This window comes from Autumnicola musiva, assembly GCF_031846585.1.
GTDB lineage: Bacteria > Bacteroidota > Bacteroidia > Flavobacteriales > Flavobacteriaceae > Autumnicola > Autumnicola musiva.
The window spans coordinates 1-113,188 of the sequence record NZ_JAVRHK010000012.1; the positions used below are offsets into that span (position 1 = coordinate 1).

92 protein-coding genes and 2 tRNA genes are annotated in these 113,188 nt (G+C 39.0%); 35 read left to right on the plus strand and 59 right to left on the minus strand.

Annotated features, from left to right (window positions below; all coding sequences use genetic code 11):
* Positions 1–16: 16 nt before the first annotated feature.
* The 18 genes from RM539_RS14445 to RM539_RS14530 all read right to left on the minus strand — a co-directional run bounded on the left by RM539_RS14445 (position 17) and on the right by RM539_RS14530 (position 16,235).
* Positions 17–673, minus strand: coding sequence for a P-loop NTPase family protein (locus tag RM539_RS14445; RefSeq protein ID WP_311504127.1), 657 nt, complete (start codon positions 671–673; stop codon positions 17–19).
* Entirely contained in the window at positions 657–1,364 is a 708-nt protein-coding gene (locus tag RM539_RS14450; RefSeq protein WP_311504128.1) for a hypothetical protein, read from the minus strand. The genes RM539_RS14445 and RM539_RS14450 overlap by 17 nt, the downstream gene beginning before the upstream one ends.
* Positions 1,365–1,366: 2 nt before the next feature.
* Complete coding sequence (locus RM539_RS14455; RefSeq protein WP_311504129.1) at positions 1,367–1,645, minus strand: helix-turn-helix domain-containing protein; 279 nt, start codon at positions 1,643–1,645, stop codon at positions 1,367–1,369.
* A 261-nt stretch (positions 1,646–1,906) separates the two neighbouring features.
* The gene (locus RM539_RS14460; RefSeq protein WP_311504130.1) at positions 1,907–2,725 is read right to left on the minus strand and encodes an RteC domain-containing protein; all 819 of its coding nucleotides are present in this window, start codon (positions 2,723–2,725) and stop codon (positions 1,907–1,909) included.
* Positions 2,726–3,029: 304 nt separating this feature from the next.
* Positions 3,030–5,204, minus strand: a complete 2,175-nt coding sequence (locus RM539_RS14465; RefSeq protein ID WP_311504131.1) for a prolyl oligopeptidase family serine peptidase — start codon at positions 5,202–5,204, stop codon at positions 3,030–3,032.
* Between the two features lie 60 nt (positions 5,205–5,264).
* Positions 5,265–5,387, minus strand: a complete 123-nt coding sequence (locus RM539_RS14470) for a hypothetical protein (protein ID WP_311504132.1) — start codon at positions 5,385–5,387, stop codon at positions 5,265–5,267.
* Between the two features lie 85 nt (positions 5,388–5,472).
* Positions 5,473–6,306: a helix-turn-helix domain-containing protein gene (locus RM539_RS14475; protein ID WP_311504133.1), complete on the minus strand. Its 834-nt coding sequence runs from the start codon at positions 6,304–6,306 to the stop codon at positions 5,473–5,475.
* A gap of 120 nt (positions 6,307–6,426) precedes the next feature.
* Positions 6,427–7,128, minus strand: a complete 702-nt coding sequence (locus tag RM539_RS14480; RefSeq protein WP_311504134.1) for a hypothetical protein — start codon at positions 7,126–7,128, stop codon at positions 6,427–6,429.
* 49 nt (positions 7,129–7,177) lie between these two features.
* Entirely contained in the window at positions 7,178–7,984 is an 807-nt protein-coding gene (locus RM539_RS14485) for an HlyD family secretion protein (RefSeq protein ID WP_311504135.1), read from the minus strand.
* 300 nt (positions 7,985–8,284) lie between these two features.
* Positions 8,285–10,471, minus strand: a complete 2,187-nt coding sequence (locus RM539_RS14490) for a peptidase domain-containing ABC transporter (RefSeq protein ID WP_311504136.1) — start codon at positions 10,469–10,471, stop codon at positions 8,285–8,287.
* A gap of 461 nt (positions 10,472–10,932) precedes the next feature.
* Positions 10,933–11,871 (minus strand): site-specific integrase, encoded by a 939-nt coding sequence (locus tag RM539_RS14495; protein ID WP_311504137.1) that lies wholly within the window; start codon positions 11,869–11,871, stop codon positions 10,933–10,935.
* Entirely contained in the window at positions 11,823–12,116 is a 294-nt protein-coding gene (locus RM539_RS14500) for an Arm DNA-binding domain-containing protein (protein ID WP_311504138.1), read from the minus strand. The genes RM539_RS14495 and RM539_RS14500 overlap by 49 nt, the downstream gene beginning before the upstream one ends.
* Before the next feature lie 219 nt (positions 12,117–12,335).
* Positions 12,336–12,409: transfer RNA gene (locus RM539_RS14505), tRNA-Arg, on the minus strand.
* A 100-nt stretch (positions 12,410–12,509) separates the two neighbouring features.
* Positions 12,510–12,785, minus strand: coding sequence for an ATP-dependent Clp protease adaptor ClpS (locus RM539_RS14510; RefSeq protein ID WP_311504139.1), 276 nt, complete (start codon positions 12,783–12,785; stop codon positions 12,510–12,512).
* 56 nt (positions 12,786–12,841) lie between these two features.
* Entirely contained in the window at positions 12,842–13,675 is an 834-nt protein-coding gene (gene prmA, locus RM539_RS14515) for a 50S ribosomal protein L11 methyltransferase (protein WP_311504140.1), read from the minus strand.
* Positions 13,676–14,428, minus strand: coding sequence for a triose-phosphate isomerase (gene tpiA / locus RM539_RS14520; protein ID WP_311504141.1), 753 nt, complete (start codon positions 14,426–14,428; stop codon positions 13,676–13,678).
* Positions 14,429–14,584: 156 nt separating this feature from the next.
* Positions 14,585–15,679 (minus strand): BT_3928 family protein, encoded by a 1,095-nt coding sequence (locus RM539_RS14525; RefSeq protein ID WP_311504142.1) that lies wholly within the window; start codon positions 15,677–15,679, stop codon positions 14,585–14,587.
* Between the two features lie 13 nt (positions 15,680–15,692).
* On the minus strand, positions 15,693–16,235 hold the full coding sequence (locus RM539_RS14530) for a DUF1599 domain-containing protein (RefSeq protein WP_311504143.1): 543 nt from the start codon (positions 16,233–16,235) through the stop codon (positions 15,693–15,695).
* A gap of 89 nt (positions 16,236–16,324) precedes the next feature.
* Here RM539_RS14530 and folP point away from each other — a divergent pair, with 89 nt between their 5' ends.
* Positions 16,325–17,149 (plus strand): dihydropteroate synthase, encoded by an 825-nt coding sequence (folP, locus tag RM539_RS14535; protein ID WP_311504144.1) that lies wholly within the window; start codon positions 16,325–16,327, stop codon positions 17,147–17,149.
* A gap of 38 nt (positions 17,150–17,187) precedes the next feature.
* On the plus strand, positions 17,188–17,961 hold the full coding sequence (gene cdaA / locus RM539_RS14540; RefSeq protein WP_311504145.1) for a diadenylate cyclase CdaA: 774 nt from the start codon (positions 17,188–17,190) through the stop codon (positions 17,959–17,961).
* On the opposite strand, the gene RM539_RS14545 is transcribed toward cdaA, so the two are convergent.
* A complete protein-coding gene (locus tag RM539_RS14545; protein ID WP_311504146.1) occupies positions 17,958–19,724 on the minus strand; it encodes an ABC transporter ATP-binding protein in 1,767 nt (588 codons plus the stop codon). The two genes, cdaA and RM539_RS14545, sit on opposite strands and share 4 nt — an antisense overlap.
* Positions 19,724–20,467, minus strand: a complete 744-nt coding sequence (gene truA, locus RM539_RS14550; RefSeq protein ID WP_311504147.1) for a tRNA pseudouridine(38-40) synthase TruA — start codon at positions 20,465–20,467, stop codon at positions 19,724–19,726. Before truA ends, RM539_RS14545 begins: the two co-directional genes overlap by 1 nt.
* 116 nt (positions 20,468–20,583) lie before the next feature.
* On the opposite strand from truA, the gene RM539_RS14555 reads away from it, so the two are divergent.
* The gene (locus RM539_RS14555; protein ID WP_311504148.1) at positions 20,584–21,072 is read left to right on the plus strand and encodes a metallophosphoesterase family protein; all 489 of its coding nucleotides are present in this window, start codon (positions 20,584–20,586) and stop codon (positions 21,070–21,072) included.
* Positions 21,073–21,183: 111 nt separating this feature from the next.
* On the opposite strand, the gene RM539_RS14560 is transcribed toward RM539_RS14555, so the two are convergent.
* A complete protein-coding gene (locus RM539_RS14560) occupies positions 21,184–21,594 on the minus strand; it encodes a DUF4293 domain-containing protein (RefSeq protein WP_311504149.1) in 411 nt (136 codons plus the stop codon).
* A 192-nt stretch (positions 21,595–21,786) separates the two neighbouring features.
* Between RM539_RS14560 and rho the strand changes: the two genes are divergently transcribed.
* Positions 21,787–23,502, plus strand: a complete 1,716-nt coding sequence (rho, locus tag RM539_RS14565; RefSeq protein ID WP_311504150.1) for a transcription termination factor Rho — start codon at positions 21,787–21,789, stop codon at positions 23,500–23,502.
* A 164-nt stretch (positions 23,503–23,666) separates the two neighbouring features.
* On the opposite strand, the gene RM539_RS14570 is transcribed toward rho, so the two are convergent.
* Positions 23,667–23,739, minus strand: a tRNA-Gly gene (locus RM539_RS14570).
* 48 nt (positions 23,740–23,787) lie between these two features.
* Positions 23,788–24,240 (minus strand): GNAT family N-acetyltransferase, encoded by a 453-nt coding sequence (locus tag RM539_RS14575; protein ID WP_311504151.1) that lies wholly within the window; start codon positions 24,238–24,240, stop codon positions 23,788–23,790.
* A gap of 41 nt (positions 24,241–24,281) precedes the next feature.
* Here RM539_RS14575 and RM539_RS14580 point away from each other — a divergent pair, with 41 nt between their 5' ends.
* The 3 genes from RM539_RS14580 to RM539_RS14590 are packed head-to-tail and all read left to right on the plus strand — an operon-like array spanning position 24,282 to position 26,825.
* The gene (locus RM539_RS14580; RefSeq protein WP_311504152.1) at positions 24,282–24,833 is read left to right on the plus strand and encodes a ClpP family protease; all 552 of its coding nucleotides are present in this window, start codon (positions 24,282–24,284) and stop codon (positions 24,831–24,833) included.
* A gap of 3 nt (positions 24,834–24,836) precedes the next feature.
* Positions 24,837–25,130 carry a GNAT family N-acetyltransferase gene (locus RM539_RS14585; protein ID WP_311504153.1) on the plus strand — a complete coding sequence of 98 codons (294 nt, stop codon included), beginning with the start codon at positions 24,837–24,839 and terminating at the stop codon, positions 25,128–25,130.
* Positions 25,131–25,184: 54 nt separating this feature from the next.
* Positions 25,185–26,825 (plus strand): L,D-transpeptidase family protein, encoded by a 1,641-nt coding sequence (locus RM539_RS14590; RefSeq protein ID WP_311504154.1) that lies wholly within the window; start codon positions 25,185–25,187, stop codon positions 26,823–26,825.
* Positions 26,826–26,876: 51 nt separating this feature from the next.
* On the opposite strand, the gene RM539_RS14595 is transcribed toward RM539_RS14590, so the two are convergent.
* A complete protein-coding gene (locus tag RM539_RS14595; RefSeq protein ID WP_311504155.1) occupies positions 26,877–27,632 on the minus strand; it encodes a murein L,D-transpeptidase catalytic domain family protein in 756 nt (251 codons plus the stop codon).
* A gap of 339 nt (positions 27,633–27,971) precedes the next feature.
* Between RM539_RS14595 and gpmI the strand changes: the two genes are divergently transcribed.
* The 6 genes from gpmI (at position 27,972) to RM539_RS14625 (ending at position 32,715) form a co-directional block, all read left to right on the plus strand.
* The gene (gene gpmI / locus RM539_RS14600) at positions 27,972–29,489 is read left to right on the plus strand and encodes a 2,3-bisphosphoglycerate-independent phosphoglycerate mutase (protein ID WP_311504156.1); all 1,518 of its coding nucleotides are present in this window, start codon (positions 27,972–27,974) and stop codon (positions 29,487–29,489) included.
* 9 nt (positions 29,490–29,498) lie between these two features.
* The gene (locus RM539_RS14605) at positions 29,499–30,050 is read left to right on the plus strand and encodes a TlpA family protein disulfide reductase (RefSeq protein ID WP_311504157.1); all 552 of its coding nucleotides are present in this window, start codon (positions 29,499–29,501) and stop codon (positions 30,048–30,050) included.
* 44 nt (positions 30,051–30,094) lie between these two features.
* Positions 30,095–30,514, plus strand: coding sequence for a BT0820 family HAD-type phosphatase (locus RM539_RS14610; protein WP_311504158.1), 420 nt, complete (start codon positions 30,095–30,097; stop codon positions 30,512–30,514).
* Positions 30,511–31,326, plus strand: coding sequence for a type I methionyl aminopeptidase (gene map / locus RM539_RS14615; RefSeq protein ID WP_311504159.1), 816 nt, complete (start codon positions 30,511–30,513; stop codon positions 31,324–31,326). Before RM539_RS14610 ends, map begins: the two co-directional genes overlap by 4 nt.
* Positions 31,319–31,882, plus strand: coding sequence for an HNH endonuclease signature motif containing protein (locus RM539_RS14620; RefSeq protein ID WP_311504160.1), 564 nt, complete (start codon positions 31,319–31,321; stop codon positions 31,880–31,882). Before map ends, RM539_RS14620 begins: the two co-directional genes overlap by 8 nt.
* Before the next feature lie 68 nt (positions 31,883–31,950).
* Positions 31,951–32,715, plus strand: a complete 765-nt coding sequence (locus RM539_RS14625) for a class I SAM-dependent methyltransferase (RefSeq protein ID WP_311504161.1) — start codon at positions 31,951–31,953, stop codon at positions 32,713–32,715.
* Here the strand turns inward: RM539_RS14625 and RM539_RS14630 are convergent, their stop codons facing one another.
* The 8 genes from RM539_RS14630 to RM539_RS14665 are packed head-to-tail and all read right to left on the minus strand — an operon-like array spanning position 32,716 to position 40,092.
* Entirely contained in the window at positions 32,716–33,726 is a 1,011-nt protein-coding gene (locus tag RM539_RS14630; protein ID WP_311504162.1) for an FAD:protein FMN transferase, read from the minus strand. It lies immediately after the preceding gene.
* Between the two features lie 4 nt (positions 33,727–33,730).
* Complete coding sequence (locus RM539_RS14635) at positions 33,731–34,087, minus strand: DUF8840 domain-containing protein (RefSeq protein ID WP_311504163.1); 357 nt, start codon at positions 34,085–34,087, stop codon at positions 33,731–33,733.
* A 41-nt stretch (positions 34,088–34,128) separates the two neighbouring features.
* Positions 34,129–35,415: an NADH:ubiquinone reductase (Na(+)-transporting) subunit F gene (nqrF, locus tag RM539_RS14640; protein WP_311504164.1), complete on the minus strand. Its 1,287-nt coding sequence runs from the start codon at positions 35,413–35,415 to the stop codon at positions 34,129–34,131.
* A 16-nt stretch (positions 35,416–35,431) separates the two neighbouring features.
* Positions 35,432–36,046 carry an NADH:ubiquinone reductase (Na(+)-transporting) subunit E gene (gene nqrE, locus RM539_RS14645; protein WP_311504165.1) on the minus strand — a complete coding sequence of 205 codons (615 nt, stop codon included), beginning with the start codon at positions 36,044–36,046 and terminating at the stop codon, positions 35,432–35,434.
* 27 nt (positions 36,047–36,073) lie between these two features.
* Positions 36,074–36,820, minus strand: coding sequence for an NADH:ubiquinone reductase (Na(+)-transporting) subunit D (locus RM539_RS14650; RefSeq protein ID WP_311504166.1), 747 nt, complete (start codon positions 36,818–36,820; stop codon positions 36,074–36,076).
* 2 nt (positions 36,821–36,822) lie between these two features.
* On the minus strand, positions 36,823–37,551 hold the full coding sequence (gene nqrC / locus RM539_RS14655; RefSeq protein ID WP_311504167.1) for an NADH:ubiquinone reductase (Na(+)-transporting) subunit C: 729 nt from the start codon (positions 37,549–37,551) through the stop codon (positions 36,823–36,825).
* A 2-nt stretch (positions 37,552–37,553) separates the two neighbouring features.
* Positions 37,554–38,735: an NADH:ubiquinone reductase (Na(+)-transporting) subunit B gene (locus RM539_RS14660; RefSeq protein WP_311504168.1), complete on the minus strand. Its 1,182-nt coding sequence runs from the start codon at positions 38,733–38,735 to the stop codon at positions 37,554–37,556.
* 13 nt (positions 38,736–38,748) lie between these two features.
* Positions 38,749–40,092: a Na(+)-translocating NADH-quinone reductase subunit A gene (locus RM539_RS14665; protein ID WP_311504169.1), complete on the minus strand. Its 1,344-nt coding sequence runs from the start codon at positions 40,090–40,092 to the stop codon at positions 38,749–38,751.
* 169 nt (positions 40,093–40,261) lie between these two features.
* Between RM539_RS14665 and RM539_RS14670 the strand changes: the two genes are divergently transcribed.
* Genes RM539_RS14670 through apaG form a run of 3 tightly spaced genes read left to right on the plus strand, consistent with a single transcriptional unit; the run spans position 40,262 to position 43,018 of the window.
* Entirely contained in the window at positions 40,262–41,515 is a 1,254-nt protein-coding gene (locus RM539_RS14670; protein ID WP_311504170.1) for a type IX secretion system plug protein, read from the plus strand.
* 16 nt (positions 41,516–41,531) lie between these two features.
* Positions 41,532–42,629, plus strand: a complete 1,098-nt coding sequence (locus tag RM539_RS14675) for a DUF3667 domain-containing protein (protein WP_311504171.1) — start codon at positions 41,532–41,534, stop codon at positions 42,627–42,629.
* Positions 42,630–42,631: 2 nt separating this feature from the next.
* Positions 42,632–43,018 carry a Co2+/Mg2+ efflux protein ApaG gene (gene apaG, locus RM539_RS14680; RefSeq protein ID WP_311504172.1) on the plus strand — a complete coding sequence of 129 codons (387 nt, stop codon included), beginning with the start codon at positions 42,632–42,634 and terminating at the stop codon, positions 43,016–43,018.
* Here the strand turns inward: apaG and RM539_RS14685 are convergent.
* Positions 43,015–43,728 carry an NRDE family protein gene (locus RM539_RS14685; RefSeq protein WP_311504173.1) on the minus strand — a complete coding sequence of 238 codons (714 nt, stop codon included), beginning with the start codon at positions 43,726–43,728 and terminating at the stop codon, positions 43,015–43,017. The genes apaG and RM539_RS14685 overlap by 4 nt on opposite strands.
* 135 nt (positions 43,729–43,863) lie before the next feature.
* On the opposite strand from RM539_RS14685, the gene pruA reads away from it, so the two are divergent.
* The 3 genes from pruA to RM539_RS14700 all read left to right on the plus strand — a co-directional run bounded on the left by pruA (position 43,864) and on the right by RM539_RS14700 (position 62,056).
* Complete coding sequence (pruA, locus tag RM539_RS14690; protein ID WP_311504174.1) at positions 43,864–45,489, plus strand: L-glutamate gamma-semialdehyde dehydrogenase; 1,626 nt, start codon at positions 43,864–43,866, stop codon at positions 45,487–45,489.
* Positions 45,490–45,742: 253 nt separating this feature from the next.
* Positions 45,743–55,027, plus strand: a complete 9,285-nt coding sequence (locus RM539_RS14695; protein ID WP_311504175.1) for a DUF8693 domain-containing protein — start codon at positions 45,743–45,745, stop codon at positions 55,025–55,027.
* Between the two features lie 144 nt (positions 55,028–55,171).
* Complete coding sequence (locus tag RM539_RS14700; RefSeq protein WP_311504176.1) at positions 55,172–62,056, plus strand: DUF8693 domain-containing protein; 6,885 nt, start codon at positions 55,172–55,174, stop codon at positions 62,054–62,056.
* 94 nt (positions 62,057–62,150) lie between these two features.
* Here the strand turns inward: RM539_RS14700 and rsmG are convergent, their stop codons facing one another.
* Positions 62,151–62,780, minus strand: coding sequence for a 16S rRNA (guanine(527)-N(7))-methyltransferase RsmG (rsmG, locus tag RM539_RS14705; protein ID WP_311504177.1), 630 nt, complete (start codon positions 62,778–62,780; stop codon positions 62,151–62,153).
* Positions 62,781–62,884: 104 nt separating this feature from the next.
* Between rsmG and RM539_RS14710 the strand changes: the two genes are divergently transcribed.
* Together RM539_RS14710 and RM539_RS14715 are read left to right on the plus strand one after the other, a co-directional pair.
* On the plus strand, positions 62,885–63,991 hold the full coding sequence (locus RM539_RS14710; protein WP_311504217.1) for a fatty acid desaturase family protein: 1,107 nt from the start codon (positions 62,885–62,887) through the stop codon (positions 63,989–63,991).
* Positions 63,992–64,014: 23 nt separating this feature from the next.
* A complete protein-coding gene (locus tag RM539_RS14715; protein ID WP_311504178.1) occupies positions 64,015–65,211 on the plus strand; it encodes a pyridoxal phosphate-dependent aminotransferase in 1,197 nt (398 codons plus the stop codon).
* A gap of 190 nt (positions 65,212–65,401) precedes the next feature.
* On the opposite strand, the gene RM539_RS14720 is transcribed toward RM539_RS14715, so the two are convergent.
* Positions 65,402–66,898 (minus strand): TrkH family potassium uptake protein, encoded by a 1,497-nt coding sequence (locus RM539_RS14720; RefSeq protein ID WP_311504179.1) that lies wholly within the window; start codon positions 66,896–66,898, stop codon positions 65,402–65,404.
* Positions 66,898–68,247 carry a Trk system potassium transporter TrkA gene (trkA, locus tag RM539_RS14725; protein WP_311504180.1) on the minus strand — a complete coding sequence of 450 codons (1,350 nt, stop codon included), beginning with the start codon at positions 68,245–68,247 and terminating at the stop codon, positions 66,898–66,900. Before trkA ends, RM539_RS14720 begins: the two co-directional genes overlap by 1 nt.
* A 138-nt stretch (positions 68,248–68,385) precedes the next feature.
* Here trkA and ubiE point away from each other — a divergent pair, with 138 nt between their 5' ends.
* Both ubiE and porT read left to right on the plus strand, forming a co-directional pair.
* A complete protein-coding gene (gene ubiE / locus RM539_RS14730) occupies positions 68,386–69,114 on the plus strand; it encodes a bifunctional demethylmenaquinone methyltransferase/2-methoxy-6-polyprenyl-1,4-benzoquinol methylase UbiE (RefSeq protein ID WP_311504181.1) in 729 nt (242 codons plus the stop codon).
* A gap of 97 nt (positions 69,115–69,211) precedes the next feature.
* The gene (porT, locus tag RM539_RS14735; protein WP_311504182.1) at positions 69,212–69,877 is read left to right on the plus strand and encodes a type IX secretion/gliding motility protein PorT/SprT; all 666 of its coding nucleotides are present in this window, start codon (positions 69,212–69,214) and stop codon (positions 69,875–69,877) included.
* Here porT and RM539_RS14740 read toward each other — a convergent pair.
* Positions 69,864–70,607, minus strand: a complete 744-nt coding sequence (locus RM539_RS14740) for an RNA methyltransferase (protein WP_311504183.1) — start codon at positions 70,605–70,607, stop codon at positions 69,864–69,866. The genes porT and RM539_RS14740 overlap by 14 nt on opposite strands.
* Positions 70,608–70,644: 37 nt before the next feature.
* On the opposite strand from RM539_RS14740, the gene tamL reads away from it, so the two are divergent.
* The 11 genes from tamL (at position 70,645) to RM539_RS14795 (ending at position 84,408) form a co-directional block, all read left to right on the plus strand.
* Positions 70,645–73,215 carry a translocation and assembly module lipoprotein TamL gene (gene tamL / locus RM539_RS14745; protein WP_311504184.1) on the plus strand — a complete coding sequence of 857 codons (2,571 nt, stop codon included), beginning with the start codon at positions 70,645–70,647 and terminating at the stop codon, positions 73,213–73,215.
* A 44-nt stretch (positions 73,216–73,259) separates the two neighbouring features.
* The gene (gene fbaA / locus RM539_RS14750) at positions 73,260–74,327 is read left to right on the plus strand and encodes a class II fructose-bisphosphate aldolase (protein ID WP_311504185.1); all 1,068 of its coding nucleotides are present in this window, start codon (positions 73,260–73,262) and stop codon (positions 74,325–74,327) included.
* Positions 74,328–74,428: 101 nt separating this feature from the next.
* Positions 74,429–75,286 (plus strand): acetyl-CoA carboxylase, carboxyltransferase subunit beta, encoded by an 858-nt coding sequence (gene accD, locus RM539_RS14755; protein WP_311504186.1) that lies wholly within the window; start codon positions 74,429–74,431, stop codon positions 75,284–75,286.
* A gap of 103 nt (positions 75,287–75,389) precedes the next feature.
* Complete coding sequence (rpsO, locus tag RM539_RS14760) at positions 75,390–75,659, plus strand: 30S ribosomal protein S15 (protein ID WP_311504187.1); 270 nt, start codon at positions 75,390–75,392, stop codon at positions 75,657–75,659.
* Between the two features lie 221 nt (positions 75,660–75,880).
* Positions 75,881–78,124: a polyribonucleotide nucleotidyltransferase gene (locus RM539_RS14765; protein ID WP_311504188.1), complete on the plus strand. Its 2,244-nt coding sequence runs from the start codon at positions 75,881–75,883 to the stop codon at positions 78,122–78,124.
* 623 nt (positions 78,125–78,747) lie between these two features.
* The gene (locus RM539_RS14770) at positions 78,748–79,611 is read left to right on the plus strand and encodes a sigma-70 family RNA polymerase sigma factor (protein WP_072552879.1); all 864 of its coding nucleotides are present in this window, start codon (positions 78,748–78,750) and stop codon (positions 79,609–79,611) included.
* 214 nt (positions 79,612–79,825) lie between these two features.
* A complete protein-coding gene (locus tag RM539_RS14775; RefSeq protein ID WP_311504189.1) occupies positions 79,826–80,695 on the plus strand; it encodes an SDR family oxidoreductase in 870 nt (289 codons plus the stop codon).
* Positions 80,695–82,128 (plus strand): phytoene desaturase family protein, encoded by a 1,434-nt coding sequence (locus tag RM539_RS14780; protein WP_311504190.1) that lies wholly within the window; start codon positions 80,695–80,697, stop codon positions 82,126–82,128. The genes RM539_RS14775 and RM539_RS14780 overlap by 1 nt, the downstream gene beginning before the upstream one ends.
* An 83-nt stretch (positions 82,129–82,211) precedes the next feature.
* The gene (locus RM539_RS14785) at positions 82,212–82,619 is read left to right on the plus strand and encodes a BLUF domain-containing protein (RefSeq protein ID WP_311504191.1); all 408 of its coding nucleotides are present in this window, start codon (positions 82,212–82,214) and stop codon (positions 82,617–82,619) included.
* 159 nt (positions 82,620–82,778) lie between these two features.
* Positions 82,779–83,441, plus strand: coding sequence for a ribulose-phosphate 3-epimerase (gene rpe, locus RM539_RS14790; protein WP_311504192.1), 663 nt, complete (start codon positions 82,779–82,781; stop codon positions 83,439–83,441).
* On the plus strand, positions 83,428–84,408 hold the full coding sequence (locus RM539_RS14795) for a YpdA family putative bacillithiol disulfide reductase (protein WP_311504193.1): 981 nt from the start codon (positions 83,428–83,430) through the stop codon (positions 84,406–84,408). Before rpe ends, RM539_RS14795 begins: the two co-directional genes overlap by 14 nt.
* A 49-nt stretch (positions 84,409–84,457) precedes the next feature.
* Here the strand turns inward: RM539_RS14795 and RM539_RS14800 are convergent, their stop codons facing one another.
* The 19 genes from RM539_RS14800 to RM539_RS14890 all read right to left on the minus strand — a co-directional run bounded on the left by RM539_RS14800 (position 84,458) and on the right by RM539_RS14890 (position 107,586).
* A complete protein-coding gene (locus RM539_RS14800) occupies positions 84,458–85,921 on the minus strand; it encodes an aldehyde dehydrogenase family protein (protein WP_311504194.1) in 1,464 nt (487 codons plus the stop codon).
* Between the two features lie 110 nt (positions 85,922–86,031).
* The gene (locus RM539_RS14805) at positions 86,032–86,391 is read right to left on the minus strand and encodes a hypothetical protein (RefSeq protein ID WP_311504195.1); all 360 of its coding nucleotides are present in this window, start codon (positions 86,389–86,391) and stop codon (positions 86,032–86,034) included.
* Between the two features lie 294 nt (positions 86,392–86,685).
* Positions 86,686–87,063, minus strand: coding sequence for a hypothetical protein (locus RM539_RS14810; protein ID WP_311504196.1), 378 nt, complete (start codon positions 87,061–87,063; stop codon positions 86,686–86,688).
* 151 nt (positions 87,064–87,214) lie between these two features.
* Positions 87,215–88,222 (minus strand): class 1 fructose-bisphosphatase, encoded by a 1,008-nt coding sequence (gene fbp, locus RM539_RS14815; RefSeq protein WP_311504197.1) that lies wholly within the window; start codon positions 88,220–88,222, stop codon positions 87,215–87,217.
* Between the two features lie 23 nt (positions 88,223–88,245).
* On the minus strand, positions 88,246–89,484 hold the full coding sequence (locus tag RM539_RS14820; RefSeq protein WP_311504198.1) for a tagaturonate epimerase family protein: 1,239 nt from the start codon (positions 89,482–89,484) through the stop codon (positions 88,246–88,248).
* A gap of 10 nt (positions 89,485–89,494) precedes the next feature.
* Positions 89,495–90,301, minus strand: coding sequence for an SDR family oxidoreductase (locus RM539_RS14825; protein WP_311504199.1), 807 nt, complete (start codon positions 90,299–90,301; stop codon positions 89,495–89,497).
* A gap of 11 nt (positions 90,302–90,312) precedes the next feature.
* Positions 90,313–91,512 carry a mannonate dehydratase gene (uxuA, locus tag RM539_RS14830; RefSeq protein ID WP_311504200.1) on the minus strand — a complete coding sequence of 400 codons (1,200 nt, stop codon included), beginning with the start codon at positions 91,510–91,512 and terminating at the stop codon, positions 90,313–90,315.
* A gap of 66 nt (positions 91,513–91,578) precedes the next feature.
* Positions 91,579–92,493, minus strand: a complete 915-nt coding sequence (locus tag RM539_RS14835; RefSeq protein WP_311504201.1) for an alpha/beta hydrolase — start codon at positions 92,491–92,493, stop codon at positions 91,579–91,581.
* Positions 92,494–92,510: 17 nt separating this feature from the next.
* A complete protein-coding gene (locus RM539_RS14840; RefSeq protein WP_311504202.1) occupies positions 92,511–93,890 on the minus strand; it encodes a glycoside hydrolase family 28 protein in 1,380 nt (459 codons plus the stop codon).
* Positions 93,891–93,895: 5 nt separating this feature from the next.
* The gene (locus tag RM539_RS14845; protein ID WP_311504203.1) at positions 93,896–94,234 is read right to left on the minus strand and encodes a cupin domain-containing protein; all 339 of its coding nucleotides are present in this window, start codon (positions 94,232–94,234) and stop codon (positions 93,896–93,898) included.
* A 30-nt stretch (positions 94,235–94,264) separates the two neighbouring features.
* Complete coding sequence (gene pelA / locus RM539_RS14850; RefSeq protein ID WP_311504204.1) at positions 94,265–95,365, minus strand: pectate lyase; 1,101 nt, start codon at positions 95,363–95,365, stop codon at positions 94,265–94,267.
* Positions 95,366–95,373: 8 nt separating this feature from the next.
* Positions 95,374–96,099, minus strand: a complete 726-nt coding sequence (locus RM539_RS14855; protein ID WP_311504205.1) for a rhamnogalacturonan acetylesterase — start codon at positions 96,097–96,099, stop codon at positions 95,374–95,376.
* A 53-nt stretch (positions 96,100–96,152) separates the two neighbouring features.
* Positions 96,153–98,054, minus strand: coding sequence for a pectinesterase family protein (locus tag RM539_RS14860; RefSeq protein ID WP_311504206.1), 1,902 nt, complete (start codon positions 98,052–98,054; stop codon positions 96,153–96,155).
* A gap of 77 nt (positions 98,055–98,131) precedes the next feature.
* Complete coding sequence (locus RM539_RS14865; protein ID WP_311504207.1) at positions 98,132–100,936, minus strand: right-handed parallel beta-helix repeat-containing protein; 2,805 nt, start codon at positions 100,934–100,936, stop codon at positions 98,132–98,134.
* A gap of 106 nt (positions 100,937–101,042) precedes the next feature.
* On the minus strand, positions 101,043–102,671 hold the full coding sequence (locus RM539_RS14870) for a glycoside hydrolase family 43 protein (protein WP_311504208.1): 1,629 nt from the start codon (positions 102,669–102,671) through the stop codon (positions 101,043–101,045).
* A 15-nt stretch (positions 102,672–102,686) separates the two neighbouring features.
* Positions 102,687–103,940, minus strand: coding sequence for a glycoside hydrolase family 88/105 protein (locus tag RM539_RS14875; protein WP_311504209.1), 1,254 nt, complete (start codon positions 103,938–103,940; stop codon positions 102,687–102,689).
* Between the two features lie 5 nt (positions 103,941–103,945).
* Positions 103,946–104,962 (minus strand): DUF4861 family protein, encoded by a 1,017-nt coding sequence (locus RM539_RS14880; protein ID WP_311504210.1) that lies wholly within the window; start codon positions 104,960–104,962, stop codon positions 103,946–103,948.
* 40 nt (positions 104,963–105,002) lie between these two features.
* On the minus strand, positions 105,003–106,427 hold the full coding sequence (locus RM539_RS14885; protein WP_311504211.1) for a glycoside hydrolase family 28 protein: 1,425 nt from the start codon (positions 106,425–106,427) through the stop codon (positions 105,003–105,005).
* A gap of 145 nt (positions 106,428–106,572) precedes the next feature.
* A complete protein-coding gene (locus RM539_RS14890; RefSeq protein WP_311504212.1) occupies positions 106,573–107,586 on the minus strand; it encodes a pectinesterase family protein in 1,014 nt (337 codons plus the stop codon).
* Positions 107,587–107,824: 238 nt separating this feature from the next.
* Between RM539_RS14890 and RM539_RS14895 the strand changes: the two genes are divergently transcribed.
* Positions 107,825–108,883 (plus strand): LacI family DNA-binding transcriptional regulator, encoded by a 1,059-nt coding sequence (locus RM539_RS14895; protein ID WP_311504213.1) that lies wholly within the window; start codon positions 107,825–107,827, stop codon positions 108,881–108,883.
* Here RM539_RS14895 and RM539_RS14900 read toward each other — a convergent pair.
* From RM539_RS14900 to RM539_RS14910, 3 genes are read right to left on the minus strand one after another with little or no spacing between them, the layout of a single operon-like run.
* Positions 108,880–110,064: a Gfo/Idh/MocA family protein gene (locus RM539_RS14900; RefSeq protein ID WP_311504214.1), complete on the minus strand. Its 1,185-nt coding sequence runs from the start codon at positions 110,062–110,064 to the stop codon at positions 108,880–108,882. The two genes, RM539_RS14895 and RM539_RS14900, sit on opposite strands and share 4 nt — an antisense overlap.
* Before the next feature lie 8 nt (positions 110,065–110,072).
* Positions 110,073–111,689: a UxaA family hydrolase gene (locus RM539_RS14905; RefSeq protein WP_311504215.1), complete on the minus strand. Its 1,617-nt coding sequence runs from the start codon at positions 111,687–111,689 to the stop codon at positions 110,073–110,075.
* 20 nt (positions 111,690–111,709) lie between these two features.
* A complete protein-coding gene (locus RM539_RS14910) occupies positions 111,710–113,158 on the minus strand; it encodes a tagaturonate reductase (RefSeq protein WP_432264633.1) in 1,449 nt (482 codons plus the stop codon).
* Positions 113,159–113,188: the final 30 nt, after the last annotated feature.

Genomic DNA, 113,188 nt, shown 5'->3' on the forward strand with positions numbered 1-113,188 from the left:
TTTAAAACACCCACCCTTACCTCCTCTTATCCACCGATTTATCATCAAACGATACCAGGTTAAAAAGCTGGCGCATTCTGCTTCTTACCCTTTTGCCATATCTCTCTTCCAGTCCTCCCGCGTTTAAATTTGTGGACATATGGGTTCTAACTTTGTGATTTAGGAAAAGCTCGTAGCGGGAGAGAAGGATTTCACCAATTACATTACAATCTTTACCAAAGAACCTCCCTGTTGGTTCCACTCCAAGATCATCAAAACATAAATAGCTGCTGTTACCATAATCTTCAATGGTCTTATATCCTACGTGGTTAAAGCCAAAAACTATATTTCTGCAGGGAATTACCTGATATTGCTTTTGATGTGGCACCAGGTAGCGTAGCAGTTTGAGAAAACTGGTTTTCCCGCAACCAACGGGTCCTGAAAGCAGAATTCCTTTTGCGGGATCAAGTTTGAACTTCTCACATTTTTCTTTTTCAGCGATAATGTAATTACAAAGCTTATAAAGCAGTGGCTCATCTTCCTTGTAGAAATGAAACCTGTTCCCGAACATAATTTTTCCTTTTGCCTCCAGGTATTCCTGCATTAAGGGGAAATCATATAAGATTTCTCTCCCTTTGAGTTTCGCGATCCTGTAGGTCACTCCGCCTTCAGTTATTTCACAGGGGTTCTCCATAATTCTTATAATTTTGAATTTTCAAATGATCCGGATCTTTTAGTTTCTGCTGCTTCTGAATCTCTTCAGCTTTTTTCATCCACCTCTGGGAGAGCGTTTTCCAGTTTACCACATCCTGATTTCCGCCAATTTTCCAACCCACGGCTTCGTAGTGGTGATAAAACTTAGAAGCTTCTGTTTCCGGCCAGGATCTGGTTTTAAAAAATTCTACAACTTCAAATTCACTTTTTGGCCATAAAGGTTTTATGGGTTTATTATCTTTAATATTGTTTGTTTTATATACCAAAGCTCTTTCGCCACTCTTCACATACTCTTCTGCTACTTGTTCTAAGAAAGTTTCAAACTTATTGAGTTGCTGTCCACCTGAAGTTGACTGCTCATCCTCTACTTGTTCATCACATGTCCAAAAAATGGACATCTTAACCTGGCTTCCTTTTAAGGGATTTTTAGATGGCATGTATAGAATATAATTCCACTCGCTTAGTTCCCTGATGCACTTATGGTAAGTTGAAAGTGAACCTACTTTCGAGGCCTGCATGATCTCCTCCCTTTGAACAAAAAATTGTTTTCGAAACCTGAATACATTCCAGTACTGAAACAAGGCATAATAGATGCTGACATGCGAAGGATTTAGCCGCTGATCCTCATTAAATCGTTCAAAAACTCCATTTAGGTGCTTTATGTAATTCATACCTAATAAATATTATCAATCCTGTGCTCTGTCATGATCCGATGGATCTCTTCCACATCATAGTAAATAATGCCTCCTATTTTTACGTACGGCAGTGTTCCATTGATCCGAAGAGTTTGTAAAGTCCCCGTGCTTATATGCAGATGCGCCTTTACTTCTGAAGATCTCATATATCGCCTGAGGTTCCCGGAGGAGTGCTGGGATAGGAGTTCCTTGATCTCCTCTAATAGTTCCATTTTAAAATCCCGCAGATCATCCGTTGTGATCATTTTTTTTGGCATAATGAAAATGTTTAGGTTAAATCCCACCGCTGGCTACCCCATAGATACGGTGGGATTATGTTGATTTGACTTCTGGTTCAAAGTTGGCAGGTTTGGGAAGAATTATTTCACCAGTCCACCGTAACTACGAAGAAATTTAACATGCGTGTATATTGAAGCTAAACTGACCTAAATTGAAGGAAAATATTGGCTTAACAATAAAAAGATTCGGACATAAAAGAAGAGAGGCTACTTTTCGTAGTTACGTTCAAATACCGAAAATTATAATGCTTCATCCCGATTTAATCTTTGTTCAAATAGTTGGATTAACTCATCTATAAACTTTGTTCTACGGCCTTTTCGTCCCTTTATTTCCGAGAATTTCTTATAAATATTATCCAGTTTGATATTAAAAACCTTTTCAAAGACGGTTGCGATAGCTATAATATCAGCAGAACCATTATTTATAGCGCCGGAAAAATGCAGCGCATAAATAAGTTCGATTAAAGCGACTGTTGGAGAGGTCCAATTCAAATTGCTTTCTACTGGTTCTTGTGAAAAAAAGGAAAGTTTTACCAACTGACTCTGGAGGTAAGGCAGTAATTTTTGATATGCTCTAAAACGGGCTAATAGCAGATCATGTGAAGTACTGAATCCTGCATCCCAGTATAAAGGAGTATCTTGGGCTTCTAGCTTATTGAGAAATCCCCTGATATAGTAAAACTCATCCATAAAATTCTGTTCCAGCTCTACATACTTCTGGAACTCCCGGTTTTTCCTGAAAAACTTGTTGATTTTTTTTATTTTCTTATGCAGAAGTTTTCCTTTGTATTTATTTGAAGTGGATGGCCCCAGTTCTATTGAACGCACTTCGAGATAAAAAATAAGGGAGGTGAGAGGAATTTGCTTGTGCTCCTTGAAAAAGCTAATCTCTTCGGAAACGGAGTTAAAGCTCCGCCCCCTCAATTCCGATCTATAAACTTCTAGTATCTCTCGGCAGTATCTAATTATCCGGCTACAGGCAAGCAACCGCGATGAGGAAGTTTCCTCAAGGTTTCGAATCTCTTTTTCAAATTGTTCTTTATTAATAAGAAAGTCCATCTAATAACATTTATCACTCTCTAAATGTCAGGTAAAAGAAATGAACTTAAAAATCAGGAAGATTTCAGTTTATAAACCAAATAGTAACATTTATAAATAAAATGCATTACTGAAATTGCGTTCCTACTAGTTAGGAGTAGTAATATGAACGGTTGAATTTTTAGAACAAGTTTCTTAGAATTTTACGAAGGATTTATAAATGAAGAGTTGAATTAATATCTAAGGATTCAAATTGAGAACAATTAATGAAACCTAGGCAGGAGAAAATTGATAAAGGTTGAGACACTTAAACAGTAACTATTGTTTAGTCGGATTCATTTTTCATATTGCTCCTGGCAAAGCTGAAAATTTTGCTGTACAGTCTTACCGTTTCATCATAATTACCTAAGCCATCATGATCAAACTCGTAATCAATATCCATCAAAACTGGTTTATTTCCGGTAGAGATACTTTGTAATTTAGCTATATACTTTCCGCTATCCCATAATGGAATACGATCATCCTGAGAAGCGGGCATAATTAAGGTGGCAGGATAATACAAGGTTTCTTTTAAATTATAATAAGGATCCATTTTGACCAGACCTATAAATTCTGTGTTATCATCCACCGTCCCATACTCAAGATAGCTGGTGCTACTGACGGTAGCTGATGATTCTAGGTCAAGCGGGTTTAATCGTGGTACTTCAGCTATAAATGAAGAAAAAAGATCAGGACGTTCATTTACTGCCATTCCAGCCGTAATACCTCCTGCACTGGCAGTGTATAAAGAGACCAAGCCTTTTTGCGTATAACCTTTTTCTATTAAAGCTTCTGTACAGGCTATAAGATCTTTCCAGGAATTATATTTAAGGGTTTTCATTCCTTGTTTATGCCAATCCTTTCCTTTTTCTCCGCCTCCTCTTACGTGAGGGAATGCCAAAATTCCTCCCCGTGCTGCCCAATCCAGAAAGATAGGAGAAAAGAAAGGACTCATACTTTCCCCATAAGCCCCATAAACATATACAAAGACTTCATTTTCTGAATTCAGCTCAATACCTTTTTTGTAAACTAAGGACAAAGGTACTTCTACGCCATCATAGCTACTCACCATAGTTTGTTCAGAAACAAGATCATCAAATTCCGGGTAAAGCATTTCTTGCTGTAACCCCTCTTTCCGGAAATCCCCATCTTTCGTAATAATAAATCTGGTATAATCTGAAGTCCATCCGTCTAACTCTACACCAATCAATTTTTTATTTACTGATCCGCCGAAGAAGGTGACGTAGCCGGAAGAAAAGGGAGTATTTAACTGCTTTTTTTTCTTTTTATTATTAATTTCCCAAAGGGATACTTCCACCCCATATTTAGAGCAGGCGAAATAAATTTTATCTTTTGCTACTTCGAACTGGGTGATAGGATTATCTTTAGTGCCTTTGGCCAAAATCTCAGGATTATCAAAATCAGGATTATTGATTTTAAAGCTGGCTACATGATTTCCTTTTTCATTGCCCTGCCGGAAAATAAATTCCTCCCCTCTTACTTCCCCCTGATTATAAAACACTTTTTGCTCTTGAGTGAAGAACGGAATCCAGTTTGCTTTTCCTGATATCAAATCAGAAATTTTAGCAATATATGCGTCATAGTAATCACTGGAGCTAGCCGAATAGCCAACCACGTACTTATCCTGGCTGGAACCGATGTTTACTTTCGGATAAAAATCCGCAGGTATATTCACCGTATTGCTATTCCCGAAGATGTTTTTCTTTACCTCCTGGCTATCACCAAGTTTGTAAAGAACAGAAAATGAGTTCTTTTTATAACCAGGCTTGTTTTGATCAACTACCGGAAAGTACAGATAAATAAATCCAGAACTGTCCGGAAGCCACTCTATCCCTCCAAAGGCAGGATTTATATTAGTAATTAAATCGCTATATAATTTCTTATTTTTCACATCCAAAAAAATAACTGAAGAGCCGAAATTTTCATCATTCTTATAACCAATGGCCACTTTTTCTCCATTGAACGATGGCTTTAAATAGGTTATTTCTGAAATTTCATCTTTGTAGTTCTTAGGATCAAAGAGTTCAACTTCTTCTGCTGAAAGATATTCCCTGAAAAATAACTTATTAATACTGGAAGAATCCTCATACTTCAAATAAAAGTAATTACCTGCTTCATTGACTTCAATCATACTGATCGTTCCATTTTGAAGTTTCTGGTAGTCAGAAAATTTCTCCAGGTAATGCTCCATAAGATCATTATTAGCAAAATAAGCTTCTGCTAAGGAATCCTGGGCTTTCAACCAATCAACAACTTCCTTATCCTCCAAATTCTCTAAATTAGAATAATCATCCTTAAGCTCTACACTAAACTTTGTTTGTGTCTTTACCTGTTTTGAAAGCTGGGGATACTGAAATGGCACATGCTCTACCTGCCCAAAAGCTGAGATAGCAGAGACCAAGCTCCACCAAAGGAACATGAAATAATTTCTTTTTTTCATCCTAAGAAATTTGAAAAGCCCGGAGTGTACCGGGCATTTTTCGAATAAGAAAAGTGATAACTATTTACCTGGTTTAGGTCGTCTCACTTTGTCCCGATCAAGTACTGAGCCATCACCTCCACCCTTAATCCTATCAATATTTTTTACTGCTCTGTTCCTGTAATCTTCTAATGATTTTTTCATGATTGCTTATTTTTAATGTTAATAATTTCCCTCAGTACTAAATAACTACAAATGGAGATAAATTTCATCAGCCTTTGCCCTCCATTTATAAATGACCACCTGCTTTCCTTAATCTCAACTCCTTTATAAACTTAGATGGATAGACTCCCGTCTTATTATAGAAAGCTTTAGAAAAAGATTCCCCTCTCCTAAATCCAAAAGTTTCTGCCAGGCCCTGGTAATTAAACTTTAATAGCTTAGGATCTCTATTCAGTTGAATTATAGCATCTGAAATACGCAGTTCTTTTAAATAATTGGGGAATGTTTTATTTTTATAAGTATTGATAACCACAGAAAGATATGAAGTATTGGTCTCAAGTTCCTGGGCCAATGTGGCCATGTCCAGATCTTTATCTAAAAATCTTTCTGAATTCTCGAACTTTTCCAGTTTTGCCAAAATATCAATCCTGATATCTTCAGGCACAGAGCTGGGATGGACATTTACTGGACCTGAATTCACTTTTTCTTTGGCTATACCTCCCTCCAGCAACAGCCTCAATTTTTTCTTCATCCTAACGGATCGTAGGTAGAAGTAAAATCCGGTAATAATACCAGCAACAGCAAGTAATCCAACACTTGTAATTATCTTTTGCTTGTTTTGCAGTTGCACTTCGGCTTCCTTCTTCTGATGCTTTAAATAAGGTATATCATAGGAAACCATAGCTTCATTTATTACATTTTCCTGTTTTCTTGAATGCAGACTATCATACGCTATTAATTTCCCCATGTACTCGACCTGCTTCTTCTTATCATTTTCAGCCAAGGCATGAAGTATCAACTGATGATATACGTCTTTAACTTCCGAAAAAGGATCCTCCGTTTTGCTTACTATCGAATCTATGTCGCTATAATACCGGAGAGAAAGATCTTTATTATTCAATTTGTCTTCGATCTTACCGAGATAATAAAGCTTTATTGCTTTACTTGTTCCATCGAGAGCACCTACATACTTAAGTAACGTATCCTTAGCTTCACTATATTTACCGGCATAATAATTAATCTAGGCATCTAAAAGAATGAAGTCCTGTAGATTGGCTTTATCATTAAATTCCAAAGTCTTACTTATACCCTTATTTGTGTAATATCTGGCCGAATCTACTGCATGTAATCTTAGGTGTGTCAGGGAGAGATTGTAAAGCAGTGTTATATAATCTTCATAGTAAGTGTTTTCAAAATCCTTTTTAGTCTTCAAAATATTTAAAGACTTGTTGTAGAGTTCGGCAGCGGCGTAATGCTGCCCGTAAATATTCCGGATAGCGGCAATAGCGAGTGCAAATTCTCTCTGTTGCTCCACATTGTCCTTTTTTAATGAGAGGTTGTACGCTTCAAGATAATTATTAAGGGCTAACTGAAAATTTCCTGCCTGGTAATGCAGATGTCCTTTTAAGGCGTATCCCAATGCAGGATAATTGGGATGAGGACTTGTTTTGGTAATCAGGATAATAGAATCTGCATAAATCAGAGCAGGCATAGTTTCCTCTAGAATAGTTTTATAGTAAAACGCCCGTGCTTTTTCAATAACATTATGTTCAGCAGCCGCTTTTTTTACATGTACCTGCACCAGCCGTTCCAGGCTCTCATGATCTTCGTTTTCCAGGGCTTTGGATTCCAGATTATGAATTTGGTCATAAGACCATGAAGTTGCTATTATTTCATTATCCTGGGCATATCCATAAAAAAAGAACAAACCAACTAAGGCCATAAAAAACATTCTATATGTTAATCTGATTTGATACATGTTTAGAACTTATTTACGTGGCCCAAATGTGGCGGAACTGATAAAAAACCCGTTCAAGTAGCGTTACTTTCTCAAGTAATATGTCTGCAGTCCCTACCAATTCCTGAGATAAAACTAATTCCTTACTATAGGATGTAGTAAGGTTTTCTATATCCATATAAACAATATATGAAGGTAATACACCCCGGCTTGGCACCTCTGAGATAGAATTGACCCTGGCTTTAACCATACCCCAATCCGTGGACGGATAGTTATCTAATTTTAGATAAACCTGTTGTCCCTTACGAACCTGTCCCGCATTCTTTACTGGAATAGTACACTTGCCGAAAAATTTATTCCTGCTGAATGGCACAACAGTAAACACCACTTCACCTTCTTCAACATTCTGATGTTCATTCCAAACTTCATTATATGCCAGTTTTCCATCAATAGGACTTTTGATGGTATATTCATCTTCCCACTCCAGTATTGAAGTCAAAAGATTCCGTTGAGCAAAAACTAATGCGGCTTTATTCTGGCTGATTTTTCTTAAACCTGAATGCTGTAATATCTCAAGGTTACTTGTAGCCTTGCTTCTGTCTGCATTAAGTTGTAATATTTGTTGTTTAAGCAACACGTATTGCCGGCTCTTTTCAGCATGTTCCAACTCCACTTTTTCAAGATCAGCCTGGGAAACAACGCCCTTTGAATACAATTTCCTATAGCGGTCCATATTCCTAGTTGATACTGCCAGCGCATTTTCCATTAGATTGAGCTCTTCTCCTTTGGATATAAGTATTGAAGTCTGATTCCGGATATCGTCCTGTAATTGCCACTCCATGACTTTATTTTCATTAAAGGAAGCCTCTAAAATGCTTTCCTGGTATTCGTCTAAAAACTGATTGTAAAGCGGCTGAACTGAAGCTCCTAATTTTAAGCCTGTAGGAAATTCATTTGAGGATTCTTTGAAGTAACAGTTACTGTTCCCGATACTACCTGGTTAAAAGGAATTAATGCGGCCAATGTGATTACCAATAAAAAGAATAGAAATAGAACGCTAGTGCCCCATCTAAGAACACCACCGGGCTCTATCTCCAAAAAATTACCCCTGTAGTTATATGATCTCCAATTCTCCACCTTTTCAAATCGTTAACTGGTTTTTGATCAGCTTATGGTAAGCCCCTTTATTACTTAATAGTTCCTGATGACTTCCTCTTTCTACTATTTCACCTTTCTCCATCACCAGGATCTGATCAGCATTGATTACGGTAGATAATCTGTGGGCTATGATCACTACTGTTCTGTTTTTCCAAAATGAAGTAAGATCTTCTGTAATTAATCTTTCGTTTTCAGAATCTAATGAACTGGTAGCTTCATCAAGAAACAGATAGTCCGGATTTTTATAAATCGCCCTTGCCAGCAAAACCCTTTGCTTTTCCCCACCACTTAATAGTTGCCCATTTTCTCCAATTTTGGTCTGGAAACCAAGTGGTGAATTTTCCACTAAATCTGCCAGGTTTACTATTCCCACCGCTCTCCTCAGCATCTTATGATTTACCGGTGTATCAGGTTGTGATTCCGTAATATTTCGCTCCAGCGTATCATTGAAAAGGCATCCGTCCTGCATCACAGTTCCGCATTTACTCCGCCACAACGCTGTGCTTATATCTTCAAAATGTTCTTCCTCAACCTTTATAAAGCCTTTGGTTGGTTTATAGAATTTTAGAAGCAGTTTTAATGAGGTTGTTTTGCCCGACCCGCTTGCACCCACTATTGCAGTCACCTTTCCTTGAGGAATGGTAATATTTATATTTTTTAGTACAGGAGCTATTGAAGGCTCTCCATATTTAAATACAAGATCTTTAAGCTGAATATCACCGGTTGTAAAAGTTTCATCATACTTTCTAAAATTTTCTTCGGGAGTTTGATTGTGTACTTCTGATAGTCTGTTAAAAGAAAGCATGGCACTTTGGTAGTCCGAAAGAAAATCCACCATATTGGAAACAGGCAAGGTGAGGCTTCCTATGATAAACTGTATGGCCAACATTGTTCCCAAGGTGATTTCTCCCGTTATCACTTCTTTAGCAGACCAAAAAATAATTAGGATGCTGGTGAACTCTGTAATAAATCTTCTGCCTTTTATTTGTGTTTGCCCTACCCTTAAAATTCTGGATTTTAACCTGAAAAGGTCTTTCTGATTACTTTCCCATTCCCCCTTTCTTCTCTTCTCTGAATTGTTGAGTTTAATTTCTGAAACAGCAAGAATTATCTGCAAGAACAAGGACTGGTCCTTTCTGTTGAGATCGAAAAGTTGGTTGTCCAAAACCTCTTTCTTTTTCATAAATAGCAGAGACCAAGAGAAAAATAGAATGGTGCCGAGCACAAATATTGAGGTAATTGAAGAACTGAAATAGCTTAGAACAAGTCCGAAGACAAGAATACTTAAAATATCAAAAGGGATACTTAATCCACGGCCAGTAAGAAATTCGTCTATTCTTTGATGGTCATAGATCCTTTGCATAAAATCTCCTGTAGTTTTAGACTCGAAATATGCTATAGGCAGACCTAATAATTTTTCTAAAAAATCTGACAACATTTGAATATTAACCCTGGTGCTTATATACAGTAGTATCCAGTCTCTTATAACTTCAGAGGCCGAACGAGTGATAAACAGGAAAAGCTGAGCAATTAAAATTAGATTGATGAAACTGAAATCTTCATAATTTATTCCGTAATCCACAAGGCTTTGCGTAAGAAAAGGTAGCATTATTTGAATGGTAGCAGCAATAAACAAACCGAGAAGAACCTGGTTGATATACTTCTTATGAGGTCTGAGATAATCGAGTAGAAACCATAGGCCACCTTTGTTTCCTGGTTCCGGAGGTTCTCCATTAAAAAACTGCTGCGTGGGTTCTGTTAAGAGCAGAATGCCCTGCCTGCTTTCAGTCTCTGTCCATTTCTGCACAAATTCTTTATGTCTGTATTTTACTCTTCCATAGGCGGGATCTGACACGAAGATAAATTTGCGGTTAGTTCTATAAATCACCACAAAATGGTTCCCTTCCCAATGCGCTATGGCAGGAAGAGGTACTTCTGCTATTAATTCCTGAAGATTTGCTTTAATTCCAACAGATTCTATACCTAACAACTGTAAAGCATGCGCTAATGCTCCCAATGATGCGCCATCCCTTTGTAGAAAAGAGATTTGTCGCAGATATTCCAGATCATACTTCTTACCGAAAAATTCAGTGAGCATTTTAAGGCATGAAGGACCGCAATCCATTTGATCCAGCTGACGATAAACGGGAAAATCTACAGTCCTAAACATAACAAATGAAACTAAAGAGGATTAAATTTAATTTGGATTTGAATAGGATTTAGATCTAATTACAGCTGATTTATAAATCACGCTATATGAGTAAGCTTCTAAATAGAAGTTATGGGCTACTTTAAATTCCGTGGACTTTTTCACGGCACACATTTACAAGAGCAAACCACCACAAGCTTTTCACTTATATCAACCTTCAATCAATTGTTCAATAGGAAATTAAGAAAAAAAGAAATGTCTTTATAAAAAATTTAATGCCTTGGATCAAATATTTTGAAACCCAAAAAAGGTAGAAAATGGATCAGAATTTAAACATCCTGACCCATCCCTTATGTTCCTCCTACAGATCACTTTGAAGTTTCTTAACTACACTTCTTTAAGAAGAAGACTTTTTATTCAAGTTTTCAAAGCTATTTTTTTGCCTCAAAACTTCTCGCAAAGCATTCATTTCCTGACTTACTTTATTTTCCAGAACCCTGCGTAGATTTGAGTGGTCGCAATTTTTGTATGACCCAGGAGCTTAGACCCGTTTCAATAGGTACTCCGTTACTCAGAGTAACAGTAGTTGCAAAAGTATGACGTGCCATATGGAAGGTAAGGTTCTTTTTAATCCCACAAAGAATAGCAACTTCTTTTAGATATAAGTTTAATTTCTCGTTGGTAATCACAGGTAAAAGCGTACCTGTTATCATGGTCATAGGATGGTTGCCATATTTTCTTATTAGCTCCAGCGCCGGTTCAAGGAGAGGTACTTTAATAGGGGTTTTGGTTTTCTGCCGCTTGGTGAAAATCCAGTTGTTGCCGTCTATACCCGTGGAAATATTATTTAGGGTCAGCTTCATTACATCTACATAACTTATCCCGGTATAACAGCTAAAAACAAAAAGATCCCGGACCCGTTCCAATCTTTCTATTGGAAATTCATAGGTTTCCAGATTTGACAATTCATTTGCTGAAAGGAATTCCCGTTCTCTTTTCTCAAAAGTGTTTTTCCAACGGCGGAAAGGATCTTTATCTATCCATTCCATATTATAAGCCAGGGTTACCATTTTTCGCAACCGCTGGATATGTTTCATAGCGGTATTATGGCTCATAGCTTTTGGATGATCCTTAGGATAGTAAGAAATCAGGTAGTTTTCAAAATCGCAAAGAAATTTATAATCCAATTCCCTAAGATATATATCCGAAGTTTTTCTTTCCTTATTTAAAAAATTAAAGAGGTAGCCTTCAGTTATCTTGAAGTTTTTGATGGTTCCCGGAGCCAGTGTTTTCTCTATTTTCCTGGAATGGTAATCAATCAGATTTTGAAGAGTTTTAGAATTTTCATCCTCACCCAGATAAACAGCCTTAATTAACTTTCCTGTAACTTTTTTCCCTTCGAAGTTAATTCTTGGTAGCAATGAAAAAATCTGGCTTTTACAGAATCTAAGTAGTGATTTATTTGTTTGGCCTTAGTAGAAGAGCCTTTGGCCCGCCTCTTTTGAAAATCCCATAAATCAATTGAAATTTTTTGCTTTAGACTAACCAGAACCCTTTTTTGATTCACGGTTATTCTCGCATAAATCATCACATGATGATTTACCTCCCTTTTTGGATCTACCCAGAAAAGAACTGAAAATGTGTTTGAAGTTCGCATAATTGTCATCTTTTAAATTAATAAAATAGATGAAGTCAAATCAACTATACTTGTTCAAATTTGGATGCTCTTCAAAAAGTTAGCAATGCTAACTTTCTAATTTAGAGGTAACCTTATTGCTAACATTTTAAATTAAATCGAATCAAATTAAATGATTACCCAAAACCTAAAAAACCGCGCGAATCCTTAGATTTGCGCGGTTTTGATAAGATTTGTTAATCTTAAGAGTGACCTCGCCAGGATTCAAACCTGGAACCTTCTGAGCCGTAATCAGATGCGCTATTCAGTTGCGCCACGAGGCCTTTTATTACATACCTATATTACATACCTAGCCTGTTGGTAAGCGGCTGCAAATATAATGCTTATTTCATCTTTTGAAAAGATTCTGATAATTTTTTTGAACTAAATAATTTCTGCACTTAATCCTGCTTCCAGAATCTTGGAACAGCGAGGTTTTAAATCATCATAAGATCCGGTTTTTACAGTGCATTTTCCTTTATAATGCACCAGTAAGGAACACTGCTCTGCCTGCTCTGGTGTATGGTCACAAGTATAAATAAGCGTTTCGATCACATGATCAAAAGTATTGTAATCGTCATTGTAAAGTACAATTTCATTTTCCTTCTTTTCCTTGGCTTTTGTACTTACTTCTTCTAAAACTTCTTCTTGCGTACTCATCTTCAATCGTTTTTCAGTAATAATACGTTTCTAAGATACGAATCTTTCTAATAAGCTTAAAAACAAAACTTTACAGCAACCCAGTTATTTCTTTCAAGGTGACTTTTATACCTTAAACCTAATTCCGCAGCTGCATTCTTAATAATCATAAGGTCTTCAGTATAAAATCCGCTAAAGTAGATTTCCCCACCTTCATTTAAAGCATCTGCATAGCCGGGCATATCCTCCAGTAAGATATTACGGTTAATATTCGCAAGGATTGCATCATACTTTTTGCCCTGCAACAATTCAACTCCGCCCTCTTCCACATTAATATGCTCACAATTGTTGCGTTCAATATTTTCCAGGGTATTTATATAACACCAATTATCGATGTCTATGGCGTCAATTCTTGCAGCTCCCTTTAATGCCGTAAGAATTGCTAAAACACCTGTTCCGCATCCCATATCTAATACTGATTTTCCTTTCCAGTCATTCTCCAGGATGTGCTTAATCATCATATGGGTGGTGGCGTGATGACCAGTACCAAAGGACATTTTTGGCTCTATTACAATATCAAAATTTGCTTCAGGTTTTGGATGAAAAGGTGCACGCACGCTGCAAATATCATCTACAAGAATGGGATTAAAATTTTTCTCCCATTCCTCATTCCAGTTTATCTGTTCTATTTCAGATTGGGAAAAGGTAATCTCGAATTCTTCCGACTGAAGAATATGAACATTTGCTAATAAACCATCTTCATACTCTTCTACCGGAATGTAAGCCGTAACTCCGTCTTCATTTTCCACAAAACTTTCAAAGCCCAGGTACCCAAGCTCAGCAATAAGAATTTCTGAAGCAGGCTGTACCGGAGCAATCTTAAATATAAATTCAAGATAATTTGATGCCATTTAGAAAGAGTTTACAATCGCCATAAAATCGACAGCTTTTAAACTGGCTCCTCCAATAAGGCCACCATCAACATCTTCTTTGGCGAAAATTTCTTTGGCATTGGCTGGTTTAACGCTGCCTCCATATAAAATAGACACCTCATCAGCAATTTGCTGGTTGTATTTGTCAGCAATATTTTTCCTCACGAAAGCATGCATTTCCTGCGCCTGCTCTGGAGAAGCGGTTTCTCCTGTTCCAATTGCCCAAACCGGCTCATAAGCCAATATTATTTTGCTCCATGCATCTTCAGAAATCTGATAGAGGCTTTCTTGAAGTTGCTTTGCCACTACATCAAAATGCTTATCACTTTTACGGTCTTCCAACTCTTCCCCGAAACAGAAAATTACTTCCATTTCATTTTCCAGGGCCGCATTTACCTTTTCAGCAAGAATTTCGCTTGTTTCCTGAAAATGGGCTCGTCTTTCACTATGCCCAAGAATTACGGTATTTACCCCGATGCTTTTTAACATAGAAGCCGACACCTCACCAGTATAAGCACCACTCTTGGCCTGGTGCATGTTCTGAGCGGCCACTTTTACAGGAGTATCCTTTAGCGCTTTAAAGGTGCTGTACAAATTAGTAAATGCAGGGGCTACCATAACCTCAGCTTCAGGTTCCTTTACCATTTGCATTTTTAGGTGCGAAAGCAATTCTTCGGTTTCCGCCAGATCATTGTTCATTTTCCAGTTTCCGGCTACAATATTTTTTCTCATAATTATTTGGTTGATTCTGTTTTAAAACTTTTACAAACTGATTTACCCCGGATTTACCCGGAATATTACAAATATATTGATAACAAACTACATAAGATGAAAACCCCTGGTTTAAGCTATGGTTTTATCAAAATTTTAAAAGAAACCCTTGGTGAATTATAAATTCACATCGGCCGCATCAAACCAATGTTTTTTCTGGGTAATGGTTCCGTTATTAAGCACCAGAATCCCTGGATTAGCCCTAACTATAGTTTTGAGCGCAGTGGCATCTCCCAGATAAAACTCAAAATTTAATCCATATTTATCAATAATTTGCTGCTGAAGGTTTTCTCCGGAAGAGGTTACTCCCACAACTTTATATCCTTTTTCCAAAGCTTCATCACTTAGAGTTTTTACAGCATCGTATCCATCCCGCTCCGTACTCTTAAGATTATAAGCTACAATGAAAAGCACTTTATCAGCACTTAGTATTTCTGAAGTGATATTTTCACCATTATCTTCAATATAAAAATCATGAATCGGCGGCTCATAACCTTCCTGTACTATTTCAGTTTCAACTCCTATAAATTCTCCCTCCTGCTGCGGATATTCTCCGTTATTGGTAATAATTACTTCTTCTCCACCATTATTGAATTTCCACTTATACTCATAAACAGCTTCCGGCGCACCTTCAGGAACCTCCATTCCTTCCTGAATGTTTGCTCCTATTTTATAAGCTCTGAAATCAAATACCGGTAAATGCATTAATACATGATAACAAAAAAGAAAACATAACATAAAAGATAGAAATATTATCCAGCGATGGGAAGCCCTTGCAAATACAGGTGTAATCAATTTTCTTTTGAAAAACAATAGCAGGATTAAAATCAGAAGAACAACATCCTTGGTAAATGATTGCCAGGGAGTTAAAGGAATAGCGTCCCCAAAACAACCGCAGTCAGTAACCTTATTGTAGTACGCCGAATAAAAGGTAAGGAACGTAAAGAACACAATCATGAGCAGCAAACACCAGGTAGTGAATTTTGGCAAATATCCAATTAGCAACATTATTCCCAGCACCAGCTCAAACACTACCAGTAATATTGCTATTACCAATGCAAATGGAATCAGCACCTCAATATTTAATACGCTCGGGCTGAAATATTCCTGAAGCTTAAAGGAAAAACCAACGGGGTCGTTTAATTTTATAAATCCTGAAAAAATAAATAGAACTCCTACTACCACGCGGGCAATTCCAACAAGTAATTTCATATAATTATTTTTGCTACTCTTCTTGCTGCATCAATATCAACGCAAAAACAGAGTAATTAATCATGTCCTGGTAATTGGCATCTATACCTTCACTTACCAGCGTTTTTCCTTTATTGTTCTCAATTTGTTTTACCCGCAGTAACTTCTGAAGGATCAAATCGGTAAATGAACTTATCCGCATATCACGCCAGGCTTCACCGTAATCATGATTTTTGTTCATCATCAACTGTTTGGTTTCCGAAATTTTCTCATCGTAAATAGCTGTAGCTTCTTCTACATTTAAATCGGGTTGCTCTGCAAAACCTTTCTCCAGCTGAATAAGGGCCATCACCGAATAATTAATAATCCCGATAAATTCAGATTTCTCATCTTCATCTACTTTCCGCACTTCGTTTTCCTGAAGCTTCCTGATGCGCTGCGCTTTTATAAAAATCTGGTCGGTAAGCGAAGGAAGCCTTAAAATGCGCCAGGCACTTCCATAATCTTTCATCTTATTGGTAAATAAATCCCGGCAGATTTCAACCGCCGCGTCATATTGTTTTGAAGTATCCTGCATAAAAAGAGTACTAATTTCCGTAAATTTCGGGCAAATATTCCAATTAGTCAAAGCTTCTTCTGACTTAAAAGCGAGCTAAAAATAAAAAAATGACCATAAACTGCGCGGGAAATCTAATAGATCTTTCAAAACCTAAGATTATGGGCATCCTCAATATTACCCCCGATTCTTTTTTCTCCGGAAGTAGAACAGAAAATAAGGATGCTGTTTTAAGAAAAGCAGAAAAGATGTTGAAGGAAGAAGCCGATTTTCTTGATATTGGGGGGTATAGCAGCCGGCCAGGCGCCGGAGATATTTCAGTTGAAGCCGAAATTAAAAGAGTGATCCCGGTGGTGGAACTGCTGCTGAAAAATTTTCCTGAAGCCTTACTTTCCATTGATACCTTCCGCAGTAAAGTAGCTGAAGGAAGTATTGCCGCAGGTGCACATATTATTAACGATATTTCGGGCGGAAACCTGGATAAAAATATGATGCCGGTAATTGCCAAATATCAGGTACCATATATCATGATGCATATGAAGGGTACACCAAAAACCATGAAAGAACTGAATCAGTATCAAAATATGCTGCAGGAGATCATTTATTATTTTTCTGAAAAAATAAAACAGGCACGCCTGGCAGGCATTAATGATCTTATTATTGATCCCGGATTTGGATTCGCTAAAAACATAGCCCAGAATTTCGAACTTCTTAGTCAGCTGGAGCTTTTTCAAATGCTGGAATTGCCAATTCTTGCCGGAATATCCCGAAAATCCATAATCTATAAAACCTTTAAAACTTCGGCAGAAAATGCACTAAACGGAACTACTGTTTTAAACACCCTTTGCCTGCAAAAAGGTGCTAATATTTTACGTGTTCACGATGTAAAAGAAGCCGTTGAATGTGTGAAATTAGTAGCTCAGATTAAAAAGTAGCTTTATATTTCCTATTTTTACAAAAACCCAAAACAAAATTGGACATTCTTGATCTTCGTATTCTCGATATAGTGGATATCGTTTTTGTAGCGCTTCTACTTTATTATTTATACAAGTTGGTTAGAGGCACCGTTGCTGTAAATATTTTTCTTGGAATTGTAATTATTTACGTGGCATGGTGGCTTACCCAACTGCTGCAAATGGAGCTTTTAAGCAATGTTCTGGGAGAATTTATTGGAGTGGGAATGTTTGCTCTAATTGTGGTTTTTCAGCAGGAGATCAGGAAATTTTTGCTAATGATAGGTTCCACTAACCTCACCCATAATAACAGGCTGTTTCGTCACTGGCGCTTTTCCAGAGAAGAAGATGAAACCAAAACAGATGTGGAAGCTATTGTTAAGGCCTGTGAAGCCATGGGAAAAACCCTTACCGGGGCATTAATGGTTATTCAGAAAAGCACAAAGCTGGATTTTGTAAAAAATTCCGGAGACAAAATGAACATAGAACTGAATCAGCCAATTATTCAATCTATTTTCTATAAAAACAGTACACTCCATGATGGGGCTATTATAATTGAAGACAATAAAGTAACCGCTACCAGAGTGATACTTCCTGTTTCTAATGACAGGTCAATCCCGCTTCGCTTCGGGCTGCGCCATCGCGCCGCGGTGGGCATTACTGAAAAAACCGATGCACTTGCACTGGTAGTTAGCGAGGAAACAGGGCAGATTTCTTATATAAAGGATGGGGAGTTTGTTATGTTTGAAACCAATGAAGAGCTTATAGAGCGATTAAAAGAGGATTTGAGTTAAACCGCTTCTTCCGCCTTAAACTGCACTTCATAAAGGTTTTTATAATATCCGTTTGCTTTTTGAAGCAGCTCCTGGTGGGTGCCTATTTCCACAATTTCTCCCGCTTCCATTACCATAATTTTATCAGCTTTTTTTATAGTGGCAAGCCTGTGCGCAATGACAATAGATGTTCTGCCTTCCGTAATTTTGTCGGTAGCCTCCTGAATTAATTGCTCACTATAAGAATCTACCGAAGAAGTAGCTTCATCCAGTACTAAAATACTGGGGTTACTTACATAAGCCCGTAAGAAAGAAATAAGCTGCCGCTGTCCCGAAGAAAGCATTGCTCCTCTTTCCTTTACATTATAATGATAAGCATTGGGAAGAGTATTGATAAATTCATGGACTCCTATTTGTTTAGCGGCATTCACCACATCTTCTTCGGAAATTCCGGGATTTTCCAACGTGATATTATTCATGATAGTATCGGCAAACAGGAATACATTCTGAAGCACTACCGCAATTTGCGCACGAAGCGACTTTAACTTAATGTTGTTTATATTCATCCCGTCCACGCAAATCTCACCGCCGTTTATTTCATAAAAACGATTCAGCAGGTTGATAATGGTAGATTTTCCGGCACCTGTTGCCCCAACAATTGCTATAGTTTCCCCGGCATTTGCTTTAAAAGAAACACCCTTCAGCACTTCTTCATCATCTACATAAGCAAAACGTACGTTTTTAAATTCTATCTCGCCTTTAAGATCGTCTATTTCAATCTGGCCTTTATCTGTTATGGAGGATCTGGTATCCAGAATTCCAAAAACACGATTTGCCGCCACCATTCCCATCTGCAGGGTGTTAAATTTATCGGCAATCTGCCGTAACGGCTTAAAGAGCATTTGGGACAATTCAATAAACATAATGATAACACCCAGAGTAAGTCCGTCACCTTCTATAACCCTAAGTCCGCCAAACCAGACAATAAGACCAATGGTAATGGAGGTGGACATTTCAGCAATAGGAAAGAAAATGGAGTTGTACCACACAGTTTTCACCCAGGCTTTTCTATGCTTATCATTAATTTCTTTAAAATTTCTATACTCCTCTTTTTCGCGGGTAAAAAGCTGAACGATCTTCATACCGGTAATACGCTCCTGCACAAAGGTGTTGAGATTGGCCACTTGTGTACGAACTTCTTCAAAAGCGATTTTCATTTTCTTCTGAAAAACCCTTGTGGCATACATAATAAATGGCAGCACAGTAAGTACCAGTAATGTAAGGGACCAGCTTTGGTAAAACATGAGCCCGAGTACCACCAGCATTTTAAGTAAATCACTTATGATCATAAAAAGTCCCTGGCTGAAAATGCTCGAGATGGTTTCAATATCGCTTACCGCACGTGTTACTAACCGGCCCACGGCTGATTTATCAAAATACTTCATTTTAAACTGAAGCATATGCTGGAATAAATTCACCCTTAAATCACGTACTACCTCCTGCCCCAGCCAGTTGGCAAAATAAATAAAACTAAACTGGAAAATCACTTCAGCAATAAGCACACCTCCCATCAGCAAAATATAGTAAATGAGCTCATCGTAATCCTGAGGCACAATAGCCTCGTCTATAGTAATTTTTAGCAAATAAGGCCGTAACACGGAAGCCACGGAAAGCAGGATAGCAGCAATCGCTACAAAATAAAATGTCTTTTTGTAGGGATTGGTATATTTAAGCAGCCGCTTAAACAATTTAAAATCGAATGCACTTCCTGTATTTGACGCCATTAATCTACTTCTATATTTAAATATTCAATCCGGGTGAGAAACAGGCCCCGTGCAGGCACTGAAGTTCCTGCCCTACCCCTGTCTTCACTTTTTATTATCTTATGCAGATCTTCTACGGAATTTTTTTTCTGCCCAATTTCCAGCAATGTCCCCACAATTGCACGCACCATATTTCTAAGGAATCTGTCGGCTGTAATATGAAAAACCAACAGTTCACCGGTGCTTTTCCATTCGGCAGATTTAATTGTACAATTATAAGTCTTTACATCGGTTCTGGATTTTGAAAAGCATTTAAAGTTTCTATAATTCTTTAGAATTCCTGCCGCTTCATTCATTTTATCAACATCCAGGTCTTGTTTTAAATAATAAGCCTGATCTATAAGAAAAGGGTCCTTCCTCTGGGCAAGCTGATATTCATAACTTCTGCTTATCGCATCAAACCTCGCATGCGCATCTGTTTTTACTCTGAAGATACGCGTTACAGCAATGTCTTTAGGTAACATTGAGTTCATTTTATAAAGTAACTCTTCCCTGTTTAAACACACTTCAGTATCAAAATGAGCAAATAACTGCTTTGCATGTACGCCGGCATCAGTTCTTCCTGCTCCAACAATTTCAATATTTTCCTGAAGCAAACGTTTTAAAACCTGCTCGATTTTTTCCTGTACCGAAACAGCATTAGGCTGCTTTTGCCAACCATGATATGCCGTTCCCAAATAAGACAGTTCAAAGAAATACCTCAACTTGAAAAGATAAATTTTTACATTTGCGAAAATGCAAAGATAAGGCAATTATTACAAGCCATAATTCTCTAGAGCCTTAGGTTTTCAACCAAATTATACTTTAAAAATTCAACGTTTTGAAAAAAATACTTTTACTTAGTGATACGCATAATCATATAGATGACAGAATTTTACATTATGCCGGGGAGGCAGATGAAATATGGCATGCCGGGGATATTGGAAATTTAAATATTACAGATAAACTAAAAGCAGTTAATCCTGTAATTGCAGTCTACGGAAATATAGATAATGCAGAAGTTAGGAAGGAATTTCCCCTGAACCAGCGTTTTATGTGTGAAGGTGTGGATGTTTGGATTACCCATATTGGGGGTTATCCCAAAAAATACTCGCCTGCCGTTAAGGAAGAAATCAGGAAAAATCCACCGAAGTTATTTATTTCAGGGCATTCACATATTCTGAAAGTAATGAATGATAAAGACCTGGAACTACTGCATATGAATCCGGGAGCCGCTGGCAAACAGGGATTTCATAAGGAGAGAACCATGTTAAGATTTAATATAGAAGGCGCTTCCATCTCAGACCTTGAAGTTATTAAACTGAAATAGAACAAACTTCTTCAGGAATAATCAAAAAATCTGCTCAAAAAATTTCAAACAAAAAAACCCGAAGGTGGCACCTCCGGGTTTTCACGCACTAATACTACTAAGATGATAGGCTTATCGTAATCGGTCGACAGATTTTACGAGATCTTCGTCCTTTTTAATGGCTCTGTTGGCCAAAACTAAAAAAACGATAGAAATAACTGGAAGAAGCATCCCAATACCTTTCTCTGAGATATCCATCTCTCCAGGTACACTTAGCAACCAATAAACAAACACTCCTAGTAAAAAAAAATTTAATATTATATTCAGCCGGCCCAGTACAAACTGAAGCTTTCTGTTTTTAAACATAAAAATACTCACCAGGGATAATGCAGCAGATAGCAGGAACATGATAAGGACCATTAAAACATCTTCAGCATAAACCGTTTCACCACTGGAATTTTCCCAAAGGTATAAAAGAAAAATTAAACCGGCACTGGTAATAGCTGCCAGTAATAAATAGATTGTTTGGATGCGTTGTAGCATGAGAATTATTAAAATTGACTCACAAAAATAAAAGATTCTTTTTAGAAACCTGTTTAAAAATTAAAATAAAGTCGTATTATTGCAGGAACATTTCGTAATCGGTTCAAAACAGGTTACTTAAGACTCCAAATTTTTTCGACTCTTCCCTGAGAAGTATTATCAATCCAAACAAAAACTTATTCACAATTATTCATGTTGGAAATTTCAGAATTAAAAGCTAAGAAACTTCCTGAGCTTCAGGAGATAGCTAAAACTTTAAACGTACCAAAGTTTAGAAGTCTTAAAAAATTAGATTTGGTTTACCAGATTTTGGATTATCAGGCTTCCAATCCAAACAAAGTAAAAGAAGCACTTACTGATGAACCCCAGGAGACTACAAACTCTTCGGCTACACCATCAGCAGCAGAAAAGAAGCCTAAAAAAGGTAAGGGAGGAAAAATAGGCAGTGATAAAAAACCGGCTCCGGCACGGGATAAGCAGGATAAACCTTCAAAACCTGAAGAAAACAAAGATTCCGGCAACAATAATTCTAAACCTTCTAAAAAAGGAGGCTCTGATAAAGTTGGTTCCAAAAGCCGCCCTAAAAGCAGCTCTCCCCGTGACAGCAAAGATGATAATTCATCAAAAAACAGCAATAATCCAAGGGAAAACCGCGACAACAAAAAGGACAACAGAAGTAAGAAAGATAATAGCAATAATAACGGAAACAGCAACCGCGACAATAACAATAATTCCGGTAAAAACAGCGGGAACCGCGATAACAGAAATCGTTACCGCGAACCCGACTATGAATTTGATGCTATTATAGAAAGTGAAGGAGTGCTGGATATTATGCAGGATAACTATGGTTTCCTAAGGTCTTCAGACTATAATTACCTTACTTCTCCTGATGATATTTATGTATCCCAATCGCAGATAAGATTATTTGGACTTAAAACAGGAGATACTGTTTTAGGACAAATTCGTCCCCCAAAAGAAGGAGAAAAATATTTCCCGCTTATTAAAATCAGCAAGATAAACGGGTTGGATCCACAGGTGGTACGGGACCGTGTATCATTTGAGCATCTTACCCCGCTTTTCCCCAAAGAAAAATTTAATATTGCTGAAAAGCAAAGCAGCATTTCCACCAGGATTATGGACCTGTTCTCTCCTATTGGAAAAGGACAACGAGGAATGATTGTTTCCCAGCCAAAAACGGGAAAAACTATGTTGCTAAAGGATATTGCCAATGCAATTGCAGCCAATCACCCTGAAGTTTACCAGATTGTTCTTCTAATTGACGAACGCCCTGAAGAAGTTACCGATATGCAGCGTAATGTAAAAGGCGAAGTTGTAGCTTCTACTTTTGACAAAGAAGCACACGAACACGTAAGGGTAGCAAATATTGTTCTGGAAAAAGCAAAAAGACTGGTAGAATGTGGGCATGATGTGGTTATCCTGCTGGATTCCATCACCAGGCTGGCGAGGGCTTATAACACTGTACAACCTGCAAGTGGTAAGGTTTTAAGTGGTGGTGTGGATGCCAATGCTTTACACAAACCAAAACGTTTCTTTGGTGCCGCCCGTAATATTGAAAACGGAGGCTCACTTTCTATCATTGCAACTGCTTTAACCGAAACCGGCTCAAAAATGGATGAGGTAATCTTTGAAGAATTTAAAGGAACTGGTAACATGGAGCTTCAGTTGGACAGAAGAATTTCCAACAGAAGAATTTTCCCTGCTATGGACCTCATTTCGTCAAGCACGCGTCGTGATGACCTTTTACTGGACGAAGCAACCATCCAGCGTATGTGGGTATTGCGTAAATATCTTGCCGATATGAATCCTATAGAAGCTATGGAATTTATAAATGACAGGGTAAAACAAACCCAGAATAATGAAGAGTTCTTAATCTCAATGAACGGCTAAGAATTATCTTAGAAATGATATTAAAAACCGGACAGCAATGGCCGGTTTTTTTATGCTTAAAAAGCAAGACCCCACAGGCTTTAAAAACCTGTGGGGTCCTTTATCAAAAAATGTATCTAAAAAACGAAAAACCTCCACATTCCTGTGAAGGTTTTGATTTCCTGAGCGGGAGACCGGGTTCGAACCGGCGACATTCAGCTTGGAAGGCTGACGCTCTACCAACTGAGCTACTCCCGCCTTTGCACTGCAAATATAAAGTTTAAGTTTTTCAACTTCCAAAAAAACTTATAGCTTTTTTAAAAAATGATAGCCCTTTATAATATAGCCCTCATTCATATAGAATTTATGCGAACGGTGATTTTCCACATAACTGTTTAATTCTGTGGTTTCACAACGTTTTTCTTTGGCATAACGATATATAAAATCAAACAGCCTCTTCCCTATTCCCCTGTTCTGATATTCCTCCGAAATGAATATATGATCGGGCTCACAACTGCGGCCGGCATAGCACCTTGTCATAAACCATAATCCAAATGTTCCAATTATCCTGCCTTCTGCGTAAACCCCGAAACATTCATAATTCTGCCCCAACATTTCGGCTAATCTTTGTCTCAATATTTCTCTACTGGTTTGTTCCCGGGAAAGCTTCTGAATGAATGGGATTACTTTGTCTAAATCTTCTTTTAAAATCTTGTTAAATGCCAGTTGCATAAAAGAGTTTTCTGCTAAAATAGTCATATTTTTAACCTGAACTAGATTGGAAAATTTTTATAACAGATATGAAAGATAAAACCGGTAAAATTCAGGATTTAATCGATGCAAAATTTCTTAAAGAACGTAAAGTATTTCTTTGGGGAATGGTAAACGACAAAACTGCCAAACATGTAATAGACCGTTTGATGTATCTTGACCTGGATGGAGATGAAGAAATACAATTATTGATAAACAGCCCCGGAGGTTATGTGACTGACGGATTTGCAATTTATGATACCATAAAGTCTCTTAACAGCCCTGTTTCTACTGTTTGTACAGGTCTGGCAGCATCAATGGGTTCCATTTTGCTTTCAGTTGGAACAAAAGGAAGAAGATTTATTCAGCCGCACGCAAAAGTAATGATCCACCAGCCAAGTGGTGGCGCAAGAGGCCAGGCTTCAAATATTGAAATTCAGGCCAATGAAATTCTTAAGACCAAGGAATTAAGTGCCAGAATTCTTGCCGATAATTGCGGGCAGGATTATAAGAGGGTTTTAAAGGATTTCAACCGTGATTACTGGATGGATGCTGAAGAATCTCTTGAATATGGAATTGTAGACGCAGTTCAAAAAAAATAATCTATGGAGGATATTAAACATAAAGAAAGTGAAAGCAGGGGCATGTTCTATATTGAAGGGGAAAAAGGAATAATTGCCGAGCTCACCTATCAAAAACAGGAAAATAATATTATAGTTATTGACCACACTAAGGTAGATAGGAAGAAAGAAGGCCAGGGACTGGCTACCAAACTTGTTAAAAAAACAGTGGAATTTGCACGGGAAAACAAATTGAAAATTGACCCGCTATGCCCTTTTGCAGAAGTACAATTTGAAAGGTACGAATCTTATAATGATGTAAAGGCTTCAAGATACTGAAGCCTTTTTGCTTTTTTACCCGCTGCACATCCGAAAACTATCAAATCTTTCATGATGTTCAACTCTAGAATTCCCACTTTAATTTGTTTAATATTAACTTTCTTTTCCTGTAGAAATGAACAAAAAAACCCGGGGGATGAAATCTCTTTTGAAGAAAAAAGCATTGGCGAACTAGCAGAAACCTCGGCTATTGCTGGTTTTTTTTCGGATTCTACGGAAACAAAAAAGTTAAATCTTAGAAGTACCGAAGCTGTTGCTGATTTTTACAAAACAGGAGGTTATGAGCCGGTTTGGAAAACGCATCAGTTACGGGAAGATTTATATTCGGGTATACGGGCTATTTCTGAAGAAGGACTCGAACCCGAAGATTACAACGAGGAATATTTGAGGAATTCTTTGACTAATTTATCAAGCCTGTACGGGCAGGAAAGAGTCCGACTTGAAATTCTATTAACCGATTCCTTTTATCAGCTTCTTCATGATCTCTATTACGGCAAACTCAATCCGGAAGCATTATATGAAATCTGGGATATAAAGAAAGAAGATATTGAGATTTCCATGCTTATGAAAAAGGCATTTGATAATGAGGGAATCACTGAAGTATTAAATTCAGTTAAACCGCATCACCCGGTTTATAATGGTCTCAAAAAATCCCTGGCCGAATTTAATTCCGCTTTAGCTTCAGAAGAATCAGGAGAGAAAATCACACATATTGAAGAAGGCCAAATAATAAAACCGGGAGAAGAAGATACCAGAATTCCTTCCGTAGTAAAAAGATTAAAGGAGCTGAATATTTCTGTAGATACAGATTCGGTAACATCAGCATACACACCCGCTATAGAGCAGGCAGTGAAGAATTTTCAGGAAAAATATGGTTTAGAGATAGACGGTATTGTTGGTAGCGGAACAATTAGGAATTTAAATAAAACCCGTGAAGACCGAAGAGAACAAATTCTAGCCAATCTTGAACGATGGCGATGGTTTCCCCGAGATTTTGGAAATCATTATATCATTGTGAATATTCCAAACTATCAATTAACAGTAGTACGTGAGGGCAACACAATTTCCAAACATAAAGTAATGGTAGGAGTTCAGGCTCGAAAAACTCCTGTTTTTTCTGATGAGATTGAATATGTTGTTTATAATCCTACCTGGACCATTCCACCTACCATTAAAAAAAACGATGTGATTCCTGGAGCAGCAAAGGATATTTCTTACCTCAGGAATCGCAATCTCAAAGTTTATAGTTCTTCCGGAGAAACTATAGACCCATCTTCTATAGACTGGAATTCCGGCGAGGCATTAAAGTACACTTATCGCCAGGAAGCCGGCAGTACCAACCCTTTGGGAAGGGTTAAAATAATTTACCCCAATCAATATCTTATTTACCTGCACGATACCCCCTCCAAAGCGTTATTTGAAAGAAATTCCCGGGCGCAAAGTTCTGGATGTGTGCGGGTACAGGATGCTATTGGTTTATCCAAATACCTGCTAAGCAACAGGGAACAATATTCTTCAGAGAAAATAGACAGTATCATCGCTTCGGGTAAAACAACAAAAGTAGAAGTCACCCAACCGGTTAATGTTTATCACCTTTACTGGACTGCATGGAGAGAAAATAACAAAACAAAATTCACTGAAGATATCTATAACACAGATGAAGAAATTCTAAACCTGCTTCAGAAGAACCAGTGACAAAAAAATCCCGCAATTAGAGCGGGATTTTAATAAATATCTTCTTTTAAATTATGCAGCTGTATAATTTAAATAAGCTGATTTCTGCTGATAATTTCCTGAATTCTTGTGGATGTAAACTACAGATTCTCCTTTTATGGTATTGATAAGTTTTTTGGCAAGACTATTTGGAACCGCCGGGCAACCATAGCTTCTGCCAAGCCTGCCATACTTTTTAATAAAAGCAGAAGTAGCATAATCTGCTCCATGTATAACCACATATCTTTTTCTGGCATTTGAATTAAATCCTTTTTCTTTTCCATCTATAAAAAGCGAAAGGCCGTTTTTTCCGTAGTAAGTTTCCCCGGTCACATAAAATCCGAGAGAACTCTGCAGGGAATTTACCGTATTCGAAAAGCTATTCGCAAACTCACCACCTGTGTTTTTACCGTGAGAGGTATAAGTATTGAATAGAACTTTTTGATTTTCCATATCCAATATCCACATTCTCTTTTTCTTTGAAGAAAGATCAAAATCTACAATAGTTAAAATCTTTTTAGTTACCGCTCCTTCTTTCTCAAGTTTAAAATAACCCTTCATTCCTTCTTCAAAAACTTCAGGTGCCGGCATGCTGGCATTATTTTTAATAAAGGCATCATAAGCATTAGTGACTTTTTCTTTAAAGCTTAAACCGGTACTTTTCAAAGTCTTTGAACTTACAAATTCAGACCTGGAATCTTTTACATTTTCTTTATTTAGTTCTTCTTTGCCCGTAAATGCAAAAGAAAAACATAAAACAGCTACCACAGTCAGAAATCGATACGTCATACACAGATATTTTTTAGATTAATATTTGTTAATAAATCCCAAAGGTTGTGCCAACATACAAAAAAGATTAGATAATTGTCGCCAGAGTCCATAAATCCACAAATTTTAACATTTATGGCTTAAATCCCAGGAAGTTAACACTATTCTGAAACTATGTAGTTAACGTGTTGCGGCTAAAAATATTATTCCTAAAACATCTTCTTCTGTTAAAATTTTAAAACCTATTAAGAATGAAAATATTTGAAATTAGGCTTTACTTTTAATAAAACATTATAGAAGGAGATTTAGTAGAGCGGAATTTAGTTTTTTATCTTTACATCCAAATTTGAAGATTTCAAAATGAACAAAAAGGTTTTACTCATGATTCTGGATGGCTGGGGCATAACCCAGGACCCGGAAGTATCAGCTATTGAAAAAGCAAACACACCATTTGTAGATTCTATTTTACAAAAATATCCTCACGCTGAACTCCGTACAGACGGATTAAACGTAGGCCTTCCTGAAGGCCAAATGGGTAATAGTGAAGTAGGGCACATGAATCTTGGAGCCGGCCGTATAGTTTATCAGGATCTGGTAAAAATTAACATGGCTGTAAAAAATAATTCTCTTATAGATGAACCTGTTTTACAGGAAGCATTTAACTACGCCATCAAAAACAACAAGCCGGTGCATTTTATGGGCCTTCTTAGTGACGGTGGTGTACATTCGCATATAAATCACCTGAAAGGCCTTCTAACTGCCGCGGAAGAATTTGGAGTAAAAGATAAATTTGTTCATGCATTTACTGATGGCCGGGATGTAGATCCACATTCAGGAAAGGATTTTGTTAGAGAAATTGATGAGCATCTGAAACAGACCAATGGCAAACTGGCTTCTGTTATAGGAAGATATTTTGCCATGGACCGGGATAAACGCTGGGAAAGGGTAAAAAAGGCTTATGATCTTATCACAAAAGGTGAAGGATATCATACCACCAATGCGGTAGAAGCCATGCAGCAAAGTTACGATAATGACATCAGTGATGAATTTATCGAACCTATAGTAATGACTGATGATAATGGAAATCCGGTGGCCACTCTTAAAGAAAAAGAAGTTGTTATTTTCTTTAACTTCAGGACAGACCGCGGAAGACAATTAACAGAGGCACTTACGCAGGTAGATTTTCCGCAGTATGAAATGAAAAAACTACCGCTATACTACGTTACCCTTACTAAATATGACGATAGTTTCACAAATGTGAACGTAGTGTTTAAAAAGGATAATATTAAAACCACGCTTGGCGAGGTTCTGGAATACACCGGAAAACGGCAAATACGAATTGCCGAAACCGAGAAATATCCGCATGTCACTTTTTTCTTTTCAGGCGGAAGGGAAAAGCCATTTAAAGGAGAGAGCAGGATTATGTGCAATTCTCCCAAAGTGGCAACCTATGATTTGCAACCGGAGATGAGTGCCTTTGAAATAAGAGATAAAATAATTCCGGAACTAAAGAACCAATCAGCAGATTTTGTATGCCTGAATTTTGCCAATCCCGATATGGTTGGTCATACCGGCGTTTTTGAAGCTGCGGTGAAAGCCTGTGAAACAGTGGATTCCTGCGCTAAAGATGTTGCTGAGACGGCTATGGAAAACGGGTATTCTGTTTTGGTAATTGCCGACCATGGCAACAGCGAAACCATGATTAATCCTGATGGAAGCCCAAATACTGCGCACACTACTAATCCCGTGCCCCTGGTACTTATGGATAATGATATCACTTCCATTAAAAACGGTAAACTTGGAGATATTGCACCGACTATATTAAAGCTGATGGGAATTGAAAAACCTGAATTAATGACGCAAGATTCCCTTATATAAAATTTAAACATGAATAAGTTTTTAAGCCTCTTCCTGCTTGTATTTTTAAGTTGTGGCAGCGCAGGAACAGTACATTCAAAGGGAGAAACAAGCTCTTCAACAGTGAAGAAAAGGAAACAGCAGGGAGCACTTCTTGGAGAAATTAACAGAAACGAATTAGAAAAAGAACCATATGTTTCTTGGTTTGACCAGGTGTATGAAGAATATGACCCTAATCAGGCAGCATTAGGAACCATTACAAAAAACATATCAGATTATAACATAAAGGTTTTTTTTGGTACCTGGTGTCCTGATAGCAGGCGTGAACTGCCCAAATTCGTTAAAATACTGGATAGGGCCGGATATGATTTTGATGACCTAACGCTTATTGCAGTCGACAGAAGTAAAACTACTCCGGGCAATTTAGAAGAGGGTTTGAACGTTAAAAGAGTGCCTACTATGATTTTTTATAAAGACGGACAAGAAGTCAACAGATTTGTGGAATATTCCCAGGAAAGCCTGGAAGAGGATATTGCAAAAATTGTGAGTGAAAAAGAATACCGCAATCCCTATGCTGAATAAATAAAAGATGTAATTGAAATTTGCTGAAGTAATTCTTCAAAATTATGCTTAAACCATCTTTGACAATCGCAGTGGATTTTGACGGGACACTTGTGGAAAATCAATATCCCGAAATTGGAAAATCCATGCTTTTTGCTTTTGAGGTTCTAAAAAAACTTCAGGATGAGGGACACAGATTAATCCTGTGGACCTACAGAAGTGGTGTGAAACTGGAAGATGCCGTGGATTTTTGCAGAAAAAAAGGAATAGAATTTTATGCGGTAAATCAAAGTTACCCTGAGGAAGAATTTGATAGCAGCATAAGCAGGAAAATACTGGCTGATATTTTTATTGATGACCGTAATCTTGGAGGCATGATTGGCTGGGGAGAAATCTACCAAAAGCTTACAAATGAAAAGCCTCCTGCAGCAAAACTTAAAAGAAAGAATTCCGGCCTTCTTGACCGGCTGAAAAACAAATTATGATAATACCCAAAACACGAGAAGAGATAGAAATTATGAGAGAAAGTGCTCTTATTGTTTCCAAAACTCTTGGCGTTTTAGCTCCGGAAATAAAACCAGGGGTCACCACCCTGCAGCTTGATAAAATTGCTGAAGAATATATTCGTGATCATGGTGCACAACCCGGATTTCTGGGTCTGTACGATTTCCCCAATTCTTTATGCATGAGCCCAAATGCACAGGTGGTACATGGCATTCCCAATGATAAGCCCATGGAAGAAGGCGATATAATTTCTATTGATTGCGGCGCGCTTAAGAATGGCTTTTATGGGGATCACGCCTACACATTTGAAGTAGGAGAAGTGGACCCGGAAACCCGAAAATTACTCCAGGTTACTAAAGAATCTCTTTACGAAGGAATAAGAGAATTCAGAATAGGAAACCGGGTTGGTGATGTTGCTTATGCCATTCAAAAGTATACAGAACAACAAGGCTACGGAGTTGTTAGGGAACTTGTAGGTCATGGTCTAGGAAGAAAAATGCATGAAGATCCTGATATGCCCAATTATGGTAAAAGAGGACGCGGTAAAAAATTTGTAGAAGGAATGGTGGTAGCTATTGAACCCATGATTAATCTTGGAACCAAAAGAATAAAGCAATTATCTGACGGCTGGACTATATTAACAGCCGATGACCAACCCAGCGCACATTTTGAACATAATGTAGCTCTGGTAGATGGAAGACCTGAATTGCTTTCTACATTTAAATATATCTATGAAGCTTTGGGTATTAAAAGCACAGAAGAAGAAGAATTTAGAGCTGAAATTTATGATTAAGGATTATCGCCAGGAAGTTTGGAAAAAACTTCATAAAGAAGAATGGCAGGACAGGTTTGTATATAAAGTTTCCAATTATGGCAGGGTCATCAGTTACCTCAAAAATCCTGAAGGAGATTTGATGAAAGGCGGTAAAGTAGGAGGATATCTGAATTTTGCCGTAAGACTGAAAAACGGGAAGAGCAAAACCTATTATGTACACCGTATTGTGGCAGAGTTATTTCTGAAAAAGAAAGATGGTGATAAATATGTGATCCACAAGAATTTCGAAAAAGACGACAATAAAGTATCCAATTTGGCCTGGGCTACCAAAGAAGAATGGGTTGAGCACCAATATCACAGTCCCAGTGTAAAGGAGAACAAGCATAAGAGAAAACTCAGGAAAGTAGTTTCTTATTCAAAATTATCCTATGCTCAGGCCGTTATCCTTAAAAAGAAATTACTGGACCCTAATCGCAAAACCAGGATTAAAGTACTGGCAAAGCAATTTGGAGTTTCAGAAATGCAGCTGTACCGTATCAAATCTGGAGAAAACTGGGGAGATATTGAAGTTTAATCTTAGGACTTTTTTAGAAAATAGCAATTATAATTGCCGGTTTGGCAGAGAGCAGTATTTTTGTTTGAATGAAAGGCCTCTTTAAAATTGTTCTCAACCGCATCCCGCGGCCATTACTTATCCGGCTAAGTTATGTGGCACGTCCCCTTCTTAAATTAGCCCTGAGGGGAAACCGGTATACCGATCCTGTAGACGGAAAGAGCTTTTCTAAATTTTTGCCCTATGGTTATGAAAAGCAAAGAGAGAATGTACTTTCGCCTTCTACCCTTTCTCTTGAACGCCACCGCCTGTTATGGCTTTACCTGCAGCGGGAAACAGGCTTTTTTACTGAAGAACTGCAAGTTTTACATTTTGCCCCGGAACAGGCATTTTATAAGCGATTCCGAAAATTATCAAATATTGATTACACCACTACCGACCTCAATTCCCCTTTGGCCGACGTGAAAGCTGATATCTGTAATTTGCCATTTCAGGATAATAGCTATGATTTTATTCTCTGCAATCATGTATTGGAGCATATTCCTGACGACATTAGGGCCATGCAGGAAATATTCCGCATTCTGAAACCTGGCGGAACAGCGATTCTTCAAATTCCGCAGGATTTAAAACGAAAAGAAACCTTTGAAGACGATTCTATTACCGACCCTAAAAAACGAGCCCAAATTTTTGGCCAGTATGACCACGTTAGAATCTACGGAAGAGATTATTTTGACAAACTTAGAAGCATTGGCTTTAAAGTGGAAGAAGTAGATTACACAGCTAAGTTATCTTCCGCAGAAATTGACAAATATCGCCTGGTGAAAGGAGAAATTATTCCTGTTTGTCGAAAATAGCTATTTCTGAAGATATTTTTTAAAACCTTCCGAAGTAAAAACCTGCAGTTCATTCCCTCCGCCTGCATAAATAAGATAAACCTCTACTCCTTCTATTCTTTGCAACATCTCCTTTGACTTTTCAAGGCCCAACGCCATGAAAGCAGTGGCATAACCATCGGCCAGGGTACAATTTTCAGCAAGCACAGAAGCGCTTAACAAATTGCTTTGCTGTGCTTTTCCGGTTAAAGGATTAATAGTATGCACATAGGCTTCCCCTGTAAGGGAATCGGTGCGGAATTTCCTATAATTTCCTGAAGTTGCCAAAGCACTGTTTTCCAAAGACATTACGGTTTGAAAGGTACGCTCCCCTTCCTCCTGCCGCGGGTCATCTATAGCCACTTTCCAGGAAGAATCATTATCAGTATTTTTACCTTTCGCCACTAATTCACCCCCAAGTTCAATAAGGTAATTATCTACTCCTCGATTATCAAACCACCTTGCAATAACATCTATGGCATAGCCTTTTGCAATAGCATTAAAATCAAGATAAATCCCGGGAACTTCCTTTTCAACTCTATCATCTTCTGTCAAACTTAGTTTATTAAAGCCTATATAAGTCATCAGGGAATCTATTTGACGGGCGTCTGGCTGCTCATAGTTAACTTCAGGACCAAATCCATAAGCATTTACTAAAAGTCCCACGGTGGGATCAAAATACCCCCCGCTTTCTTTATAAATTTTATCTGAATATTTAAAAACTTCCATAAAATTACTATCCACCTGTATACCGGTATTTCCATTATTAATCCTGGAAATATCTGAATCTTCCTGGTAAGTACTCATGGAAGTATTAATTACCCTGAAGATGGAATCAAGGCCTTCAGCAACGGGCAGCTCTTTTTCAGCAAAAAAGGTGATATGGTAAGTGGTGCCCAGGGCATCCCCTGCAGCAGTATATTTTTCTGCCTCACCTTCTGAACAGGACAGAAACATAAATATCACAAATAGCCCCGGTAAACATTTTTTCATAAAGTTAAATTTCCTGCCAGCCATTATAGTTTACGACGTAGTCCTCTTCATTAGTAATAGGATTTTCATAATCTGAAGAATTAGCCAGGCCTACCCCCGCATAGAATGTACGGGCATTAAATTTAAGCGCATGCTCCTTCATGTTTTCCATAAAAGCCTTATCAAAAGTCCTGGGATTCTCCGGGTAGGTTATGGCACGGACTATTACAAAATGTAGCTTTTTATTTTTAAGCGCAACAAACTGGGGATTCCTTTTCAATTTGCTGTTCACTCCAAGGAACTCATAGCCATTATCCTCAAGATCTTTTCCCACAATGTTCATCGCAAGGTTATGTAACTCCTGTTTATCTAATTTTGCCATATCCAAAGATAAAAAAATCCCGCCGAAGCGGGATTTAAATTTTAACCTCCAAAGTCATCAAATCTTATATTCTCCGGCGGAACTCCAAAATCTTCGGCCATTTTCTGAACAGCCTTGTTCATTAATGGCGGACCACAGAAATAAACTTCTATTTCTTCCGGTTCTTCGTGCTGACTCAGATAATTATCAATTACAACCTGGTGGATAAAGCCTTCAAATCCATCTCCATCATCATCAAGGCTTTTCTTAACTTTCCAATTATCTTCTTCCATAGGTTCTGAAAGCGCAAGATAAAACTTGAAATTAGGGAAATCCCTTTCTAAAGCTCTAAAGTGCTCTACGTAAAACAATTCCCGTTTGGAACGTCCACCATACCAATAAGTTACTTTTCTGCCGGTTTGCAAAGTTCTGAACAAGTGGTAAAGATGAGAACGCATTGGCGCCATTCCGGCCCCACCACCAACGTAAAGCATTTCTGATTCACTTTCGTTGATAAAGAATTCACCATAAGGACCTGAAATGGTTACTTTATCACCTTTCTTTCTTGAGAAGATATAAGAAGAAGCAATACCAGGATTTACACCCATCCAGTCATTTTTAGCACGATCCCATGGCGGAGTCGCTACACGAACATTTAGCATAATTTCTCTACCTTCAGCAGGATAAGAAGCCATTGAATAAGCTCTTTCCACCGTTTCGGTATTCTTCATTACAAGAGGCCATAGTCCAAATTTATCCCATTCGTCCTTAAACTTGTTTGGATCGTCATGCTCTTCAGGGTGAGCGGTAATATCCATATCTTCAAATTTCACTTCACTTTTTGGAATTTCAATCTGAATATACCCACCGGCTTTATAATCCATATCTTCAGGAATCTCTACCACAAATTCCTTTATAAAAGATGCCACGTTGTAGTTCCTTACCACGGTAGCTTCCCATTTTTTAATTCCGAAAACTTCTTCCGGAATTTGAATTTTCATGTTTTCTTTCACCTTTACCTGGCAACCAAGTCTCCAGCCATCGGCAATCTCTTTTCGTGTAAAATGCGGCTCTTCAGTAGGAAGAATAGCGCCTCCGCCTTCTTTGACAATACATTTACACTGTATACAGGTTCCACCCCCACCACAGGCAGAAGGAAGAAACAATTTATTATCTCCAAGAGTAGAAAGCAAAGTTCCACCTGACCCTACTTCAATATCTTTTTCGTTATTTACATTAATACTAACCGGCCCTGAAGGAATCAGTTTTGCCTTGGCACCCAGTAAAATGGAAACCAACAATAAGATTAATACTAAGAATACAACTACACTCGCTATTATAACTGTCATAGTCCCTGTTTTGTGATTATAATTTAATTCCCATAAAGCTCATAAACCCAAGGGCCATTAAGCCGGTAATAATAAAGGTGATCCCAAGACCTTTTAAAGGTGCAGGAACATTTGAATAGGCCATTTTCTCCCGAATTGCAGAAATTGCCAGGATAGCAAGAAACCATCCAATTCCACTTCCAAAGCCGTAAGTAAGTGCTTCCCCCACCATGCTAAAATCTTTTTGCTGCATAAACAACGCACCACCAAGAATGGCACAGTTTACTGCAATTAGAGGAAGGAAAATACCTAAAGACCCGTATAACGCAGGGGCAAACTTTTCTACTACCATTTCAACAAGTTGTACCATAGATGCGATAACCGCAATAAACATGATTAAACTAAGAAAGCTGAGGTCTACAGAAGCATATTCCGGACCTAACCAGGTTAAAGCTCCCGCACTTAAAAGATAGTTATCAAGTAAATAGTTTACCGGTACGGTAATGGTAAGTACAAAAATTACCGCCGCTCCAAGTCCAACAGCTGTTTTTACCGTTTTTGATACTGCCAGGTAGGAACACATCCCAAGGAAGTAGGCAAAAATCATATTTTCGATGAAAATACTTCTTACAAATAAGTTTACTAATTCCATTTCTAAATTTTTTAAGCTGTTGCGCTATTAATTTTCTTCAATCAGTTTACGGTTTCTTGAACGCTGCACCCAAATAATTAGCCCAACTACAATGAGGGCCATTGGAGACAACAACATTAAACCGTTATTCTCATATCCCATCGAATATAAACCTGTTGATTCTGCCGCAGTAGTTCCCTGATGACCTAAAATTTCATATCCAAAAAGTTTTCCGGATCCTAACAATTCCCTGAAAAATGCCACGATAATAAGGATTAATCCGTATCCTGCTGCGTTTCCTATTCCATCTAAAAAAGATTTATACACTCCGTTGCCAAGGGCAAACGCCTCCAGACGTCCCATCACAATACAATTGGTGATAATAAGACCAATAAATACCGATAGCTGCTTGCTAACATCGTAAGCATAAGCTTTCAAAATCTGGTCTACAAGGGCCACAAGGGCTGCTACCACTACAAGCTGTACAATAATCCTGATACGGCTGGGGATTAGATTACGTAACATTGAAACTATAATGTTACTACCGGCCATTACTGCCATTACCGCTATTGCCATAACTACTGCCGGTTCCAGCTGTACCGTGATCGCCAGAGCAGAGCAAATACCCAAAACCTGAACGGTTATAGGGTTATCGTCATCTAACGGATCTGTCAGTAATTTTCTGTTATTTTTTGAAAAGAAACTTTCTTTTTCTTCAGAATCTGATAGAAATAAGATCATTTCTTTCTTTTTAGCTTCTTTTTCTTCAGAAGTAAGGTTTTTATCTTTATCCATAATTATTCTGTAAGTTTCATATCTGTTTGTTCCTGAAAATAAGGTATATAATGCCTTAATCTCTCTGAAATCATAGTAGAGACTCCATCTCCGGTAATAGTTGCGCCGGAAATAGCGTCTACTTCATGATCTGTGGAAGCGCCTCCTTTAACAACAGAAACCCCTTCCAGTTTTCCAGTTTCATCAAAAATTTTCTTTCCAACAAAACTCTCTCTAAACCAGGCTTTGGTGATTTGAGCACCTAATCCAGGTGTTTCCCCAAGGTGATCAAACGTAGCCCCTTTAATACTATTTATATCATCTTCCAGGGAAATGTATCCAAAGATTGCGTTCCATAATCCGTTTCCTCTAAGAGGAATAATATAATATTCCTCCCCTTCATAATTGGCTACATACAACGGGTATATTTGCTCAGAATCTTCCATTTTTATTTCCTTCGCAAGATCCACTGCAAAAGCATCTACATCTTCGGCAATTGAACCATCTTCCCTAATTGCAATTTCCTCGGTAATGTATTGATCATATAGAGCCTGTGCCCCCGGCCTGTCAGTTTCTATACCTATAGTATTAAGGATGCTCTGCATTTTTTCCTGCCGTACATTTTCATACTGTCTTGGTTGTAACGAGGTGGCTGTAAAAGCAAGTACAGAGGCCACAACCAAAACCATAATGATCGCAAACATGAAGGTGTAACCATTACTGTTTGTCTTATTTACTGATTTTTCTTCCATAACTAAACTGCTGTTTCTACTTGAGCATTAGTAGTGTTAACTCTTTTCTTTCTTCGCTTAATGTTAGACTGAATCACATAATGATCTATCGTTGGTGCGAAAACGTTCATTAACAGGATACCCAACATCACTCCTTCAGGATATGCAGGGTTAAACACCCTTATCATAATTGAAAGGAAACCAATAAGGAATCCGTAGATCCATTTTCCTTTGAGGGTTTGAGACCCGGAAACAGGATCGGTTGCCATAAATACAATACCAAAAGCAAGCCCTCCTACAATTAAATGAAGGTACCATGGGAAGTTAGTAAGTTCATTCCCCTCAAGACCCATTGCCGGCAAAGCATTAAATATTAAACCCATTACCGCAGCTCCTATAAAGGCGCTAAGCATGATCCTCCAGCTTCCTACTTTAGCAATCACAAGTAATAATGCCCCTATTAGGATACATAATGTAGAGGTTTCGGCAATTGAACCGGGAATTACTCCGGAAAACATATTCATTGCAGAGTATTGCACATCATTCCCTGCAGCAAGTGTACCAAGAATAGTTTCACCTGAAACACCATCTACTTCCCATGCGTTGCTAACCCAAACCTGGTTACCAGACATATACGTAGGGTATGCAAAGAATGCAAAAGCCCTCGCGGTAAGTGCGGGATTTAAAATATTCATTCCCGTACCTCCAAAAGCTTCTTTTCCTATTAATACTGCAAATACTACAGATAATGCCACCATCCATAATGGAATACCTACAGGCATTATCATAGGAATCAGCAATCCTGTTACTAAATATCCTTCATTCACTTCATGTCCTCTGAAAACTGCAAAAGCAAATTCAATCCCCAAACCTACGGCATAAGATACCACAATCATCGGAAGAATCTTTAAGGCACCGTGACCAATGGCATCCCAGAAGGTAAAAGGCTCATCAAGCTGAACCAGATACTGATAGCCGGTATTCCACATTCCGAATATTAATGCCGGAACAAGCGCGAGCACCACTGTAATCATAATCCTTTTCAGGTCTACCGCATCCCTAATATGAGATCCCTTTTGGGTGGTATGGTTAGGGGTAAAAAGAAAAGTGTCCAGGGCATTGATTGCCGGGGCAAATTTTTCATATTTCTCACCCTTTGCAAATGGTTGTTTAATTTTGTCTAATCTCTGTCTAATCCATTCCATAGTTAAACTTCTTTTATCCTACTTCAGTAATCATTAAATCCAAACCTAAACGTATTACTTCCTGAATTTCTATTTTAGAAGTATTCACGTATTCTACGAGTGCAAAATCTTCCGGGGCAACTTCGTAAATTCCCAGATTTTCCATTTTTTCAATATTACCGGCCAGACAGGCTTTAATAAGTTGCATAGGAAAAATGTCCATGGGCATTACTTCCTCCATTTCTCCTGTGACAACCAGCGCCCGCTCTTCTCCATTTAAGTTTGTAGTAGGCCTGAATTTCTTGTTTGGAAACATCCACGATAAAGAAGTACGGGAATTGGAATGAATATTATTATAGGTAAATGGCAGCCAGCCGAACATTCGATAATTATTCCCCTCCGGAATAAGAGTCACTTCATTATCAAAAAAACCAATATACTGGTGATTTGACAATTTTTGACCGGTTAGTACATTTCCTGAAATAATCCTTACCGCATCTGTCTGCTCCCCGATTAAATCTGTAACATTTCCACCAATTTTAGACTTATAATATTTGCGATTCTTAGCTTCGCTTCCGGTAATTGCTACCGTACGATCTGCCATAAATTTCCCGGTAAGAAAAACATTACCAATAATTGTAAGATCTTCAGCAGCTACAGTCCATACACGATCTCCCATATTTAGAGGATCGATATTATGTATTTGAACCCCAACATTTCCCGCGGGATGAGGGCCGGTTACATGATGCAATTCTACACCCTGAATACCTTCAAGCACTTTGGCAGAACTATCATCTACACAAAGGTGAACCTGCCCTTTAGTAAGTTTTCTTAAGGCATTTATACCTTCCTGGAAAGCAGCCACCTTATCCTTCAGCACAAAACCTGCCTCCGGAGCAAGAGGAGCTGTGGTAACCGCAGAAACAAAAATAGATTTTGGAGAATCTTTTGGATCGGCAATTATATCATACGGCCTTTGATTAATAAAGGCGCCACAACCACTTTCAAGGAGGCGCTCCCTTATAGCTTCCGGGCTTGATGCCGAAGCATCCATTTTCCCAAAATCTTTATAAGTATCTTCAGGATCGGCCTCTATTATAACTTCCATGATCATACGCTTTGCACCTCGCTTAATTTCCTTAAGCGTTCCACTTACGGGGCTGGTAAAACGTACTTCACCGGTATATTTAGAGAAAAAGATTTCATCTCCAGCAAGAAGCTTAGCTCCTTCTTTTACAACCATTTTTGGTACAACTGTGTGAAAATCCGGCGGCTTTATAGCGTAGGTTTTAGATCGTGGAGCTTCTGCAAGTTCCTTTTCCGCCTCTCCTTCTAATTTTAGAGATAGTCCTCTTTTAATTCGAATGTCTTTTGACATAGGATGGAGTGTATGTTAAAAAAAGTTTATTTTAAAGTCGTGCAAATTTAAGTATTTTAACCTCACTTTTCATAACAAATAGGAGATTTTTACTACACACAATTGTTAAAATGAAGGAGCAGAAAAGCGTCTTCAGTTTTTATATCATATTTGTTTATATTTTTGAAAAATGAAATATTTTCATCTTCTTTATTTTATAATCTTTTTCACCTCTTTTACCCGCGGGCAGGCAGAAGTTGAAATCCTGCCTCCCAATTACATCCGCAGTATTCAGCTTAACAGCAGCGATGTTTCACCGGGAGGCAATCCCATTATGCTGCTTGGAGAGGATCTGAGACTTTCTTTTGACGATATAATAGGAGACGAAGCCGATTATTATTATACTATTCAGCATTATAATTATGACTGGAGCCCTTCCCGTTTATCTAAAGCAGAGTACCTTATTGGCTTTGACGATATTCGCATCTTTAATTATAAAAATTCCCTTAATACGCTACAACCCTATTCTCATTATGAACTTGAAATCCCGAACAGTGACACCGGTGGTTTTAAAGTAAGCGGGAATTATATGATCAAAATCTTCAATGCTGAAAGGGAATTAGTATTCTCGCGAAAGTTCATTATTTATGAGCCTGTTGCCAGGGTGGGCGCTAATGTCCGCAGGTCCAGGGACATTAACTTCATTAACGAAAAGCAGGTTTTGAATTTCAGCATTACTTCATCTGAATTACTCCTTAAAAATCCTGATGAAAATGTAAAAGTACTCCTTCTGCAAAACCATAATTTAAAAACAGCCATAAAGGGAATAAAACCACAATATACCATAGGCAATGAACTTATTTACAAATATGATACCCCTACCGCGTTCTGGGGTGGCAATGAGTACATCCAATTTGACAGTAAAGATTTAAGGGCAACCACAGCAGACATTAGTTCTATTGCACTGGAAGAGCTGTATCACCATTTTTTATTCACAGATTTTTTAAGAGCCGATGAACCATATACCTACAACCCCGACATTAACGGCGGTTTTTTAATAAGAACACTTTCCGGCATTAATCCCCTTATTGAAGCCGAATATATTTGGGTACATTTCCAACTGAAAAATCCCCGGCCGCTCAATGAAGGAGAACTTCATATCTACGGAAAATTCAATAACTTCGTTCTGGACGAGACTACAAAGCTAAGTTTTAATGAAGGCACAGGGCTTTTTGAAGGGGTGCGATTATTTAAGCAGGGATTTTATAATTATAAGTATGTATGGCTCCATGAAGATGGTACGTTGAACGAGGGCTTTATAAGCGGCAATTTTGTTGAAACTGAAAATAATTATCAGGTAGTGGTTTATTACAGAACGCCCGGCGCCCGCTACGACCGGGTGATTGGGCTGGGTACCGCAAGTTCGCTAAATATCTCTAATTGAAACCATTTTTGTCAACATGAAAATCAAGAGATCTCTCCTCAGGTACAGAGGTACAAAGTGCCTTAACTGCGACCATCCATTAAGCATCAGTGACCGATTTTGTCCTCGCTGCGGACAAATGAACAGCACAAAAAAATTAAGTTTTGAAGATTTCTTTTCAGAATTTTTCTCCGGAATTTTCGCCTACGATTCCCGTTTCCAGCGTACATTAAAGGCTCTTTTATTTCAGCCGGGGAAAATTTCCAAAGATTATATCCGGGGGAGAAGGATGCATTACGCAAATCCGTTTCGGTTTTACTTAAGTGCTTCCATTATATTTTTCCTTATTATGAGCTTTTCCAGCTCCTGGGATGAAGTGGATTTTGGCTCCAACCAGGCCGAATTCCGGGAAGAATTATCCCGCATACCTAAAGACAGCCTTACCCAGATTAATGATAATATTAACAGAATTCCCGGGCTAATGCAGGAAGAGTTACGGGTAGATTCTTTGGTGCTGTCGGCAGCACGGGAAAATTCTTATGCAGATGTCTATATTCCCGAAGAAGACCTGGATACTATGAAATTCTGGAACAGGAATGGTGAAAAACTTAATATCTTTTCTGAATTCCACAAAGAAACAGGCATTGTAAGTGCCGGGATAGCAATGGACAGCCTCCGGTATACTGCAAGCACCTATAACGAATGGTTATACAAAAAAGCAGTAAACTCTAACAGGATAATAGAGAATCCATCAATTTTTGTAAACTATTTTATCAATAAACTTCCATTTATTATCTTTTTCTACCTGCCGGTTTTTGCACTTTTCATCTGGCTGCTATATATAAGAAGGCCTTATAATTATATGGAACATTTAATTTTCGCGTTCCATGTACAAACCACTTTTTTTGTAGTTTTTTCATTAGCGATTGGATTCGACTTTTTAATTTCAGGTAATTGGGGAGCAAGGATAGCAATTATTGTTTTTATAATTTACCTTTATAAAGCGCTTAGAAAATTTTACAATCAGGGGCGTGTTAAAACGTTTCTAAAATTTATAATACTAAGCCTAATATTCTCTATTTTAGCCGTAATTGCAGCTGTAATTTCAGCACTTGCATCTTTTGCAATATTTTAAATATGACACAACAGGTAACACGAGGAATAAAGATTTCTGTTGAAACGTACTTTGAAGGAGTTTACTTCAAAGAGTACCAGATTCGCTTTGCTTTTGGTTACCGAATTACTATTGAAAATCAGAGCACCGACGCGGTTCAGCTTACTTCGCGCTTCTGGAAAATTAAAGATGCATTAAATAAAACTGAAATTGTAAAAGGAGAAGGAGTAATAGGTGAAAAGCCTATTTTACAACCGGGCGAAACACACTCCTACCAGAGTGGATGCCTGCTCAACTCTCCTTTTGGAGCCATGAAGGGCCACTACAATATGGACAATTTTACTTCAGCTAAAAAATTCAGGGTGAGGATCCCCAGCTTTAAGTTAAGTGCACCTTTCGCCCTCAACTAAAGCCGCAGGATATTTTCAGACACTGTAGCGTTAGCAAGTTCTTTGTACCAGAATCTTACCCCGGATTTTGTTTTCTCAATTTGAGATATACTTTGGGTTTTTAGAAAACCACGATCCATTATAAGGTCAATATTTTTATCGCCCACTCCGGCGGAATGATGAAATTGAAGTAAAGTTCCTGCATCCGGTTCGTTCCCGATCTTAAGATCATCAAACCACTGCCTGCGTTTCGCTTGCATTTCTTCTGAATATAAAGGAGAAGAGGACCAAATATGACCGGTTAAAGGCAGCTCCTTTAAATACCGTTTTTCACCATCCCATACAAATTCCAGGAAGTGTAATTCCTGTTGCCAGTCGGCTATAACCATAGTAAATGGTTCAATATCATAAAGTTCATAGTTTCCGGTCACCTCTCCAATCTCTTCAGCAGCCAGAAAATCTTTCACCACCACTCCCCTGCTTTTCCTGTAAGACTTTTTCCGCTTGTGATTTTTAAAGCCTCCATTTAAAAGTGAAATAACTCTTTTCATTTCACTAACTCCAATCCACGTCCCCCCGGCTATTTTATCTTTTGGAAAATATAGCTGCACTCCATTATATTCTTCCCACAAGGGAGGAAGGTTTTCTCTATCGGTAACTTCATCGCGGTTGGAAGTTAATATAAAGCCATTCTTTATTTCTGGCAGAGCAACAAGGCTAAGTGTACACATAAAATTATGTCAAATCTTATAAAGATATAAAAAAAGTTAAGCTTTCGTGAATACTCCCATTCTGAATCTGAAAACCGCTTAATTTTTTTATATTTAGCCACTAAGTATCAAACGCTAAAAAAATCATATAATATTATGGGAAAAGGATTTTTTCACGTTCCTGTTGCATCAAACGAACCAGTAAAATCGTATGCACCAGGTTCCCCTGAAAGAGAAGAAGTATTAAAGACTTATAAAGAATTATATAATTCCAAAGTTGAGGTGCCTTTATATATAGGTTCCGAAGAAATCAAAACAGGTGATACTGCCACCATGCATCCACCGCATGACCACAAGCATGATCTTGGGGTCTATCACAAAGCAGATAAAGGTAATATAGAAAAGGCTATTGAAGAGTCTTTAAAAGCCCGTGAAAAATGGGCGAACCTGGAATGGGAACAAAGAGCAGCGGTTTTTCTTAAAGCTGCCGACCTTATTGCAGGTCCTTACCGTGCAAAAATGAATGCGGCTACCATGATTGGGCAATCCAAAAATATATATCAGGCTGAAATTGACTCTGCCTGCGAAATTTGTGATTTCCTACGTTTTAATGTAGAATATATGTCACAAATATATGACGATCAGCCGGAATCTTCTGAAGGAAACTGGAATCGCATTGAATACCGCCCACTTGAAGGCTTTGTATATGCGGTAACACCTTTTAATTTTACAGCTATTGCCGGTAATCTTCCTTCAAGTGCTGCATTAATGGGCAATGTTGCTATATGGAAGCCAAGTGACAGCCAGGTTTATTCTGCTCAGGTGATAATGGAAGTATTTAAGGAAGCCGGAGTGCCGGATGGAGTTATCAATATGGTGATGGGAGATCCTAAAATGATCACCGATGTTGTTCTGGACAGCCCCGACTTTGCAGGTATTCATTATACCGGTAGTACTACAGTATTTAAAAATATCTGGGCTCAGATTGGGAATAACATTAACAACTATAAGTCTTATCCAAGAATAGTTGGAGAAACCGGTGGTAAAGATTTTATCGCTGTACACCCAACTTCTAATGCAAAACAGGTAGCGACCTCAATTTCGCGGGGAGCATTTGAATACCAGGGACAAAAATGTAGTGCAGCTTCAAGGGTTTATCTTCCAAAGAGCTTGTGGCCTGAAATTAAAGATTTTGTTATTGAAGATTTAAAATCTTTTAAAATGGGCTCTCCTGAAGATATGTCCAACTTTATCAACGCGGTTATTCACGAAGCTTCTTTTGATAAAATTGCTAAATTTATAGATCAGGCGAAAGAAGATAGTGATGCAGAGATTATTGTAGGGGGAGGTTATGATAAATCTAAAGGATACTTCGTAGAACCTACGGTTATTGCAACTACCAACCCTACCTACGAAACAATGTGTACAGAAATCTTTGGACCTGTAGTTACCATTTATGTTTATGAAGACGAAAAATGGGAAGAAACCCTGGATCTGGTAGATCAAAATATGTATGGTTTAACCGGAGCAATATTTTCCGGAGATCGTTATGAGGCTGCTAAAGCTACAAAACGACTTCAGAATTCTGCAGGTAATTTTTATATAAATGATAAGCCTACAGGAGCCGTAGTTGGCCAGCAACCATTTGGTGGTGCAAGAGCCAGCGGTACAAATGATAAGGCAGGATCTAAATTAAATCTTATGAGATGGATATCTCCAAGATTGATAAAGGAAACTTTTGTTCCCGCAACAGATTACAGATATCCTTTTATGGGAGAATAAATGATTCTTCAAATTGTTTTCAAAAAAGCCGCGTTTCTGCGGCTTTTTTATTTAGTATTATTCTTATCATTTCATTTCGTCTGACAATCCTATAAAATATTGATTTCTTTTTCTTACATAATTATTTTTACAGCTCTTCCCTATCATGCTTATAAGTAAGCCCTGGTGGCTGAAATGTATTTAATCTTATTTTTAATACATTTTAACGATTTTATGTGTAGTTTTACAGATGTAAAAATTACATAAACTGCTTATGGGTAAAATTACCCCCGTGGTAAAAGCAGTAGGAATACCGTTATTTCTTATTGGTTTTATCAGTTTTGTATTAGCGGCCTCTATTTCTAATCCCCCCATAGATTCTTACAAGTCATTTGAGGGGGTAGGAACTATCACACCAATTTCTAAATATAATTCAGAAAAACCTTTTACCGCATTTTCAGGTAAGTCAGGAGCATTTGCCAATCCTGTTATAGAAGTTGATTCCAAGACAAATGCCTCCTGTAGTGATAATCCCGACGGTGACATCAATATCAGCATCTCGGGAGGAACACCACCTTATAGCTATTCCTGGTCAGGCACCGGAAATTTTTCTTCTTCCAGCGAGGATATTACGAACCTTTCACCCGGCACCTACTCCATAAAAGTAACTGATGCTAATAACAGCTCTTCTTCAGAAACAATCAATATTGAAATAGAAGATAATATTCAGCCTTCAGTTTCAACTAAAAATATCACCGTTCAATTAGATGAAAATGGTTCCGCAACAATTTCCGCCGAAGATATTGATGATGGTTCTACCGATAATTGTCAAATTGAAGACCTCTCCTTGAATAAGACAAATTTCGATTGTAACGACGTTGGAAGTAATTCCGTAGAACTTACCGTAACAGACGTCAATGGAAATGCTGCTTTTGAAACTGCAACTGTTACTGTTGAAGATAATATTCAACCTTCAGTTTCGACTCAAAATATCACTATTCAGCTTGACGCAAACAGCTCTGCAACAATTTCCGCAGAAGATATTGATGATGGTTCTACCGATAATTGTCAAATCGAAAACCTCTCCCTAAATAAGACAAACTTTGACTGTGATGATGTGGGGGCAAACACCGTTAGCCTTACCGTTACTGATGTAAATGGAAATTCTGCTTCTGAAAATGCAACTGTTACTGTTGAAGATAATATTCAACCTTCAGTTAAAATTCAAAATATCACTATTCAGCTTGACGCGAACGGCTCTGCAACAATTTCCGCCGAAGATATTGATGATGGTTCTACCGATAATTGTCAAATTGAAGACCTCTCCTTGAATAAGACAAATTTCGATTGTAACGACGTTGGAAATTATTCCGTAGAACTTACCGTTACCGATATAAATGGAAATGCTGCTTCTGAAACTGCAACTGTTACTGTTGAAGATAATATTCAGCCTTCAGTTTCGACTCAAAATATTACCATTCAGCTTGATGAAAATGGCTCCGCAACAATTTCCGCAGAAGATATTGATGATGGTTCTACCGATAATTGTCAAATCGAAAACCTTTCTTTAAATAAGACATATTTCATTTGTAACGACGTTGGAAGTAATTCCGTAGAACTTACCGTAACAGACGTCAATGGAAATTCTGCTTCAGAAACTGCAACTGTTACCATTGAAGATAATATTCAACCTTCAGTTTCGACTCAAAACATTACCATTCAGCTTGATGAAAATGGTTCCGCAATAATTTCCGCGGAAGACATTGACAATGGTTCAACCGATAATTGCCAAATCGAAAACTTTTCTTTAAATAAGACAAATTTCACTTGTAACGACGTTGGAAGTAATTCCGTAGAACTTACCATTACCGATGTTAATGGAAATGCTGCTTCAGAAAATGCAACTGTTACTGTTGAAGATAATATTGATCCCGAAATACCTCAACTTCCAGACCTTACCTGGAGTTGTTCAGAAGAGATTGTTGATTTTCCTACCACCACTGATAATTGTGATGCAGAAATTACCGGAACTACAACAGATCCTTTGCAATTCGATACTTATGGCGAATATAATATAACCTGGACGTTCACAGACTCTTCGGAAAATCAGGTTACCGCAGTTCAAAAAATCATTATTCCCGAACCTACTGTAAATTCGGTTGAAGATATTGTAGCCTGCAACGGCGAAACAATTTCAACTATAGCATTCGGCGGAAGCGATGTTGATGGAACAATTTATAATTGGACAAGTAGTAACACCAATATTGGCATCCCGGCCATTGGCAGTAATCAAATTACTTCCTTTGAAGCCGAAAATATTTCAGACAAAATTATTACCTCAACAGTTACAGTTACTCCCGTTGCAAATAACTGCGAAGGAGAGAATATTAGCTTTACAATTACCGTTAACCCTACTCCCAGCCTCGCAACACCTGAAGCCATTGTAGTCTGCGATGGCGAACAAATTGATGGGGCCAATTTCTCCGGAATTGCTGTAACAGGCACTACCATCAGCTGGAGTAATGATAATACCAATACTGGTCTTGCAGCATCGGGAAACGGAGATATTCCTTCTTTTACAGCAACTAATACCACTGATGAGAGTATATTTTCTACAATAAGCGTCACTCCTTCAGCAAATGGCTGTGAGGGAATAGTAGAAACTTTTACCATTGAAGTAAAACCAAATCCTACTGTTACCGCTCCGGAAACTCAGGTTTATTGTAACGGAATTACCGCAGACGCGATTTCCCTTACCGGCTCTCCTGCCGGAGTAAGCTATAATATTGAAGGTGGTGCTGCAATAGGTTTATCCAACCGAAGCTCGGCTTCAGAAATTCCTTCTTTTACTCCTGTAAACAATTCCAGCAGTCCAGTAACTGCAGAAATTACTATTACACCAAAAGCGAACGGATGTACAGGAGATCCTGTCTCTTATAAAATAAAAGTAAACCCAACTCCAAATGTAAGTATTTCCCCTTCCGGTCAACAGCTATGCTCAGGAGAGACTACTGGCCTTTCTTTATCGGGTGGTATTCAGGGCACCACATTTAACTGGACAGTTTCAGAAATTTTACCATCAGGAAGTGTTTCCGGAGCAGAAGACGGAAACGGGAGCAAAATTGCACAAACATTAACGAATAACACTAATAATCCAGCCACTGTAAAGTACCGGGTGATACCTACAGCCAACGAATGTTCGGGAACCCCTATTATAGTAACTGTGACGGTAAATCCTATACCAGAATTTGAAGTTAATATACCAGAATGCGTTGCCACTGTTAACCTCAACGATCCTAATATTAAAAGCAATAATAACTTAACTTACACCTACTGGACAAATTCAAAAGCTACCAATGCTGTTAGGAATCCTTCAGCTGTGGGAGTTGGAACATATTTTATTAAGGGAACTTCTGCCGCAGGATGTTCAGTTATTAAAGAGGTTATAATTGATAAAATTCAGCCGGTGATAACAAACCTTAATGATGCACCTGTTGAGATTTGTAGTGGTGAAGCTTTCAATTATTTACCGGAAAGCAACCTGGAAGGAACTATTATTAGCTGGTCCCGAGCAGCTGTTGGAGAAAATACAGCCACTAATTCTTCAGATAGAAACAACGTTAACCCTAATGAATCCTTGGTAAATGAAACTGGTGCACCAATAACTGCTACTTATACTTTCACACTAGAGAAAAATGACTGTACAAACGAAATAGCAGTTAATGTAGAAGTTTCTCCTGCACCCCAATTAATTCAGGAATCAATAGATGATATTTGCAACGGAAGCAGTATAAACTATACCCCAAAGAGCTCATTATCTAATTCTACAATTACCTGGAGAAGAAATGCGTTTGAAGGAAATTCGGCTTCTTCCGGTTCCGGAACCATAGATGAGATTCTTTATAATGAAACCGGAGTAGAAATTGGAGTTACGTATTTTATAACTATAACCTCAGCAAAGGGATGCTCTGTTGAAGAAAATATCAGCTTTTCATTGTTATCTGGTCCTAAGGTAACTGCAACAGCTTCTAAAAACATCATCTGCGCCGGGGAAACAGTAGATTTATCTTCCACTTTTGAAGGAGAACAGCAATCTATAAAACCTGTACTTTTTGAAGAAAACTTAAACGGCTCCAGTGGTAACTGGATTACTATTAATAATTCCAATGGAGGCAATTCTTCAGCTCCTAGGTGGAGATTGAGACCTAATAACTATACTCCTAACTATAGTGACAATATTCGTTCAAATGATGGTAGCCAATTTTTTCTTTCAAGTAGTGATGCCCAGGGTCAAAATACCTATACTGAAACTATCCTTCAGTATAACAAAGGCATAAATACGATTGGTTATAATAGTTTAGAGCTTTCTTTCTGGCAGTACTATCGTCACTATAACAGTATTGGCGAAGTAGAAGTTTCTACGGATAATGATAATTGGGAAAGAGTTTATAGTACACCCAGCAGGAATAACAAAGGACTCGTAAGCTTCGATTTAGACGGATGGACCGGAAACGAGAACCTATATATAAGGTTTAGGTACAGAGCGTACTGGGGCTATTGGTGGGCAATAGACAATATTAAACTTACGGGAGAAGGATCTATTATTCCAGATGTAACGTGGACTTCCTCTACCAACCCTGAATGGAGTTCAAATGAGCCCAACCCAACCAACCTTTCTGTTTCCAGAACAACAACATTTACCGCCACATATACCGATCCTGATATAGAATGTCCCGGGGTGGGCACCGTAGAAGTAGAGGTAAAAGACCCTTTGCAACCCGAAATTATCGCAAATTATTGTTCTCTTTCTCAAACTAATCAGGTGCTATTATCTGTAAATGATTCCTACGACTCTTACAGATGGGTTGCTTCCGGTCAAACTATATCTTCCGATGAATCTTTACAGGTTAGCCTGGCTCAAACTTATACTTTGTACGTAACCAGAGACGGCTGCGAAGCTTCAACCTCTATTACCCCCAATGAGAACTTAATTATCAATGGTGATTTTGAACAGGGAAACACAAATGATTTCAACACTGCCTATCGTTACGTAAGTAACAATCCTAATCGACGAGATGAAATGTGGCCGGAAGGCACCTATACGGTAGGAGAAGATGCTTACGATTACCACTCCAACTTTCAGGGGCGAGGCCACGGGGGCCGGGGTAATTATATGATTGTAAACGGAGACAGATCAATAGGAAACGTTGTTTGGCAATCTAATACTCTTGATATTATCCCTAATACCGATTACTATTTTAGCGCCTGGACTGCAAATGTAAATCCAGCCAGTCCTGCCCGTCTAAGGATTCAGGTGTTTATTCCGGGGAGCAACACTCCTGTTGTTGAAAGTACTTTAGGTGATCTTACCAATGAGCCTGTGGGAAACTGGATCAACTTTTACAACCCTGAATTATGGAATTCAGGCAACAATACTCGGGCAATAGTTAGGATTATTAATGAAAATCCAATTGCAGGTGGGAATGACTTTGGAATAGATGACATTTCTTTTGCGGCTTTCAGATCGTTCGATTTTGAATTCACTCCTGAAAATAATGGTCCTCTTTGTGAAGGAGACCAAATTCAGTTATTCTCTAACCTTGAGGGTGGTCGTGAACCTATAACCTTCGAATGGAGCGGGCCAAATGGCTTTACCTCTTCAGAAGAAAACCCTGTTATAGAAAATGCCAGCCTCACTAATGCAGGTACTTATTCTCTTAAAATCTCCGACTTTTATGGTTGTGATATTGCCGCAAAAACTACCACCGTAGAAATCCCTGGTATTAATGCCGGAGAAGATATTGTTATTTGCGCAGAAGCAGCCAGAATAGATGGCGCTGCTTTAAGCGGTACCATCAGTAATCTTATTAATCTTCCTGCAACAGGTGCCTGGAGTGGAGGAAGTGGAAATTTCATTCCAAACAGAAACGATTTAAACGCTATATATTTCCCCACCAATCAGGAAATCGAGACGGGTGCTGTTATTCTTGAACTACAATCTGATAATTCCGATATTTCCTGTACCGATGAAATTATTTTAACATTAAACCCCACTCCTGTTATAAATAATATTAGCGTGGCCACACCTTCATGCTTTTCAGGATCTGATGGAACTGCCACTGTAAATGTTAGCGGCGGAACTGCACCGTATACCTATGTTTGGAGCGATGGACAGACAGAGCAGACTGCTACCGGATTATCAAAACTTGAAGATTCGGATGCTTTCTTTGTTACAGTAACCGATGCTAATGGCTGCTCGGCTACTTCGGAAAATATTGTAATAGATGAACCTACCCCGCTGGAAATAATATCTACTTCTTTTACTGCGGTTAGCTGTTTTGGCGGTAAAGATGGTACTGCAATTATAGAAGTGGCCGGAGGTTTCCTTAATGGAGCTGTTCCCGGGTATAATTTTCAGCTATTAAACAGTGAAGGAACTGTAGTCTATACTGAGGAAGGTATTGAAACTAACAATATTACTATCCCGGAACTTATTGCCGGCAATTATACTTTTGTTGTAAACACTGCTGCAAACTGTACCAGCTTAACATCAAATATAAATATTACTCAGCCTCCTGAAATTATTGTGGATGCAGGAGAACTAGATATACCTCAACTCTGCGGAATCACCAGTTTACAATTGAATGCATTACCCGTAGATGTTAATCTTGGTTCAGGAACCTGGAGTATCCTTTCCGGTGAAGGCGGCAGTTTTAACGAAGCTTCCCTTCCAGATGCCATCTTCAGCGGGGAATCCAATGAAATTTATGAACTACAGTGGACAGTCACTCCCGAAACCGGATGTGAAGAGATTGCAGATGTTATCACGGTTGAGTTACCTCAAGCCTGTAGTAAACTGGATTTTGACGGAGAAGATGATTATGTGGATTTTGGGAACAGCAATAATTTTGGAGAATCGGCTTTTACCCTGGAAGCCTGGATTAAACCTTCTTCTTTAAAAAGCACCCGTACAATTATTTCTAAAAGAGATCCGGAAAATCAGAGTATCGGCTATGACTTAATCCTTAAAAACGGATCCCCTTCTTTTAGTGTAGGCAACAAAAGTGCGGTATCTTCCTTCAGGCTAAGCACCAACAGGTGGTTCCATATCGCCGGTGTTTACACTCCCGGTTCAGAAATTAAATTATATGTGGATGGTGTGCTTATTAAAACTAACACTAATGGAATTCCTTCTGAAACCGGAAATATAACAAAGCCTTTCCTTATTGGCGCATCCCCTGCTTCGGGTAACATTCCCGGTACTAAAGATTATTTCCATGGATGGATTGAAGAAGTAAGAGTTTGGAATAAAGACATTTCTGAAGACCAGGTACGATTTATGATGAACCAGCGCCTGGAAAAATCCGGGAACAATGGTGTCCGCGGATCAGTATTGCGGGACAAGGTAGCAATTCCGGGAGCACTTAGCTGGAACCATCTTTCAGGATATTACCAGTTATTAGCAGATCCCGAAGTTTTTATAAACGGGCAAACGCCAGATCTCTCAAGGAATGCGGTCCATGGTGAACTGAAGAATATCCAGACCTGGCAGCAAAACACTGCTCCCCTGCCCTACATCTCGAATAATAACGGGGAATGGTATGCTGCAACCACCTGGCTACATTCCGATGTATGGGAACCGCCAAACAGTTTAGGAATAGACAATAAGACTAAAATTGACTGGAATATTGTAAAAATGGCCCACAATGTGGATAATCCGGCTACTACCAACAATAAAAATAGCATAACCCTGCTCGGGCTTATTTCTGAAAGCGGAAAACTTAAAATGATAGGAGCTCATGGTGTGAGTGCAAATGGAAATGGTATTCCCACCGGAAATTCCCTTAACATCACCCACTATCTTAGATTAGATGGAAATATTGATTTAAACGGGGAATCTCAACTAATCCAAGCAGAAGGGAGTATCCTGGATCAAGACAGCAAAGGTTATATTCAGAAGGATCAGCAGGGCACCAAAAACAGCTATAATTATAATTACTGGAGCTCTACGGTTAGCATCACCGGTAACAAAAATAATTCCGGATTCACCATTGCTTCTGTCCTCCGGGATGGTAGCGATATAGATTCTCCCAGGGATATTACTTTTGGTTCTCCTCATACTTTTGCAGACGGAAATTATTCCGGAAATTTAAGGATCAGTTCTTATTGGTTAAATATTTTCCATGGCACGTCCGATGTTTATGGAGAGTGGCGATCAATAGGTCCTACCACCAACCTTAGCCCCGGCACAGGTTACACCATGAAGGGACCTTCAGGAACAGCAAGCATCAGTGATTTTCAGAATTATGTTTTCCAGGGAAAACCCCATAATGGCACTATAAATATAAAGATATCAGATTATGAAAACCGGCTGATTGGCAATCCATATCCTTCTGCCTTAAACGCAAAAGAATTTATTTTGGATAACCTTCAGGATGTGAACGGCGGCCGAAACAGTAAGAATATTTTTAACGGGACACTTTATTTCTGGGATCATTTTGGGCAGGAAAACACTCACGTACTGGCAGAATATGTGGGGGGTTATGCCGCATATAATCTTTCTGGAGGGGTGCCTGGTGTTTCCAATGACCGAAGGATAAATAACAGCGGAAATCGTGGAGGCTCTAAAAAGCCCAAAAGTGGAATTCCCGCTGCACAGGGATTCTTTGTAAATACAGCTCTGGATGAAACAGTTTCCAAAGATATTACAGTAGAGGGTGGCAATATTGTGTTTAAGAACAGCCAGCGTATGTACGGCCGGGAAAATCCGGGAAATGGAAATTCCCAGTTTTTACGTCCGTTACAACCAACTAAAAATGAGAAAATTTCCGAAACAGATGATAAGCGTTCCAAAATTAGGGTCGACTTTAAATCTCCCACAGGTTATTATCGCCAGATCCTTGTAACAGCCGATGACTTTGCCACAAACAATTTTGACCTGGGTTATGATGCCCCCATGATTGATTACAATGTTGAGGATATGTTCTGGACCATTAATGAATCCGAATTTGTAATCCAGGGAGTTGCAAATTTTGCTCCAAAGCAGGTTTTACCTCTGGGCCTAGTTATTAGTGAAGAAAATGAATTTGAGATCTCCATCGCCAGCCTCGAAAATTTGCCTGCGGATTTCCAAATTTACCTCAGGGACAATGAAACCAACACGTATTACGATTTATCTGAAGTATTTAAAGCAACTTTAGCTCCCGGATATTATACCACCAGGTATGACATTGTTTTTACCAAAGAAGAGCCTGTCCAAAAACCTGATGAAGAACCTGAAGAACCAATAGAGGAGCCGGTTGAAAACGAGACAAAATATAAAAATCTTCATGTATCTTATGCACACGGCGCAAGAGAACTAAATATTCAAAATCCGGAATTAGTCAATATTTCTGAAGTTGTCATTTTTGATATTACCGGAAAAAGAGTACAGACGTTTGAAGAAGTTCCTAATGAAAAGGAATTTAACCTGCCCGTAAATCGTTTCAGTCCTGCTATATATGTTGTAAAGGTAATTACTGATGACAAAACACTAAGCAGGAAAATCATTATCCGCTAAAGCCGGTTTTTTTAAAAGAAGGAATAATCTTACTACATATTGTTAATTACAGGATTACAAGGTTTTACAATGCTATACACCGATAAAATTGAAATTTATAACGGAATTATACGTAAGTTTGTTCCTACATAAATTTTAATGTGTATGGAGAAAATTACTCCCAGACTAAAAATTGTTTTAGTATTTTTATTTTTATCCTTTTCAGCTATCACGTTATCATCCACAGAAAATAAAACTTCTGCCGATATTAACGTGAGTGCTGATGCTACTGCAGTCTCGTGTATTGGAGGTGCTAATGGCGCCATTGATATTACTGTTTCGGGAGGATCGGGAAATTATACTTATGCCTGGTCCGGACCGGGAAGTTTTTCCAGTTCATCAAAAGATATTTCAAACTTAAGTGCCGGCACCTATTATCTTTCAGTAACTGATGAAACCACTCCGGAACCCCTGGAGGAAAATATTTCTGTTACTATTTCTGAAGAAGACAATACAAATCCCACAATTTCAGCTCCTTCAAATATTACTGTCTCTAGCAATTCCGGGAGTTGCAGCGCTTCCAATGTTGATCTGGGTAATCCTGTAACCAGCGATAATTGTAATATTGAAGCAATCACTAATAATGCTCCCACCTTTTTTAGTCTGGGTACCACTACCGTAACCTGGACTGTTACCGATACTGCGGGGAACACTGCTACGGATACTCAGGAGGTAACCGTAAGAGATTCTGAAAAACCTGTAATTTCGGCTGGTTCCGATATTGTTGTTAATAATGAAAGTGGTAGCTGTTATGCTACAATTCTAATTGTTGCGGCTTCAGCTAAAGATAATTGTGCTGTTTTAGATCCTACCGGAACCCGGGATGATGGCCAAAACCTTAATGAAGAATTTCCTGTGGGCACCACTATTATCACATGGGAAGTTACAGACGATAATGGTAATGCCGCAACACCTGTTCAGCAAAAAGTTACTGTTAAAGATAGTGAGGCACCTGAATTACCGGTTGTAAACGATGTTATTTGGGGCTGTGATTATACGGTAGCTCCACCAAAGGCTGTGGATAATTGCTCAGGAGAAATAACAGGAACCAACACTAATGCAACAACTTTTTCTTCTGCGGGCAATTATAATATAACCTGGAGTTTTACAGATGAAGCCGGAAATACTTCAAATATTACACAGAAAATAACCATAGATCCTTTAGAAGTCACAGTGAGCACTACTGCTGCAGATTGCTTTAATGCCACTACGGGAATGGCTGAAGCAACAGCTAAAGGAGGTGTGGCCCCATATAAATATTCATGGACAGGATTGGGTACCGGAGCTTCCAGGACTAATCTTTCGGCTGGAAATTATACAATTACCGTAACCGATGCCAATGGATGTTCGGTTGATAAAACGGTAACTATTTCACAACCTGATGAATTGTTGATGGCTGCACCAAATACTACTCCGGTTAGTTGTAATGGGGGGGGTAACGGTACAATTACCGCAGGGGCTGTTTCAGGAGGGAATTCAGGATATCAGTATTCCATTGATGGAACTAACTTTAAAAGCAGCAATTCTTTCAGCAATCTTTCCGCAGGAACATATACTATTACAGTAAAGGATGCCAAAAATTGTCAAATTCAGCGATCCGTAACTATAACAGAGCCGGAAAATCTTACGATAGCTACTCCAAATACTACTCCAGTTAGTTGTAACGGCGGGGGTGACGGTACAATATCTGCCGGTTCGGTTTCAGGAGGAAATTCAGGATATCAGTATTCCATTGATGGAACAAACTTTAAAAGCAGCAATTCTTTCAGCAACCTTTCCGCAGGAACATATAATTTTACAGTAAGAGACGCTAAAAATTGTCAAATTCAGCAAACGGTAACTATAACAGAGCCACCTCTGCTCGAAATTTCTCCGGGAGAATTTAGCCCGGTAACCTGCAACGGTTCTGCAGACGGCAGCTTCACAGCAGGAAATACAACGGGTGGAACAGGCAATTATCAGTATATGATTACCGGCAGAGATTACCAAACCTCAGGTACCTTTACGGGACTGGCCCCAGGATCCTATACTGTTACGGTAAAGGATATTAATGGTTGTACTGCGGGAGAAAACTTTGTTGTTACTGAACCCGGAGAATTGAATATGACAGCTCCAACATCAACCGAAACCACCTGTTTTGGTGCTGCTAACGGCACAGTTACTGCCGGTGATGTTACCGGCGGTACGGGAATTTACCAGTATTCTATAGACAATATCAATTTTAGCACCGGCAATACCTTTACTGGCCTTTCAGCAGGTAATTATACTATTTTTGTGAAGGATGATGAAAATTGCGCTCTTCAGTCTGCCGTTAGCGTCACAGAACCCAACGTGCTAAATGCAGAATTATCAAAAACAGATGTTGGATGCTTTGATGGTGCTTCAGGCACTATTTCTGTTACCAATCCTTCCGGCGGACATGGCAATTATGAATATAGTATCGACGGAAATACCTGGCAATCTGAAGGCAGATTTGAAGGTTTGGCTAAAGGAAGCTACAGCATTTTTATAAGAGATAAAGATTATCCTGATTGCGAAAAAACATTAAATAGTAATTATGAAATATTACAGCCTGCAGCACCTCTAACAGTCACCGGAACTTTCACCAGAACCACCACCTATGGAACTGCAACCGCAACTGCAACCGCCAGCCCCACAGGCGGATCCACAGGCTACACGTATGAATGGTACCGCTACGGTGAAGATCAGCTTCTTCAAAATACGCAAAAAGCTACCAACCTGCCTGCAGGAAGATATGTAGTGCGGGTAACCGACAGGAATGGTTGTACAGCATCAGCAGAAATTACTATCCTTGAAAAAATAGAGGCCCCTATAATTCCCACTTCAATTTGTGAGAATGAGGAAGATATGATCAGGACTTCTTATTTTGAAGTAGAAGACGGAACAGCAAAAGGAGGAGTAGGCCCATATACTTATGAATGGAATTTTGGTGCAGATGCTTCACCTACTACTGCAACCGGCCCCGGTTCCCACAGGGTCACCTATTCCTCTCCCGGAAATAAAACCATAACTCTCAATGTGACAGATAGTGAAGGCTTTACCCTCCAAACTACATATATCCAGTATGTGGGCGAATGTTATGTTGATGATTGCGGTTCTAATGATTTTAGAGGAAGTGACTTTTTTGTAGGTGATGAGAATGGAAACAGAATAACTGCAGCAAACTGCGGGAGCACAACAGCCAAATTTGTTTATGTAGACTTATCTACTGCTCCCAGAAGATACTCATTGTACATAGAGTTTATCTATACTCTCGAAAAAACCGACGGCACTTCGGTTACAGTAAAAGACGGAGGTGAATTTTACTGTAAACAAACTATTCCCGATCGTGCCAGAACAATTCGTCTCAATACCTGGGAATGTGGAGACATTATAAATATTGATAACGTATACCTTACCTTCGGAAATAACAAAAAATGGTCCTGCGGCCAGGGGCCCGATCCTAAATGCTTCTCAACAAACGATGGAGAAACCATTAGCACCCCTCTTTACGCTACAGTTACTGCAAACCAGATTCCTTGTTACGGTGGTAAGCAGGGCATTTTAAATATTCGTGCCTCCGGGGGAACTCCTGCCTACGATTATAGCCTTACCGGAGCAAGTGGCCCTTTTCAGAATTCAAAAGAATATACAGGGCTGGCTGCAGGAACTTATACGGTGTGGGTACGCGATAGTAAAGGCGATATATTTGAAACAAGTCCAGTCACAATCGTACAACCTGATACTCCTTTAACTGCAGAAATAACAACCAATGAGCCCGTATGTTTTGGAGAAAATGCCACGGCTTACGCCACACCTTCTGGAGGTACACCTTTCATTGATTCGGAAGGAAATCCTTATTATGAATATCTCTGGAACGATACTGCTCAGCAAACAGGAACCTCAGCCACCAATCTTGAGCCGGGATCTTATACTGTAACAGTTTCTGATGCTAATGGCTGCCAGTTTCTTGATACAGTAGAAATTTCTGAACCTTCTCAATTAACCCGGCCTTCTGCAGGAGAAGACCAGATTATGGGTTGTGGTTTTAATACTATTACTCTGGAAGCGAATACTCCTGAAATTGGAGTGGGTACCTGGGAAATTATTGAAGGCGACGGGGGCAGCATTACAGATCCTTCAAAACCAGATTCTGAATTTTCGGGCACATCAGGCAGTTACCTGTTACGTTGGACCATCGCACATGAAGACGGAAACTGTGCAAATTTCGATGAAGTACAAATAACACTGGAAAGTGATTGTAGTACACTTGATTTTGATGGTGTAGACGATTATATTGATTTTCAGGATAACTACAGTCTCTCTTCAGGTAACTTCACCCTGGAAGCCTGGGTTAAACCAAAATCGGTACAGGGAATTAAAACAGTATTGTCTAAAAGGAATGTAAACAATCTTTCCAGCGGCGGTTACGACCTCATCATCAATAACGGTGCACCAACCTTTAGGTGGGCGGGGAATGCGGTTTCCACTTCATATAAAGTGGGAACAGACAGATGGTATCATCTTGCTGTTATTTTTAAGGACTCAAAATACAGCTTATACGTAGATGGAATTCCCGTAGGTAACAGGTCGGGAGTTAATCCTGCTTCTCTTCCTGCACCATTTTTTATAGGCGCAGGTCATGATGCGGACAATGCCGGTACTCCGAAAAATTATTTCCACGGATCTATAGAAGAAGTACGCATCTGGAAATCTGCTCTAAATGAAGAACAATTAAGGTTTATGATGAATCAGCGGCTGGAAATAAACGGCAGCTATACAAGAGGAAAAGCTATTCCTCTTGATGTTCCTTCCAATCTTTTATGGGCAAACCTGGCAGGATATTACCACCTTGTGGTAGATGAAACTGAAAATGGATTTACTATTGACAATTCTTCTACCCCGGTTAACGGAAGATTGAAAAATATTACCACGGAACAGGAGAATACCGCTCCCCTTCCCTATTTTTCTGTTCAGGACGGTGCATGGAGAACAGATGAAACCTGGGCGAGGCCCACAGTTTGGGATCCGCCGAACAGCAAAGGAATTAATGGTGAAGCCATTAACTGGAATATTGCCAGAATTTCGCATAAAATAACTTCCGGTTCACAGGATATAACTTTGCTGGCATTATTATCTGAAGAAAGCAACTCCACAAGAGAGAGCGTGATAAGCATGGAGGGTGATAATCCTACAGAATCAAACGGAAGTTTAAATCCCGGTACGGGCAATGGCCTCACCATCACCCATTATCTGGATCTGGACGGGGTAATAGATCTCAATGGGGAATCACAGCTGGTACAAACTGCAGGAAGTATTCTGGAAGAATCCGGCAGCGGCTACATTTTAAAGCAACAACAGGGTACAGCCAGCAGCTACAATTATAACTACTGGAGTTCACCTGTATCGCCACAGGCAGGAAATAATAATTCAGGTTATACGGTTGCAGGAGTAATGAAAGATGGATCTTCAGGAAGTTTTGGAGAAAATCTTGATTTTGGAAATAAGCATACCTATGCCGATGGCAGTTATACCACTCCGCGAAAAATCAGCAATTACTGGATAAATGCTTTTCGTGCCCGTGCAGCAGATGCTTACAGCGCCTGGGAACAAATAGGAAGCAACGAGTTCCTTAAAGCCGGTGAAGGCTATACCATGAAAGGAACTTCAGGTGAAGCGGCCATTAGCAACTGGCAAAATTACGTTTTTAAGGGAAAGCCGAACAACGGCCAGATTATCCTGAATATTGGCCCCAGTCAAAACTACCTCATAGGAAACCCGTATCCTTCAGCTTTAAGTGTAGATGAGTTCTTTAAAGACAATTTAAAAGATATCAGCGGGGGTAGAAATAATGAAAATTCATTTAACGGCGCCCTCTATTTCTGGGACCATTTCTCCGGAAAAACTCATAATCTTGCCGAATATGTTGGCGGCTACGGTGTCCTTAACCTTATTGGAGCTGTTGCAGCTATAGCCACAGATGAAAGGATTGATGCCACGGGAGAAAGAAGTGACCGCAGGCCCGGGGATTATATTCCCCCGGGGCAGGGATTTTTTATAAATACTGAAATAAATCCGGCATCCGGAGCAGAAATGCCAGGTGATGGCGGGAGTGTTAGATTCAAAAATAACCAGAGGATTTTCAAAAAAGAAGGTTCAAATTCCCAATTTCTTAAACCGGAAATTCGAACTAAAGCTGAAGAAAAACCTAAAATCAGGCTGGATTTTAGTTCTCCTATGGGTTATAACCGTCAAATTCTTCTTGGCGTTGATTCATATGCCAGCAATGGATTCGATTTAGGTTATGATGCCCTGCTTAATGACTATAATAAAGAGGATATGTTCTGGCTGATTAATGGCTGGGAATATGTAATCCAGGGAGTTGGTGATATAAATCCTGAACAGGTGCTGCCCCTGGGAATTAGAACAGAAAAAAAGGGAAATATCTTCATTAGTATAAACGAACTGGTAAATGTACCTGGCGGGACCAGGATTTTCATCAGGGATCTTTCCACAGGCAGTTATTATAATTTACAGGATAAAGAATTAGCCCTTGAAATTGAACCCGGTGAGTATTACGATCGTTTTGAACTGGTATTTCAGAAGCCCCAAAAACCTACTGAAGAAAATACCGGGGATGACGAAAGCGATTCAGATGAAGGTGAAGAGCCCGGAGAAGAAGCCGAAATGCCCGGAAAAGAAACACCTGTAGAAAATCCGGTAGAAAAAGATGAAATTGTAAGGGAAATTTCTGCCGATTATATGATGAGCACCAGGGAAATTATTATTACAAATCCTTCAGAAACAAATATTAACGAAGTACGCATCTACAGCATTAACGGGAAATTAATTGAAAGCTTTGAAGAAATTCCTTCAAATCGTGAAATTCATCTTTACATTACCCGTCCGGTAAGTACTGCCGTATACGTGGTAAAAATATATTCCGGGGAAAATCTCATCAATAAAAAAGTAATTATAAACAGCAAATAGAGAAGTTTTTACCGGCCATCATTTTTCTCCCAAATTCAAATCAACACCCTAACAAATCGGGATGTTGAAAACAGGCTAATTTAACCTTGGTTTATTATCCCTTAAATTTTAAAGGAAGATGAACCACCTTTTTGGTTTCAAAAAAATCTTCTTCATAATAATCTGTAAGTTTATAAATACTTACAGTTTTATAATCCTGTAGTTCTTCGGAAAGATCCCCTCCTTTTAGATAAAGAATTCCATTTTTTAAATCGTGGTTGCTCCTTTTGGCAATTTTCCCTTTAGTCCAGTGTACAAAGGTGGGCATTGCCGCCACGGCACGACTTACTATAAAATCATAATGCCCTCCGGTTTCTTCAACCCGTGCATTGGTAATCTTTACGTTTTGAAGGTTTAATCCCGCGGACACCTCTTCAACTACTTTAATTTTTTTTCCTATAGAATCTACAAGATGGAATTTAGTTTCAGGAAATAATACAGCTAACGGAATTCCCGGAAATCCGCCCCCGGTTCCCACATCCAGAATTTCAGCACCTGGATTGAATGCCTGCACCTTCGCGATACCCAGGGAATGCAATACATGCCGCAAATAAAGCTCATCTATATCTTTTCGGGATACCACATTAATTTTAAGATTCCAGTCTTTATAAAGTCCGGATAATTTTTCTAATTTTTCTAATTGATCTGTAGATAACTGTGGAAAGTATTTCTGTATTAATTCCAATTTTTTACGATTTTAAGCAAAAATACAAATCACGGCTTAAAATTTGAGCATTTCATATCACAGAACTATTTAATATTTTACCTTTGAAGAACAAAGAAAACACCATGGAGTTTCCTCAGAATAATATAAGATTCTCCCGAATCGATTCAGCAAAATTTTTCAGAACCTTAAATAAGAGGGTTAATTCCTACTTCAAGGAAAACAATATCAAAAAAACCGGAAACTGGAAGCTTCATATTAAAGCTGCGGTGATGTTTTCTATTTTTCTTACTCCCTATTTTATTATTATGACCCTTGATATTTCACAGTGGTGGATGCTTTTGCTTACCATTGTAATGGGAGCAGGAATGGCCGGCGTGGGCATGAATATAATGCATGACGGGAACCACGGCTCCTATTCTTCAAAAAAATGGGTAAATAAATTTATGGGCGGCACCATCTACGTTCTTGCAGGAAATGTCTATAACTGGCAGGTACAACACAATGTGCTTCACCACACTTACACCAATATACACGGGCATGATGAAGATTTGGATGCAGGCAGGGTAATCCGCTTTTCCAAACACGCCAAGTGGGAGCGGTTTCATAAATTTCAACATTATTATTCAGTGTTTCTTTATGGCCTGCTTACCTTCAACTGGGCCTTAACTGTAGATTTCAAGCAAACAAAACGTTACTTAAAAAGAAAACTGGCTTACGGAAAACTTCCAAATCCTGTTGCGCAATGGAGTATTATTGCCGTAACCAAATTAATTTATACCGCAGTTTGGATCGTTTTACCAATGATTATTCTTTCCATCGCCTGGTGGAAAATTTTAATCGGTTTCTTTATAATGCATTACACGGCAGGTCTTATCCTGAGCATTGTTTTTCAATTAGCCCACGTTGTTAAAGAAACAGACATGCCTTTGCCAGACAATACAGGGTCTATGAAAAATACCTGGGCAATTCACCAATTATTTACCACTGTTAATTTTTCTACCAAAAACAAAATTGTAAACTGGTTCACCGGCGGACTTAACCATCAGGTTGAACATCATATTTTCCCCAATATCAGTCATATTCATTACACACAAATTTCTAAAATTGTGAAAGAGACTGCCCGGGAATGTAATTTACCTTACAACGAATATAAAACCACACGCGCAGCTATAAAAGCCCATTTTCAGCATTTAAAGGAAATGGGCTCAAAGCCTGCAATATCCAGTTAAATAATCAATATTAATCAACTAAAATGCAAGAACAATTATCAAACAGGATTAACAATCTAGCAACGTCTCAAACTTTGGCAATGGCTGCAAAAGCGCGTGAATTAAGAGCCGAAGGAAAAGACATTATTGGCCTTAGCCTTGGGGAACCCGATTTCAACACCCCGGATTTTATTAAGGAAGCTGCCATAAAAGCTGTTAATGACAATTACAATTCCTACACCCCGGTTGATGGTTATGCCGAATTAAAGGATGCCATCATCACCAAGTTTAAAAGAGACAACAATTTAACCTATAACCATTCCCAAATAGTGGTTTCTACCGGAGCTAAACATTCTTTAGCCAATGTAGCCATGGTTTTGCTGAATCCCGGAGATGAGGTAATTCTCCCATGCCCTTACTGGGTAAGTTATGCCGAAATTGTAAAATTAGCTGAAGGAGTTCCTGTTGAAGTTCCCACCACCGTGGAAACCGACTTTAAAATGACTCCCGAGCAACTGGAAAAAGCAATCACTCCAAAAACAAGGATGATTTGGTACAGTTCTCCCTGTAACCCCAGCGGAATGGTTTACAGCAAAGAAGAATTAAGAGGCCTTGCCGATGTCCTGGCAAAACATCCCGACATTATTATAGTAAGTGATGAAATTTATGAGCATATCAATTTTGTTGAAGGTGGCCATGCTTCTATGGCTGAATTTGAAGATATGTATGAACGTGTGGTTACAGTAAACGGAGTTTCCAAAGCTTTCGCCATGACCGGCTGGAGAATTGGCTATATTGGCGCACCTGCATGGATTGCCCGTGCCTGCAACAAGATACAGGGACAAATTACCAGCGGAGCAAATTGTATTGCACAAAGGGCAGTAATTACTGCTTTAGAAGCCCCGGTTAGTAAGATTAGCCATATGGTGGATACCTTCAAAAAAAGAAGAAAGCTCATCATTGACCTGTTGAATGATATTGATGGTTTTGTAACTACCGAGCCGGAAGGTGCCTTCTACGTATTTCCAAATATTTCGGCTTTCTTCGGAAAAACTATAAAAGGCCATAAAATAGAGAACGCTACAGATTTCTCCATGTTTCTTTTAGAGGAAGCTCTTGTAGCAACAGTTACTGGAGATGCCTTCGGAAATCCTGACTGTATAAGAATTTCCTATGCTGCAAGCGAGGAACAAATTGAAGAAGCTCTAAAAAGAATTAAAGAAGTACTTTCAGAAGCATAAAAATTAGAATTTTAAGAGCCAACCTCACAGGTTTTAAAAACCTGTGAGGTTCTTATTTTTAAATTATATCCTAATTCTCCTACACATCAGTTTCAAAATACCCTTTTCCTATGAAAGGTGAGAGAACTATTTCTTACAATTTTAAGGCTATGTTTTCCTATTAATGTTGACCAGTTTCCCATTCCCCTTTTCACCGGTTTCTCCAGAAGAAAGGTGTGAGGATTATAAGCACCGTAAATAATTCCAGTCTTCCTATAAGCATAAGGAAAGCGCACCACCATTTTCCGAAGGAGGGCAACATATCAAAATTATTCACAGGACTCAAACCGCCAAATGCAGGACCTATATTTCCCAGAGAAGAGGCCGCCCCGCCAATAGCCGTTTGAAAATCAAGATCTAATGCAGCCAGGACTACAGAGCCAATAATAAATGCCAGCATGTAAAGAATAAAGAATCCCAGAATATTAAAAACAATTTTCCCACTAATACTTTTTTTATTAAAGCGTACCGGAAGAATGGCGTTGGGGTGAAGTGTTCTTTTAAATTCTGTAACCCCGTTTCTTATCATAATAATATGCCGCATCACCTTTACCCCGCCGGCGGTTGAACCTGCGGAGCCTCCTAAGAAAAACATTCCGAAGAAGAAAATAGTCAAAAACGGTGTCCACATAGTATAATCTGCCGAAATAAAACCCGTAGTGGTAATTACTGTTAGCACCTGAAAAAGAGAATGCCGGAAAGCACTTTCTGCCTCCCCCCAAACCATAGGGTGATCTATTGAAGATAATCCCACATCTGCCTGCAGGTAAACAATAACAGAAGAAATTGCCGTAAATGCTGCAATAAAGATAAAGTACCAGCGAAATTCTTCATCCTGCAACACACGCTGTACTTTTCCTTTAAAACTAAAATAACTCATCACAAAATTACTTCCTGCCAGGAACATAAAAATTATGATAATGTATTGAATTACCGGCTGGTCATTCCAATACGCCATACTTGCATTTTTAGTGGAAAACCCACCGGTACTAAGAGTGCTCATGGCATGGTTTATAGCATCAAAAAAACTCATTCCTGCCGCGCTAAGCAAAATAGTTTCAGCCGCTGTATAACTCACATAAATCAGCCAGAGGCGTTTTGCGGTATCAGTAATCCGGGGTTTTAGTTTATCGGCACTGGGCCCGGGAGCTTCCGCAGCAAAAAGCTGCATCCCGCCAATTCCCAGTAATGGTAAAATAGCAATAGCAAGCACTATAATTCCCATTCCACCAATCCAGTGGGTGAGACTTCTCCAGAAAAGAATTCCTTCCGGCACTACTTCTATATCATTCATAATAGAAGCTCCCGTTGTGGTATAGCCAGACATGGTTTCAAAAAAGGCATTGGTAAAGCCCGGAACAGCTTCGCTTATCACGTAAGGCAAGGTTCCGCTTAATGCCATAAAAATCCATCCGAAGGTTACAATAATATACCCCTCCCGCTTTTTTACTTCCTTACGGTGCCCACGGGTGGTAAACATTAAAAGTGTGCCGATAAAAAGTGTGATTAATGCCGCTGTAGAAATCTCCATGGTTACGCCATCATCATAAAACCAGCTCATAAGAACAGCACTAAGCATAAAACCACCGTTACACAGCAACAACAGCCCCATTACATGAAGAATAATCTGGTAATTAAGCCTTGGCATTACAAGAAGAGTTTTTCAACTTTATTAATAGAGCGCGGAAGACAACAAACTACAATACGGTCTCCCGATTTTATTAAAAATTCGCCCAGGGCAATAATACCTTTACCATTTCTTATAATCCCTCCTATTATTGCAGATCTGGGAAATTCAATGTCTTTAATCTTTTTATTGGTCACCTGCGAATTCGGTTTCACTATAAATTCCAGCAGCTCGGCATTCATATTATTCAATTTGGTCATAGCCACTACTTCCCCTTTTCGGATGTATCTGAAAATATTGTTTGCTGCCAAAAGTTTTTTATTAATCAGAGTATCTATTCCAATAGAGTGACTTAGCTGAAAGTAATCCATATTCTCTACAAGGGCAATGGTTTTCTTCACACTTTTAGATTTGGCAACAAGGCAGGACATGATATTGGTTTCCGAATTACCGGTTACCGCAATAAAGGCATCCATATCATGAATATTCTCTTCTTCCAATAATTCCACATTACGCCCGTCTCCGTTAATAATTAAAGAATTTGGCAGCTCATCGGCAAGGTCGTATGCTTTATCTTTATTACTTTCAACAAGCTTTACATTGAAATTATTCCGGGAGAGATCCATAGCAGTTTTACGTCCAATTTTACTTCCGCCCAGGATCATTACGTTTTTAATATCCTGTTTTACTTTTCCTGCCAGTTTATAAAGCTCTTCCACGCCGCTTTCAACTGTTATATAATATACCTGGTCTCCTTCCTTAAACTGGGTATCGCCCCGGGGAATAAGCGTGTACTGGGTACCAAACCTCTGGATGGCAATAGGCACGAAGTTAAGTTCCGGAAATACTTCCGCAGCCTCCTTTACAGTTTTTCCAACAAAAAGGGCATTTCTGGAAAGGTTAAGGCCAATCATGGTTAGTGCGCCATTTTCAAACTCGTAACTATCATTAAAAGCCGATTGGTTGAGAAGCAGTTCAATTTCCCTTGCGGCAAGGGCTTCAGGAGAAATAAGTTCATCTATCCCGAATTTCACGAAACCAATTTCCTCCTTATTTTCAAGAAATTCGGTATTGGAAATCCTGGCAATTGTACGCCGGGCACCTAGTTGCTTGGCCAATACACAAACGGTAATATTAGTAGCCTCGCTTGAGGTAACTCCAATTACCATATCGGCATGTTTTACCTGCCCATCCTTTAAAATTGTTATAGAAGTAGCGTCACCTTTTATAGTTCTTATATCTAGATGAGTATCTGCATACTGAAGGTTATCCCGGTTAGTATCAAGTAATGTAATGTCCTGAGATTCATACGAGAGTAATTTTGCCAAATGAAAGCCGACTTCACCTGCTCCGGCGATTATTATTTTCATATAACAACTTGAAATTGTAACGAATTAGCAAAGGTAACTTATTTTGGATTAACTAAAAACATAGCAGATTAATAACAAAAAATCCACCCGGGATAAGGCAGTTATGCCAGATCATGTATCTTTGGAAAAAATTTAAAAATGAGTAAGAAAATTACTCCCTATAAAGATTCCGGTCTCAATAAAAAGAAGCAGGTTGAACAGATGTTCGATAAGATTTCCGGGAATTACGACGGGCTTAACCGCGTAATTTCACTGGGAACCGATGAAAAATGGAGAAGAAAAGTAGTGGCTATGGTTGAAAATCATCAACCTGAAACCGTACTGGATATTGCCACAGGAACAGGAGACCTTGCAATTAAAATGGTTAATACCGGCGCACGGAAAATTGTTGGTTTAGATTTATCTGAAGGCATGCTCGCTGTGGGAAGGAAAAAAATAGCTAAAAAAAACCTGGAGAAAAAGATTGAAATGGTACAGGGAGATTCTGAAGCCCTGCCTTTTGAAGATAATTCTTTTGATGCCATAACCGTTGCTTTTGGGGTACGTAATTTCGAGAATCTAAATAAAGGTTTAAGTGAAATACAACGTGTCCTCGCTCCCGGAGGCTTATTTATAGTTTTGGAAACATCGGTTCCGGTAAAATTTCCTTTTAAACAGGGATACAAATTGTACAGCAATTTAATATTACCACTTATAGGCAGGCTCTTTTCTAAAGACAGGGATGCTTATTCCTATTTAAGTAAAAGTGCGGCCAGTTTTCCTTACGGAAAAGCCTTCAACAATATTTTAGTAAAAAACGGGTTTATAAACGTAGAAGATAAGCCGCAAACTTTTGGAGTTGCTACCATATATGTTGCTTCAAAATAAAACTATTCAAACCCCTTACGGGGAATTGGCAAATTATACAGAACCGGCAGCTCCCAAAACCGGGCGAAGTGTAGTCGGTTAAAATTTTATAAAATAAATGAAAAACTTTTTTATTATCATTTTTTTCCTGTGCTGTTATCAGTTTTCCCAGGCCCAGTTATTTTCAGGAGATCAGGTATTAAATAATCCAAATATTGACCAGCAGCGTTGGTCCTGGGGTTATTTTATTGGCTTCAACAGCTATGACTTTCAATTCAAATATGATGATGAGGTCAACACCAACGGCAACGACCTCATTATTGAAAAAACGATAGGCTTTAATGTGGGATTAATAGGTAATCTTAAACTTAACAACAACCTGGATTTAAGGCTGGAACCGGGGGTGAGCTTTAATACCAGAAATTTCCGCCCTCCTTCCACTATAGAAACTGAAGAGATAAATGCCACTTATGTTCATATCCCGTTGCTGCTAAAATTTTCAGCTAACAGATTAAACAATTTTAAGCCTTTTGTTGTTGGAGGCCTTTCCACTTCCATAAACCTTTCCAGTAATGAAAACAATGAAGACGCTGCAACACGTTTAAAAACCAACACCTATAACTACGAAATAGGCCTGGGTATTGATCTATATCTTCCTTATTTTAAATTCACACCTTCTTTACGCGGTGTATTTACCATAAATAATGAGATGGTTAGAACAACTTACCCCGAGGTAAATGCTATGCATTCCAGAGCTGTTTTTCTAAATTTTACTTTCCAGTAAACCCGGCTCTTCGTAATTCACTAAGGAAAATAGCCGTAGCCGTGGCAACATTGAGGCTTTCTGTAGAAATCAAGTCGCCAAATTGCGGGATGGCAACACGGTTACTCACTTGCTCCTCCACTGCCGGTGAGATTCCGTTAGCTTCATTTCCCATCACCAAAATTGCATTCTGCGGAAGAATCTTTGTGTAGATATTCCCGCCGTTCATAAAAGTTCCTAAAACAGGCAGATCCCGTGGACGGGCTATTAAATACTCCGGCAAATCCATATAAGAAATACTAATTCTGCCAATAGAACCCATGGTGGCCTGTACTACCTTTGGATTGAAACAATCTACGGTGTCCGGAGAACATACCAGATTTTTAATTCCAAACCAGTCACACAAACGAATAATGGTGCCAAGATTCCCCGGATCTCTCACCCCGTCAAGAACCAGAGAGATTCCTTCATAATCCGGATTGGAAACTTCAGGAATTCGAAATACTGCAAGAGCTGTTTGTGATGTTTTTAAAAAGCTGATTTTTTTCAGATCGCCCTTCCCCAGAAGCACAAATTTATCCTTAGGCACATCAAAAATTTCTTCTTCTGAAAAAATTGAATAAAGCTCCAGTTGTGAATTTAAAAGTTCAGAAATCGTTTTTTTCCCTTCAGCTACAAATAGGTTTTTCGTATGCCTTTGCTTTTTTTGAGAGAGGCTTTTAATTAACTTTATTTGGTTTTTACTAACCATACAAAAGATGTATTTTTGATGCTTTAATGAAATTTATTTGAAAAGGCGCCTCGCAAAAATATCAATATTTTTCCTAATCCTATGCCTCCTTATTTCCTGTAATGCAGTGAAACGCGTAGAAGCTGATGAAGCTTTACTCACCGAAAACAGCATTATTTTAAATGGAGAAGAAATTCAGGAAAACAGGATATACAATCAGCTATACCAGGAACCAAATTCCAAATTACTGGGCGTTCCGCTTCAGCTCCATTTTTATAATCTGGCGAGACCTGATCTGGATTCTATTTTAAGCGAAAAATTGCTTCAAAATGATAGCAAAAGAAAGCGGCTTGAGGCTATCATCTCCAAAAAACAACTGGACAAATACATTAATTCCCGTCTGGAATTCAACCAATGGATTAAAAGGACAGGAGAGGCACCGGTAATTGTTAGTGAAGAAGAAACCCGCAAATCGGTTAACCGCCTGCAGTCCTGGTACTGGAATAACGGCTGGTTTAACGTAGAAACCGATTATGCTATAATCCCTTCTGAAAAAAAAGCAAAGAGAGCCAAAGTAGAATATTATGTCAACACCAACACACCATATATTGTAGATTCCATTAACACCGATATAGCGTCTGAGGAATTGGATTCTATCTACAACAGTCATATAGCCGAATCAGAAGTAAGCTTGAACCAGCAGTACAGAACCCTAGATTTTAATGCCGAGAGGGACCGGCTTACACAGCTTTTTAGAAACAATGGAGTATATAACTTTGAGCAGGAATATATCACCTTTGATGCAGATACCATTAATACTGATCATAAGGTTAACACCACAATACTTATAAATGACCTACAGGTGACCCAGGGTGATTCAACTTATCGTGCTCCCTTTAAAATCCATGAAATAAGTAAGGTAAATGTCTTTACCGATTATACCTACGCCAATCGCAATGAACCGGTTACAGACAGTGCCAGGATTGGAAATTTTACGGTATATAGTTTCGGAGAGATGGAATATAAACCCGAAGCTATTATTGATGCGGTTTTTATAAGGCCGGGGCGAATGTACAGTGATCTTGCCAGGACGCGAACCTATAACCGGTTGAATTCCCTCCGGGTTTTTAAGTATCCCAACATCCAGTATACCCCAGATCCTGTAGATTCAACCAACACCAATTTAATCGCGAATATTTTTCTAACTCCCCAACAAAAATATTCTTTGGGATTTGATTTTGACGTTTCTCAAAGTAACATTCAAAAATTCGGAATCGGCTTTGGAGGATCGCTGTTGATAAGAAATATTTTTGGAGGAGCAGAAAATCTTGAAATAGCAGGAAGGGGAAGTATAGGCTCTTCCACAGATGCCGCCGTAAGCAGGGACGAAGACCGGTTTTTTGATATTTCTGAAATAGGAGCAGATGTAAACCTGATTTTTCCCCGGATCTTTCTTCCGTTTGATACCGAAAAAATCATTCGTGGGTATATGTCTCCCTTTACTACACTTAGTTTAGGATTAAGCACTCAGCACAATATAGGCCTGGATAAACAAAATTTCTCTTCGATCCTTAATTATAAATGGACATCTTCCCGACAGGTTACCAATAGGTTAGACCTGGTCAACCTGCAGTATGTTAGAAACCTTAATACAAACAACTATTTTAACGTTTATCGCAATTCCTACAACGAACTTAATGATATTATACAATCATCCAACGTAGTTACCAATCCTGATTATTTAAATACCAGCGGCCAGCTTATTATTCCCCGTGGAGCTGAAAATTTTATTGAGGCGGTTAATAATAATACCAATACAACAAGCGGCCTCACTGAAAATCAGCGGCAAAATGTAATAAATATCAGGGAACGAAAAAGACGTTTAACTGAAGACAATTTAATATTTGCAAGTAATTTCACCTATTTATGGAATACCAAAGAAAACCTGTACGATGAAGAATTTTCCCGTCTTCGTTTAAAAATAGAAACTGCAGGGAATACTCTTTCTGCTGTTTCAGAATTGGCAGGACTGGATAAAAATGAAAACGGAAATTATGAAGTAGTGGGAGTGGCTTTTTCGCAATACGTGAAACCTGAAATAGATTTCATCCGCCACTGGGATCTTGGGCACGACAATATTTTTGCATTACGGGCTTTTGGGGGAATTGCTATTCCTTATGGCAATGCTAACAGCATTCCGTTTACCCGGAGTTTTTTTGCGGGCGGCCCTAATGATAATCGTGCATGGCAGGCTTACGATCTTGGGCCAGGGGGCAGTGGCGGAAGAAGTGAATTTAACGAAGCCAACATGAAACTTGCTTTTAATTTTGAGTATCGCTACAATCTATTTGGTGCTTTAAACAGTGCATTTTTTATAGATGTGGGAAACATCTGGAATGTGCTTGATATTGTTCAAGATGAAGCCTCTACTTTCACTTCCCTCTCTGACCTTGATGAAATTGCTGTAGGCAGCGGATTCGGACTTCGGTATGACTTTGGTTTCTTTGTACTCCGTTTCGATATTGGGTTTAAAACCTATAATCCGGCACTTCCTGCAGGAGACAGATGGTTTCACGATTACAATTTCAATCACGCGGTTTATAATGTAGGGATCAATTATCCTTTTTAAGCCAACTAATTTTCTTATTTTTGTAAGCCTAATTAACTAAAATTATGAGTCATAACATTAAACCTGGCGTAGCCACAGGAAAAGAAGTTCAGGAAATCTTTAAATATGCCAAGGAAAAGGGCTTTGCCCTTCCTGCAGTAAATGTAATAGGATCCAGTAGTGCAAATGCGGTAATGGAAACAGCCGCAGAGCTAAATTCTCCTGTAATTATTCAATTCTCCAATGGTGGAGCGCAATTTAATGCCGGGAAAGGTCTTTCCAATGAAAACCAGAAAGCTGCAATTGCAGGTGGAGTAGCCGGTGCAAAACATATTCATGAACTGGCAAAGGCTTACGGTGCAACCGTGATTCTTCATACAGACCATTGTGCAAAAAAATTATTACCGTGGATTGACGGTTTGCTGGATGCCAGCGAAAAGCATTACGAGCATTTTGGAAAGCCACTTTACAGTTCCCACATGATTGACCTTTCTGAGGAACCCATTGAAGAAAACATTCAGCTTTGTAAGAAATACCTTGAGCGAATGAGCAAAATGGGAATGACGCTGGAGATTGAACTTGGTGTTACCGGAGGTGAAGAAGACGGAGTGGACAATACCGACATAGATTCTTCAAAATTATACACCCAGCCCGAGGAAGTGGCCTATGCTTATGAAGAATTAAGTAAGGTGAGCCCACAGTTCACTATTGCCGCTGCCTTCGGAAATGTTCACGGGGTGTATAAGCCAGGAAATGTAAAACTTACTCCTATTATCTTAAAAAATTCTCAGGAATTTGTTTCTGAAAAATTCGGATTAAAAGAAAATCATATCGATTTTGTTTTCCATGGAGGAAGCGGTTCTACTGTTGAAGAAATTCGTGAAGGAATTGGATATGGAGTTATTAAGATGAATATCGACACCGATCTTCAATATGCTTATCTTGAAGGAATACGTGATTACATGAGCCACAAGAAAGATTATCTTGCTGCACAAATTGGAAATCCTGAAGGAGAAGGAGTGCCAAACAAAAAGCATTATGACCCAAGAGTATGGGTACGTGAGGGAGAAATAACTTTTAAAACCCGTCTCAAAAAAGCATTTGAAGATTTAAACAACATAAATACTTTATAACTGAATTTTTGAAATAGCTGAAATAAAATTGTATTTCAGCTATTTTTTTGACCAAAATTTCCGGTTGACGATGCAGCCCCGGATGATAAAAATTGAAAGCTATGGCATGGTTTAAGAGAACACAAAAAGGTATTCAAACCCCTACTGAAGAAAAAAAAGATGTCCCAAAAGGTTTGTGGTATAAATCTCCCACAGGAAAAGTTGTAGATGCAGAGCAGCTGGAAAGCAATTTTTACGTTAGTCCCGAAGACGGATATCATGTAAGAATTGGAAGCAATGAATATTTTAAAATCCTGTTTGATAACAACCAGTTTGAGGAGCTGGATAAGAATATTTCTTCTAAAGATCCACTGGAATTTACCGATACTAAAAAGTATACAGACCGGTTGAAGGCTGCCCAGGAAAAAACCGGACTTATCGATGCAGTACGTACCGCTGTTGGAAAATCAAAAGGAAATGATCTTGTAATTGCCTGTATGGACTTCAGATTTATTGGAGGATCTATGGGCTCTGTTGTTGGTGAAAAAATTGCACGTGCCGCAGATTATGCTCTTAAACATAGAATTCCTTTTATGATCATCTCCAAATCCGGAGGAGCCAGGATGATGGAAGCGGCATTATCTTTAATGCAGCTGGCTAAAACTTCAGTAAAATTAGCCCAGCTTGCAGATGCTAAAATCCCTTACATATCACTTGCCACCGATCCTACAACGGGAGGAACCACTGCTTCTTTCGCGATGCTTGGAGACATTAACATTTCTGAACCAGGTGCACTTATTGGGTTTGCAGGCCCACGTGTGGTAAAAGACACTACCGGAAAAGACCTTCCAAAAGACTTCCAGACTGCCGAATTTTTAAAAGAGCACGGTTTCCTTGACTTTATTGTAAAGCGTTCAGAACTTAAAAACAGGATAAACCTGTACCTGGATTTAATTCAAAATCAACCTGTAAGAGCTTAAATTAAAAAAGATCTTATCAATAGGTAATATTATTTAAAGTAGTATATTTGCCGCCTGATAGAAAAACTATCAATACATAAAAATCATTAAAATTAATATTGGAATGTATTTAAGTAAAGAGAAAAAAGAGGAGATTTTCGAAAAACACGGTCAGAGTAAAACTGATACAGGTTCAGCTGAAGGTCAGATTGCATTGTTCACTTACAGAATTGCCCACCTATCTGAGCATTTAAAGAAAAACCGCCAGGATTATAATTCAGAACGTTCACTGGTACGGCTTGTGGGTAAAAGAAGAAGCTTACTTGATTACCTGATGAAAAAGGATATTATGAGATATCGTGCGATTATTCAGGAATTAGGATTAAGAAAATAAATTTCAGGGGCGGCTTTCGCCCCTTTTTTATATCTTGAAAGTGGTAATTTTGCCATTTTTATTACAAATTGTCACCTCATAACTAACTAAAGGAAGAGGTAGTTTTTCATTGGTCAATCTTTAACTTCACACACAACAACACATCCCGGCCGTCCGGTCAAGGCGGAGACCATGTTTAACAAAATCCGGAGAAGTTAGCCGGAGAAAGAATTTAAAATATTATGATTCCAAAAACATTTAAAGAGGTTATCGATCTTGGAGACGGAAGAGAAATCTCCATCGAGACCGGAAAATTAGCAAAACAGGCTCACGGGTCTGTTGTTGTACAAATGGGAAATGCCATGTTATTATGTACGGTTGTATCTTCTTACAAGCCTACTACCATGGATTTCTTCCCTTTAACATTAGATTATCGTGAAAAATTTGCAGCAGCAGGACTTTTCCCTGGCGGCTATTTTAAAAGAGAAGCCAGGCCCAGCAGTGAGGAAATATTGGTTATGAGGCTGGTAGATCGCGTATTGCGCCCTCTCTTCCCTAAGGATTACAAATTTGAGACCCAGGTAATGATCCAGTTAATGTCTCACGATGATGAAGTGATGCCCGATGCGCTGGCAGGACTTGCCGCATCTGCAGCTATTCAACTTTCTGACATTCCTTTTGAAACGCCTATTTCTGAAGCGCGAGTGGCCCGTATAAACGGAGAGTTTGTAATCAATCCAAGTCGTGAGCAGCTAAAAGAAGCCGATATGGACATGATGGTTGGTGCTTCTGCAGATTCTGTGATGATGGTGGAAGGCCAAATGGACGAGTGTTCTGAAGAAGAAATGGCTGAAGCAATTAAGTTTGCCCATGAAGCTATAAAAAAACAGTGTGAAGCACAGGTAAAACTTGCGGAAGCTTTCGGTAAAAAAGAAACTCGTGAATATGAAACTGCAAGAGAAGATGAAGATCTTCAGAAGAAAGTTCATGATGCCGCTTACCAGAAAGCTTATGATATTGCAAAGCAGGGATTAGGTAAAAAAGAACGTTCCGAGGCTTTTTCAGATTTAAAAGAAGAAGTAAAAGGATTGTTTACTGAAGAAGAACTTGAAGAAAACCTTGCTCTTATTAGCACATATTTTAACCAAACGCATAAAGCTGCGGTTAGAGATTTAACGCTAAAAGAAGGAATTCGACTTGATGGAAGAAAGACCGATGAAATTCGCCCAATCTGGTGTGAAGTAGATTATTTACCATCTACTCATGGTTCTGCAATCTTTACCAGGGGAGAAACCCAGGCTTTGGCAACAGTTACCCTTGGAACTTCAAGAGAAGCAAACCAGGTGGATTTACCAACCCAGCAGGGAGAAGAAACTTTTTATTTACATTACAATTTCCCACCTTTTTCCACAGGGGAAGCTTACCCTATAAGAGGTACTTCAAGACGTGAGATTGGCCACGGAAATCTTGCACAAAGAGCATTAAAAGGAATGATTCCTGAAGACTGTCCTTATACTGTACGGGTAGTTTCTGAAGTCCTGGAATCAAACGGTTCGTCTTCTATGGCTACTGTATGTGCCGGTACTATGGCATTGATGGATTCCGGAGTTCAGCTTAAGAAATCGGTTTCCGGTATCGCTATGGGATTGATTTCGCAGGGAGAAGATTTCGCTGTACTTTCTGATATTCTTGGAGATGAGGATGCTTTAGGTGATATGGACTTTAAAGTTACCGGAACCGCAGATGGTATTACTGCCTGCCAGATGGATATTAAAATTAAAGGCCTGTCTTATGAAATATTAGTAAAAGCTCTAAAACAAGCCCGTGAAGGAAGGCTTCATATTCTTGAAAAACTGACTGATACTATTGCTCAGCCAAGCGAGCATGTAAAAGCGCATTCTCCAAAAATTATCACCAGAAGAATTCCTAATGAATTTATTGGCGCATTAATTGGACCTGGAGGAAAAGTAATTCAGGAATTACAGAAAGAGACTAAAACAGAGATCGTTATCAACGAAGATCCCGTTACTGAAGAAGGAATTGTTGAAATTCTTGGAACACAGCAGGAAGGAATCGATAAAGTACTCGCTAAAATTGAGTCGATTACCTTTAAGCCGGAAAAAGGAAGCGTTTACGAAGTTAAAGTAATTAAATTGCTTGATTTTGGTGCTGTTGTAGAATATGTAGAAGCCCCTGGAAATGAGGTTTTACTTCATATTTCTGAATTGGCATGGGAACGTACCAACGATGTTAATGATGTTCTGAAAATGGGTGATGTAATTGATGTGAAATATTTTGGAATTGACCCTAAAACCCGTAAGGAAAAAGTATCCCGCAAAGCCTTACTTGAGAAACCGGAGGGTTACCAGGCAAGGCCGCCGAGAGATAACAACCGTGACGGAGGAAACCGTGATAACCGCGGGAATCGTGACAATCGCGGTGGCGGAAGAAATGACCGTGGCAGAGATCGCAGAAAAGACGATTAAATTATTCTGAATATATACTTAAATGCCTCTGGAGAAATTCAGGGGCATTTTTTTGTCTTGGTCCCTCGATTAGATTTATGATTACTATAAATATTGAATTTTAAATTTTTAAGTGATGCACTGCTGAAAATGGCAATTATCGCACTTAAGCTTAAAGAAGACGAAGCTCCTCCACTTTTTATAAGGGGAGGTGGCCGAAGGCCGGAGGGGTGAATCGTACCTAATGAGAGGCATCAGAAATGGCAATTTTCGACCAGCAGAAGAATTATTCCCCGAACTACGAACTCAAAACTACAAACTTTTGAAAAGGAATTTTGAATTTTAAATGCGGGCTCTAAAATGCCAGTTTTGACTTATAGTTATCCAGATTCCCTCGAACTACAAACAATAAACAACAGAGACATCATTAATCTAACTCTACTACTTATACAAATATTTTCGCGTTAGGGATTGTAGTGGAAAGCCCGAAGCGACTGGAGGAAGCGAGGACTTGGAGCGGAAAGCCCGGCCCGCAGGGAAACGCCCTTAAAAAAGTTTTTAAGGTTTTTTGTAACATTACGACTACTCCTTACGTATAAACAAATACAAGAGCTATTCACAATTAAAATCCAAGGAGGAGATAGATGAGACAACTTAAAATTACGAAGCAGGTAACCAACCGTGAAACTGCTTCGCTGGATAAGTATTTGCAAGAAATTGGTAAAGTTGATTTAATTACTGCCGATGAAGAGGTAGAATTGGCTCAGCGAATTAAAGCGGGTGATAACCGTGCTTTGGAAAAACTGACCAAAGCGAATTTACGTTTTGTGGTTTCGGTTGCAAAACAATATCAAAATCAGGGATTAACGCTTCCCGATCTTATTAATGAAGGAAATTTAGGATTGATTAAAGCCGCTAAACGTTTTGATGAAACCCGTGGTTTTAAATTTATTTCTTATGCCGTATGGTGGATTCGCCAGTCGATTTTACAGGCTTTGGCAGAACAGTCACGTATTGTAAGACTTCCGCTTAACAAGATTGGATCTATTAACAAGATCAACAAAACCTTTGCTTTTTTGGAGCAGTCCCATGAGCGTCCTCCAAGTGCTGAAGAGATTGCCAAAGAACTGGACATGACGATTAACGATGTTAAGGAATCTATGAAGAATTCCGGTCGTCACGTTTCTATGGATGCACCTTTGGTTGAAGGGGAAGATTCTAACCTTTACGATGTATTGCGTAGTGGGGAATCGCCAAACCCGGATAAGGAATTGTTGCACGAGTCGCTTAGAACCGAAATTGAGCGTGCCCTGGAAACCTTAACTCCTCGTGAAGCCGATGTTATTCGTCTATATTTTGGCCTTGGCGACCAACATCCTATGACATTGGAAGAGATTGGCGAGACTTTTGATCTTACAAGGGAAAGAGTCAGACAAATTAAAGAAAAAGCCATTAGAAGATTAAAACATACATCCAGAAGTAAGATATTAAAAACTTACTTAGGATAAGATATTTAAGATGACAACAGTTTAGTGCCGGAGTGATGACCGGTATGGAAATAACTGTTCGTTTTTTGATTGATGAATGACCCCGGAGTGATGACCGGGGTTTTTTCTTGCGCGATTTTCTTAGTTCTTCAACGTTAGCTAAACCTGTGTTAATTCCTTTTATGCCTTTCTGTTTTTCTACAATTTATATGTATTTTTTCCTAAAAACATCAATATGGAAAAACCGAAAAAAGTTTTAATTGCCGGGGCCTCTGGTGCCCTGGGATTTGAAATAGTGAAGTACATGAGTTCTCAGGGTTACCAACTGAGAGTGCTCACCACTTCTGATGAAGGAAAGGAAAAGCTTAAGCCATATTGCAATGAAATCTGGAAAGCAGATGCCAGTAAAGAAACATCAAAAATTAAAGATATTACCGCGGGAGTAGACACAGTGGTATCTGCTCTGGGTAATAGCGTTAGCCTTTTCACCCCTAACGACAGATCATTTTATGAAATAGATTATCAATCCAATAAAAATCTTTTACAGGATGCTGAAAGAAACAATGTAAAAAGGTTTGTTTATATTTCCATAAAAGGAGCCGATTCTAATAAAGATTATAATGTTGCCAATGCCCATAAACTTTTTGAACAGGAGTTAAAAGCATCTTCTCTTCAATATACTATTTTAAGACCTGTAGGCTTTTTCTCTGGAATCCATGATCTTGCTATAATGGCAAAAAGAAAACTTATTCCTATTGTAGGAGACGGAAGTGCAACAACCAACAGCATCCACCATAAAGACCTGGCAAAAGTTGTAATTCGTTATGTGGATTCCGGTCCTGAAGTGATTGAAATTGGAGGCCCTCAAATCCATACCCGTCTTGAAATGGCAAATATGATAAAAGAAGCTATTGGCGGTAAAATTATTAAAATTCCCGAAATTGTTGCAGATGCAGGTCTTGCACTTCCCAAATTTTTTGAGGATTTTCATGATAAACTGGACTACTTCAAATATATTACCACCCGGGATATGATTGGTGAGAAAAATGGAACCACTACATTTAAGGAATATTTGGACAATCTTGATAAAAGCGAACTACCGTAATGGGAGAAAAATATGATGCCATAATAATAGGAAGTGGTTCCAACGGAATTTCCGCGGCCATTCACCTTCAACAAAAAGGATTAAAAACAGCTATTTTCGAGCAGGCATCTATTCCCGGAGGAGCAACAAAAACACTTGAAGTTACCCTCCCTGGTTTTAAACATGATATTGGTTCTTCTATCCTACCCCTTGGGTATGCATCTCCTTTTCTACGCACTTTGCCACTTGGGGAGCATGGCCTTGAATGGATTTTTCCTGATATCCCTTACTCGCATCCGTTTAATGATGGTTCAGCACTGGCCTGCTATAAAGATATAGACAGAACTGCAGCACAACTTTTAAAGGATGAGAAATCCTATAAAAAGTTATTTGGCTCTATTGTTAATAACTGGCCTGAACTTGAGAGCAACCTGCTTGGTCCTTTAAAGTGGCCTGATCATCCGGTAAAATTAATGAAGTTTGGACTAAAAGCTTTTGTTTCTGCCCATCATCTTGTGAACCACTATTTTAAAGATGAAAAAACAAGAGTGTTTTTCTATGGTTCGGCAGCACATTCCACTTTATCGCTTAACAGTGTGGCTTCATCATCATTTGGGCTTGTTCTTAATATACTAGCACATAAATATGGATGGCCGTTTCCAAAAGGAGGTGCAAATAAATTTACTGAAGCCCTCCTTTCTTACTACAAATCCAAAGGTGGTGAATTGTTTTTAAATACAAACATCACTGATATCGATCAATTACCAGAAGCAAAAACATATATGTTTGACTTGACGCCAAAGCAACTTCTGGAAATAAAAGGCACTCGTTTTACAAGCCTTTACAGGAAAAGAATGGAAAATTTTAAATATGGTGCAGGGGTTTTTAAAATGGATTGGGCACTAAGTGAACCCATCCCCTGGCTAAATGAAAAATGCCGAAAATCTGGTACCGTACATCTTGGGTACAGTCAAAAAGAAATAGAGCGTTCAGAAAATTCAGCAAAATATTACAGCACCAATAAAAATCCTTACGTCCTGCTGGCTCAGCATACTTTATTTGATTCTACAAGAGCTCCGGAAAACAAGCATACCGCATGGGCGTATTGCCACGTTCCCAATGGCAGCACACGCGATTACACTGCAGAAATCGAGGCTCAAATAGAAAAAGCTGCTCCAGGCTTTAAAAATTGTATCCTGGCAAAGTCTACAATGAACACTCAGGCTTTACAGCATTTTAATCCTAATCTGGTAGGCGGTGACATAAATGGTGGCAGCCAGAATATCAGTCAATTGTTTACCAGGCCGGTTACCAGATTATCCCCATACACCACACCAGACCCACGTGTTTATATTTGTTCATCTTCTACTCCCCCAGGTGGAGGAGTACATGGAATGGGAGGTTTTAGCGCTGCAAAAAAACTTATTCAAGACCATTTTCAGGATTTAATTTAACCCTGTTAATTTAAAAATCGTATAAAGTCTTTGAACAATTCTTAAATTTTGATAATTTTGAATCTTAATTCAATAAAACTTTGATGCGTTACGCGATTTGTTATGTTAGTACGGCCAGGAGTGAATTGCCAACAACAGAAATAGAACATATTCTGCAAATCACCGAAAAGAATAATAATGCCCAAAACCTTACCGGATTGTTACTTTATTCTGATGGGAATTTTTTTCAGGTACTGGAAGGCGAGAAAGAGGAGGTTTATAGCCTCTACAATAAGATAAAAACTGACCGCAACCACCATAGCGTAATTCAGATCTTTGGCAAATGTATTGATAAAGAATACTTTGACGGATACAGATCAAAATTTATTTCTTCTGAAGCCCAATATCAGCCCGAAGCTATTGAACAGTATCTTCAGCATGTAAAAATGCTGGATCAATCTGCCCAGAATGTGGTGAGGAATATTCTTTCCGCTTTTATTACCAGAACATGATTAGTCTCACAACTTGATTATAGAGGGTGAATATATCAGGAAAATTTAAATATCCTGAATACATATAAAGAAGACACCCAGGGAGCGTCAAAGAACTCCACATAAGCCAGGAATTAGTATTTTTCTTTATATTTTTGTTGTCACAACCCAGCAAAAGCTATGACAGAAAAATTAATTGCTCCTTCCCTTCTCGCTGCCGATTTTGGTAATCTCCAAAGGGATATTGAAATGGTAAATAACAGCAGTGCCGACTGGTTTCATATAGATATTATGGACGGTGTTTTTGTTCCCAATATCTCCTATGGGATGCCGGTTCTTGATGCCATTTCCAAACATACCACCAAAACACTCGATGTTCATCTTATGATTGTTGATCCTGACCGTTATATTAAAGATTTTGCCAGGTTAGGAGCAGACAACCTCACCGTACATTTTGAAGCATGTACCCATCTTCACCGTACCCTCCAGGTGATTAAGGCTGAAGGCATGAAAGCCGGGGTGGCTATAAATCCCCATACTGGTATAGATTCATTAAAAGATATTATTAATGATATTGATATTGTTCTTATAATGAGTGTAAATCCGGGATTTGGAGGACAAAGCTTTATAGAAAATACGTATAAGAAAATTAAGCAGTTAAAAGAATTGATCCTTCAGAAGAATTCCAGCACTCTTATTGAAATAGATGGCGGGGTGAGTGATCAAAATGCTTTAGAACTTGCTAAAGCCGGAGCAGATATTCTGGTGGCAGGTAGTTTTGTATTTAAAGCTAAAAACCAACTAGGAACAATCAAAAACCTTAAGCAACTTGCCAACTCCTGAAAAAATATACGACTTAATAATTATAGGTGGCGGTCCAATCGGGATTGCCTGCGGCCTTGAAGCTGAGAAAAAGCAATTGAATTACCTCATTATTGAAAAAGGATGTCTGGTAAATTCACTTTACAATTATCCTACTAACATGACGTTTTTCTCTACTTCAGAAAAACTGGAACTGGATAATATTCCTTTTATCAGCAATAATCCCAAGCCAAAAAAAGCAGAGGCTTTGGAGTATTATCGGCGAATAACCACATCTAATCGTCTAAACATGAACCTTTTTGAAAAGGTAGATTTTGTAGAAAAAAAAGACGATAATCTTCTAGAGATTACTACGGAAAAAACAATCTATCAATCCCGTAACGTTGTTATTGCTACAGGATTCTATGATATTCCAAATTATCTTAATATTCCGGGAGAAGACCTGCCGAAGGTTTACCATTATTACGGAGATCCTCACTTTTATGCTACCCGAAAAACCGTGGTGGTAGGTGCGAGTAATTCCGCTGTAGATGCAGCATTGGAAATCTACAGAAAAGGAGGAGATGTTACTATGATTGTTCGCAAACCGGAAATAGGAAGAAGGGTAAAATATTGGGTACGACCAGATATTGACAACCGCATAAATGAAGGCAGTATAAAGGCGCATTTTAATGCTAAACTATCTGAGATAAGAGAGAATGAGGTAATTATTGAGACTCCGCAGGGCAGGCAATCTATGGAAAATGATTTCGTATTGTTAATGACCGGCTATAGGCCAAACTTCAATTTTCTTGAAAAAACCGGGATCAGGCTTTCCGATGACGGTAGAGAAATTCCGCATTACGATCCTCAAACTATGGAAACCAATGTGCCGAATGTTTATTTGGCCGGTGTTATTTGTGGGGGAGTGGAAACGCATAAATGGTTTATTGAAAATTCCAGGATACATGCGAAAATTATAATGGATAATATAGTTACAAAGAGTTAGACACCAGCAAAGCCAGAGCTGGTGCCTATCTCTTTATCTTAACTTATAATTAAGCAAAAGGAGCATAATCCCGTGGTTCATGTTGTACGGTAATCCATTGGAGAGTGGTAAATTCTTCCAGGATAAAATTCCCGTTAAAACGTCCTATTCCTGAACCTTTTTCCCCTCCAAAAGGAGCGTTTGGCTCATCATTTACCGTTTGGTCATTAATGTGTACCATGCCTGTTTTTATTTTTTTGGCAAATGCAACACCATTTTCAGTATTTCTGGTAAATACCGCACCACTTAATCCCTGTGCTTTGGAATTGGCAATTTTGAGGGCCTCCTCTTCTGTAGAAAATCGAATTACAGGAGCCACAGGACCAAAAATTTCATTGTCGGCAATTGGCATGTCATCACTTACATTGTCAATAATAGTAGGCTCCAGCACGTTGCCCTTATTTTTTCCTCCAATTCTTATAATCGCACCCTGGCTGGCACTTTCATTCAGATCTTTGAGAATCCTTTCTACCTGATCGTGATCTATTAGCGGCCCCACAAGAGTGTCCTTTTCGGCAGGATTACCATGCTTTAACTTCCTGGTTTTTTCTATAAATTTTTCTACAAATTCTTCAGCTATATCCTCCTGCACCAAGATGCGGTTTATAGCCATACAAATTTGGCCCTGATGCATAAATTTGCCAAATACTACTGCATTAACTGCATTTTCTATATCAGCATCTTTTAATACTACAAAAACATTGTTTCCACCAAGTTCCAGGGAAGTTTTTTTTATTGCCTGTCCGGCAAGTTTCCCAATGTTTCTTCCCACTGCAGTACTGCCGGTAAATGAAATTAATTCTGAAACCGGATGCTCTACAAAAGCATCGCCAATTGATGAACCTTTACCAATTACCACATTAAAAACCCCTTTCGGCAAACCGGCTTCCTCAAAAATTTTTGCTGCTAAAGTCGCGCCTGTTACCGGTGTCTGGGAAGATGGTTTAAGGACTATGGTATTACCGGTGGCCAAAGCGGGCGCTATAGAACGCATGGAAAGATTTAAAGGGAAATTCCAGGGGCTAATTATTCCTATTACACCTAAGGATTTCCTATATGCCCTGCTTTCTTTACCCGGTGTAATAGAATCGAAAATGTATCCGTGCATGCGGGTAGGAAAAGATGCCGACTCCTTCATGATGCCCAGGGTAATCTGAATTTCAACCTCAGCCTTTGCCTGTGTACTACCAGCTTCTTTTATAAGCCATTCTAATATCTCTTCTTTCCTTTGGGTAATTATCTGAATGGCATTTTGAATAATTTCAGCACGTTTCTGGGGAAGGGTTTTGCCCCAGTCTTCAGCAGCTTTCTGTGCTGCATTATATGCCGCATCTACGTCAGCTTCATTAGCACCTTTAATAGATTGTATTTCAGATTCATCAAACGGATTAAGGTTTTTGATATGGGAATCATCATTCCCTTCCTGCCAGTTTCCTCCTATAAACTGTTTGTTCAAATTAGTGTACTTTTCCATAGTTTTTATTTTTAAGTTATAGAAAAGTGTGCAACATACCAGTTAAAAAATGATTAAAAATAAGAGCGGTTCCCAATGGAAACCGCTCTTAAAGAATCAATATCATTTTATTACATTACCACTATTTGCGGGTCTTTTAAACATTTCCTGCTATTTATTAAAGTACCGTAGAACTTAAGATCTCTCTGGCTGGTTTTAAATTTCTTACCCACCCACTCTGCTGCTTTTGCCAAAGGAAAAGAATATACTTTAATCTCAGGATATGATTTTCTTGTTTTAGAATGATTAACACCTATTTCTATCATTTCCTTTTCCCTGTTGTAGTAAACATATTTGGCTAAAAAATTATGTTTAATAAGCTCCACGAAATCTTCTGACATTTCTTTGCCTTCCATACAATCCTTTACATAACTATGGATGAGAATTTGTAAAGAAGATTCAATTTCTACTGTTTCCAAATATGCTACCATTACATTAAATATTTGATTATTAACGATTTAAATATAGCTAAAATCATTCTAATCAAGGAGATTAATGTAAAGCAGAAAATGTTAATTATGGGGTTATGAATACAACCCTCAGAGGAGAGCTTCAAATTAGCATATTCTGTATTTTAATCACTGAAATTTATTCTGCCAGTAATTCTCAAATTTTTTGATCTATAGAAAATCACTTCCTTATCATCGAATTTTAGTAATTTCTAAAACAAAAAAAGCGGCTTTTTTTTCAAAAACCGCTTTTACAGAAACTTAATATATTTATTTCTACTGAAACAGGACCACATCAGAAGAATTGAAAATTTCATTCTTATTAAGTAGTTTCCCGTAAAATTCCAGATCTCCGTTTTCCTCTTTGCAGGAATTGGTTACCCAGTCTTCTGCAGAATCTAAAGAAAATTGATAAACTTTTAGCTCCGGGTAAACCGAGTTGGAATCAGAATCCTCTATTCCAATTTCAACCATTTTTGCTTCTTTATCATACACCACATATTCTGCAAGAAAATTATGCTTGATAAGATTAATAAATTCAGGAGACATTTCTTCACAATCCTCGCAATCTGTAATATATCGCTTTACTAACAAACGAAGTGATGTCCTTATTTCATCTTTATGCAGATAAGATTTATTCAAATATGAAGACATAATTTTAATAGTTTTTTATTGTGGAAATAAAAGTATTGCTTCTCTACTTACAGAAAAACAATTTAAGCAAGGTTTAACTTCAACATTTAAAGAAATCGTAAAAATTAGATCTTTTACAATTTATATTATCCTAATCATAAGGGAATATTTCTCATCCCGAAGTTTTTAAAAAATCTTCAGCTTTCTCAACCATTTCCTTATTTCCACAAAAGAAGGGAACTCTTTCATGAAGTTCTTCTGGCTGCAGCTCTAATATCCTACGGAATCCATCGGAAGCTTTTCCTCCGGCCTGTTCAGTTAAAAACGCCATAGGATTACATTCATATAATAAGCGTAATTTGCCATTAGGTGAAGTGGTTCCCTGCGGATAAAGATAAATGCCGCCAAGCAACATATTCCTGTGAAAATCTGCAACAAGCGAGCCGGTATATCTTGAAGTAAAAGGACGACCATCATTTTCATCAATCTGCTGTACCCATTTGATATATTTCTTTACGCCTGCCGGAAAATGTACATAGTTACCTTCATTTACAGAATAGATATTTCCTTTCTCCGGAAATTTCATCTGGGGGTGAGAAAGAAAAAAAGAACCAATACCAGGATCAAATGTAAAACCATTTACGCCATTTCCTGTGGTATAAACCAAAATGGTAGAAGTCCCATAAATCAAGTAACCAGCAGCAATTTGCTTGTCTCCCGGCTGAAGAAAATCTTCCATAGTAACCTTTGTGCCAGGTTCTGACTTTCGACGGTAAATACTAAATATAGTTCCAACAGTGATATCCACATCGATATTGGAAGAACCATCCAGAGGATCTATAAGTACAACATATTTAGCATCTTTATGCATGTCTTCATCAAATGCAAGAAAATCTTCCAGTTCTTCCGAAGCCAGGCCGCATATCTCCCCACGGTTCTTCAGGGTGCTAATAAAAACTTCATTGGCCATTATATCCAATTTAGCCTGCGTCTCGCCCTGAACATTTTCCTTTCCCGCTTTTCCCAGTATTTCAGCCAGGCCTGCTTTATTAATTTGCTGGTTTACAACCTTTCCCGCCAGCCTTATAGAACTAAGCAGAGCGCTCAATTCTCCCTTCGCATATGGAAAATCCTTTTGATTTTCAATTATAAATTCACCCAGGGTGATGTGTCTGTCCATTTTTTATATTTTAAATAATTTTATTAAGAAGGAAATATGTTTTTCAGGTGTCGGTTGTAAAGATTATGGGTGACATTTTCCTCTATCTTTGCCCGGCGATTATCCAGCAACTGCTGAAAGTTATCTTTTTCAGCAGCTAATTTATAAGCACAATGTAATAATTGCCGAAAATTGGAATTATAGGCATCAGATTTTTGATCATGTCTTAAGGCATTTGCAAATTGTTTTCCGTCTGAAAAATCTTCTGCGGAAGGTAATTCGTCTTTATCTATGGAAAGTACTTCAGTATAATCTTTTGTAAGTTCTTCATACCTGTTTAGAGCTTCAGCATAAATTTCTTTAGCAAAACCGAAGGCTTCCCCTTCACTTTCAGCGAGACCAATTAATTCTTCCAGCCAGGTGGTGCCAGCAGTTTTTAAATGCAGCCCCATATCATGCTTTTTGATAAGTTTCTGCATCACGGGATAAATAGAAAATTTATCGCTGCCGCTATGCACGCTTAATTTTAGGTTTTGAGGAAGGCCGAATTCTTTAATTGCAAACTTCAGCACCAGCAGGTCTTCTTCAAATTCCTTTTCAAACTGCTGCAAATCTCCCCGATAATCTACGCCTTTGTTAAACTCTCCCGTAAACTTTGGGGCGATGGTATTTACCGGAACTCCATAATGAGCCAGCGCAGCCAGTATAAAAAACAATTCCACAGGTGTTTGGGGATTCTCTACCTCATCTATGGAAACTTCAGTAGAAAACTCCTCATTTTTTTCAGCAGCAATATGGCGGTAAACTTCTCCTGCCTTACCCATTGCCAGGAGAAAGTTATTCAGCATTTCCTGGAGATGCATTTTTGAAATTTCTATTTTATGTTCAATCCCCGGGATTTGAAATTCCCCCAGGTATTTTTCAAAAAACTGCAAAAATTCCTGTTCGTCTTTTTCCGCAGCCTTTTTTCCTATATAATCGGCAACATCTATGGTAAAAAAATCACTAACCGGAAGATAAGGATCTACCGTTTCCAAAGATATATGATCTGCATCTACTAAATAATCTCCTTTATATTCCAGTTCTTTAACGGCGTTATCAGCCTCTACTCTAACTTCTGGTGCTTTGGATCCAACTGTTAGGTGTTCCCGATTAGATTTGTTCCAGACAGGAATTACTTCAATTCCATTTTCCTGCATTTTAAGCACTGCTTTTAATTGCGCTGTTCCTTCTTTTCCAAACCTGTCCCCTACTCCAAAAGAATATTTTCCTAATCTTCCCATATTTTTATTTTTAAACTCCGCTAAATGCTCCAAAACCTCCATCTACAGGCACCACTATGCCGGTAACAAAAGAAGACTCTTCTCCTGCCAGCCAGTTCGCGACTCCCTGTAATTCTTCGGGTTCCCCAAAGCGTTTCATTGGTGTTTGATTAATTATTGTTTGTCCCCTGGAAGTAAGACTTTCATCTTCATTAAGCAGAAGACTTCTGTTCTGTTCACCTATAAAAAAACCTGGTGCAATGGCATTCACTTTAATTCCATCACCATATTTTTGTGCCATTTCCACGGCAAGCCATTTCGTGAAATTATCTACTGCTGCTTTGGCAGCTGCATAACCCATCACACGTGTTAAAGCTCTCTGCGCGGCAAGGGACGAAATATTAATAATACTGCCTTTTTTTTCATCTACCATTCCTTTACCAAAAATCAAGGTTGGCAGCACGGTCCCTTTAAAATTCAACTGGCTTACTTTATCAAAATCATCAATATCAAGATCAAAAATATTTTGATCTGGTGTGATGGTAGCACCTTTCATGTTACCGCCCGCCGCATTTACAAGAATATCAACTTTACCAAATTCTGCTTCTATCTTTTCTTTTGCTGAAGTAAGTTTTTCTTTATCCAGCACATCTGCCACTAAGGCGATAGCTTTTCCTCCTGCATTTTCTATTTCTTCTACCCTTTGCTGTACGGTATCTTCGCTTCTTCCCAAAATACCCACTTTTACACCTTTATTTGCCAAACCAGTGGCTATTGCGCCTCCAAGTACACCGTTCCCGCCGGTAACCACGGCAACTTTATCTTTTAATCCGTTCATTTCTTCCTTTTTTACTGATTTTCTAAAGTATTAACTATTCCAAATTCAAGTCCGCGTAATTCTGCGAGCCCCCGTAATCTTCCCACTGCCGAATAACCCGGGTAATAAGGTTTTCCCTGGTCGTCCAGCATCTCATGTCCATGATCTGGCCTCATTGGAATTGGTTGTCTTTTATTTTTCTTCTGAAGCTCATAAAAAGTCCTTATAAGCTTATACATTCCTGCACTACCTTCAAGATGATTTGCTTCATAAAACCTTGAATTTTCCTCCAATTGAACAGAGCGTAGATGCACAAAATGAATACGATCATAATAAGACTTGATAATCTCCGGCAGATTGTTTTTTGCCGAAGCGCCTAAACTTCCACTGCAAAAGGTAAGACCATTAGATTTCTGCGGAACCTGACTGAAAATATAATCCAGATCTGAAGCTTTGCTTACCACCCTTGGCAGCCCAAGTACCGGCCATGGCGGATCATCTGGATGAATGGCCATAACCACACCGGCTTCTTCAGCCACGGGAATTACCTCTTCAAGGAATTCCACCAGGTTTGTCCTTAATTTTTCAGCAGAAATTCCTTCATAATCCTTCAGGCCATTCCTTAATTTTTCAAGTGTAAAACCTTCTTTATCTCCCGGCAATGCCATCAGCAAACTTTGCTTCAGCACATCTAATTCTTCCTGCTTCATTTCTGAATACTTTGCTTTGGCTTTTTTTACCATTTCAGCATCGTAATCTGCCTCCGCATTTTCACGCTTCAGAATAAACAAATCGAAAATTATAAGGTCTTCCAGGTTATGAAGAAGTGCAGTACTGCCATCTTCAAGCTGGTATCTAACGTTGGTGCGCAACCAGTCCAGTACAGGCATAAAATTATAGCAAATACGGGTGATTCCGCATTTGCCCAGGTTGCGAAGGCTTTGTTTATAATTTTCAATATATTTCTCCCTCTCCGGCCTGGCCTGCTTAATATGTTCATGCACGGGAAGGCTTTCCACCACGTTCCAGTGCAGCGGAAAAGAATGTTTCTTATTGCTTTCTTCCAGCAGTTTTTTTCGCTTTTCAATCTCTTCAACCGTCCAGACGTCTCCAACAGGAATATGATGTAAAGCGGTAACTACCCCATTAGCACCGGCTTGTTTTATGGTCGTTAGTTTTACCGGATCCTGAGGCCCGTACCATCTCCAGCTTTGTTCAAATATTTGTTTCATATAATCTTAAATCTTTGTCAGAAACTATCAAGTTACTAATTGTTTTTTAGAAATGCTTTCCAGGTGTTAATTAATTACCTGCTCTTCTTTTAGCCATTCTTCGCATAATTCTTTCCATATATCTGTTAATCCTGAAGCATTGTTTATTCCAATTCCATGACTCCCCTTCGGAAAAATATGCAAGCTACCTTTTACCCCATTTTCCATCATGGCTTCATAAAAGAGAATGCTGTTCTTGGGACTTACCGATTTATCATTTTGGGCATGGACCAGAAACGCCGGCGGTGTATCACTGGTAACCCGCAATTCATTAGAATATTTTTTCTTCATTTCTTCGGAAGGGGATACGCCAAGGAAATTATCCCGACTCCCTTCATGAGCATATTTGCCAAAACTGATTACAGGTGAAACAAGGAGCATGAAATCGGGTTTAAATGAATACATGTTGAGTGTATCATTTTTTACTTCTGAAAAATCTTCTTTATGGGTCCCCAAAATAGTAGCGAGATGCCCTCCGGCTGAAGTGGCGAAAACACCAATTTTCGCCGGATCAATTTTATATTTTTCAGCATTGGCCCTTATTATTTTCATGGTTCGCTGCGCATCCTGGATGGGACCTTTATAGCTCACCATTAAATCGGGAGAAGTAGGCAATCTATAATTAAGCACAAAGGCTGAAATTCCAATCGTATTTAACCATTTTGCCACCTGGAAACCACCCCAGTTATAAGTAAGGTGTTGATAGCCTCCAGAAGGTAAAATCAAAACTGCAGCTTTTTTATTCTCTTCCGCGGCGGGAAGAAAAGTGTAAAATCCCGGCACTGCCACTTGTGTTATGCGCTGGTTATTTTCAATATGCTCCAGCTGTATACCTTTGGAATTTGGTATTTTGCCTTCAGGCCAGACTTCCGTAAATTCCTGCGCCTGTACCACACTGGAAATCATTGTTGTTACCAAAATAAGCATAAACGCCTTATTCATATGAGTTTATGGAATTTTCAGTTATTTAGATCTACATCAGTTTCCTTGCCCGAAACAGAAGTGGGAACCGTGGCTTCTTTTCCAATGATCACCTCATCAAAAACCACATTTTTTGTATTGGTAATAGATGTAGCATTATTAGTCTCTTTTACCTTTATGTTGGTAAGCCTCACGTTTTCCACTTCACTTTCCTCAAAGCCCTGAATTACCACTGCTGTTCCAGTAGCTTCTTCACAGCTTACATCTGAAATAAATATGTCTGAAATTTTTGAATTAAAGCCTTCTCCCTCTCCGTGGTAATTGGAGGTAATATAGAAGCAGTCTTCCACCTTTTGTAGTTCAATATTACTTATATAGATGTTTCTTATAAAACCTCCCCTGTCGGGATTTGTCTTGAAATAGATTCCCCGTTTAAGGTATCCCCAGGCCCTGTTATTATCAACATAGATATTCTGTACCCCCGCAGACATTTCACTGCCTATTACCACCCCATGTAGACCCTTGAGCAGGTTACTCCTGATGACAATATTTTCTGAAGGTGTATCTGAATTTGCACGGCCTTCGTGATCCCTCCCGGCTTTGATTGCTATGTTGTCATCGCCATTGTCAAAGGTTACCTCTTCTATAAGGATATCACTGGAATATTCAGCATCTATTCCGTCATTATTAAAATTGTGAGCATCATATTTTAAACCTCTAAGGGTGGCACTTTTACATTTTAGCAGGTGAACACACCAAAATGGAGAATCTTCTATGGTAACTCCTTCCAGCAGAATATTTACTGAATTGACAAATTGTATTAGTTGAGGGCGAAGATAATGTCCTTCCCCGAAGATCCTTTCTTTTACCGGAACACCATTATGGTTCATTTCTCTGCTCAATAATTTATCGTCATCCTCAAGTTGTTTCCATTCTGCCCAGTCACCTCCTCCTTCACCATCAATTGTTCCCTTTCCGGTAATGGCAATGTTCTCCAATTCGTTTCCGTAAATAAGCGGGCTATAATTGTACAGCATTGTTCCCTCCCAGCTGGTAAGGACCAATGGATAATCTTTTGGATTGGAGCCAAACCTGATCTTTGCCCCCTCTTCCAGGTGTAAATTAACATTACTTACAAAGTGGATTGGTCCATTAACGGTATAAATCCCTTTGGGAACTACAAGTTCACCACCGTTCCTTTTCTTGAGGGCGTTCATAGCCTTATCAAAAGCTTTTTTGTTATCAAAAATGGAATCTCCCTTTGCCCCAAATTTCGTTACAGAAACTGAATATTCCGGAATGGAAGGAAGCTGAATCCTGTTTACTATTTCCTGTATTGCAACCTGCTTAGCTTCTTCGGTTAGCTGAGCTTTGATCGGGCCACCTGCTAATAAAATCAGCAACAATAACTTTTTCATAAGATCTACTTTAAAAAATCTTCCCGAAGCGGACTAAAAACATCAATTAGAACACCCGCTTCCAAACACTCTGCGCCATGTTTTAAATTAGGTTGCACGAAAAAGGTATCGCCTGCTTCCAGTATTTCTGAATCGCCATCTATGGTAATTTTGAATTTTCCGGACGCAACATACGAAGATTGGGTATGAAAATGATCATGTACATACCCGGTTGCCCCTTTTTCAAATTTAACTTTCACCATCATCATTTGGGTATTATGACCGGTAACCTTCCTGCTAATGCCTTCTCCGGCTGCTTCCCATTCACATTCTTTTTCTTTTAAAAATGAACTTCCTCTTAACATAATTTGTTTTTTAAAACGTTGTTGAACTTTTTAATGTTTATTTTCCCAGTCTGGATAATCTTCTTTCAGCAATTTTTCAGCATAATTATCTATATAATTATAGCCTACCCTTCGTTCCTGCTCTATATCTGCCAGGTGGGATTTGATGATTCCGTCACGTCCAACAAATATTGGAGTTCCGGTATTAATATCGTTAAAACGTCCCCAGAGTGGACCTCCGGCAGAATCCTCAACCACAATACGATCACGACCTTCAACATAAGTGGAATCTTTTATCCATACCACTTTTTCACCCATTACCTTATGATCTTTAAACCATTGCACAGCGCTCCTAATTGAATTTTTAACCTCATCGGAAGGGTTTTCCAATTTTAAAAGATATTCCACAATTCCGGCACTTTCTTTTCCGCTTAATGAAGGAAGTTCATAAGCTCTCGCTTTAGCAGGACTAAAATCATCTTTGTCGTGCTGTGCGCACCAGATGGTAAGATTCCCATTTACTTTCACCTGTGTTTTGAGTATAATTTTTAAACCCTTGTCTATAGCTTTTTGAGCCTGTTGCTTCCGTTTGGCATCTACAAAAGAATAGGCAGTTTTTTCTTTAGCAATATCCTGCAACAAATTCATTACACCAATCATAGCACCGTCATTATAAGTTATATGTTCATAATATCCATCCCTTATAGGATAAAATTGTGGCCACCCACCATTGTCATATTGTGCTTCTAAAAGATAATCCACCCCATCCAGAAAAGCATTTTTGTATTTTTCCTTACCGGTAGCGTTGTAGATTTTTGAAAGATACCTTAGCTGGGTATGGGTAGCACCGTTATCTATAGTAGTTCCCACTTTTTTGGATTTCTGCGCTCTCAGCTTATCTTTCTCTGCGGAAGTCAGTTTATCTGCCATATTGATATTCTTATACCAGCCACCGTTGTCATGCTGGTACAGTAAAACATTATCAGCGATGCGCAGTGCATCGGCAGAAGCATACCACTCTTTATCCTGATGTTGCGCCTCTCCCCATGAAATTAGTTTGGTTTGGGAAAGAATTGAATATTGTGTCATTATTAAGCCTATGCTGAAAATTAAAATTTTCACACATTCCTTTAAGTCTTTCTTGTTCATCATCTTTAAATTTATTTCTTCATTAAATCTTTTTCCGATACTTCTGGTTTTATAAACTTCTTCAACTCCAGCTCCTGTTCTGCGATTTCCTGAAGTGCCAGGCTAGCAACTATGGTTGCACCCTTTTCAGATAAATGCGTGTCATCATTACGTCCTTCAGGTTCGTAGGGATCTTCGCCAGGTTCAAGGTGAAGATGAAGACTTTTAGAATCATCAGGGCCATAGGTAATTTCCAGCTGCTCGGTAAGTAATTGCATATCGATGAAAGCCAGATCCAAATCATTTGCCACCATCCTCGTTACCAGCGGATATTCTCCATGAGTATCTATCAACACGCCTTCTTTATTAAAATTTCTACGAACAATGGAACTCATTAAAATTGGGGTTGCACCTTTTTTCCGGGTTTCCTTTACAAATTTTTCAAGGTTCGCCCGGTATTGTGTATATGGATTTGTGTATCGGCTGGAATCCTTAACCTTCTGGTCATTATGCCCAAACTGGATAATAACAAAATCACCGGACTTCAATTGCTCCCTGACGTTTTCCCAACGACCTTCGGAAATAAAACTTCGCGTACTCCGGCCGTTAACCGCATGATTATCTATATTAATTTTTGAAGTCATCAATTGCGGCAGCATTTGTCCCCAACCATGTTCTGGATTTTTATCCGGATCTTTTTTATCAGACATTGTGGAATCGCCTATCAGGTACAAAGTGGGATTTTCCTGTGCTGACATTGTAATTGAGCAAAAGATCAAAAAGTATAAAATTAAATCTTTCATAATTAAGTTTACTCTATAGAATTAATTTCTTTTGATGCCCAAAACCAATCTTCAGTATTGCTGAAAATATTCTTCAGGCTGTATTTGTTCGCTTCTTTCTCACTTAGCTGGTGAGACCATCCCACTCTTTTATTGGGGGCAGCACCGGGGCCGGAACTGTTATATTCAGCATAATAGGTGGTTCTTTCTTTATTGGGAAACATCTCATCTCCCTTCCAGGGGTTCCAGCCTTCCGCTACTATATGCTCCCCAAGTTCCGTATTAATAAATACCGTTTTGGCATATGGGCGCCAGGGCCTCCCCAAATAAACTTCATTTACACCTTCCGCAGCTATTAACCTGCAGTTGATAAACACATAGCCAAATTCCTGATTTTGTGGAGTGGCCGCCGCGGTCACATAAGAATCTTTCAGGCTTTTTATGGTACAATTCTTAAAAAGCGCCGTAGCCTCACCAAAAATAAAATCGGTGGTGCCTTCTATATAACAATCGAGATAAAGTTGCCGGCTACCTTCAGTAGCCGTGTATATTGTATCCTGGCATCCTAAAATATTACAGTCTTTAATAATAAACCGGTCGCCCTCCACGTGCAGCGCCACTGCCTGACCTTCCCCGCAGGAAGAATTTTTAATGCTCAGGTTTTCAATTTTAATATCATCGCCCTGCACTAAAACCGTGTAGGAAGTAAAAGTGGAATGTTCTTTCCCTGTCTGCGGATTCATTTTGCCGGAAAAATCGTCGTTTACAATAATGGTTTTGTCCTTGCTTTCTCCTATTAATGATAATTGATGTTTCCAACTGGGGATTTCCAGCTTCTCGTTATACGTCCCATTTTTTATATGAATAATCACCTCCCCCGGGCCAAGATCACGGGTAGAATTAATAGCTTCCTGAATTTTACTAAAATCCCCGGACCCATCTTTAGCCACAGTAATTTCACGATAAGCTTCTTTAGAAGAAGATGAGTTTTTTAGCACCCTGTCCAGAAAGGCAGTGGTTAAATTCAAAGTTTCTTCAAACCAGGGATGCATGAGCCAAAAGGAATGTGGCGATTGTTCCAGCGTATGCACTTCATTATAAATATTTTCCCTGTCAAGAATTTTGGTCATATCATCTCTTCCCGCATGGAACCGCGGATAAGAACTGTTGATAAACAAAGTGGGCGGGGTATTTTCATCTACATATTCCAGCGGGGAAGCTGCTGCCCAGGTTTCAGGTTTTTCGTCTTTGGAACCGCCAAGCCAGGTGCCGGCCATCCAGCCTTCTTCGGCTTCAGGATGTATAAATGAGGCCACGCCATCTACATTAACAATAGCCTGAACTTTATCTGAAAAATCTTTATTTTCAGTTTTATAAATTTCAGCATCGGGAGTAACTCCAAGCAAAGCGGCCAGTTGACCCCCAGCTGAAGCTCCTAAAACGGCAATTTTATCAGGATTTATATGGTATTTTTCAGCATTTTGGCGCATCCATTTTACCGCATCTTTTAGATCCAGTACGCCCGCGGGATAAATGGCTTCTGTTCCCAGCCGGTAAGCAGCGGTTATGGCCACATAGCCATTATCTGCCAAATGCTGCGCCATTACCCGCTCGTTTTCCTTGCTACCCGTAAGCCAGCCACCACCGTGAATAAGCAGAACACCGGGAAATTTTTCGGCAGACTCCACGTTTGGCCGGTAAACATCTGCCTTTAAGTCTTTTTTAGCTGTTTTTTTATAAACCACATCTTCTTCAGCTATAATATTTTCAGAAGAAAGCGGCTGCACCGGACTAATAAACGGGTAATCTTTTTTTAGTTTTTCATAAGTTCCCTGTATGGTGTAAGGCTTTATTTCATGCTCCTGGGAATGAATCTTCAGCATAAAAAAGCCCATTATCATAAAAATAAACAGGTGGTTTCTTAACGTCATTTGATGTAGAATTTTGGTTTTCACCCTTATTTTTTCTTCTTCACATGTCTTCTTTGCTGTCTCTTTGAAACCTGTAGCTATTCAGCAGTTTCAGACTCAAGGGCACCCAGTTCCGGAGCGTTTCCGGTATAGATTTTGTTCAGAATAAGACCGGCATTCACCAGTTTACTGTTTTTTACGGGACGCATAAAGCCGATGTCCGGCAGGCTACCATCACTTTTTCTTGGCGCGGACAATTCTGATTTATCCATTGAGATAAAATCATTTTTTGAAACCTGAAAATCCATTTGCCAGCTGTTATTTTTTACCTCTTCAACTTCAGCATTATATTTTCCAAGTTCACCCAGAACCAAGGTGTTGATAATGGTAATTTTTTCGAGTCCGTTTTTTTCTGCGAAAGCGAGATTACGGCCATTCCCGGTAGCCGAGCAGTTTAAAATTGAGATTGTTCCACGGTTGCTGTTATGGTCAAACCCGTCATTCACATTATTCACCGCCATACAACGATAATAGGAGGCATTATGCTTCCGGGTTTTATCATCACTCCCGCCGGTTTTAAATCCGTTGCCATCACCTTTTCCTTTAGTCCCGTCCTTCAAATACCCATTATTAAAAGCCCAGCAATTTTCATAGGTGGTTTGAATATTATCAGCTTCGCGCAAGTAACCGTCCCAACCATCATCAAGATTATTCCATGCACGGCAACCAATGAATTTATTTCCGGAACCCACATCCATTTTTACAGCAAAGCCATCGGCATTTTCCAGTTTGGAATCGGCATTATAAAATGAATCGCAGTTTAAAATAGTATTATTGGAAGCGCCATCGTCCAGCTGAAGACCTGTATCTGCACATTCCAAAAAACTACAAAATTCAATAAGGTTGTTATTTCCCCTCACGTGCAGGCCATTATCACCTGCTTTATAAAACTGAAGTCCTTTAAAATGCCAGTTATCTGCCTTAAGCACAATTCCCTGGTTTGATGAATTCTCCTCCATACCCGAAAAATCCAATTTTGGGCGTTCTCCTGTGGTATCTCCTATTAAATAAATTTTATCGCCTGAAGTGCCGGAATCATTAATAAATATCCGCTCGTCTAATTTATAAATTCCTGAATTTACAAAAATGGAATCTCCCGGTTTAGCATGATCAATTGCATCTATTAATTGTGCTGCAGAACAGACTTCAACTAATCTAACGGCTTTTTTTTTTGACTGCATGCCCGCAGTTTTTTGCTGAATATCTGCTTCCGGAATATTACTTTCTGAAAAATCTATATTTCCACTTTTTCCTGAAACCTGTACTGAAGCCCCCTCTTTATTTTTCTGATAATCGATTTCTTTCAATTGAACATCTTCAGCATTATACAGTACCCGTGCAGGGCCATTTTTCTGAATAACCTTTACGTTTTTCAGCCCTATAGTATTAGCATCGATAACAGTAATTCCTTCTTCAGTCTCAAAAACGGCGTTTTCCAGTTGTACATTTTTAAGCTTCATTTCCGGTAAACCCATAAAAAAAGCAGCTTTATGAGAACTGGTGGCCGTAATATTTTTCATGTAAATGTTGCGGAACGAAGGCGTTTCTTCAGTTACCGGCATCATGGTTTCGTCCCTGGCCTCATCTGCAGCGTCCTGATCTCCTTCAAGAACCGGAGAATTCCCGCCATAAAAAAGATTAAACCTGATGGCTTCAGTAGGAATATTAATCATATCTATATTGGAGATATAAATATTCTCCACCACTCCACCACGGCCACGGGTACTTTTAAACCTCAATCCAACGTCGGTGCCCATAAAGGTGCAGTTGGAAACATGTACATTTTTCACTCCCCCGGACATTTCGCTACCAACTACAAAGCCACCATGGCCATGGTAGACGATATTATTTTTTACAATCACATTTTCGGTAGGCATTCCGCGCTTACGCCCATCTTCATTTTTGCCGGATTTAAAACAAATGGCGTCATCTCCCACATCAAAAGAATTATTATAGATCACCACATTTTTACAGGATTCCAGGTCAAGTCCATCCCCATTTTGCGAATACCACGGATTTCTCACCGTAAGATTTCGTATGGTTATATCCTCGCTCATTAGCGGGTGAATATTCCATGCGGGTGAATTCTGAAAAGTTGGCCCGTCCAGCAAAATCTTTTTACTATTGACAATACTCACCATCACCGGCCGCAAGAAATCTTTAACCGACTCTAATTCTTCATCTGAAACCTTATCGGGCACATTGAAATTTGTGGTACTGTTATATCCCTTTTTTGAACTTTCTGAAGGAAACCACATTTTACCATCTTCAGATAGTACTCCACCAGATTTTACGAGATCCTCCCATTGCGAGGCCGTCATTTTACCTTTTTTCACCGGTCGCCAAACTCCACCGCTTCCATCAATTACTCCTTTGCCGGTAATGGCAATATTTTCCACTTTATTGGCATTGATAGGGGATTCATTACGAACGGTATTTAAACCTTCAAAACTTGTCTTGATAAGTTCATAGTCATCAAAATCTTTGCTGAAGATAATAAAAGCCCCGTCCTCCAGGTGTAGGTTGATATTACTGCGGAAGTGAATAGGCCCGGTAAGCCACATTCCACGAGGCACCACCACTTTTCCACCTCCATTTTCAGCAACATCAGCGATTGCTTTTTTAAAAACCTCAGTGTTTTTCTGAAGTCCGTCGCCTACAGCACCAAAATCTGTTATATTCACCTCGTAATTTGGAAAATCAGGTTCCTTTACCTTTGGCATCTCAAATTCGATATTATCATATATCTGCGAAGGGTCCCAGGCAGAATTTTGCTGTGCATTAAGCATTCCACAGCCTAAGAGGATGAAAATCGAAAGGAATAATTTGGTGATTGCCTTCATTTATTTGCTATTTGAAATTTCCATAAAACTTAGAATTACTATTGCTGAAGTTTGCCAGCGTCATGAGATGCTGAAACAAGTTCAGCATGACAACAGGGCATAACTACTATTCACTGATTCTAAAATATTGCACATCTGCATAGCCACCCCTTTTGGCCTCCTGTGTACTCACGCTAAATAAACCGACTTTGGCGCCAATCCATTTGCCTGGTTTAGCCTGGAAAGTTTCTCCAATTTCTCTAAAATTCTGCCCATCTTCGCTGTAACTAAACCTGCACATGGCATCTGGAGCACTCACTTCAACCCGAAAAGTAACTTCATTAGAGTTTATTCGCTTTTCAGCAATAGTTACTTCTTCTTTGCCGTCTATGGCATCAATTGCCTGCGTTTGTTTTATTATAAAACCATCTTCATCATGAGTCAGCGTTAAACTGGCATAATCCATTCCCATAATAATGAGCCCGGCACGTTTTCCTTCTTCAGCTTCCTGCGGAAAAAAACTAAATTTTGTGGTCGCTGTAAAATTTGGAGCCGGGAATTTCTGCAATAATAAATTTGGCGCCATCCAGAGATTAGGAGCATCTTCAGGTGTTTTAATGGAGAATAAGCGCAGATAGTCACTTCCGGGAAGTTTTGCATGCCAAACCACTTCAGGGTTCGCGTTCCACTGCCATTGCATTCCTAAACTATCCCCCTCAAATTCAGTACTTTCAACAGGAGTTACCACAGGATATTTTTTACCTACATCAGGTTTTTTAGAAGTTTTCACCGGTTCTCCTATTCCGTTGCCGTCTTTATCTTCCCCCATTACCGGCCAGTCGTTTTTCCAGGTCATTGGCTGTAAATGCACAATACGGCCATAAGCTTCTACATCCTGGAAATGATAAAACCAATCCTCACCTTGAGGAGTTTGCACCCAGGCGCCCTGGTGCGGACCATTAATCGCTGTGCTGCCCTGTTCCAGAACTACTTTTTCTTCATAAGGACCATAAATATTTTTAGATCTTAAGATTAGCTGCCAGCCAGTGGAGACTCCACCGGCAGGAGCAAAAATGTAATAATAACCGTTCCGTTTATAAAACTTTGCCCCTTCTACCGTTGGCTGATCATCGTGACCATCAAAAACATGACGTCCCGCATCTAAAACCTTGGTGCCTTCAGCATTCATCTTATTCACGCTAAGCAAACTCTTCACCCCTGCGCGGCTACCTGCATAAGCATGCACCAAATAGGCTTTACCATCATCATCCCAAAGCGGGGAAGGGTCTATAAGGCCTTTGCCCTCCATTACCAATACCGGCTCTTCCCAATTTCCATAGGGATCATCGGCTTTTACCATATAAATTCCGTGATCTGGATCTCCCCAGTAAATATAAAGTTGATTATTATGGGAACGAATGCTCGGCGCCCAAACACCATTTCCATGCTGCGGAACGGCAAAAGTTTCTTCCGGCACCTGCTTTGGCAAAGCATAATTGATCAATTTCCAGTTAACCATATCATCAGAATGCAGAATAGGCAATCCCGGGGCGGCATTAAAGCTGGAAGCGGTCATATAATAATCATCGCCCACCCTTACCACATCTGGATCGGAATAATCGGCATAAAGTATTGGGTTGGTGTATGTGCCATCTTCATTATCGGAAACCCATACTTCAGATTTATAACTATCTGGGTTTTGTGCTGAAACAAAAAAAGAAAATGATAAGAATATAAAGGCAGGTAAAAATTTCATTTTAATATTTTCTGATTATTTGTCTAACTGAAGGCTGGCCAAAATAAAGGGCCCTGTTCCTTTTGGATCATTGCTCCTTATTTCTTCATTTACATAATATTCATACGATGCATCACGGTAAGGGTCCCCTCCCAGGCCTGCCACAGCACAAACCTGATTAAGATTAACCACGCCATTATCTTCAACGGTGATCAAGTTGTTCAGAATGCCTTCATATCCTTTTTTGGCAACCTCCATATATTTTTCAGGCAGATATCCTTTTTTCACTCCCTTTGCGAAAGTATAAGTAAACATAGAAGAACCTGAAGCTTCCAGATAATTCCCTTCTCTGTCGCCCTGGTCCAAAACCTGGTACCAGAGGCCGGATTCTTTATCCTGAACTTTAGTCACCGCTTCAGCAAATTCATTTAAATAATTAATTATTTTTTCACGGCCCTGGTGATCTTCCGGCAGGTAATCCAGCACATCTACCATAGCCATTCCATACCACCCCATGGCACGAGACCAGAAATTGGGAGAAGTACCTGTTTCTTTATTTGCCCATTTTTGCTGTTTGCTGGAATCCCAGCCGTGGTACAATAACCCTGTTTTTTCATCTTTCATATACTCCTGAACAAGGTCGAACTGGTGCACAATATCATCATAAGCTTCCTGTGCCTTTTCCCCTTCGCTAAACATCTGCGTGTAATGTGCGTAGAATGGGTGTGCCATATACAGCCCGTCCAGCCACATTTGTTGTGTATAACGTTCCTTATGCCAGAATCCACCTTCTTTTGTACGCGGTTGCGTTTCTATCTGGCTCCTTAAAAGTTTTAATGCCTCGAGAAAACGCTCTTCCTGAGTTTCCGGATACAAAAACAACAGCGTGTTACCGGAATTAAGCATATCCAGGTTCTGAGCTGTTAAATCATAGGTTCTAATATCGCCTTCATCTGTAACCATGGTGTCTGCATAAGCGTAGATATAATCATAATATTTCTGCTTATTTGTTTCTTCATAAACCTCTTTGGCAGCTTTTAAAACAAGTCCGTTAGTGTAACTCCACTTGGGCTCGTCCCTAAAATCCAGTTTTGAAGCTTCCGGAAATCTATAAATTTCAGACTGCATCATTCTTTCTGACCATTTGAGATCTTCAGGCACAATTTTTTCCTGACTTGTAGATGCTAATTCATCCTTTTCCTTCTTTTCCTCATTTTTGCAGCTGAAGAAGGAGCCCACAAAGGCAAACAGCATTAAAAATATATACAGTCGATTTTTCAGAATTTCCATATTTTTTATTTTAATGTATCATTAGAATCTAAAATCTGCAACAACTCATCGAGATTGGAAACAAAATCTTCTTCTGTTGTAATCCCTCCTTTTTCCTGCTCCCATGCACCAAGAAAATAATAAGTCACTTTATCCGATGTAGGTTTAAAAACCAATAGATGATCGTCCGAACCTTCTACCTGCTGTGCCAGTTCATCTTTTTTGTAGAAAATTGCCATTCCAAGCTTATCTTCCTCATTTACCAAAGTCTGAGCGCCATATGTAGCGATATAGGACCAATTTCCTCCTTCGCTTTCCTTCTGCATTAGCGGCACATCCTCAAATTTTACAATCCCGGTAGTTAATCCCTCAATTTCTGCGGAAGGAGATAATTCTACCTGCGTATACCGGCCTTCAGGATAGATAATCAGTTCTGCATCAAGGTCTATGGTTTCCTCTCCGGTTTGCCAGCCTTCATAAGTAATTGCTACGGAAGAGCTACTGGCTGAATTACTTACTTCGGCGTGAGTGTTTTGAACATTTCTGAAATGCGCCACCGTATCATTCATATATCTTCCGTACCCACCAATTCCCAGGGATTTTCCGGCCTTTAAAATATCCTGCCCCCATGGAGCGGCCTCATGGTAAGAATCGAAATTATCCTGGCCTACATAAGGAAGCACCATAGTATCCCCTTTTTTTCCAAAGATATCTATAGCGTTTCTCCAATCTAGGTACAACCTGTAGCCAATTTGACTGTTTTCCCAGCCCGGGCCTTCATATCTAATGAACCAGCTGTGGTCTGTATGTTCTTTGGGCACATCGAGATTTTCCACATTTTTGAATTGTCCATCTATATATTCCCGGCCTTCCCAATGTCCGCCTTCCTTTATGGAAATCTCAGCATAAGTATCATATTGCGGCTCTGCAATTTGAATTTTAGATTCAGTATCTTCAGCAGAAGTTTGTTTTTGCTCTTTTCCGTCCTTACAAGAAAACAGTGCCAGAGATGCTACAACAGGTATTAGAAATATTTTTTTCATTATTTAATAATTTTTCAGTGGTAATTAGCTAATATTTTGATTAGTATTTTTGACCGTTTATAGTGGTGTTAATGAATTTTATAGGCTCGCAATTTTCTACAGATAAAGGTGTTTCTGTACTCTTTATAGTCACGTTGGTAAAATTCACATTTTCGACCGGAGACTGTTCTCTTCCTTTAATGAGAATTCCATATTCCCCGCCATTTTCCACCTGAACATTTTCCATGTAGATATTTTTTATTGTTGGTATATATTCCCCTTCCTGATTAGCGTAAATCCCGTAATAGGTATTTATTTTAAGAACAGCCTCTTTCACCTGCCCCACCTGCACATCTTTTACATAAACATTCTCTACAAAACCACCTCTTAAAGTATTAGTTTTTATACGAATGGCCCTGTCAAGATTTGGGCTATCCATTTGACAATTCCTCACAAAAACATTGCGTACCCCTGCAGAAATTTCGCTCCCCATCACCACTCCGCCGTGGCCATCCTTCATCACGCAATTTTCAACTACAATATTTTCACTGGGAATCGCCACACGGCGGCCGTCATTATTCCGGCCGGATTTAATAGCAATGCAATCATCACCTGTATCAAAAAGACAGTTTTTAATGTGGACATTTTTAGAATATTCGGGATCGCAACCATCGTTATTTGGTCCATGGCTTCTTACGGTTACCCCGTCTACAGTAACATTATTACTCTTAATAGGATGCATTACCCAAAAAGGCGCATTGGTAAAAGTAACACCTTTAACGAGAACGTTTTCGCATCCAAAAGGCTCAAAAAAGGTAGGACGCAATTGATGCCCTTCCCCGAAGGTACGTTCTGCAACCGGAGTTCCTTCTTCATTCATTTTTCTTAAACGGGGAAGATTATGTTCATTCTTCTGCTCTTGCATGCCCTCTTTGAAACCATACCGATCGGCGCCACTCCAGGGCCACCAGTTTCCATTATTGGCCTGGCCGTTAAAAGTTCCTTTCCCGGTCACAGCGATATTCTCCTGTTCAAAGGCGTAAATAAGAGGAGAGTAATTCATAAGCTCCACTCCTTCATAAGAAGTATGAACCATAGGTAAATAATCTGATTTCTCCTTTGAAAAGAGAATCTCTGCACCTTCAGCCAGGTGAAAGTTTACATTGCTTTTTAAATGAATAGGACCGGTAAGATATTTTCCAGCAGGAACTAATACCATTCCTCCGCCGGCTCCATTACAGGCTGCTATGGCTTTTTTAAATGCTTCGGAATTATTGGTACTACCATCCGCTTTTGCACCATAGTCAGCCACGTTAAAAGTACGATCGGGAAATTCAGGCACTACAATTTCACTTATAATTTTATCTGCCCGCTTCCATGCCTTTTCAGAATCTATTTCTGTTTTTCCTGCTTTACAGGAAAGAAAAAAAGCGAATCCGATTGCTGAAGAAATCATCAACAGCCGGGATAAAGTTTTTAATGTCATAGTTTTATTTTGTAATCGATTGCACTAAAATAATAAAGCTTCAGCAAACTGCATAATTTTTTCTCTTAAAAATAAAAAATTAGTAAAAAAGATACAATTTCACAATTATCAGCAAAGCAAATGGGCTGCTAAGGAAAGTTGCCTTTCACTTAGCCATATTCCAGCTATCTTTCCCGGCCAGGACCCTGTTAATTTCATATTCCTGCAATTGTTCTTCAGAAATATTTTTTGCCCATGGAACCCGATTTGCTGAAGCACCGGGCCCGTAAGAATTATATTCCACATAAAAAGTTGTCTTTTCCGTTTCAGGCTTACTCCAGTTATGCCAGCCTTCAGGCTTTATAAGAGCAGACATTTCTGTATTAATAAAAACTGTTTGTGCGTAATTTCTCCACGGTCTTCCCAGGTAAAAGCTGTTGGCAGGTGCATCTCCTGTGATTTTACAGTCAATAAAAACAAAACCATATTCTGCACTTTCTTCCGTAGAAGCCGCTGTGATATAATGCCCGCCTTCTTTGCAAAAAATTTCACAATCCTCAAAAACCGCCGTGGACCAGCCAAAAATAAAATCGGTAGTTCCTTCTATATAGCAGTTTTTATAGTATTGACGACTATCTCTACCATGCAGGTATAAGGTATCCTGATTTCCTAAAAAGCGGCAATTTTCAAAGATTACTTTATCACCGTCCACCCTAACAGCCACCGCCTGACCAACAGGACCTGCAGAATTCTCGAAAGAAATATTCTCTGCCCTGAAACCATCTGCAAAAATGAAAAAAGATGTAGAACCGGTAGTTCCAATTTCTTCCCCGAATTTATTCAGTTTTTGAGGATAATCATCATAGGTTAAAATAGTATTTTCTACATCTTCTCCAATAAGCGTAACGTTGGTTTTAGAAGCAGGTAAAATAAGTTTTTCCTTATACGTTCCTTTCTTTATCAAGACTCTTGTTTCTGCTTTCCTGAAATTAGGAATAGCATCTATCGCCTCCTGAACATTCGTGAAGTCTCCCGTACCATCCCGAGCTACTGTATAATTAAATTTGGAAGTCTCCTGTGCTACTTTTTTCGATTTAGTATTAAACATAGAAGATCCAAAAGATGACAAAGATCCCGGATTCAGGAATATACAAAGTGTGACTAAGAATATATTTCTCATAAACTTATTTGAAAAAATTAGAACCGGACTTTATAATTGAAAACTTCATCAACTAATCTGTAATCGATTACGTTAATATACCTATTTTTGCTTATTAGGCAAATAATCACTTACTTTAAAAAATCTGAAATCTAACCTTTTATTATGAGCAACCCATATCCCTGCCTCTGCCGTTATTCTTCTTTACAGGATTGGAAATTAGAGTTTCTCGCAATAAAAATTCCCTAAAACTTTTTGAATGAACCGCAAGGAAAAAGTTACTATCTACGATATTTCCAAAAAACTAGATATTAGTGCCGCGACCGTGTCCCGCGCTCTTAACCAAAATCCAAAAATCAGCAAAAAAACCCGGGAGCTTGTCGCAAAGACAGCTAAGGAAATGAACTACAAGCAAAATAGGCTGGCCCAGGCTTTAAAGAGCGGCAGGACAAATAATGTGGGTGTGATAGTTCCCTATATTAATCGTAGCTTCTTCTCATCAGTTATACGAGGAATAGAAGAAGAACTTAATCCTCATGGTTACCATGTAATTATATGCCAGTCTCATGAAGAGGTTAAAAATGAAATAAAACAGCTAAATGCCCTTTTAAATACCCAAATTGACGGAATATTCATGTCGGTTTCAAAAACAACTCAAAATACTGATCACGTGAAAAAAGCATTGGCTGAAAACACACCCTTGATCTTTTTTGACAGGAAAATTGAAACCCCCGGCGTAAGCTCGGTTGTATTGGACGACTTTAAGGCAGGCTTCATGGCTACGGAACATTTAATCCAGGAAGGTTGCAAAAAAATTGCCCACCTCTCCGGGGATATTAATTTGGAAATCTACAAAAATCGTTATGAGGGTTATATTGCCGCTCTTGAGAAATACGGGCTGAATCATAATCCAGAACATGTAATCCTCACCAACAGCAAAATTGAATCCGGCCAGCAGGCTGTGGTACGGCTTTGGGAATGTGAAGAGAAACCGGATGCAATATTTTCAGCCGGCGATTATGCAGCTTTAGGTGCTATTCAGGAACTTAAGAGAAGAAATATTAAAATTCCTGAAGAAGTATGCGTTGTAGGTTTTAGTAATGAACCCTTTACCAAATATATGGAGCTTCCTATCACCTCCATGGATCAGACTCCACAACTTATGGGAAAAATAGCCGCTCAGGTATTTCTGGAACAGGTAAAAGAAAATCTGGCCGTGAGCATTGAAAAAAAGGTGGTGCTATCACCGGAATTGTTTGTTCGTGAATCCTCCGGGAGAAGCATTTTAAAAACTGCTGCAAATAAAGCCTTGCTCTAAATTGAAGGAATTTCAGTTTCTGTTCCTTTTTGTTCTGCTGAAAGATATGCAGCATAAATAGTTGCAATAACGTCTGCAGCAAGTTTACTGTCGCTTTCCAGTTTTTCTCCCAATGCTGCAGTTCTGTAAAATGCTTCCATCTCATGCTGATAACCATTAAACCAGGCTTCATCAGGAGAAATGTTAGACCAGCCTTGTTTGGTCCCGGTTTTCTCAACCACATAAATATCATCAAAATTGCTATTTACGGGATTATATGTTTGCATGGCATTATTAGGCGTAAGGTTACAGACCGTACGGTGATTATTAGCATGTACTTCAAGATAATTTTTTACTCCGCCCTGTAATAGTTCACTGGCTACAATATCTGCCACCGTTCCATCCTCAAAAATAACATGTGTGGTGGCATAATCTTCCACATCGGTATAAGAATCTCTCAGATGCAGTTCATTTTCAAAATTTGACATTCTGGTAATCGCATGGGTTCTGCAGCTTACATATTTAGGCCTGATAGGCCTGCCATTCCGCACCTTGCCTTCTACATGTTTAAGATAAATTGCCCCGGTTAGAGGATGGCAGCCTTTCCCCATTAAAGATCCGCCCCCTGAAAGTTTCCACTTGCCATAATCCAGAGAATGAGATCCGGAATGTGATTGTTGCGCCTGTATCCAAAGAATCTGTGCATTGGTTTTCTCAATTACCTCCCGCTCTTTTTGAATAGCAGGTGCATAAACCCAGTTCTCGGCATACATAATACGGCCTTTACTCTTTTCCTCTGCTTTCAATATATTTTTAATGCTTTGAAGTGCATGATTTAAACCTTCTTTCCTGGAAAAATTATCTCCGGAAAATTCTTCAACATCATTTCCAAAATAACCTGTTAGCGGTTTTTCTATAATGACATCTTTACCCTGCTGAAGGATTTTTACTGCCAGAGGCTCATGTGTAACGGGTGGGGTACAAAGGTGAAGTACATCTGAAGCAGCAATAAGTTCCTGAAGGCTTCCATAAGCTTTTACATTTTTTTCTGAAGAAAACTTTTTCAGGTTGGCGGAAGTTCGTGAATAAGCGCCTGTAATTTCCACCTTAGCGCCGTAAACTCTTTGTATGGCTTCAAAATGAAATCGGGCAGCAAAGCCTGATCCCACTATTCCTGCCCGTATAACCTTTTTTTCTGTCATCTTTTATTTTATAAAGAAACTCCTCGTTTCCATGGAATAAAATCATCCTGATCCAGCTGGTCTGCCTTAGATTTAATTTTTCCTTCAGCCACCCCGATAATATATTCAAAAAGCTCCTCTCCCATTTCAGGAATAGTCTTTTCTCCTTTAATTACCGCTCCCGCATCCACATCAATAATGTCTGGCATCCTTCCTGCCAGGATAGAATTTGAAGACAATTTTATTATTGGAGCAACAGGATTTCCTGTAGGTGTACCCAGTCCGGTAGTAAAAACCACCACATTGGCTCCGGAACCCACCATTCCCGTGGTACTTTCCACATCATTTCCAGGAGTGCAAAGTAAATTAAGACCTGGTTTGGTAACATATTCACCATAATCCAGCACCGCCTGTATAGGTGAAGTACCTCCTTTTTTCGCTGCCCCGGCAGATTTCATGGCATCAGTAATTAAACCATCCTTGATGTTTCCGGGAGAGGGGTTCATGTCAAAACCGGAACCTGAAGCTTCCGCAGCATTTTCGTAGGCTTTCATAAGCGCCATAAACTTTGTTGCAGTTTCATCATCAACACACCTGTTTACCAGCTCCTGCTCCACACCGCATAATTCCGGAAATTCAGATAGAATAGGAGAACCACCCAGTGCTGCAAGAATATCTGAAGCATACCCCAGGGCGGGATTGGCTGAAATCCCGGAAAAACCATCGGAGCCTCCACATTCCAGTCCGAGCTTCAACTTGGACAAAGGTGCAGGCTGTCTTCTAATTTCATTGGCCTTTTTGATTCCTTCAAAAGATTCCCTGATGATTTTATTCAGCATTTCGTCCACAGTTCCTTCCTGTTGCTGTTCGTATATAAGCACGGGTTTTTGAATATCAGGATTTATAGCATCAAGAGCATTCTTAAAAATATCGATTTGAAGATTTTGACAACCAAGACTTAAAACAGTTGCTCCTGCTACATTGGGATTATTTACGTAACCTGCAAGTAATTTGGATAACATTACCGCATCCTGGCGAATACCACCACAACCGCCCTGGTGCGTAATAAATTTTACTTCAATATTATCGAAAATACCTTTTTCTTCCTCTTCAAAATCCACATTGGTATCTTCATCTTTTCCGGTAATCAGATTTCGCAATAATTGCCGCTGTTTTGCAGATTTATGAAAAGATAATTCTTTTTCAAACACCTCCTTCAACAATTCCACATTTCTATTCTCACAAAAAACAAGAGGAAAAAAGAGCCAGGTATTGGCAGTACCCACCTGCCCATCAGGCCTGTGATAGCCCATAAATGTACGATCCTTATATTTGGAAACATCGGGAGCTTTCCAGGCGGTAGTTTCAGTCTTTTGGGTTGTCTTGCTGGCCTGATGTTTAACATTTTCAGTAGTAAGCTTATCTCCCTTTCTTATTTCTGAAACCGCTTTTCCTACCAGTACACCATACATATATATCTTATCCTCCGGCTGAAGACCAACCATTGTGATTTTATGCTTTGCCTGGACATCAGATAATATTATAAATTCTTCTCCTTCAAAGTCTACCCGGTCACCCTGCCATAAATCTACCAATGCTATAGCTACATTATCCTCAGGGTGTACTTTTATTAATTTACTTTTCATAATTCTTCGTTTTTCCTTTCTTACTCAGATTTTTCGGTAAAAATTTTAAAACCTTCTTCAATACCTTTGGTCTCTATTAACTCCAGCGCGAGAGCCGTTTTTTCCTGTAATTGCGGTACCTGAGTTAAATTAGTGCCCCAAAATTTTTCATTTTTCAGCACTCTTTCTGCTATATCTTTATAGCTGTGCTGTTCCCAGGATTTTTTCAATTCTGATGTAGTTTTTTCATCATCATTTACAGGAAGGCTATGCCCCTTCCATTCTCCTCTATAAAACCTTAACAGGCACGCAAACGCAAAGGTAAGACGTAAAGGTAATCGATTATATTTTTTCTGAAAACTTAACAAACTCGGCAGCACCCTTACCTTAAATTTTGAAATACTGTTTAAAGCTATACTGGAAAGTTGATGTTTTATAAAAGGATTTCTAAACCTGTCAAAAACCTCTTCAGCAAACGATTTAAGTTCTTCTTCAGAAAGCTTCAAGGTTGGATTGATTTCTTCAAATACCGCTTCCCTGATGAATTTACCGGTAAACTCATGATCTACGGTATCTTTTACCGTTTCATTTCCGAAGAGAATTGAGAAAGGAACCATAGTGGTATGTGCTCCATTTAAGATGCGTACTTTCCTTGTGCGGTACGGTTGAAGGTCATCTACAATCTGGATATTTTCATCAATTTTATCAAAAGGAACCTTAGATTTCAACTTTTCTCCGCCTTCTATTACCCATAACAGAAAAACTTCCGCGGAAACAACAAGTTTATCCTCCAGTTGCAAATCGTTTTGATAAGCTTCAATATCATCTTTTGGATACCCCGGTACAATACGATCTACAAGCGTATTATGAAAATCATTATGGTTTCTAATCCAGTCAGTAAATTCCTCTTCCAGGCTCCACAGTTCCGCATACTTCAGGATAATTTCCTTTAATGCATCTGCATTATAATTAATTAATTCACATGGAATAATGCTTAAACCTTTATCCTTAGCTCCATTAAAATGTTTAAAGCGTTTGTAAAGCAGAGCGGTTACTTTGGCTGGAAAACTATTATGCGGCTGCCCTTCTAAAGTATCGGTTTCATCAAAAGCAATTCCGGCTTCAGTGGTATTGGATATTAAAAATTCAAGTTCTTCTTCTTTAGCCAAAGCAAGGTAAGCCTGATAATCTTCATAAGGATTTATGCCTTTCTGAATACAGGAAATGGTCTCCTGCCGCTGAATTTCCTCTCCTTTTTTCACTCCCTTCATGAACAGATTATAAAGTCCATCCTGCTCGTTCAGCACGCTAACCAATCCATTGGCTAAAGGTTGCACTACAGCCACTCCGGCATTGAAATTAGCTTTTTTATTTAGCTGATCAATTATATAATCTACAAATGCGCGGAGAAAATTTCCTTCTCCATATTGAACAACCTTAATTGGAAGTTGTTGTGTAATATTGGCATTTGTCCTTGTTAATCTTTTTATTCTGGTTTTTTCCATAATTTAAACGGTTAG

Excerpts from the sequence above, each read along its gene's own strand:
- RM539_RS14445 (WP_311504127.1), bottom strand. The coding sequence starts at position 673 with ATGGAGAACCCCTGTGAAATAACTGAAGGCGGAGTGACCTACAGGATC.
- RM539_RS14450 (WP_311504128.1), bottom strand. The coding sequence starts at position 1,364 with ATGAATTACATAAAGCACCTAAATGGAGTTTTTGAACGATTTAATGAG.
- RM539_RS14455 (WP_311504129.1), bottom strand. The coding sequence starts at position 1,645 with ATGCCAAAAAAAATGATCACAACGGATGATCTGCGGGATTTTAAAATG.
- RM539_RS14460 (WP_311504130.1), bottom strand. The coding sequence starts at position 2,725 with ATGGACTTTCTTATTAATAAAGAACAATTTGAAAAAGAGATTCGAAAC.
- RM539_RS14465 (WP_311504131.1), bottom strand. The coding sequence starts at position 5,204 with ATGAAAAAAAGAAATTATTTCATGTTCCTTTGGTGGAGCTTGGTCTCT.
- RM539_RS14470 (WP_311504132.1), bottom strand. The coding sequence starts at position 5,387 with ATGAAAAAATCATTAGAAGATTACAGGAACAGAGCAGTAAAAAATATT.
- RM539_RS14480 (WP_311504134.1), bottom strand. The coding sequence starts at position 7,128 with ATGGCCTTAGTTGGTTTGTTCTTTTTTTATGGATATGCCCAGGATAAT.
- RM539_RS14485 (WP_311504135.1), bottom strand. The coding sequence starts at position 7,984 with ATGGAGTGGCAATTACAGGACGATATCCGGAATCAGACTTCAATACTT.
- RM539_RS14490 (WP_311504136.1), bottom strand. The coding sequence starts at position 10,471 with ATGTTTAGGACTGTAGATTTTCCCGTTTATCGTCAGCTGGATCAAATG.
- RM539_RS14500 (WP_311504138.1), bottom strand. The coding sequence starts at position 12,116 with ATGACAATTATGCGAACTTCAAACACATTTTCAGTTCTTTTCTGGGTA.
- RM539_RS14510 (WP_311504139.1), bottom strand. The coding sequence starts at position 12,785 with ATGAGTACGCAAGAAGAAGTTTTAGAAGAAGTAAGTACAAAAGCCAAG.
- prmA (WP_311504140.1), bottom strand. The coding sequence starts at position 13,675 with ATGGCATCAAATTATCTTGAATTTATATTTAAGATTGCTCCGGTACAG.
- tpiA (WP_311504141.1), bottom strand. The coding sequence starts at position 14,428 with ATGAGAAAAAATATTGTAGCCGGAAACTGGAAAATGAACAATGATCTG.
- RM539_RS14525 (WP_311504142.1), bottom strand. The coding sequence starts at position 15,679 with ATGAAATTACTTGTTGGAATTGCCCGCGTGGTAGTAGGAGTTCTATTT.
- RM539_RS14530 (WP_311504143.1), bottom strand. The coding sequence starts at position 16,235 with ATGCAGGATACTTCAAAACAATATGACGCGGCGGTTGAAATCTGCCGG.
- folP (WP_311504144.1), top strand. The coding sequence starts at position 16,325 with ATGACCATAAACTGCGCGGGAAATCTAATAGATCTTTCAAAACCTAAG.
- RM539_RS14545 (WP_311504146.1), bottom strand. The coding sequence starts at position 19,724 with ATGGCGTCAAATACAGGAAGTGCATTCGATTTTAAATTGTTTAAGCGG.
- RM539_RS14560 (WP_311504149.1), bottom strand. The coding sequence starts at position 21,594 with ATGCTACAACGCATCCAAACAATCTATTTATTACTGGCAGCTATTACC.
- rho (WP_311504150.1), top strand. The coding sequence starts at position 21,787 with ATGTTGGAAATTTCAGAATTAAAAGCTAAGAAACTTCCTGAGCTTCAG.
- RM539_RS14575 (WP_311504151.1), bottom strand. The coding sequence starts at position 24,240 with ATGACTATTTTAGCAGAAAACTCTTTTATGCAACTGGCATTTAACAAG.
- RM539_RS14580 (WP_311504152.1), top strand. The coding sequence starts at position 24,282 with ATGAAAGATAAAACCGGTAAAATTCAGGATTTAATCGATGCAAAATTT.
- RM539_RS14585 (WP_311504153.1), top strand. The coding sequence starts at position 24,837 with ATGGAGGATATTAAACATAAAGAAAGTGAAAGCAGGGGCATGTTCTAT.
- RM539_RS14590 (WP_311504154.1), top strand. The coding sequence starts at position 25,185 with ATGTTCAACTCTAGAATTCCCACTTTAATTTGTTTAATATTAACTTTC.
- RM539_RS14595 (WP_311504155.1), bottom strand. The coding sequence starts at position 27,632 with ATGACGTATCGATTTCTGACTGTGGTAGCTGTTTTATGTTTTTCTTTT.
- gpmI (WP_311504156.1), top strand. The coding sequence starts at position 27,972 with ATGAACAAAAAGGTTTTACTCATGATTCTGGATGGCTGGGGCATAACC.
- RM539_RS14605 (WP_311504157.1), top strand. The coding sequence starts at position 29,499 with ATGAATAAGTTTTTAAGCCTCTTCCTGCTTGTATTTTTAAGTTGTGGC.
- RM539_RS14610 (WP_311504158.1), top strand. The coding sequence starts at position 30,095 with ATGCTTAAACCATCTTTGACAATCGCAGTGGATTTTGACGGGACACTT.
- map (WP_311504159.1), top strand. The coding sequence starts at position 30,511 with ATGATAATACCCAAAACACGAGAAGAGATAGAAATTATGAGAGAAAGT.
- RM539_RS14620 (WP_311504160.1), top strand. The coding sequence starts at position 31,319 with ATGATTAAGGATTATCGCCAGGAAGTTTGGAAAAAACTTCATAAAGAA.
- RM539_RS14625 (WP_311504161.1), top strand. The coding sequence starts at position 31,951 with ATGAAAGGCCTCTTTAAAATTGTTCTCAACCGCATCCCGCGGCCATTA.
- RM539_RS14630 (WP_311504162.1), bottom strand. The coding sequence starts at position 33,726 with ATGAAAAAATGTTTACCGGGGCTATTTGTGATATTTATGTTTCTGTCC.
- RM539_RS14635 (WP_311504163.1), bottom strand. The coding sequence starts at position 34,087 with ATGGCAAAATTAGATAAACAGGAGTTACATAACCTTGCGATGAACATT.
- nqrF (WP_311504164.1), bottom strand. The coding sequence starts at position 35,415 with ATGACAGTTATAATAGCGAGTGTAGTTGTATTCTTAGTATTAATCTTA.
- nqrE (WP_311504165.1), bottom strand. The coding sequence starts at position 36,046 with ATGGAATTAGTAAACTTATTTGTAAGAAGTATTTTCATCGAAAATATG.
- RM539_RS14650 (WP_311504166.1), bottom strand. The coding sequence starts at position 36,820 with ATGGATAAAGATAAAAACCTTACTTCTGAAGAAAAAGAAGCTAAAAAG.
- nqrC (WP_311504167.1), bottom strand. The coding sequence starts at position 37,551 with ATGGAAGAAAAATCAGTAAATAAGACAAACAGTAATGGTTACACCTTC.
- RM539_RS14660 (WP_311504168.1), bottom strand. The coding sequence starts at position 38,735 with ATGGAATGGATTAGACAGAGATTAGACAAAATTAAACAACCATTTGCA.
- RM539_RS14665 (WP_311504169.1), bottom strand. The coding sequence starts at position 40,092 with ATGTCAAAAGACATTCGAATTAAAAGAGGACTATCTCTAAAATTAGAA.
- RM539_RS14670 (WP_311504170.1), top strand. The coding sequence starts at position 40,262 with ATGAAATATTTTCATCTTCTTTATTTTATAATCTTTTTCACCTCTTTT.
- RM539_RS14675 (WP_311504171.1), top strand. The coding sequence starts at position 41,532 with ATGAAAATCAAGAGATCTCTCCTCAGGTACAGAGGTACAAAGTGCCTT.
- apaG (WP_311504172.1), top strand. The coding sequence starts at position 42,632 with ATGACACAACAGGTAACACGAGGAATAAAGATTTCTGTTGAAACGTAC.
- RM539_RS14685 (WP_311504173.1), bottom strand. The coding sequence starts at position 43,728 with ATGTGTACACTTAGCCTTGTTGCTCTGCCAGAAATAAAGAATGGCTTT.
- pruA (WP_311504174.1), top strand. The coding sequence starts at position 43,864 with ATGGGAAAAGGATTTTTTCACGTTCCTGTTGCATCAAACGAACCAGTA.
- RM539_RS14695 (WP_311504175.1), top strand. The coding sequence starts at position 45,743 with ATGGGTAAAATTACCCCCGTGGTAAAAGCAGTAGGAATACCGTTATTT.
- RM539_RS14700 (WP_311504176.1), top strand. The coding sequence starts at position 55,172 with ATGGAGAAAATTACTCCCAGACTAAAAATTGTTTTAGTATTTTTATTT.
- RM539_RS14710 (WP_311504217.1), top strand. The coding sequence starts at position 62,885 with ATGGAGTTTCCTCAGAATAATATAAGATTCTCCCGAATCGATTCAGCA.
- RM539_RS14715 (WP_311504178.1), top strand. The coding sequence starts at position 64,015 with ATGCAAGAACAATTATCAAACAGGATTAACAATCTAGCAACGTCTCAA.
- RM539_RS14720 (WP_311504179.1), bottom strand. The coding sequence starts at position 66,898 with ATGCCAAGGCTTAATTACCAGATTATTCTTCATGTAATGGGGCTGTTG.
- trkA (WP_311504180.1), bottom strand. The coding sequence starts at position 68,247 with ATGAAAATAATAATCGCCGGAGCAGGTGAAGTCGGCTTTCATTTGGCA.
- ubiE (WP_311504181.1), top strand. The coding sequence starts at position 68,386 with ATGAGTAAGAAAATTACTCCCTATAAAGATTCCGGTCTCAATAAAAAG.
- porT (WP_311504182.1), top strand. The coding sequence starts at position 69,212 with ATGAAAAACTTTTTTATTATCATTTTTTTCCTGTGCTGTTATCAGTTT.
- RM539_RS14740 (WP_311504183.1), bottom strand. The coding sequence starts at position 70,607 with ATGGTTAGTAAAAACCAAATAAAGTTAATTAAAAGCCTCTCTCAAAAA.
- fbaA (WP_311504185.1), top strand. The coding sequence starts at position 73,260 with ATGAGTCATAACATTAAACCTGGCGTAGCCACAGGAAAAGAAGTTCAG.
- accD (WP_311504186.1), top strand. The coding sequence starts at position 74,429 with ATGGCATGGTTTAAGAGAACACAAAAAGGTATTCAAACCCCTACTGAA.
- rpsO (WP_311504187.1), top strand. The coding sequence starts at position 75,390 with ATGTATTTAAGTAAAGAGAAAAAAGAGGAGATTTTCGAAAAACACGGT.
- RM539_RS14765 (WP_311504188.1), top strand. The coding sequence starts at position 75,881 with ATGATTCCAAAAACATTTAAAGAGGTTATCGATCTTGGAGACGGAAGA.
- RM539_RS14770 (WP_072552879.1), top strand. The coding sequence starts at position 78,748 with ATGAGACAACTTAAAATTACGAAGCAGGTAACCAACCGTGAAACTGCT.
- RM539_RS14775 (WP_311504189.1), top strand. The coding sequence starts at position 79,826 with ATGGAAAAACCGAAAAAAGTTTTAATTGCCGGGGCCTCTGGTGCCCTG.
- RM539_RS14780 (WP_311504190.1), top strand. The coding sequence starts at position 80,695 with ATGGGAGAAAAATATGATGCCATAATAATAGGAAGTGGTTCCAACGGA.
- RM539_RS14785 (WP_311504191.1), top strand. The coding sequence starts at position 82,212 with ATGCGTTACGCGATTTGTTATGTTAGTACGGCCAGGAGTGAATTGCCA.
- rpe (WP_311504192.1), top strand. The coding sequence starts at position 82,779 with ATGACAGAAAAATTAATTGCTCCTTCCCTTCTCGCTGCCGATTTTGGT.
- RM539_RS14800 (WP_311504194.1), bottom strand. The coding sequence starts at position 85,921 with ATGGAAAAGTACACTAATTTGAACAAACAGTTTATAGGAGGAAACTGG.
- RM539_RS14805 (WP_311504195.1), bottom strand. The coding sequence starts at position 86,391 with ATGGTAGCATATTTGGAAACAGTAGAAATTGAATCTTCTTTACAAATT.
- RM539_RS14810 (WP_311504196.1), bottom strand. The coding sequence starts at position 87,063 with ATGTCTTCATATTTGAATAAATCTTATCTGCATAAAGATGAAATAAGG.
- fbp (WP_311504197.1), bottom strand. The coding sequence starts at position 88,222 with ATGGACAGACACATCACCCTGGGTGAATTTATAATTGAAAATCAAAAG.
- RM539_RS14820 (WP_311504198.1), bottom strand. The coding sequence starts at position 89,484 with ATGGGAAGATTAGGAAAATATTCTTTTGGAGTAGGGGACAGGTTTGGA.
- RM539_RS14825 (WP_311504199.1), bottom strand. The coding sequence starts at position 90,301 with ATGAACGGATTAAAAGATAAAGTTGCCGTGGTTACCGGCGGGAACGGT.
- uxuA (WP_311504200.1), bottom strand. The coding sequence starts at position 91,512 with ATGAAACAAATATTTGAACAAAGCTGGAGATGGTACGGGCCTCAGGAT.
- RM539_RS14835 (WP_311504201.1), bottom strand. The coding sequence starts at position 92,493 with ATGAATAAGGCGTTTATGCTTATTTTGGTAACAACAATGATTTCCAGT.
- RM539_RS14840 (WP_311504202.1), bottom strand. The coding sequence starts at position 93,890 with ATGAAAAAGTTATTGTTGCTGATTTTATTAGCAGGTGGCCCGATCAAA.
- RM539_RS14845 (WP_311504203.1), bottom strand. The coding sequence starts at position 94,234 with ATGTTAAGAGGAAGTTCATTTTTAAAAGAAAAAGAATGTGAATGGGAA.
- pelA (WP_311504204.1), bottom strand. The coding sequence starts at position 95,365 with ATGATGAACAAGAAAGACTTAAAGGAATGTGTGAAAATTTTAATTTTC.
- RM539_RS14855 (WP_311504205.1), bottom strand. The coding sequence starts at position 96,099 with ATGTCAGCACAGGAAAATCCCACTTTGTACCTGATAGGCGATTCCACA.
- RM539_RS14860 (WP_311504206.1), bottom strand. The coding sequence starts at position 98,054 with ATGACGTTAAGAAACCACCTGTTTATTTTTATGATAATGGGCTTTTTT.
- RM539_RS14865 (WP_311504207.1), bottom strand. The coding sequence starts at position 100,936 with ATGAAGGCAATCACCAAATTATTCCTTTCGATTTTCATCCTCTTAGGC.
- RM539_RS14870 (WP_311504208.1), bottom strand. The coding sequence starts at position 102,671 with ATGAAATTTTTACCTGCCTTTATATTCTTATCATTTTCTTTTTTTGTT.
- RM539_RS14875 (WP_311504209.1), bottom strand. The coding sequence starts at position 103,940 with ATGGAAATTCTGAAAAATCGACTGTATATATTTTTAATGCTGTTTGCC.
- RM539_RS14880 (WP_311504210.1), bottom strand. The coding sequence starts at position 104,962 with ATGAAAAAAATATTTCTAATACCTGTTGTAGCATCTCTGGCACTGTTT.
- RM539_RS14885 (WP_311504211.1), bottom strand. The coding sequence starts at position 106,427 with ATGACATTAAAAACTTTATCCCGGCTGTTGATGATTTCTTCAGCAATC.
- RM539_RS14890 (WP_311504212.1), bottom strand. The coding sequence starts at position 107,586 with ATGAGAAATATATTCTTAGTCACACTTTGTATATTCCTGAATCCGGGA.
- RM539_RS14895 (WP_311504213.1), top strand. The coding sequence starts at position 107,825 with ATGAACCGCAAGGAAAAAGTTACTATCTACGATATTTCCAAAAAACTA.
- RM539_RS14900 (WP_311504214.1), bottom strand. The coding sequence starts at position 110,064 with ATGACAGAAAAAAAGGTTATACGGGCAGGAATAGTGGGATCAGGCTTT.
- RM539_RS14905 (WP_311504215.1), bottom strand. The coding sequence starts at position 111,689 with ATGAAAAGTAAATTAATAAAAGTACACCCTGAGGATAATGTAGCTATA.